The sequence below is a fragment of the Actinomadura sp. NPDC048955 genome, from assembly GCF_040649435.1.
GTDB lineage: Bacteria > Actinomycetota > Actinomycetes > Streptosporangiales > Streptosporangiaceae > Spirillospora > Spirillospora luteofluorescens.
Genome location: NZ_JBEZJI010000003.1, coordinates 166,799 through 281,031, shown reverse-complemented (window position 1 = coordinate 281,031; position 114,233 = coordinate 166,799). Strand labels below are relative to the sequence as shown.

Here is a 114,233-nt window from a genome sequence, read left to right as displayed (position 1 = left end):
GCGCCCGGCTGATGTGCCCCTGCGCCGCCCGCGCCACCACCTCGGCGGTCTCGCGCTCGACGCCGTCGCGCTGGACGAGGAAGTCGGCGATCGCCGCGATCGGAGGCGTCTGCAGGGTCACCAGCCGGCAGCGCGACCTGATCGTGACGAGCAGGTCCTCCGGCGACGGCGTGCACAGCAGCCACACCGTCCGCGGCGGCGGCTCCTCGATCGCCTTCAGCAACGCGTTCGCGGCGCCCTCGGTGGCCCGGTCGGCGTCCTCGAACAGCACGATCTGCCGGCCGCCCCCGCTCGGCGAGGACGAGGCCCGCAGCACCAGCGCACGGGCGTCCCTGATGCCGAACGACAGCCCCTGCGGGCGGACGACCTCGACATCGGCGTGCGTCCCCTGGAGCACCTGGTGGCAGGACGCGCAGTGCCCGCACCCGCGCGGCGTCTCCGTGCACTGCAGCGCCGCGGCGAACGCCCGCGCGGCGGTCACGCGCCCGGACCCGGGCGGCCCGGTGAACAGCCACGCGTGCGCGAGCCCGCTCGTCCCGCCGGCCGCCGAAGACAGCTGCGCGATGACGGGCTCCTGCCCCACCAGGTCGTCCCACACGCTCATGGAACAGAGGCTAGCGGGCTCAGTAGTCGGTGATGACCGGGAACGTGCTCGTGGCGTCCTCGGTGCCGAGCGGGACGGGGTCGGGCAGGATCTCCCGGATGCGGTACTGGATCTCCCGGCTCAGCTCGCCCTGCGGGCGGCTCGCGTCCAGGATCAGGTAGCGGTCCGGGTCGGCCTCGGCGAGGGCGTGGAAGCCCTCGCGGACCCGCTCGTGGAACTCCTGCGACTCCGACTCCATGCGGTCGGCGGGGGCCGACAGCCGCCGCAGGCCCGCCTGCGGCGGGATCTCCAGCAGGACGGTCAGGTCAGGGACGAGGCCGCCGGTCGCCCAGGCGTTGACGCGGGCGATGTCCTCCACCGGCAGCCCACGGCCGAAGCCCTGGTAGGCCAGGGACGAGTCGACGTAGCGGTCGCTGACCACGATCACGCCGCGGTCCACCGCCGGCTTGATCACGTTGGCGACGTGGTCGGCGCGGTCGGCGGCGTACAGCAGGGTCTCGGCGCGGTCGGACAGGCCGGTGGTGTCGCGGTCCAGCAGCATCGCGCGCAGCCGCATCCCGATCTTTGTGGCGCCCGGCTCGTGCGTGGTCACCACGTCGTAGCCGTGGTCGCGGAGCCAGATCGCGGCGAGCCGCGCCTGCGTCGTCTTGCCCGCGCCCTCGCCGCCCTCGAACGCGATGAACACGCCGCGGTTGCGGTGCACGGGCTGCGGCGCCGCGGGCGCCTGCTCCGGCGGCGTGTAGATCTCGCCGTGCAGCGCGGCGCGCAGGTCGGGGACGAGCGGGATGCCGCGCCGGTCGTCCAGCCGCCGGTACGCCAGCAGCCCGGCCGGCAGGGCGAGGACGGCCGCGACCAGCAGGGCGATGCCGGTTCCGTAGGCGTCGTAGACGCCACCGCCGAGGTCGAGGCGGTGGGACCCGGCCGCCGCCGCGATCAGCGGGACGGCGGCGAACGCGATCAGCACGGTGACGAGCGCGACCGACCGCAGGTACGCCGCCGGGCGGGCGTCCTCCGGGGCCTCGGGGTCGTGCACCGCCACCTTCGCGGTCGACCACGCGGCCCCGGCGAAGACGCCGAGGAACGCGGTCGCGAACACCACGACGACGAGGTTCTGGACGAGGGCGAGCACGACCAGCGCGAGCGCGGCGGCGATCACCGCGAGGCCGAGGAGACGGCGGCGGCTGAACGGGACGAGCACGCGCGGCCCGAGGAACAGCCCGAAACCGAGTCCCACCGTGAGCGCGGTCAGGACGGAGCCGTACCCGGCGTCCCCGCCGCCCAGCTCGCCGGCGTGGACGCGGGCCACCGCCACGACCGCGCCCGCCGTGGCCGACGCCGCCGCGATCGCGAGCCCGACGCCGCGCGCGGCGGCCGACCCCGGGCCCTGGAAGATCAGTTTCAGCGGCGACACGGTCGCGACCGGCTCGGTCGCCGGGATCTCGCCGGCCATCGCCACGACGGCGGCCGAGACGAGGAACAGGCCCGCCGTCACGTACAGGGCGAGGTCGGCGCGGGAACCGGCGCCGAGCGTCCCGTTCGCGACCAGCGCGAGGACGGCGAACAGCAGCGCGGCGGCGGGCGCCGGGCCGTAGAGCACGCGGGTCGCGCCCCGGCGGGCGGCGGGCCGCAGCTCCTCGTCCGGGACCAGCGCAGGCAGGGACGCGCGCGCCGCCGGAACCCACAGCAGGCTCAGGCACGAGACGAGGAACGCGGCGGCCAGCGTCCACGGCAGCGCGTGCACCAGCGGCACCGTCACCACGACCACCAGCCGCAGCACGTCCGCGATGATCAGCATCAGCCGGCGGTCGACACGGGCGGCGAGCAGCCCGGCGACCGGCGGGAGCACCACCGCCGGAAGCAGCATCAGCGCCAGCGTGCCGCCGATGGCCTGCGCCTGCGCCGCGGCGCCGTCGCCGCGCGCCAGCATCGCGGCCATGGCGGTCAGCGCGGGCACGCCGATCCACTGGGCGGCACTGGACAGCGACAGCGCGATCCGGAGCCGCCGGAACGGCCCGATCGACGAAAGCGACGAAACACCCGGCGGCGGTGGCGCTGCGGGGTGCGGCCGGGGTGCGCCCGTTCTGGTCATGTCGGTCAGGGTATCGGCGTAGATGTCCCTATGAACCGGACTTTGCGGAGGTTCGACGGCGCGGTGCCGCCTTCTTCTTCCCGCCGCCCGCGGCGACCTTCTCCCGGCGCTCCGCGAGCAGCTCCGCCGCGCGCTGAATCGTGATCGACTCGACCTCGTCGCCCTTGCGCAGGCTCGCGTTGGTCTCGCCGTCGGTGACGTACGGGCCGAACCGGCCCTCCTTCACCACGACCGGCTCCCCGCTCGCCGGGTCCTTGCCCAGCTCACGCAGCGGCGCGGCGGCCGCGGCCCGGCGGCCGCGCTGCTTGGGCTGCGCCAGCAGCTCCTTCGCCCGCTCCAGCGTGACCGTGAACAGCTCGTCCTCCGAGCCGAGCGACCGGCTGTCGGAGCCCCGCTTGATGTACGGGCCGAACCGGCCGTTCTGCGCGGTCACCGGCTCGCCGTCCAGCTCGCCCAGCGTGCGCGGCAGCGACAGCAGCTTCAACGCGTCGTCGAGCGTGATCGTGTCGAGCGACATCGACTTGAACAGCGACGACGTGCGCGGCTTGGCGGCGTCGGCCTTCTTCGTCCGCTTCTTGCCGTCGGCCGGGGGCGCCGGCTCGGGCAGGATCTCGGTGACGTAGGGACCGAACCGCCCCGACTTGGCGACGATCATGTGGCCGGTCTCGGGGTCGGTGCCGAGCTCCCGGTCGCCCGACGGCTGCGCGAACAGCTCCTCGGCCTTCTCCGCGGTCAGCTCGTCCGGCGCGATGTCCTCGGGGATGTTGACGCGCTCGCCGTCGCGGTCGAGGTACGGCCCGTACCGGCCGACCCGCACCATGATGTCGGTCCCCTTGATCGGGAACGAGCTGATCCCCTTGGCGTCGATGTCGCCGATGTCGCCGACCAGCTCCTTCAGGCCCTCCTCGCCGGTGTCGCCGAAGTAGAACCTGGTCAGCCAGCGGACGCGCTCGGCCTCGCCGCGGGCGATCTCGTCGAGACCGTCCTCCATGTGGGCGGTGAAGTCGTAGTCGACCAGGTTGCCGAAGTGCTGCTCCAGCAGGTTGACCACGGCGAACGCCAGGAACGACGGGACGAGCGCCGTGCCCTTCTTGAACACGTACTCGCGCGCCAGGATCGTCCCGATGATCGAGGCGTAGGTCGACGGCCGCCCGATCTCCCGCTCCTCCAGCTCCTTGACCAGGCTGGCCTCGGTGTAGCGGGCCGGCGGGCGGGTCGAGTGGCCCTCGGCGTCCACCGCGCTCGCGGTCAGCGGGTCGCCCTCGGCCAGGTTCGGCAGCCGCCGCTCCTGGTCGTCGCGGTCCGTGGACGGGTCGTCGGCGCTCTCCACGTAGGCCTTGAGGAAACCGTGGAACGTGATCGTCTTGCCGGTCGCGCCGAACTCCGCGCGCTCGTTCTGCGTCGAGACCCCGGTGACCCGGATCGACACCGACTGGCCTGCGGCGTCCTTCATCTGGGACGCGATCGTGCGCTTCCAGATCAGCTCGTAGAGGCGGAACTGGTCGCCGGACAGGCCCGTCTCCGCGGGCGTGCGGAACGTGTCGCCCGCCGGGCGGATCGCCTCGTGCGCCTCCTGCGCGTTCTTCACCTTGGACGTGTAGACGCGCGGCTTGTCAGGGACGTACTCGCCGCCGAACAGCGACGCCGCCTGCCGCCGCGCCGCCGTGATCGCCGTCTCCGACAGGGTGATCGAGTCGGTTCGCATGTAGGTGATGAAGCCGTTCTCGTACAGCTTCTGCGCCACCGACATCGTGTACTTCGCGGAGTAGTTCAGCTTGCGGCTGGCCTCCTGCTGGAGGGTCGTCGTCCGGAACGGGGGGTACGGGCGGCGCGTGTACGGCTTGCGCTCGACCGATTTCACCTCGTACGGGCGGCCGCGGAGCCGCTCGGCGAGGGCCGTCGCGGCGGCCTCGTCCAGGTGCAGCGCGTCCCGCGTCTTCAAGGCGCCGTCGGAGCCGAAGTCGCGGCCCTGCGCGACGCGCCTGCCGTCCACGGAGACGAGCCCGGCCTTGAACGCCGTCGGCTCCTCGTCCTTACCGGTGTCGAACTGGGCCGCGATGTCCCAGTAGTGGGCGGGGACGAACGCGATCCGCTCCCGCTCCCGCTCCACGACCAGGCGCGTCGCCACCGACTGCACACGGCCCGCCGACAGCTTCGGCATGACCTTCTTCCACAGGACGGGGCTGACCTCGTACCCGTAGAGGCGGTCCAGGATGCGGCGCGTCTCCTGCGCGTCCACCAGGCGCATGTTCAGCTGGCGCGGGTTCGCGGCGGCGCGCTGGATCGCGTCCTTGGTGATCTCGTTGAAGACCATCCGGTGCACGGGGACCTTCGGCTTCAGGACGTCCTGGAGGTGCCAGGCGATCGCCTCGCCCTCCCGGTCCTCGTCCGTCGCGAGGAAGAGCTCGTCGGCCTCGGCGAGCAGCTTCTTGAGCTTCTGGACCTGCTGGCGCTTGTCGGAGTTGACCACGTAGAGGGGTTCGAACTCGTGCTCGACGTTCACGCCGAGCTTCGCCCACGGCTCGCCCTTGTACTTGGCCGGCACCTCCGAGGCGCTTCCGGGCAGGTCCCGGATATGGCCGATACTGGACTCCACGATGTAGCCGCGGCCCAGGTAACCGGCGATCGTCTTCGCCTTCGCGGGCGACTCGACGATCACCAGGCGCGTCCCCGCCCCGTTGCCCCGGCCACTGTTCGCGGTGCCGTTCTTGGCTGGCACAGTCGCTCCAACCTCGCTGTCTCGGTTCCTCTGACTCAGGTTCTTCCTACCGGCTTCGTACAACGTCGCATGGCGGCGTGTTTGTGCCCGCGCCGTCCCGCCGCCGCCCCGCGATCATCGTGCCGCCCCCGCGGAGGGGCGGGATTCTCACCGCCGCACGCCCCCGACAGGATGACATGCCGCCGCACGCCGCGCGGACCGGGAGGCCACGGTACGGTGCCGCACGGCCGGTAGACCAAGTAATAATGGTCGCAATGGCGGAGTACACCTACCTCGTCCTGTCACTGCCGCGCGGTACCACCCGTGACGCCGCCCGGCGGATCATGACCGAGCACGCGGAGCACGGCGGCTGGGAACTCGATCGCTTGCGCCTGTACCCGGACGGCCGCCGTCGTATTCAACTGCGCCGCAAGGTCATCCGCGCCGTCCGTACGTTCTGACCGTTCCCAGCGGCCTGTCCGGAGCGTAGCACTGCGTACGGATTCCCTGACGTGACGTTACTGTGTCCGCCGCGGCCCCGGCCGGCCCGCACGCGGATACGGCTTCGCCCGCCCCGGTCCGCGCCTCCGGGACGGGCGAAGGTCCTCCGCACACCGGCCCGAGGCCGGCTCACCCGCGGTCTGGTGGATCTACGCGGTCTGGTGGATCTAGCGGCGGCCCACCCGGATCCGCCGGGCCAGCGCCAGGGTTCCGGCCGCGGCGGCCAGCAGCCCCGACACCGCCGCCAGCAGCGCCGCGCCCGCCCTGGTCCCCGGCGTGATCGTCTGCGTGGACGCGACCGGGCTGATCCGGCCGATCCCGTCCGGCACCTGCGCGATCCCGGCGGCCGCCACACCGTGCACGTCGACCGGGAGGGCCGGCTTCGCGGGCACCGAGATCGTGCCCGGCGCCTTCGCGTCCGGCCGGACGCGCCGCGCGTCGGCCTTCACCGGCGCGCTCTTCCCGGCCAGGCCCTGGGCCTGGGGAAGCACCTTCGTCCCGGGAAGGACCTGCGACGCACCCGTCACGTTCGGGAGGACGCCGACCTTCGGCAGGCCGGGCACCTGCGGCAGGCCCGTGCCGGCCGGCAGGCTCCTCGACCTCGACATCGGGCCCCGGGCCGGCTGGTCCTGGAGGACGGTTCCCACGAGGGAGGCGGCCTTGGGCAGCCCGACCGGGCTCAGCTCCGACGCGACGCCGCCCAGCGCCCGCGGGCTCACCGGCCCGGGGAGGCCGCCGTCGACCGGCGCACCGGCCGCCGCGCTCCGGCCGTTCACCGGGAGGTCCGCGCCGCCCGGGAGGGCCCGGGTGTCCAGGAGCGAGACCGCCACCGGCGCCCCGTCGCCGTCGAGCGCGGTGCGCTGGTCGCGGCCCTGCGCCGGCAGGGCGCCGACGAGGCCGGTCCCGCCGTTCAGGACGGGAACGCCGTCGAGGCCGCCGACCGCGGGCGGGTCGATCTTCGAGCCGGGGCGCGGCGCGGTGCCGGCCGTCCGGGAGTAGGGCTCGTACCCGCCGTTGCCGGGCTCGTCGCACAGCGCGGCGGCCGCCCCGACCACGGCGGCGGCGTTGCCGCACACCTCCGCGGGGACCTGGACCGGCGCGTTCGCCTGGTTCCCGGAGCCGGTGCCCTTGTCGCCGGACGTCTTGCCGCCGGAGCCGTGCGACCCCTTGACGAGCGACTGGCCGTCGCACGCCGCCGCCGCCCGGCCGACGACGGCCGCCGCGTTGCCGCAGACCTCGGCGGGAACGGAGATCGGGGCGTTGCCCTGGTTCCCGGACAGGATGCCGCGCACCCCGGAGGTCTGCTGGTCGCCACCGGAGCCGCTGCGCACGTGCGCGCCGCCCTCGCACAGCGCGCCGGCCTCCCCGACGAGCGCCGCGGCGTTGCCGCAGGCCGTCACCGGGATGCTGATCGGGGCGTTGCCCTGGTTCCCGGAGAGGATCCCGCGCACGCCGGAGGTGGTCTGCCGCCCGGTCCCGTGGCCGCCGTTGCGGACGGAGGCCCCGCCCTCGCACGCCGCCACCGCGTTGCCGACCGCGTTGCCGCAGACGTCCACGGGCACGCTGATCGGAACGTCGGCCTGGTTGCCGCTCCCGACGGCGCGGACGCCGGACGTCTGCTGCTTCGATCCGGTGTTCCCGCCGTTCTTGACCTGCGAGCCCCCGTCGCAGCCCGCGAGCGCCCCGCCGACGACCGCGACGGCGTTGCCGCACGCGTTGACCGGCGCGGAGATCGGGGCCTTCACCTGGTTGCCCGCGAGGACGCCGTCCGTGCCGTCCGTGGTCTGGCCGCCGCTGCCGCTGCCCTTGACCTTGGCGCCGCCCTCGCAGCCCGCCTGCGCCCCGCCGACGACGGCGACGGCGTTGCCGCAGGCGTTCACCGGCACCGAGATGGGGGCGTTGACCTGGTTCCCGGAGGCGACGCCGCGCTTGCCGGACGTCCGCTGGCCGCCGCCGCTGCCGCCCTGGTCGACCTTGGCGCCGCCGCGGGACACCGCCCGGCTGCCGCCGACCAGCGCGGCGCCGTTGCCGCTCACGTCGACGGGCGCGGAGATCGGCGCGTTCACCTGGTTGCCGCTCAGGACTCCGCCGCTGCCGGTCGTGACGTCGGCGAAGGCGTTGACGGGGATGGCGCTCACGCCGAGGGCGACGAAGCCCGCGGTCAGCACGGCACGGGAGGTGCCCTTTGCCCACGTTCGCATGATGCTCCTAGAGAAGAGTTGGTGGAGAAGAGAGACGTGTGTCTCGGGGGAAGGCCGCGCATGAGGGCACGGCGGAAGACCGGATCGGCGCGCCCGAGCCGCACGGGCACGCGTCCGGAGACTGTGGTCGGGAACTAGTCGGGCGCGAAGGAGGGCTCGTCCGCGGCGGTGCGGACGGCCGGCGGGACCGCGCCGAAGACGGGGCGCGGCGATGCCCGATGAGGTGCGGGGACCCACGTCCCCGCCGCGGGGAACCCGGCGGCGACGCCGGCCACGATGAAGCCGCCGGTCGCCGAATGCGTACCCGGCTTCTCGGGCGACGGCATGGGCGCCGGGTGGTGCCGGACGACGACGTGGCGCGCCGCATGGCCGGCGCTCGGTCGCGCCGGGGAAAGGCTGGAGACGGCGGGCGCGGACGGCCGGCGGTGCGGCTCAGACGCGGCGGCGGTCTCGGTCACGACCGGCCGGGGTGAACGCTTGATCACCGGTTCGCCCCGAACCTCCGGCCGGGGCGGCGGCACGTCCTGCACGACCTTCTCCGCGTGCGGTTCCGGCGCCACCACGTGCACGACCTCGACCGGGTCGGTGACGGCGGGCGCCGCAGGCACCGGCCGGTGCTCGCGCACGGTCTGGACCGCGTCGCCCAGCAGGGGCGCCTTCTCGACGACCCCCTTCACGGGCGCCGGCGGCGGCTCGTCGGCGTGCGCGGTCTGCGCCGCGCACCCGAGGAGCCAGCCGGCGATCAGCAGCCCGCCGAGGACCAGCAGTCGCCGCAGGGAACGTCCGACGGCGGCGCGGCGCAGCAGGACGGAGACCGCCCCGACCCACACCGCGCCACCTGCCACCGGACAACCTCCGCTGCGACCGATCCGTCCTCAACGAATGGTGACGATAGCACCACGGAAAGCTCTGGTGATGGCAAATTCAGGAGCGATCAAGGAATTTGTCGAGCACCCTCACGCCGAAACGCAGCCCGTCCACGGGAACGCGCTCGTCGACGCCATGGAACATTCCGGAAAAGTCCAACTCTGGGGGCAATTTCAGCGGCGCGAACCCGAAGCACCGCATGCCCAGCGTGGAGAACGCCTTGGCGTCCGTCCCGCCGCTCAGGCAGTACGGCACCGGCAGCGCGCCCTCGTCCTCCGAGGTCAGCGCCGCTTCCATCGCCGCGACGAGCGCGCCCTCGTAGTCCGTCTCGAGCGCGATGTCGTGGTGGATGAAATCCCGCTGAACGTCCGGACCGAGAAGTTCGTCCACCGTCGCGAAGAATTCCGTTTCATGCCCGGGAAGGAATCGTCCGTCCACCTGAGCCATGGCGGTCTGCGGAATCACATTCGCCTTGTAACCGGCGTCCAGCCGCGTGGGATTGAGCGTGTTCCGCAGCGTCGCGCCGATCATTCGCGCGAGCGGCCCGATCTCCTCAAGGCACTTTTCCGGACTTTCCGGATCGAATTCGACGCCGTACGCCATGCAGGCCCGCTCCAGGAACGCCCGCACCGACTTCGTCAGCCGCACCGGGAACTCGTGCGCCCCCAGCCGCGCGACCGCCGCCGCGAGCGCCGTGACCGCGTTGTCCGGATGGACCATCGACCCGTGCCCGGCCGTCCCCGCGGCGGTCAGGTTCATCCACGCGATGCCCTTCTCCGCCGTCTCGATGAGGTACATCCGCCGGTCCCCGGGCACCGTCAGGCTGAACCCGCCGACCTCCCCCACGGCCTCGGTGCACCCCTCGAACAGCTCGGGATGCTCCCGCACCAGCCAGTGCGCGCCCCACTTCCCCCCGGCCTCCTCGTCGGCCAGGAAGGCGAGCACCACGTCCCGCGGAGGCTTGCGCCCCTCCCGCAGCCGCTGGCGCGCCACCGCGAGGATCATCGCGTCCATGTCCTTCATGTCCACGGCCCCGCGCCCCCACACGCACCCGTCGGCGATCTCCCCGCCGAACGGATCGCGCGTCCAGTCCTCCTTGCGCGCGGGCACCACGTCGAGATGCCCGTGCAAGAGGAGCGCGTCCCGGGACGGATCCTCTCCCTCGATCCGCGCTACCAGGCTGGCCCGTCCCGGATGCGACTCGAAGATCCGGGTCTCCAGCCCGACCTCCTCCAGCTTCTCCGCGACGTACTCCGCCGCGGCCCGCTCCCCCGGCCCCGAATGGTCGCCCGGGTTGCTGGTGTCGATCCGGATCAGCTCCTGGCAGAGCTGAACGACCTCGTCCTCGGCGGTCGGCTGCCGCACCACAATCATCACCTCGTGTCGCTCGCGTACCGTCCCATGGTGCCCCGCCGATCGACTTCGCCGCGACTCGCCACCTTTGGTATGGTGAACTCCGCCGCCGCAGCCCCGCTGCGGCCTGCGACCGGTCCGGGTGGCGGAATAGGCAGACGCGCTAGCTTGAGGTGCTAGTGCCCTTTACGGGGCATGGGGGTTCAAGTCCCCCCTCGGACACTTCACGACAAAGTGGGACAGATGCTCATCTGTCCCACTTTGCGTTTCTGGGGTTCTTCCGGTGAAGGACGTCGGCGTCCTTCGCGGTGCCGGGCAGCAGGTGGCGCAACCGCTCCTCGATCTACCGCCGGTGGCCCACCACGACCGCACTGGTGGAGGACGTCACCCGGACTGCGACCGCGACGCCGTCTTCGACCTGCCGCGCGGCGCGACCATCGGCAGAGCGCTCACTCAGGGCACGGACGGCGGACGCGTTCTGCGATCAGGTCACCGGGGCACTGGGCCGCGGCCCGCGGCTCATCCGTGAAGTAGTGGACGGGCCGCCGGTCAGCTGATCGTCAGCCGGTACGAGCCGCGGGCGCAGCCGGTGACCCGCCAGCCGCCCTCGACCTTTCTCGCTTCGATCCTCTCGATGCCGGTGACCGCGGGAGCGGGACGGTCTTCTCCCGGCACCCAGATGTCCAGCTCACAGCCGCCACCCGTTGTCTTTCCGGTGAGCGCGAGTTCCTGCGGCCCGGCGGCCTTTCCGCCCGGCCGCCCGCCGGGAAGGGACCGCAGCGAGGTGAGGACGCCCGGGGCCGCGCGCGGGTAGGCGCGCGAGATCTCCTGTTCGGCCACCGCGTCGCGGCGCAGGAAGCGTCCCGTCGCGCAGTCGAGGTTGTTGAGCCCGTTCCCGGTCGGCTCGACGCCGTTCTGCGGATCGCCGCACGCCTGTTTCCACACCCAGAAGGCTCCGCCGATCCTGCTGTCGTCCTCTTGGCGGGCGTAGCGGCGCAGCCTGCCGGCCACCGAGCCGGCATCGCCCCAGAACCCCCACTCGCCGCTCCAGACCGGCATGTCGCCGGCGGCCCGCCGCGCGAGGGCGAAGCCGTGCTCAACGGAGGTCATGACGGGCAGCCCGAGCGAGGCGTCCATGGTGATCGACTCGGCGTACAGATGGGGCGCGAAGACGACGTCGGGATCGGACCGGAAGGAGCCCCGCGGGATCGCGTCGAACCCGGTGCCGGACCAGAAGATGCTCGGCTCGGCGAACAGCAGGTGGGGACGGGACTCGGCGGAGCGGATCGCCCGCAGGACACGGTCGTAGAAACGGCCGAGCAGCAGCGTCGACGTCAGCGGCGCCTGCTCACCGAAGCCGGGTTCGTTGAGCGGGTCGAACCCGGCCACCGCGGGGTCGTCGCCGAAGCGGGCGGCGAGCATGCCCCACGCCTTCACCAGGCGGCCCTGGACACCGTCGCGGTCATAGTAGAAGTTCGTGAACGCGCGGTTCCCCGCGGGCGAGATGTCGCGTCCGGTGAACTGGCAGCGCGGCGCGCCGTCGGTCTTGGTCGCCCACGCGGGTGCGCCGTCGTAGCCGTCCATCGGGGACGTGCCGAAGGGGCACGAGGTTCCGGCCGGGGTGGGCAGGTCACTCCAGCCGTCCTGATGCATGTCGATCACCATGTACAGTCCGTGCCGCTTCGCCCAGGCCACGGCCCGGTCGATCTGCCGCAGATAACCCTCGTCGTACCGGCCGGGGCCCGGTTCGACCCGTGACCATGACACCCCCAGCCGCACCACGTTCAGGCCGAGCGCCGCCATCTGCGCGAAATCGTCCTCGCCGAGCGGCAGTGTCGTCGGCACTCCCGGGCGCGGCGCATAGAAGTCCACCAACTGGTTGACGTTCACTCCGCGCAGCAGGACCTGCCGGCCTTCACTGTCGACGATGCGAGGCCGCTTCCCCCGGACGGCCCGCAACGGTGACAGCTCCGTCTCCGGCGCGGCGGCGGGTCTGCGGGCGACGGGCGCGGGCTCCGGCCCGGCGAGGGCCACGGCTCCGGCCATCGCCGCCACCGCGACCGCGAAGCTCAGGGCCGTCGCGGCGGAGGCGCCACCGGCCGCCCGCCTGCACGCGCGGTCGGTAGCGGGCAAGGCCAGCAGTGCGGGCAGCCAGCCGAAGGCGACGCCGAGGGACGCGCCCTCTCCGAGCCTGATCCACAGGGCCGCGGGCGTCTGCAGGGGAGCGCCCGGCCCGTCCAGGATCAGGAGTCCGGCGGTTTGGACGGCGCCGAGGACGATGCCCGCCCAGAGCGCGGCCAGCCATCCGCCGAGGAAGGCCCCCGAGGGCGTGCGGGATCGGCGTGCGAAGGTCCGCTGGGTGCGGGCGAGCGCTAGGAACAGCGTCACCAGCCCGGCGAGGAGCCCGGCCACCCCACCCTGCGGGGACGCCGACGGCAGTCCTTCCGGCAGGTCCCGCGACCAGTGCGACGCCACCCACATCCCGGTCACCGCCACCGCCGAGACGCTGATGGCCGCGACCGGCCAGTGCGCCCGGCGGGCGGGCTCGCCCTCCTCACGCTCTCCCGCACGCGCAAGGAGGGTGACCGCCGCCGGGACCAGTGCGTACAGGGCCGCTTTCGGCACGGTGAAACTCGTCGACCACAGCAGGTCGGCGACGTCCAGCTCAGGTGCCGTCGCCGCGACCGACATGGCGGCCTTCGCGACCACGGCGGTCAGCACGAACCCCGCCCAGACCGTCGCGAAGCGCGCCCGCCGTCCCAGATGCCCGAAGGCGGCCACGACCCACGCCGTGCCCGTCAGCAGCAACGGAACGTAGACCACCAGGGGGACGATCTGCCAGCGCGCCGCCGGTACCACCCGTCCGGGCATTCCCAGCAACGCGAAGTACCCGACTGGATCGATCAGAGCCCCCGCCGCGACCAGTACCAGAACGGCACCCACGGCCGTTGACACGAGACGTCGCGAACCCAATGTGGCCTCCAGGCGCCGGGAAGCGCCAAAATACATGAAGTTTCCTCATGTTTGCTGGCCTTTCCGGGAACCGACGAGTCGCCGTCCGGCCAAGGCGGCGCCGGATGGACCCGCTCGCCCCCGGCGAAGGCGACCTTCTCGCCGGGCGCCACCCGGTTGACCGCGACGTGCACGCCCGCGGCGGATCCGGGGTGCTCACCGGCCAGTCGCCGCCCGCGGACAGGCCGGCTTCGGCGCGGGCATCGCGGAAGGGGGGCCCTTGGCCACCGCCCGCAGGAACGGCGTCATTATTTTTCGCGATTTCTCAGAATTGATGTACCTGGAGGCGTGCAGGAGCACGGGACCGGGGTTCATTGCCATCCGAGCTTTGGGATCAGTTCACCGGGCCTCGTTGTCATACAGGTCGACCGCTTGCGCGACACGTATCGGGCAGGGTCGGGGGGCGGTCGCCGAACTGGGCCTCCGGTTTCAGGATCTTCATGGTCGACTCGGCCGCGAGGCTGGGGTTGGGGTGTGCTTGCATGTACGCCCGTGACGACCCCCCTGTATGTCCCGGCAGGGACGCCCCCAGAGCGGGTACCGGGCGATGACGGCCGCGTCGTGCGGGTGTTGGCGAGCACTCGGCAGCGGGTCGCGGCCCGCGTGTTCGACCTGCTGGCCGCCTTCTTCGTGGTCATGGCGGCTGTGTCGCCGGTCTACGCGGTCGCCTTGCTGTCCGATGGCTCCTCCACCTCGTTCCTCTGGGCGACCGCCCCGGTCGTGGTCCTCGGCATGGCCGGCCCGCCGCTGCTGCGCGTCGGGGGAATCGTGCGGTGGGGCTGCACCCTGGGCCAACGAGTCGCCGGGATCCGGGTGGTGCGCGAGGAGGACGGAACACGGCCCCCGAACTGGCGGCGGTCCTTCCGGCGGTATGCCCTCCCGAGGAACTCCGCGTCCCTACCGCTGATCAGCGACCCCTGGGTATACAGGAAAGACGAGCGGCTGAGACAGTGCCTGCACGACCGGCGCGCCGGGACGGTGGTCGTCCGGGCCCAGGCTCCCCCGGCGCCCGCGGAGACCGGCGGGCTGGCGGCGCTCGGGTCTCCAAGCCCTACCGGACTTCCCGACCATGTGCGCCGCTGGGAGGCGCGCGAACGCAAGCAGCGCATCGCGCTCGGCTCCACTTTAGGTGTTCTGGGGGCGACCGTCCTGTCCGCACCGTTCGCCGTCGTGCTCGTGACCGCCGGGCCATCCGCCATCGGCGGCCCGGCGTTCGAGGTCGACACCTTCTACGACGGCGCCACCCGGTTCGAGAACCGCTTCGGGGGGCGGTCCGAGACCTACGAGCGCACGGCCGCCAAGGTCCTGGACGATGAGAAGGGCTGTCTGGCGGGAGCGACCAGTGGGCAAGCCCGCGCCGTCCTGCGCCGGACCGGGTGCGAGGGACGGATCGAGATCGCGTTCAGAACCACGGACGGCGTCCTGGTCAGCAGCCACGTTCTCAAGTTCCCCGACCGGGCCTCCGCTGCCGGCGCCCGGCCTCGTCTGCGGCATACCGACCTGCGCTTCGTTCCGGACGGCGACGTCGACCCGCCGGGGGGCGCCCGCATCGGCAATGTCGGAACCCAGGACCGCTACGTGGTCGTCACGACCGCCGTCTCCCCACGCCGGCCGGAGGCGACGGCGAAGGCGAAGAACGCCTTCCTCCTGATCCACGTCCCCACCCTCAACGTCATCCTCTTCCTCTAACAGAAGGGCGCGCCGAGCGGGAGTCCGGCGGGCGATGGGACTCCGCCAAGCCCGGAGACCTCAGCCAGGCGATTCCACCGCAGAACGACACCGACCGGCGCGACGAAGCAGACGAGAGGACCGGCTCCTCCCCTGGTGAGCAGCAGGGTGTGCAGTAGGAAGCGGAGGTGGCGAAGGGGAACGGCGAGACCGCCACCGAACCCGGCGACAGCGATTCGCGCCCCGAGTCGGAGAGCGGCAAATGGGTCGACGAGATGCCGCCCGCCGAGGCACTCGAGAAGGTCCCGGATAAGTGGGGGGACGGCAGTCCGAACAAGAAGGGTGTCGGCCGCTGGACCGACCCGGAGAACCGTGGGAACGTCGTACGGTTCCCTGACATGCGTCGTGCTGTCATCGAGGTCCTACGGGCGCTTTCGGATCCGGAGTATCAGCGTCGCGTCTGGGTGGAGCGCACCTACGCTCAGCCAGGCTTCTATGATGACCTGACCCACAATGTCAACGTCCTCTACGACGACACTTTGGTCGCAGAGGACCCGCGAGCTCAGATCGGTGTGACGCTTGAGAACGAGGCAGAGGCTGCGGCGATCGAAAGTCTGACCGCTGTCCTAGATCCTCTCTTGGACTCCTTGCCCACCGAACTCGAAGACGCTCAAGTGATATCCCGACCCGAATGGAGTGCCGTTGTGAGTGCGGCACAGGTGGCTGCCGGCATTATTCACTGAGAACTGTGGCGCCTGATCGTTGAGCCCACGGGGCGCCCCGCCACCGCACGCACGGGGCCCGGTGGCGTTCCGCCTACCCGGGCCCCTCAGGCATTGCGCGGTGTGCTGCGCATAACGGTCTGGCTAATGGCGCTGGGCCCCGCCCCCGCGCGGTTATTCCGCGTGCGGGCCCAGGGGTGGCTACGCGTGCGGGCGGGTGGCCGGCCCAACGGGACGCGGTAGACGTCGTCGATCGGGGTGGCCGTTGGCATGTGCTTATGGTTGTGGTCGCCCCTCGGACACCAGCGTTTTGCACATGTGGAAGCCAGGGTCACCCTGGCTTCCACAAGTTTTTTCTCGGGGTGGTACGTCATCTTCAGCCCCGGGCGCGTAGACCATGCGGCCCGGCCGGCGGGGTCCTCATCTCGCCACGCTCACCCCAGCGCCACCGGCTCCTCCCACCACCAGGCGATCGAGGGAATCTCCGGAGGCTGGTCGGTTCCGGGCGGTGGCGTGTCCGACCAGGTGCAGATGGTCTTGACGGCTCCGGGGTGCTCCCCGTCGGGATTGCTGTAACGCGGCGTCGCCAGGCCCCATTCGATGTTGCCGCGCATGAGGTGGCCCAGGTTGGCGACATAGGGCCGGAGCCGGTCACTGGCGTGCGGCTCGACTTTGTCGCGCACGTCGACGAAACGGCGGGCGATGCGGTTGCACAGGTCCACCGCCTTGGTGATGGCCTCCTGAATCGTGCAGTGCTCGTGCGTGACGAAGACATTGACCAGGTTCAGCCCGCTCGGATTCCCGCCTCCCTGGCGTTGTGCGAACCACAGGTCCTTGCCGAGCGAGTACAGATCGTCGCTGAAGGCGGCGTAGGTCGCCGTCATCTCTTGCAGTGCGGAGACGTCGCGAGAGGACATCTCGCCTTCGGAGATGGGCGCGCCGAGCGCGATCTCGGCCCATACCAGCGTCGGATCGGCGGCGGCGAACACCGGGCGCATGGCGGTGTAGTCGTTGAGAGTGGGCACGGTGCCTGCGAGCCGGCAGTTGATCTCCCACGCGACCCCGAGCAGCCACGCGCGGTGCGCGTCCAGCTGGCGGCCGATCTGGGCGGGGGTGGCGTATCGCCGGAGGCGGCGCGCCAGGTCCTGGACGGGAGCGCGGAACGGGTCGTCGCCGGCCATCATCTCGCAGCCCGGATCCGCCAGGGTCCGTACGACGCGCGCCGCGATGTCGACGAATCCCTGTGAGGCCCCGGTCACCTGGGCCTCGTCCAGAAGATCGTCGAAGACGAACATGAGGTAACTCCAGTCGATGGCCATCTGGAGCCGTTCGGGCGCGGCGTCCGGGCAGATCCGGGCGAAGAATTCGGCGGCGTTGCTCTCCTGAACACGCCGCCACAGGCGCTCGTTCTCGTTGAATCCGTGGGCGGCCATCCAGTCGTTTCCGCGCTGTTCCAACTCGGCGAGCATCGGGTGTATCCGGGTGCGCAGCGGACAGTACAGCGAAGGTATCTCAACGGTCAGGACAGGATCGCTCATGAGGAAGACCACTCACCAGGGACGCGGATCGAGGACCATTCGCAGGTCGCGGGGGTACACGGTCGCGAGTGCGAGTGGACGCACGCGGCTCCCCGGGGCAGGAGTCAGCGACCAGTGGGCGGCGATGGTGGTGACGGTCACCGTCATCTCGGTCCAGGCGAACGCATCACCCAGGCACACGCGGCGGCCCGCCCCGAACGGCAGAAAAGATTCCCGGGGCACGGGAGCGGACGATGACAGCCAGCGCCCGGGCTCGAACCGATGAGGCTCGGGGAAGAGGCCGGGATCCAACTGCTGCGTGTGGGGGCTGAAGACGATCTCCGCTCCCCGGGGAATCCGTACGCCTCCGAGGTCGATCGGCGATCGCGCTCTGCGCATCACGATCCAGATGGGATGGTGAAGCCGGAGCGTCTCGGTGATGAGGGCCCGCACGAAGGTCATCTCACCGACGTCCTCGAACCCGATCCGCCGGTCTCCCAGAACGGTACGAATCTCCGCGTGGAGCCGTGCGTCCAGCTCCGGATGCCGTCCGAGTTCGTAGAACAGCCAGGACAGGGTCAGCGCGGTGCTCTCGGTGCCCCCCACGAGCAACGCGATGACCTCGTCGTGGATCTCTTCGTCGCTCATGCCCTCACCCGTGCGCTCGTCCTTGGCCGCGAGCAGCATGGAGAGAATGTCGCCGTGGTCGCGTCCGTCGGCCCGATACCTCGCGATCGTCTCCTGGACCGCCCGGCGCAGTCCCCGCGTCGCCTCGTTGAACCGGCGATTGGCCGGCACGGGAAGCCGTTCGACCAGGGGCGTCGGCGCGATGGTGCGCCAGCCGATGCCCGCGACGATGCGCGGGAAGTTCTGCTGGAACTCCGCGACGACCTCGCGGGCATGGTCGGTGGCGAACAACGTGGCGGCAATGATCTTCAACGTCAGGTCGAAGATCTCTCGCTGGACGTCGAGCACCTGCCGCGGCCGCCATTCCCCGGCCCGCCGCGCGGTCTCCTCGCTCATGATGCGGGTGTAACCGGCGATGCGGTCGCGGTGGAAGGCGGGCTGGAGCAGCCGCCGCTGACGCATGTGGAAGGCGCCGTTCGAGGTGAAGACGCCGTTGCCGATCAGGGGCCGGACCTTGTCGAAGAGCATCCCCTTCTCAACGTTGCCCGCCTCCGCCACGAGAAGGTGATGGACGAGCGACGACGAGGTCACCACGTACACGGGAAGGCGGCCGATGGAGACGCGGACCACGTCGCCGTACGGTCGTAGTGACTCCATGAAGGCCAGCGGGTCACGCATCAGGGACAGGCTGTGGCCGATGACCGGCAGTTTTCCGGGTGGGCTGGGGATCCGGGTCGGCGGTGGCGATGGCATGCGCACGGCGGCTCCGTACAGTTGCGCAGCGTCAATTCGAGACTGGACCGCTCCAAGGTGAACGGACGGGAAGCTCAGCGGTCAGCCCAGCTGGTCCCCGCCGATCTGGCGACACGGCACGGACAGTTGGCGACCGATCGGAGCCATCGAAGGTTATTTGCCTGACAAAGACTCGCAGCAACGCTCTTAGCACGATATTTATGGAATCCGCTCCTGTCAACCACAATCAACTCGCTGAGTGGCATGAGGACCCTTGCCCTCATCCCGGCGTCGATGCGATCCGCGGGGCGCTTGTTCGCCGGATGGCCGGGACGGCAAGCTGTGAGCCGAGGAGAGGAGGCCGGCGATGGAGCGGGCCGACACGTTGGTGCTGTTTGGGATCACCGGGAATCTGGCGTACAAGATGCTGCTGCCGGCGTTGTACCGGTTGACGGCGGACGGAGTGCTGGACCAGCCGATCGTGGGGGTCGCCAAGACCGACCTCGACCTGGCCGGGCTGCGAAGCCGGGCCCGTGAGGCATGCGAGGCCAAGCACGACAAGGTGGACGACGCGGCGTTCGAGAAGTTCGCAGGGAACCTGCGGCTCGTCGCGGGCGACTACACCGACGGCGCCACCTTCGATGCGATCCGTCGCGAGGTCGGCGAGGCGAAATTCCTGACTCACTACCTGGCGGTTCCTCCTTCGCTGTTCGCGACGGTCGCGGGGGGCCTGGCCGAGGCCGGCCTGAACAGGAACGCCCGGATGGTCGTCGAAAAGCCGTTCGGCAATGACCTGGAGTCGGCGCGGGCGTTGAACGCCGAGCTGCTGAAGTTCTTCGACGAGGACCATCTGAGGCGCGTCGACCACTTCCTCGGCAAGGAGCCGATCGAGGACCTGCTGATGTTCCGGTTCGAGAACATGCTCCTGGAGCCGATCTGGAACCGTCACTACGTCGACAACGTGCAGATCACCATGGCCGAGGACTTCGACGTCGCCGACCGCGGCTCGTTCTACGACGCCAACGGCACGATCCGCGATGTCGTTCAGAACCACCTTCTGCAGATCCTCGCGCTCCTGGCCATGGACCCGCCGCCGTCGACCGACGCACGCGCCTTCATCGACGAGAAGTGGCGGGTGCTGCGCGCCGTCGAGACCGTCGCGCCCGACGAAGTCGTCCGCGGCCAGTACGACGGCTACCTCGCCACCGAGGGCGTCCGTGAGGGTTCGACCACCGAGACCTACGCGGCGCTGCGCTTGCGCATCAACAACTGGCGCTGGGCCGACGTCCCGTTCTACATCCGTTCCGGCAAGGCACTGGGCACCACCGACCTGGAAGTGGTCGCCCAGCTCCGCACCCCGCCCACCACCTACTTCGACGGCGCCCCGGAGCCCAATCTGATCCGCTTCCGCATCCAGCCCGACGCGGGGGTCACGTTCGACCTGCTCGCGAAAGACCCCGGACGCAACAGCACCCGGCAGGTCCCGCTCAGCGTGGACTTCACCAAGGTCCTGGGCCCGATGGAGGCGGCCTACCAGCGCATCCTCACCGACGCCGTAACCGGCGACCCCCGCCGCTTCGTCCGCTTCGACCTGGCTGAGGAGTCCTGGCGCATCATCCAGCCCGTCCTCGACCTCCCCTCCCAGCCCCTCCCCTACGCCAAAGGCTCCTGGGGGCCGGACGAAGCAGCCACCTTCGTTCCCGGCGGCTGGCACGAAATCTCCACCACCTTCGACTGATACGCACGGGCCTGAAGCTCGTTCAGCCCGGATCTTTCCTTTCCCGAGTCGCCGTGACCGGGGAAGATCCCTCGTGCGAGCGAGGTGGGCACGGCGCGGACCGGCCGATACTGGGGGGATGTCAGATCGGTTGAGCGGTTTCGGCCCCCTCACGTGGCTGCGGCGGCGTGGGGGCGGCGGCCGCCTCGTGGACGTGCTGGTCGCCGCGGCGGTCGCCGTCCCGGTGTTCGTCCCCTTCGCCACGGCGCCCGACGTGACGCCGTTCGGCGTGGTGTTCAACCTCGGCACGGTCGTCCCGCTCGTGTGGCGGCGCCGGGCGCCGTTCGCGATCGCGCTGGTGGTGGCGTGCTTCGCCATGGGGGTGTCGCTGCACCACCGGCCCGGCCAGATGTTGCAGTACGGCGCGCTCGTGGCGATCTACACCCTCGCCGACCTGGGGCGGCATCGCTGGCAGCGGTGGGGGTTCATTGGCGTGGTCGTGGCGTCGATCCCGCCCGGTGCGCTGCTCGTGAAGAACAACGACGCGGGCGAGTTCATGTTCACGCTGCTGCTGCCCATGACGGCGTTCCTGCTCGGCACGCTGGCGCGGACCGCGCGGGAACGGTCGAACGCGCTGGTGGAACGGTCCGCGCAGCTGGAACGGGAACGCGAGGCGCTCGAACGCGAACGCCAGGCCGAGGCGGCGCGCGCGGCGGCGGAGGAACGGGCCCGCATCGCCCGCGACATGCACGACGTGCTCGCGCACGCCGTCAGCCTCATGGTCGTTCAGGCCGAGGCCGGTCCGGTGGTCGTCCACACCGATCCCGGCCAGGCCGAACGGGTCTTCGACGCGATCGCCGACGCCGGCCGGGACGCGATGGCCCAGCTGCGCCGCACGCTGGGCGTGCTGAAGGAGGAGCAGGACCACGGCGTGCGCGCGCCGCAGCCGACCATCGACGCGTTGCCCGGGCTGGTCGAGCACGTCAACCGCACCCAGGTCCACGTGCGGCTCACCGTCGAGGGCGAGCGCCGCGACCTGCCCGCCGACGCCGATCTGGCGGCGTACCGCATCGTGCAGGAGGCGCTCACCAACACGGTGAAGCACGCCGGCGCGCGGGCGGCCGAGGTGCTGCTCCGCTGGACCGACCACGAACTGGAGATCACGGTGACCGACGACGGGCAGGGCCACGGCGGAGCCGATCCGGGCTGGCGGCGGGGCGGCGACGGCCTCATCGGCATCGGAGAACGTGCCGCCGCCTGCGGCGGCACGGCCGAGGCCGGTCCCCTGCCCGGCGGCGGGTTCCGGGTCTCGGCGACCCTGCCCTGCGCCGCGGCGGTGGCCGCGTGATCCGGGTGGTGCTCGCCGACGACCAGGAGCTCGTCCGCACCGGCTTCGCGATGATCCTGGACGCGCAGCCCGACATCGAGGTGGTGGGCGAGGCCGAGGACGGCGCGGCCGCGGTCGCCGCCGTGGACGAGCACGACCCCGACGTCGCGCTGCTCGACATCCGCATGCCCGGCATGGACGGCATCGAGGCCGCGAAGGCCGTGTGCGCCGGGACCCGGACGCGCGTGATCATGCTGACCACGTTCGACCAGGACGACTACGTCTACGACGCGCTCTACGCCGGGGCGAGCGGGTTCCTGCTCAAGGACGTGCGCCGCGACGACCTCGTGCACGCGGTCCGGGTGGTGGCGGCGGGGGAGTCGCTGCTCGCGCCCACCGTCACCCGCCGGCTGATCTCCGACATCACGCGCAACCGCCCGCGGGCCGGCGCGGCCGTCTCCGACCGCCTGTCGGTCCTGACCGAGCGGGAGCGCGAGACCCTGCGCCTGCTGGGCCGCGGCCTGTCGAACGCGGAGATCGCCGCGGCCATGGTCGTCAGCGAGCACACCGTGAAGACCCACGTGAGCAACGTGCTGGCCAAGCTCGGCATCCGCGACCGCACCCAAGCCGTGATCGCCGCGTACGAGACCCGGCTGATCGAGCCTTCCTGAAGGGGCGGCTCCCTCGCGCGAGGGAGCCGCGCCCCGGTTCTCCCCCGCGCCACCGATGCCCGAAGACCCCCCGCGACGGCGATCCCCCGGACCACCGCTCTCCCTGAAGATCGAAAACGCAGGGACGCAAGCCTCGACCTCCGGGAGAACCCCTCATGACCAGGATCGCCTTCCATCTCGCCCCCGCCCTCATGCTCGCCTACGGCGTCGTCCGGCTGATCGACGGCCGTGACGGGCAGCACGGGCCCGGCCCCGCCTGGACGGTGGGCCACCTGCTCTTCCTGGGCTCGCTGCTCCTGTACGGCCTGGTGATCGCGGGCCTGTGGCGGCGCCTGCCGGGCGCGGAGCGCGGCAGGGCACGGCGGATCACCGCGGGCGCCCTCGCCGCCGCGGCCGCCGTCGGGCTGGTCACCTTCGTCCGCGTCGCGATCATCGACATCGTCGTCGGCCTGCGGGCGGCGGACGCCGCCGAGAAGAGCGCGCTCGCCGACCGGTACGCGGACGTCCCGGCCGTACTCCCCCAGGCGCTCTACGAGATCGGGCCGGTGCTCTTCATGCTGGGCCTGACCGCGCTGCTCGTCCAGTACGCGGTCGTCGGCCCCCGGCGCGCCGTGGCCGCCGGCAGCGCCGTCCTGCTCGTCCTCGCCTTCGTGGGCATCATGGCCAATCTGGACCTCCTGCCGGCGGGTGCGGCGCTGATCTGGCTCGCCCTCTTCCCGCACAGCCGCGAGCAGAGCGAGCCCGCCCCCGCGCACCGCGGGGCCGAGGCCCCCGCGACGGCCTAGCCCGACCCGATCATCATCACCACCGGACTCAGGGAACCAAAAATGATCAAGCAGAGGCGTGCGCTGCGCGGCGCACTCACCCTGGCCGTGGCGGCCGGTGTCGCAGTGAGCGCACTGACCGGCACCGGCACCTCGCGGGCCGCCAGCCCCTCCGCCGGAGCCGCCGACCAGGCTGAGCTGCGCAGGCTCCTGAACAGGCTGACCACGGTCGATGGCGGGCCCGGAGCGCTCCTCCACCTGCGGGATCGGAGCGGCAGCACGGTGCTGACCAGCGGCGTCGCGGACGTGACCAGCCAGGCACCGGTCCCCCGCGACAGCAGCTTCCGGATCGGCAGCATGACCAAGCCGTTCGTGGCCACGGTCGTGCTCCAGCTGGTGGGAGAGCACCGCGTCTCGCTCGACGCGCCGGTGGAGCGCTATCTGCCCGGTGTCGTCCCCGGGAACGGCGGGCACAGGCGGAAGATCACCGTCCGCCAATTGCTGCAACACACCAGCGGCCTACCGGACTACCTCGACTATCTGAACCCGCAGGACATCCTCAAGGACCCGCTCGCCCACCACGACACCCGCGACCTGGTGAACATCGCGCTCGCCCATCCGCCCGTCTTCGCGCCCGGCACCGGCTGGGGCTACTCCAACACCAACTACCTGCTGGCCGGCATGCTCATCGAGAAGGTGACCGGCCACACCTGGGGCGAGGAGGTCCGGCGGCGCATCATCACCCCGCTGGACCTGCGCGAGACGTCCGCACCGCAGGATTCCTCGGCGATCCCCGGGCCGCACCCGCGCGGGTACGTGCGCCCGGGCCCGGACGCGCCGCTCGTCGATCTCACCGCGTTCAATCCCTCGGTCGCCGGCTCGGCCGGCGGGATGATCTCCAGTGGCGCCGATGTCGACCGGTTCCTGGGCGCGCTCGTCGACGGGAGGCTGCTGCGCCCGGCCCAGCTGCGGGAGATGATGAGGACGCGGCCGACCGGCGCCGCGGACGGCCGGGCGTACGGCCTGGGCCTGGAGAGCAGGCGGCTGCCCTGCGGCGGCCTGTACTGGGGGCACGGCGGCGACATCTTCGGCTACGAGACCGCCAGCGGCGCCACGGTCGACGGCGGCCAGGCGACCGTCATGGTGAACCTCGACCCGGGTGGGTCGGACGCGCAGAGCGACGACATGAAGGCCGCCGTCCAGACGGCGCTCTGCCAAAGCCGGCCCACGGCGCCCTAGCCGCGCACAGGGGAAGGCCGGACGGGGCGGGTCCCCGTCCGGCCTTCGGGTCGGCTCAGCTTGCGCGGTGGGTCTGGTCGGGGACGTTGAAGCCGTTCACGCGGACGTCGGGCTTGGCGGACGTGGCGGAGTAGCGGGCGGTGATGGTCTGCTGCTCGCCGGGCCAGAGGGTGACGTCGTTGTCGCTCCAGCGGATCGGCAGCACCTGCTTGCCGCCGGCGAACAGGTCGGCCCGGGTGAACAGGGCCGGGGTGCCGCCGTGGCCGACGTTGCGGACGATCACGCTCGTCACCATCTCGCGGCCCTCACGATGCGTGGTGGCCTTGACCTTGATGTCGGCGGGCTTGAGGGCGCGCAGCCCGGTCAGGTCGGCGTAACCGTCCTTCTTGAAGACCGCGAACCCGTTGGACGGGGTGTACTGGCCGGGCGCGTGCGTCTTCGGCCAGTCGACCTGGTCGGCCTTCGTCGACAGCCAGTACACGTTGCGGCTGACGACGTCGCTGCCGCGGGTGAGGGTGAGCTTCTCGAAGTAGGTCTTCGAGATTCCGGACGGGACCTTCGGGCGCAGGACGGTGCGGACGTCCTGGCTGCCCAGCGCCCCGACGGGCGCGGTGGCGGTGGCGCGGACCCTGCCGTCGAGGTCGATGATCTGCGCGGTGGCCTTCAGGCCGTCCTGGCGTGCGCCGGTCAGGTTGGCGACCTTCACAGAGCCGTCGTCGTAGGAGTACATGACGTGCACCGGCTCGTTGGCCTTCTTCGCGCCGAAGTAGACGCCCGGCTGGTCGAAGTCGGTGCCGTACATGCTCCACTGGAGCGACGGCCACGCCTTGTTCAGCATCCAGTAGATGATCCCGGTGCTGGGGTTCGCCTTGTCGGTGGAGTTGCCGATGTACGACTCGAACTGCGCGCGGGTGACCTCGTACTCACCGAGCTGGACGGTCTTCTGGTACGAGGCGGCGTCCTTCCAGGGGCCGTACCGGTGCCACAGCGGGGTGTTGTAGACGCCCATCCGGGACAGGCGCGTGTAGTCGGCGTAGAAGAACGTGTGGTACATGTCCTGGCCGGCGGTCTGGCCCTGGGCGGTCGCCGGGTCCCAGATCTTCTTCTGCTCGTCCGGGGGAAGGAAGCGGTTCAGGGAGTCCTGCGTCGGGATGGTGTTGCCGGTGCTGACCTCGGTGTCGAACCCCCAGGCGCTGCCGGTCATGCTGAGCGTCGGGTCGTTGGTGTTGACGGTCTCCCGCCTGTTGTTCCAGAGGGCGTTGGGCGGGAAGTAGTTGTAGCCGCCCTCCTTGGTGCCGGCCGGCCCGAGCTTGGGCGACGACTTGTACTCCGCCGCGGCCACCTGCGGGAGCCGGAAGTCGGCCTGCGCGAACGCCTTCAGGTAGAGGGCCTCCTTCTCCGGGTCGGGCGCGTCGTCGCTGCCTTGGAAGAACGTGAAGACGCTCGGATGGTCGCGGAGCCGCGCCGCCATCGTGCCCGCCTGGTTGGACGCGTTGGCCTTGACCCCGTCTGACCAGGTCGACGACTTGCCCTCCCACAGGGCGCAGCACTGCCAGCCCGGCATGGCGAGGACGCCCGCCCTGTCGAGCTGGGCGAACATGTCGTCGGGCGGGAAGTTGCCCTCGAACCGGACCGCGTTCAGGCCCATGTTCCGGATGTAGGAGATCTGGTCGGAGACGTTGGACGGGGAGTAGCGCAGGAAGAGGTCCGGCGACCATCCGGCGCCGCGGATGACCAGCGGCTTGCCGTTGACGATGAACTGCCGGTAGCCGTCCTTGCCGTGGGTCTTGCCTGGGACGGGCTTGGTGAGCCGCGACGTCACCGTCCGGATGCCGAAGTCCTCGGTTGCGGCGCTGGATACCTTTCCGTCCACGGACGCGTCCAGCGCGAGGTGGTACATCGGCTGGTCGCCCATCTGGTACGGCCACCACACGGCCGGACGCTCCAGGTGCAGGCCGGGGCACTCCGCCTTGGTGATGGTTATGGTGCGAGTCGCACGCGCGGGTACCGTGACCGTGGCCTTGCAGGCGACGCGGGTGGAACCGCGCGTCACCGTCCCCGACACGACCACCCGCTGGGCAGAGCCCGTGTTGTTGCGGACGTCGGCCTTGACGGTCAGGTCGGCGGTGGACAGGTCGGGTGCGTCGTCCTGAAGGACGTGCGCGTTCCGGACCGAGACCGGCCCCTCCTGGACGATCTGCGGCGCGTACTGGAGCCCGGTGTTCTGGTCGGGCGCCATCGGGTTCCAGTCGACCTGGTTCTGGGTCAGGTACCGCATGGGCGTGTCGAACTTGGTGATGTCGGCGTCGTTGCGGGAGACGTCGAGCGCGATGGCGTTCGCCCCGTCCCGGACGTAGCCCGTGATGTCGTATTCCAGCCGCGTGTACGAGCCCTGGAGCTGCGCGGATCCGGCGAGCCTCTTCCCGTTGATCCAGAGGTCGGCCTTTCCGGAGACGCCGTTCATCACCAGCGACGTCCGGCCGCCTTTCCGGGGATGGACGGTGATCTGCTCGCGGTACCACCAGTTCACGTCGAACTGCTTGGCCGGCACCTTCGCCATGTTGTCGTTGTGGAAGATGTTCGGATACCGGCCGTTCTCCAGCAGGCCCGCCATCAGCGTCTCGGGGCGCGACAGCGGCAGCCAGCCCTTCGCCGGGTAGTCCGGCTTGGAGATCTCGGCGCCGGTGTCGCGGACGTCGGCGGAGGATCGGATCGCCCAGCCGGAGGTCAGTTCCGTGGTCCCGGAGGTCCGGATCCTCTGCACGGCGGGCCGGTGCCGGGCGAAGGCGTGCGCCGGCACCGGCGCCAGCGTCCCGCCGAGGGCGAGAACGGCGCACAGCGCGGTGGTTCTGGTCCTGGACCCGCTCATGTGTCCATCACTCCTTCGTGCGGCCGGAGCCGGGCGCTTCCCGTCGGCCGATGCCTTCAATGCTCGGTCCGGAGGCACCGCGCGGGCCGTAGGGCCAGGACGCCAATGGGGGTAGTGCTAAGCCCACTTCACGACGGGAACGGCGGCGTCCAATGGATGCGCCCTGTGCTCTATTGGCGCTGTTCCTCGTTTAAATGCGGAGGCTGGATCTGTGTGATCGTCGCTGTTCCGCGCACGGGCCGCCCCTCGTGCATGGTGATGACGCCGCCGGGTTCGAGGTGGCGCCAGTGGAGCGGAGTGAGTGGGAGCAGCCTGATATGACCGGATCCGCCCGGCGGGATCTCCGGCGCGGACTCGACCCGGATGGCGGCGACGCTCAGGTCGTCGTGGCCTTCGGCGGTCGTCCGGCCGATGGACCACAACGGCCGGAGCTCCCCGTCGTTCGGGACGGGGAGGCGGCGTCCCCCTTCCTCCGGGGGAACCAGCCGCAGGTCAGCTCTGATCAGGCCGTGCAGTGTCTCGGATCGCCGCCAGTGGAACCAGGCGACGTCGCTTTCGAGCCACAGCTGCTGAGCCGCGGCGATGAGCAGGTCCCAGTACCGGACCGTCTGCCACTGGACGCCGTCGAAGTCGTCGAGCACGGCCAGGGCGACCTCCCACTCGTCCTGGGCGAGGTAGTCCCTGACGTCGTCAGCGGTGAGGCCCGCGTCGCTCCTGGTGTGCGCCGGAATGAGATCGGCCGCGCGGCGCAGCAGGTCAGGCACGTCCATGAGCCGATTCTGGCGTCTCGTCCGCGACATCGGGATCCGCGAGTGCGAATCAAATGGATCTCCAGACGGTTCCTCGTATGGATCTATCATCGAGGCCTCCTTCACCGGCGCGCGGAGTGGGGAGTCCTGCGGAGTCCTCTGGCCCGGGTGGTACGCGCTGGTGGCGTGACGCGGTCATCTACCAGATCTACGTGCGCAGTTTCGCCGACGCCGACGGTGACGGCATCGGCGACCTGGGCGGCATCCGCGACCGGCTCCCCTACCTGGCCGCGCTCGGCGTGGACGCATTGTGGATCACGCCGTTCTACGCCTCGCCGATGGTCGACGGCGGCTACGACGTCACGGACTACCGCTCGGTGGATCCGACGTTCGGCACGCTCGCCGACGCCGCCGGCCTGATCGACGACGCGCACGGACTGGGGCTGCGCGTCATCGTCGATATCGTGCCCAACCACACCTCCGACCAGCACGTCTGGTTCCAGGAGGCGCTGGCCGCCGGGATCTCCGGTCCGGCGCGGGAGCGCTACGTCTTCCGGCCGGGACGAGGGGCCGGCGGCGAACTGCCGCCCAACGACTGGGAGTCGGTCTTCGGCGGTCCCGCCTGGACCCGGCTGCCCGACGGGCAGTGGTACCTGCACCTGTTCGCACCGCAGCAGCCCGACCTGAACTGGGAGCACCCGGACGTGCGGGCCGAGTTCGACGACGTCCTGCGGTTCTGGCTGGACTTGGGGGGCGACGGATTCCGCATCGACGTGGCGCACGGCATGGTCAAGGCGGCCGGGCTGCCCGACGTCGGTGACGCGCCCCAGTCGCGCCTGCTCGGACGCGGCAAGGTGCCGTACTTCGACCAGGACGGGGTGCACGACATCCATCGGAGCTGGCGGCGGCTGCTCGACTCCTACCCCGGAGAGCGGATCGGGGTCGCGGAGGCGTGGGCGCCCTCGCTCGAACGGCTGGCCGGTTACGTACGGCCGGACGAGCTCCACCAGGTGTTCAACTTCGACTACATGCGAACCGGCTGGGAGGCCGGCGCGCTGCGCTCGGTGATCGAGAAGTCCCTGGCCTCGACGGGCTCCGTCGGCGCACCCACCACCTGGGTGCTGTCCAACCACGACGTCCAGCGGCATGTCACCCGCTATGGCGACGGCGAGCTCGGACGGCGGCGGGCCCGAGCGGCGGCGCTGCTCACCCTGGCGCTGCCCGGCTCCGCGTACGTGTACCAGGGTGAGGAGCTCGGCCTGCCCGAGGTGCTCGACATCCCGGTCGAGCTGGTGACCGACCCGCAGTTCGAGAGCATCAAGGGCAGCCGTGAGGGGTGCCGGGTTCCGTTGCCGTGGTCCGGCGACGAGCCCCCGTTCGGGTTCGGATCGGGCGGCGGCTGGCTGCCGTCGCCGCCCGAATGGAAATCGCTCACGGTGGAGGCGCAGCAGGACGACGACGCCTCCATGCTGAACCTCTACCGCGAGGCCCTCCGGATCCGGCGCGACCATCCGGCCTTGGGCGACGGTGAGCTGCGCTGGCTGGACGGGCCGCCGAACTGTCTGGTGTTCGAGCGCAGCGGCCATTCCGACGGCCCTGGAATGCTGTGCGCGGTGAACACCGGCGACCGGAACGTCCAGATCACGGCCCGCGGCTCGCTCCGGCTGAGCAGCGGGCCGATCCGTACGGAAGGGCAGGACGCGATCCTCCCACCCGACACGGCCGCCTGGTGGACCGTTATGCCCGAAGAAGTGCCGGTGTCGGCGAATTGAGCACATGTGGAAGTCGGACCCGATCCGGCTTCCACTTGTCGCTTCCACGGGGCCCGCTGCCCGGGGACCGGACCACGGACCGCGGCGTTCGTCCGTCGCCACCGGGATACGGGCCGGTGCTCCGGCCTTCAGGCCGGGCTGGGAGGGCCGCCAAGGCCCGAGCAGTGCCTTAAGTCGGACGGTTCTGCTGCTCGATGTACTGCTTCACGACGGTCAGCGGTGCCCCGTCGGCGGAACCCGCGAAGTACGAACCCGACCACAGCTTGTTGGCCCGGTAGTAGTGCCGCACGAGGTCGGGGAACTCCTGCCGCAGCCGCCGTGAGGAGACGCCCTTGAGGCTGTTGACCAGGCGGGCCACGGCCATCTTGGGCGGGTAGTTGACGAGTAGGTGGACGTGGTTGTTCTCGCCGTTGAACTCGACCAGTTCGGCCTCGAAGTCACGGCACACGTCCCGCATGATCGCTTCCATGCGGGACAGGTGCCGGTCGGCGAACACCTTATGCCGGACCTTCGTCACGAAGACCAAGTGGACATGCATGGCGAAAACGCAGTGTCTGCCAGTGCGGATGTCTTCAAGCTCTGCCATAAACCAACACGGTAGAGTGCTTCTTGTGCGGCTCCGGTTCAACTTCCGCGTGTATCCGACGCCCGGCCAGCAGATCGAGTTGGCGAGGGCGTTCGGGTGCGCACGGGTGGTGTTCAACGACGGGCTGCGCCTGCGGCAGGAAGCCCGCGAGCAGGGCTTGCCGTACGTGTCGGACGCCGAGTTGTCCAAGCGGATCATCACGCTGGCCAAGGCGACCCCGGAACGGGCGTGGCTGGGCGAGGTGTCGTCCGTCGTGCTGCAACAAGCCCTCGCCGACCTCAACACCGCGTACCGGAACTTCTTTGCCTCGGTCTCCGGCAAGCGCAGGGGCCGCAAGGTGGCTCCGCCCCGGTACCGCTCGCGCAAGGACAACCGGCAGGCGATCAGGTTCACGAAGAACTCGCGCTTCAAGGTCCTGGGCAACGGCCGCCTGCGGTTGCCGAAGATCGGTGATCTCGCTGTCCGCTGGTCGCGCGCCCTGCCCTCGACCCCGTCGAGCGTGGCGATCATCAAGGATGCGGCCGGGCGGTATTTCGCCTCGTTCGTGGTGCAGGTGACGGACGAGCCGTTGCCGCCGGCCAAGTCCGAGGTGGGCATCGATCTGGGTCTGACGCACTTCGCGGTGCTGTCGGACGGCACGAAGGTGCCCGCGCCGAAGTTCCTACGGCGCGCCGCCCGCAAGCTCAAGCGGCTGCAACAAGCTCTCGCGCGCAAGCAGCGCGGGAGTCAGAACCGCACGAAGGCCGTCGTCAAGGTCGCCCGCGCCCATGCGCGGGTGGCCGACACCCGGCGGGACTGGCAGCACAAGCTCTCGACGCAGATCATCCGCGAGAACCAAGCGGTGTACGTCGAGGACCTGTGCGTGACCGGTCTCGGCCGGACCCGGCTGGCCAAGTCCGTGCACGATGCGGGCTGGGCCGGCTTCACCGGCATGCTGGAGTACAAAGCCGCCCGGTACGGGCGTGCCTTCGGCCGGGTGGACCGGTTCTTCCCCTCCACCCGCATGTGCTCCGACTGCGGCCGGATCAACGAGAAGATGGCGCTCAACGTCCGAACGTGGGACTGCCCGTGCGGCAGTCACCACGACCGGGACGTCAACGCCGCCAGGAATGTCAGGGCCGCTGGACAGGCGGACCTCAACGCCCGTGGAGCGCACGTAAGACCGGGACTCGTCCCTACAGCGCGCAACGAAGCGGGAACCCACCCCGACGCCGCGCGTTCCGCGCGCAGCGTGGAGGGAATCTCCGTCCTTCAGGGCGGAGAGGATGTCAATTGCGGCGCGCTACGTCGTAGAGGGCGCAGCCGATCAGTTCGAGGGACACTTGCAGCCGCTCCAGGCTGACGTTCTGCGCGATCGTGTCCTCAGGCGAGTGGTAGAACGGCTCCAGCTGGCTGGGCGCCTCACCGCCGCGCCAGCTGAAGTTGCCCGCCGGGATACCGCGCTCGAAGAAGGCCTCGTGGTCACTGGAGCCTCGGGCGGTGGGGCCCTTGGTCTGGTCGGTGTAGCCGAGCCGGTGCGCGGCGGCGTTCACGGCGGCCGTGGTGGTGTTGTCCGCGCCGTCCACGGACAGCAGCCAGTACGTGCCCGCGGGCGGATGGCTGGTGGCGACCATGTCGTTCTGGAAGCAGCCGGTGATCCGCCCGACGCCCGCCTCGTCGAGCTGCTTCACGTAGTGCCGGGCACCGACCAGGCCGTACTCCTCCGAGCCCCACAGGCAGACGCGGACCGCCTGCTGGGTCGGCAGCCGCTTCAGCACGCGCGCCAGTTCCAGGCACAGCACGGTTCCGCTGCCGTCGTCGTTGGCGCCCGGCGAGCCGGGGACGCTGTCGTAGTGCGCGCTGACGATGACGGCCTTGCCGGTGGGGTTCGGCAGCGTCGCCTTACGCTCGGCCAGGACGTTGTACGAGGTCAGCCCCGAGTGGTGGGTGACCGCGAACGACAGTCGCCGGGCGCCCGCGCGGATCCGCTCGCCGTGGTACTCGGCCAGGCCCAGCACCGGGATCGCGACCGTCTCTTTCAGCGTCGGGACGAAGGAGCCGGGCTTGCGCTCGGGATAGGTCTCCGAGCGCGCGTTGACGACGAGCGCCGCCGCGGCCCCGGCGTTCGCGGCGGCTTTGGCCTGTTCGGTCTCCATGCCGGTGATCCGGTCGAACAGCACCAGCCTGCCGCGCACGTCACCGGTGACCTCGGTGACCCGGCCCATGTCCACCACCGTGCCGTCCACCGAGGCGACGGCGCCCTGCGGGGAGGCGCTGCACTGCCAGACCCGCTCGCCCCGGGAGCGGATCTCCGCCAGGTACTTGTCGGCGACCGGGAAGGGCTGCAGTTCGACCGTGTAGCCGAGTTCGCGCAGGCATCCGGCGATGTAGCGGGCGGCGCGGTGCTCCGACGGGGTGCCGGCGATGCGCCAGCCGATCTCGTCGCTGAGCACCTTCAGGTGCCGCAGCGCGCGGCGGGCGTCGACCCGGGCGACCACCGCCTTGTCGCCGGCGGTGAGGGAGGGGGCCAGGAGGGCGCCGGGGCGCCGCCGGGTCGCGGCGGCGGCGGTGCCGGGGAGCAGGCCGACGGTCGCGAACCCGGTGAGGGCCGCGACCCCGGCGAGCAGATCACGGCGCTTGACCTCGGGCATGGGGTCTCCTCGGGAAGATCGACGACGGACGGACAACGAACTTCCCCCGGTTGGAGCGAACATACAAAACCGCCACAAAACAGACAAGACTCTTACGGTCCGCAAACCAGATCGTGATCAGGTGCGCGTGTAAGTCCAGGTCAATGGACCACCCGTTCCGGCCGTTCGATCCGGCCTGACGGTATGCCAATCGAGAAACCGGCCACGTCGAATGGCATCGCATTCCAGGCGCCGCCTGATTCCTTTCATACGGCTCGATGTGAGCCGTGTTCGGACGTCCGGCGGGGACGGCGTGCGGCGATCACATGGCGATCATGAAGGGTCACATTGAGTGATCGATGAGGTCTCCTCGAACGGGGCCCGCGAATTTGGGTCCTGACCGAAAAGGCGGCAGAGGCTAGTGTGAGAGGGAGCTTCCGGTCCTGACCGAAAGGTATCCCTGTGATCCAGCGTCGCCAGTTCCTCCAGACGGCCGCCGCGGCCGCCGTCGCGAGCGGTACCCCCCTCCTGTCCCCCGGGCTCGCGAGAGCCTCCGGCCGCGCCCCGCACGAGGTGGAGGGAACCGTCACCGATCTCGGCCCGGCCAGCGTCAGCACCCCGCTCGGCAACGGCGAGTTCGTGAACGGGGTGCTCTACGCCGGCACCCGCGGCCTGTCCCCCAACGTCGTCGGGGCCTACGACCTGGCCAAGGACACCGTGACCGCCCACGTCGACATCCCGACCGGCATCGGCGTCTGGGCGATGTGCAAGGTCGGCACCGACGTCTACGTGGGCACGCACAGCCAGTCCGACCTCTACCGCCTCGACACCCTGACCGGCTCGGCGGCCAAGGTGGGCGCCTACCCCTACCACTTCATCTGGAACCTCGCCGCGTCCCCCGACGGCAAGGTCTTCCTGGCCATCTCCGAGCCGGGCCGCGTGGTGGAGTACGACCCGGCGAGCGGTGCGAGCCGCGACCTCGGCGTCACGGTCGAGGGCGAGGCGTACGTGCGCAGCATCGCCGCCGACGAGACGACGATCTATGCCGGCGTCGGCGCGAACGCCCACCTCGTGACGATCGACCGCGCCACCGGCGCCAAGCGCGACATCCTCCCGGCCGCGCTCGCGGAACGCGACTTCGTGGCCAGCCTCGACATCTCCGGCACGCACCTCGCGGGCGGCATCTCGTCCAACGGCGAGGTCCTGGTGATGTCCAAGAGCGACCCCGCCGACCACCGCGTCATCACCACGTCCGAGAAGTACATCCCTTCCGTGCTCCTCCACGACGGCTTCGTCTACTTCACCGGACGCCCCTCGGGCACGCTCTACCGCTGCTCGCTCGACGGCGGCGAGGTGGAGACGCTCGGCATCGGGGCGCCGGAGGCCGCCACGCACCGGCTGCTCGCGCACGAGGGGAAGGTGTACGGGGTCCAGGACGGTGCCGTCCTGGTGTTCGACCCGGCCACCAAGGCGCTGGCCTACGTCAGTCTCGTCCAGCGCGGGTTCAAGGCCGCGCCCGAGCAGCCGATGTCGGTGCATTCCGACGGTCGCCGCGTCTACGTGGGCGGCAAGGGCGGGGCCGACATCCACGACATCGTCGCCAAGTCCCGCACGCGGCTGGGCATCCCCGGCGAGCCCAAGACCGCGCTGACCGTGCGCGATCGCACCTACCTCGGCGTCTACACGCAGGGGCTGCTCTACTCGCACCGGCCGGGCGACGCCGAGGCGAAACTGCTCGCCAAGACGGGCAACCAGCAGGACCGGCCGCGCGACCTGGCCTACGACCCGTCGACGGACCTGATCGCCATGACGACCCAGCCGGAGCCGGGGCAGGTCAACGGGGCGCTGTCGCTCTACTCGCCGCGCACCGGAAAGTTCGAGACGCACCGGCCCCTGGTCGAGCGGCAGAGCCTCTACGCGGTGACGTGCCGGCGCGGCGTCGCCTACATCGGCACCAACATCCAGGAGGGGCTCGGCCTGCCGCCCGTGACGACGACCGCCCGGCTCGCCGCGTACGACCTGCGTCGCCGCAAGCTGCTCTGGCAGGTGGAGCCGGTGCCCGGAGCGAAGGTCGTGCCCGGTATCGCGCACACCGAGCGGGCCGTCTACGGCGTCACCGACAGCGGGGTGCTCTTCGAGTTCGACCTGCGCCGCCGGAAGGTGACCCGGACGGTGAAGGTCGGCACGCGCGGTTCCGACCTGCACATCGTGGGCCGCAGCGCGTACACGACGGACGGCCAGGCCGTCTACAAGATCGACCTGGCCGCCCTCACCGTCGAGACGATCGCCGGCGGACTGGCGGGCGAGTGGTTCGGCGGCGAGCCCAAGCTCGCCCTCGACCCCTCGCGCCGCGCGCTCTACGGGGTGAAGGGCCGCAACCTGGTCCGCATCGCGATCACTGGGTGACCTTGGCGGGGACGGTCAGTGCGGGGCACCGGGGGTCGAGCCTGATCCGGGCCAGGTCGCGGCCGATCAGGGCCCAGGCGTTCCACGAGCCGGGCTCGAAGGCCAGCTGCGGGTCGGTGTACCACTCGTCGCCGAGGCCGGTCGCGACGAGCTTGGCCTCGGTGCCCAGCACATGGACGTTCCCCCCGCCGAAGTAGGTGGAGGCGAACACCCGTCCGCGATGCACCTCGATCTCGCCGTACCCGGGCAGCGGGCCCTGGTGTGTGATCGTCCGGGTGGCGAGGTCCATGGCGAACCAGCTCGCGGTGCGCTTGTAGACCCCGTACAGCACGCCGTCGTGCACCTTGATGTCCTGGAACGTCCGGTAGCCCGGCACGGGGTCGGTCTGCCAGAGGACCTTGCGGGTGCCGAGGTCGAACGCGGCGACCGACGCGGACGTCCTGACCGGCGGCGTGCCTCCCCCGCCGAGCACGTCGCCGCCCAGGTAGACGATGCCCGCGGCGGAGTCGAGCGACAGGCTCATCAGGCTCTGGTCGGGGATGACGTCCACGTACACCTGCTTGTCGCCGGTGTCGGGGTCGACCACCGACAGCGCGCCCTTGAGGTTGGCGCCGAGCGGCGCCGTCGCGACGAGCAGCTTGTCGGTGCGGGGGTCGTACTCCAGGTCCCACGGGCGCTGCTGCCCCTGCCCGAGGTAGCCGAGGCTCCGGATCCCGCCGGTGCGGGGGTCGAGCTCGATGATCTGACCGCTCGGGTAGATCGCGGCGTACACCTTGCCGCCGCGCCGGACCATCGCCTTCGGCTCGCCCGGCACCCACAGCCGCCGCTTCCCGCCCGTACGCAGGTCCCGGACGGTCACCGAGTAGTGCCCGCCGACGTAGAGCTCACGGCGGCCGGGGTCGAGCAGGATCGACTGGGGCCGTTCCGAGCCGGTCGTCAGGCCGGCATCGATGAGGTCGGTGTAGGTGACGGCCTTCGTGGTGAGGTCCATCGACCACATGCCGCCGCTGCCGGAGAAGCCGGTGAGCCGGTCGCCGTCCGGTACCAGCCTGCGCGTCTCCTCTCCGAGCCGCGGCGTGCCGAGCTCGGTGGGCGCGGTGTCGCCGGTGCGGTACCGGTAGATGGTGCCGTTGGGCCGGGACGCCAGGTAGGCCGTGCCGTCGGCGCCGAAGGCGATGGTGTCGAGGGAGTTGCCACCGAGGTCGATCGAGCGCAGATCGGTGCCGTCCTTGCGGACGTCGAGGAGCGTCGTGCCGCTCGCGGCGAGCACGCGGTCGCCGCGCTCGGCCACCGCGCCGATCCCGGTGGCGCCCTGCGCCAGCTCGCGCACGGCGCCGTCCGACCGCCGGATCGCGACGAGCTTGCCCTTGTCGAGCAGCCCCGCGTAGACGTTGTCGGCGTCCGCCGCGACCGCGCGGACGTAGCGTTCGCCCGCGGCGAGCACGCCGAAGTCGCGCACGGCACCGGTCGCGGGCACGTACTCCCGGACCCTGCCGTCGGGGTAGGTGCCCGCGTAGATCGTGCCGTCGGGGGCGGTGGTCAGGCTCCAGATGAAACCGCCGTTGCGGCCGAACGAGCTGAGGTGCTTCACCTCGCCCGTCGCCGGGTCGAAGCTGTAGAGGTCGGGCACCGGGTAGGTTCCGATGTAGATCTTGCCGCCGGACACGGTGGTGGCCCAGGCTCCCTCGGCCTCCCCCGCGGTGGGCGCGTCGGGCAGCCTGACCTCGCGGACCACCTTCTTCGTGGCGAGGTCGATCTCGGCGAGCAGCGGCGGCTTCAGGCCCCGGGTGACGACGTAGGCCTTGCCGTCGAGCACCGTGGCCCCGACGATCGCGCCGGTCAGGGACGCGGGGCCGAACGTCGTGTAGCCCGGCGCCGAGCAGGACGCCGGTGAGGCGGTCGCCGCGAGGGCCGGGGTGACCGGTGAGAGCGCGGTTGCGGCCAGGAGGGCAGAGACGATCACGGCCCGGGCCTGGCGGCGGGAACGGCTGGAGTGCATGCCGTACCTCCTCGATAGACTTGTGGCCTGGACCGTAATCAGATGTCGCGGCGCTCGTCAATGCGTTCTCGCCCTTGCTGTCGAGTGGACCGCCCGCTTAGGGTCTTGACCGATATCGGAGAGAGAGTGGTTCGATGACGGCATTCTCGACGGAACGTCTGCTCGGGGAGCTCGAGGTCACCCTCGATCTCGACGTCCTCATCGGCGCCCGCCCGGATCGGGACGGCCCGTCCGGGACCCCCGAGGCGGTCCTCGGCGTGCTCGCCGCGCATCGCGTCGCGGGCGCCGCGGTGGCGAGCCTGCGCGCCGCGCTGTTCGACATGGCCTCGGGCAATGACGAGGTCCTCGCCCTGGCCGCCGAGCGTCCCGAGGTGGTTCCGGTCGGCACCGTCGACCTGCGCGACCCGATCGGCGCCGCGGCGGAGGTCGACCGGCTGGCCGCCGCGTCGGTGCGGGCGGTACGGCTGTTCCCCGACGAGCAGAACGTGGAGGCCGGCTTCCCGTCCGTCCGGCACGTCGCCAAGCGCGCCGCCGGGCACGGCCTGGTCGTGCTCACGGGCGGTGACGTGCGGCGGTTCTGGCGCCCGTTCGGCGGCCTCGGAGCCACCGTCGTCTTCCTCGACACGCACTTCTACCACCTGGGCGACTTCCTGGTCGCGGCGGCCGACGAGCCGGGGTTCCACACCTCCACCCGCCTCCTCAACTCCCCCGACGCGCTGGAGACCGTGGCCGCCCGCCTGGGCGCGGACCGGCTGGTGTTCGGCTCGCGCACGCCGCACGCCGAGACGACCGTGCCGCTGCTGCGCCTGGCCACGAGCGGGCTCGCCCCCGCCGACGTCGCCGCCGTCGCGGGCGGCACCGCCCGCCGCCTCCTGCGACTCGACCCCGGAGCCGCCTCGTGATCATCGACGTGCACGCCCACTGGGGCCCCTGGTTCTTCACCATGGACGTGACGGCCCTGAGCCTGCGGGCCATGGACCGCTACGGCATCGACGTCGCGATCGTGTCGGCGACCGAGGCCGTCGTCTACGACCCGCCGCGCGGCAACCGCGCGCTGGCGGAGGTGCTCGCGACGACCGACCGGCTCTACGGGTACGTGACGGTCAACCCGCGGCGACTCGCCGAGGCCGAGAGGGACCTCGACGCCTACCTGCCCACCGGGCGGTTCGTCGGCGCGAAGATCCACACCGACTACACCGGGTCGCCGGTGACCTCGCCGCAGATGCGCGACGCCCTCGCCCTGCTCGGCTCGCTCGGCTGCCCGGCGCTGGTGCACACGTGGGGGACGTCGGTGCTCGACCTCGCCGCGCTCTGCGAGGAGACCCCGGGCCTGAAGGTGATCGCGGGCCATATGGGCGCGGACGGGTACCGGCACGCGATCGAGGCGGCGAACGGCTGCGACCGGGTCTATCTCGAACCGTGCTGGTCGCAGGCCCCGGCGGGGCGGTTCGCGGAGGTGGCCGCGGCCGTCGATCCCCGGCAGCTGCTCTTCGGCACCGACTCGACGCTCATCGATCCGGCCTCGGCGTTCGGCGCGGTCGCGGCCGCCGGCCTTTCCGAGGAGGTGGCCGAACAGGTCGCGTGGCGCAACGCCGCCGATCTGTTCGGCCTGCCTTCACCCCTCTCACGGACCACGGGAACCGACTCGCAGGCCATGTAGAGGTCGCGTTTCCACGCCTTGGCCGGACCCTGCGGGGGCGCCACAGGCTGCCGGGTGAGCCCATGGCCGGCTCGATCGGCCCTGACCGAAACCTGCGAGGCGCCGCCGGAACGCGCTTTTCGCCCTCGGTTCATGGACCCGAGGACGCGTCCGGCGCCTGGCGTCCAGCACCGGCGGTACCGGTGGCGACATCGTTCGCCGCCGCGTGCCGTCCCGTAAGCGATCATGGACGCGATCGAGATCGACGAGCTCGGTCCCCGGTCACGCGGCACACCGGCGCTCGCCGATGGATCAACCCCCGCGGCGGAGCCGCGGAGCGCGGGGTGGACCACCGGGTTCGTGGCGGCGCGGAGATGCCCGGGATCGTTCCCAGGCATTGACACCCGAAATCCAGCACGGCTACTTTCGGCCTAGACCGTTATTGCCCGCGCTCCGCCCCCTGCCCCCCGCGTCACCTCGAACTAAGGGGTCCGTCCCGATGAAGATCCGTGGCAGCCGCCTTGCGGCGTCGATCACCCTACTCACGCTGACCACCGGGTTCACCGCCGCCTGCGGCGACTCCGGCGGCTCCGACAAGTCGCTGACCCTCTGGATGTATCCGGTCATCACCGACGTCCAGGCGAACAACGCGTACTGGAAGAAGATCGAGACGGACTTCGAGGCCGCCAACTCCGGCACCGACCTCAAGATCGAACTCCAGCCGTGGGACGGGCGCGACACCAAGGTCGCGACCGCGCTGTCCGGAGGCAAGGGCCCCGACGTCGTGCTGCTCGGCCCCGACCAGGTCCCCCAGTACGTCGCCAACGGCACGCTCAGGCCGGTCGACGGCGCGGTGTCCTCGGCCAAGAGCGCCTTCCTCCCCAACGCGCTCAGCGCGCTCAGCGTGGACGGCAAGCTCTACGCCGTCCCCATCTACCACACCGTGACCAGCATGATCTTCAACAAGAAGCTGCTGGCGAAGGCGGGCATCGACACGCCGCCGCAGACCTGGGACGAGATCAGGGCGGCCGCGCCCAAGCTCAAGGCCAAGGGCTACGCCACGCTCGACTACTCGGCGTCCCCCGAGGCCTCGCTCAACATGAACTTCTACCCGCTGCTGTGGCAGGCGGGCGGCAGCGTCTTCTCCCCGGACGGCAAGAAGGCGGCCTTCAACAGCCCCGAGGGGCTGGAGGCGCTCACGTTCCTCACCGACCTCTACAAGGACGGCGCGGTGCCGAAGAGCGCGCTCACCAACAAGAACGTGGTCGCCGACCAGGCGCTCGGCAAGCAGCAGGTCGCCGCCGGGCTGATGAACGTCCCGGCCGACGCCGAGATCGCCGCGAAGACCTGGGGCCAGGAGAACGTCGTCGTCGGCATGCCGCTGATGGGCAAGAAGCGCGTCGGCTTCGGCATTCCCGGCGGACTGGCCGTCAACGCCAGGTCCAAGCACACCGGGGCGGCCGAGAAGTTCCTCAAGTTCATGATCGACCCCAAGCAGATCACCAGCCTCGGCACCGCGTCGGGCTTCGTGTCCCCGCGCACCGACGTGAAGGTTCCGGCGCCCAACCCGCGCGCCGCCAAGTTCGCCGAGGCCCTGCAGTACACCTACCCGGGGGACGCCAACCCGTCGGCCCGGCAGGTCATGGCGCTGCTGCGCACCGAGATCCAGGCCGCGCTCACCGGCAAGAAGACGCCGGAGCAGGCCCTGGAGGACGCCGCGAAGCAGGCGGACGACCTGCTGGCGCGGCAGCGGTAGCCGACCGAGGATGAGCGCGAACGAACGGGCGGGCGGCCGTGGCGGCCCCGGCCACGGACTGGAGGAGGCACCTGTGCCCATGTCCAGCGCGGCTCCCGTCGCCTCCCCTCCCGGCGGCACCGCCGGGAAGGGGCCGGCGGCGGCGAGCGGCACGTCACCGCCCGGCCGCCGGAGGCGGGCCCGGCGGCGCCGGCAGGCCCGGGTCGGACTGCTCTTCGCGGCCCCGATGCTCCTGCTGTTCGTGGTGTTCCGGTTCGGGCCGGTGCTCGGGGCGGTCCTGCTGTCGCTGACCGACTACCGGCTGAGCGGCGAGTGGACGTTCATCGGATTCGAGAACTACACCCGGCTCGGCGGCGACGACCTGTTCTGGGACAGCCTCAGGGTCACGCTGCTGTACGTGGTGATCTTCGTGCCGCTGACCGTGCTCATGTCGCTCGCCACCGCGGCGATGCTGCACCAGGTGGTCTGGCGGCGCGGGCTGTTCCGGGGGATCTTCTTCCTGCCGTACGTGACGAGCATCGTCCTGGCCGCCGTGATCTGGAAGTGGATCTACGACGCCGAGGACGGGCTCGTCAACGGGCTGCTCGGGCTCGCCTCGCTCGGCCCGGTCGACTTCCTCGGCCGCGGCGAGCTGGTGCTCCCCTCGATCGCGCTCACTTCGGCGTGGAAGGGCTTCGGCTACTCGATGCTGATCCTGCTCGCCGGGCTGCAGGCGATCCCGCGGTCCTACACCGAGGCGGCCATGATCGACGGCGCCGGGCCGTGGCAGCGGTTCCGGCACGTCACGCTGCCGCTGCTGCGGCCGGTGCTGTTCTTCGTGATGGTGATCGAGACCATCACCGCGTTCCAGGTCTTCGACGCGATGTACGTCATGACCGGCGGCGGGCCGGTGCGGTCCAGCTTCTCGCTCGTCTACATGCTCTACGACTCGGGCTTCAAGTTCTTCGACTTCGGCTACGCGAGTGCGATCGGTCTGGTGATCTTCGTCTTCGTGCTGGGCGTCTCGCTCGTCCAGCGCCGGTTCCTCGGAAGGGAGGACTGAACGCCATGGCCGCATCCCGCGCCGCTTCGCGCACCGGGCGGCTCACGCTGCCGGTGCTGCTGGTGCTCACCGCGATCGTCACCATCACCCCGTTCGCCGCCATGGTGCTCGTCGCGTTCGCCCCCCAGAGCGGGCAGACCTTCCCGGACGCGCTGCTCCCCGACAAGATCACGTTCGCGAACTTCGAGCACGTGCTGTCCAGTTCCGACGTCCCGCGCTGGACGCTCAACTCGCTGATCTTCTCGTTCGTGTCGGTCGTGCTGATCCTGCTGTTCGCGTCCATGGCGGGCTACGCGTTCGCCAAGAAGCGCTTCCCGGGCCGCGACGCGCTCTTCTGGGCGCTGCTCGCCACGCTGATGGTGCCCTTCCAGGCGACGCTCATCCCGTCCTACATCCTGGTCTCGCGGCTGGGCGGCGTGGACACCTACTGGGGCATGATCGTGCCGACGCTCGCCAACGTGCAGGCGATCTTCCTCATGCGGCAGTTCATCGTGCAGCTGCCGGACGAGCTCTTCGAGGCCGCCGAGATGGACGGCGCCTCGGAGTGGCGGATCTTCACCACGATCGTGCTGCCGCTGGTGCGGCCCGCACTCGCCACCCTGGGCGTCTTCGTCTTCCTCTGGCACTGGAACGACTTCCTGTGGCCGCTGGTCATCGGGCAGTCCGGCGAGATGCAGACCCTCACCGTCGGGCTGGCGACGCTGCAGAGCGAGAACGTGCCGATCAACCAGATCATGGCGGGCGCGACCATCACGGTGGTGCCGAGCCTCCTGGTCTTCGGCCTGCTCCAGCGCTACCTCACCGACAGCATCGCGATGACGGGGCTCAAGGGCTGACCGGTCCATGATCATCGACATCGACCGCGTGCTCGGTCCGATCCCCGGTGACGACGTGGCGAGCGCGGACGAGGAGGGCCTGGTCGCCGAACTCGACCGGCACCGCATCGACCTCGCCTGCGTCGTGCACTCGCGCGCGCTCTTCTACGACCCGACCGAGCCTCCGCCGCGGACGGTGTCCGATCGCCTGGTGCCGGTGCCCGTTCTGGTGCCGGGACCGCTCGGCACCGGGGGCACCGCGGCGCGGCTGGTGCGGCTCTGCCCGGCCGAGCACCGTTTCGCGCTCACCGGTCCGCACTGCCTGGCGCTGGCCGGCGACCTGGCCGATCAGGGCACGGCGGTGCTGCTGGGGTGGGAGTCGGCGACGTTCGAGGGGATTCACCGGCTCGCGACGCGGCACCCCGGGCTGCGCCTCATCCTCACCGGCACCGGTTACCGGAGCCTGCGCGAACTGGCCGACCTGATGGACGCCCACACCCGGATCGGCGTCGACACCGCGACGCTGAACGGGCACCTGCACGTCGAGTGGCTGGTCCGCCGCTACGGTGCGCACCGCGTGTGGTTCGGCACGGGCGCGCCGATCAGCGACGACGCCGGGCCGCGCTTCCAGCTGGACCACCTCGACCTCCCCGCCGCCGACGTCGCGCTGATCGCCGGCGGCAACGCGCGCGACCTGCTCGAACTCGATCACGAGGGCCGATGAACGATCAGGACGCCTGGCACGGCAAGGTCATCGACGCCCACGGCCACCTCGGCGGCTGGTTCAACTTCGCCATCCCCGACACCTCGGCCGAGAGCCTGGTCGCGGTGATGGACCGCTGCGGCGTGGCCACGATGTGCGTCTCGCACCTGCTCGGCGTCGGCCCGGACGCCCGCGCGGGCAACGCCCTCCTGCTCGCGGAACTGGCCCGGTGGCCCGGCCGGTACCTCGGGTACGCCGTGTACGACCCGCACGATCCGCAGGCTCCCGGACGGCTGCGCGACCTCCTCGGCGAGCCCGGCGTGATCGGGGTGAAGCTGCATCCCGAGACGCACCGGCACCCGCTCGACGGCCCCGGCTACGAGCCCGCGTTCGCCGTCGCCGCCGCGTCCGGCGCGATCGTGCTCTCCCACGGCGAGTACGGCTCGCCCTGGTCCGGCCCGGCGCGCTTCGCGACCGTCGCCGGACGCCATCCGACCGTCCCGCTGCTGATGGGCCACGCCGGGCTGTGGCCCTCCGGCTTCGCCGCCGCGGCGGACGTCGCGAAGCGGTGCCCGAACGTGGTGCTGGAGATCTGCGGCTCGCGGATGACCGCCCGGCACCTGGCCCGCCTGGTGGCGGCCGCCGGCGCGGACCGCATGGTGTTCGGCTCGGACGCGCTCTTCCTCGACCTGCGCGTCGGGCTCGGCCGCGTCGTGCCGGCACGGCTCGACCCGGCCGACCGCGACCTGCTCCTCTTCGGCACGATGACCCGGCTTCTGGAAGGAGCACGATGAGGCTGGCCCTCGACGGCGGCACCCCCGTCCACACCTCCGGCTGGCCCGCCTGGCCGCCGCCCGCCACCCCCGAGCAGCGCGAGTCGCTGCTGGAGGTGCTGGACGGCGGCGCGTGGGGAGCGACGGGCGGGACCAAGGTCGCCGGGTTCGCGACGGCGTTCGCCGCCTCCGTCGGCGCGGAGCACGGTGTCTGCGTGGTGAACGGCACGGTCGGGCTCTTCCTGGCACTGCGCGCCCTCGGCGTCGGTCCCGGCGACGAGGTGATCGTGCCCGCCTACACGTTCGTGGCCAGCGCGACCTCGGTGGTGCTCGCGGGCGCCCGGCCCGTGCTCGCCGACGTCACCCCGGACACGCTGCACCTGGATCCCGCGGCGGTGGAACGCGCGATCACGCCGCGCACCAGAGCGATCATGCCCGTGCACCTGGCGGGCGCCCCCACGGACACCGAGAGCCTCCGGGCGTTCGGGATCCCGCTCGTGGAGGACGCCGCGCAGGCGCACGGCGCCGCCCGGCACGGGCGTCCGGCGGGGTCGCTCGGCGCCGTGGCCTGCTTCAGCTTCCAGTCGAGCAAGGCGATGACCGCCGGAGAGGGCGGCATCGTCGTGACCGGCGACCGGGCGGTGTACGAGCGCCTCTGGTCGCTGCACAACGTCGGGCGGCGGCTCGGCGGCGGCTGGTACGAGCACCCCGAGATCGGCTGGAACCTGCGCATGACGGAGTTCCAGGCGGCCGTGCTGGCTCCCCAGCTCGCCCTGCTCGACGGCCAGGTGGCCGCCCGCGAGCGCGCCGCCGCGTACCTGGCCGGGGAACTGGCCGCGGTCGGCGGGCTGAGCCTGCTGCCCGGGCCGGAGGGGACGACGCGGCACAGCAGGCACCTCGGCATCGTGCGCTACGCGCCGGCGGAGTTCGGCGGACGGTCCAAGGCCGACTTCATCGCGGCGATGGCGGCCGAGGGGGTCCCGCTGGACGCCGGGTACCGCTCCCTGTCCAGGGAGACCGCCCTCCGACCGCACGTGGGCGAGGCGTGCTGCCCGGTGGCCGAGACCGCCGAGGACTCGGTCGTCTGGCTCCGGCAGAACCTCCTGATGGCCGACGACGACGCGCTGGCCGACATCGCGGCCGCCGCGGCCAAGGTCAGGCGCGAGTTCCGGGCTCAGCCGGAATTGACGTGACCGAAAGCCTCGATGGCGCGGAGGGCGTCCGCCTGCGACATGCCGGGCGGCTGGACGCGCAGCACGACCCCGTCGGCGCCCATCGCCGCGTAGTGCTCCAGCCGTTCCGCGCACTGGCCGGGCGAGCCGATCACGCTCCGGGCGGCGATCTCGTCCCAGCCCTGCGCGTAGCGCGCCGCGTCCGAGGACGTGCGCTTCCAGCCCGTGTACGCGTCGTACAGATCGCGCAGCGGTGCCTCCAGCGCCTCGCGCGCACCCTGCGACGTCGGCGCGCAGTAGCCCTCCCGGCAGACGATGACCTCGGCGCCCAGCGTGCCGGGGCCCCGCTCGTACGCGCGGTACTCCCCGATCTTCCCGGGGAGGTCGGCGTCGAGCTCGTTGAACGACGTCGTCCAGCCGTCGCACATGCGAGCGGTCCGCTCCAGCACGGCCGAGACCCGGCCGCCGTTCCAGATCCTCGGGCGCGGCGCCCGGACGGGACGCGGGGCCAGGAACGCCTCTTCGACCTGCGTGAACCTCCCCTCGAACGTCACCTCGTCCTCCGTCCACAGCCGGGTGAGGAGCGCCAGGCCCTCCTCGAACCGGGCGACCCGCTCCCGCCGGTCGACCCCGAAGAGGGCGAACTCCTCGGGCCGGTAGCCGAGCACGAACCCGGCCGTCAGCCGGCCGCCCGACAGCACGTCGATGTGCGCGAGGGCCTGGGCCAGCGCGACCGGGTGGTAGAACGGCGCGACGATCCCGGCGGTGGCCAGCCCGATGCGTTCGGTGTGCGCCGCGATCCAGGTCAGCGAGGTGAGGATCTCGTGGTAGCCGGGCCGGTGCAGGTGGCGTTCGCCCAGCACGACCCAGTCGAAGCCGGCCTGCTCGGCGAGCCGCGCCTGTTCGACGGCGTCGTCCAGGGACGGGCGGTCCGCCGCGTCACCGTACAGGTTCAGATACAGGCCGAGGCGCATGGGGCCGCCCTCCAGTCGTCGGTGGCATTGACATCAACCGAGCACGCTACTTACGGTCTAGACCGTAAATCATTTGCCCTCTCATTGCGACCCCAGCAGAGGAGTCAGCCTTGAGCGTCGCCCTCCCCCGCCCCGGCGAGCGCCCGCCCGCGACCGCGGGCCCGATCGCCGCGATCCGCACGCGGGTCGTCCGGGCCCCCTACCGCCGCCCGTTCCAGATCAGCAGCGGGATCAGCACGGAGCTGATCAGCCTGGTGGCGGAGGTGGAGACGGCGGACGGGGCGATCGGCGTGGGCGAGACCTCGCCGATGACCGCCTATACCGGCGAGACGCTGGCGGGCGTCGCCGCGGCCGTCGAGGAGCACCTCACCCCCGCCCTGATCGGCCTCGACCCGCTCGACCGGGCCGGCGCGCACGTCGCGATGGACGTCGCGCTGCGCGGCCAGCACGTCGCCAAGGCCGCCCTCGACATCGCGCTGCACGACCTGGCCGGGCGGCTCGCCGGCTGGCCGGTCACCGCGCTGCTCGGCGGCCGGGTGCGCAGCCGGGTCCCGATCGCCTGGGTGGTCGGGCTCGGCACGCCGGACGAGATGGCGGCGGAGGCCGCGGACTACGCCGGTCGCGGGTTCCGGCACATCAAGATCAAGGGCGGCCACGACCCCCGGCGCGACCTCGACCTCGTGCGCGCCGTCCGGTCCGTGCTGCCCGCCGGCACCGAACTCTGCCTGGACGCCAACGAGGGCTACGACCTCTCCGCGCTGCCGGCGCTGGCCAGGATGGCCGACGCCGGGCTCTCCCTGCTGGAGCAGCCGCTGCCGCACTGGGACCTGGCGGGCCTGGCCCGGCTCCGCGAGCGCCTGGACGTCCCGGTGATGGTGGACGAGAGCATGCAGTCGCCGCAGGACGCGCTGGAGATCGTCCGGCGCGGCGCGGCCGACGTGCTCAACATCAAGATCCTCAAGGTGGGCGGGCTGCACCCCGCCCTGCGGATCGCGGCCATCGCGGAAGCGGCCGGGCTGGCGGTGAAGATCGGCTCCATGCCGGAGCTGGGCGTGGCGACGCTGGCCGCGCTCCACCTGGCCGCCGCGCTGCCGGGCGCCACCGTCCCCCCGGACCTGGTGGGGCCGCTGCTGGTCCGGGAGGAACCGCTGGCGCCCTCGGTGTTCACCGCCGTCGACGGATGGGTGGACGTCCCGACCGCTCCCGGCCTCGGCCACGACCTGTGATCCGGAACGGAGACACGACGATGCACGATCTGGTCGACCGATTGCGCGGCACGCTCCTGCCCGCCGTGGTGACCCCGATGGACCGGCACGGCGTCGTGGACCACGACGCCCTCGCGGCGTACGCCGCGCGGATCGCCGCCGAGGACATCGGCGGCGTGGCCGTGTGGGCCCACACCGGTCGCGGGCTCCACCTGGCCGACGACGACCGCGCGAGGGTGCTGACGACCTGGCGGCAGGCCACCGCGGCGCCCATCGTGGCAGGCGTCGGGGTGCCGCGGTCGGTCTCCGCCCCGACCCTGGCCGCCGCCGCGGACGCGACGGTGGCTATGGCGGTGCGGGCGGCGGAGCTGGGTGCGGACGCCGTCATGGTCTACCCGCTGGCCGCGCTCCGCGAGGAGCCCGACGGGCACGGTCAGGCCGTACGGCTGCACCAGCGGGTGGCCGCCGAGAGCGGGCTGCCGCTCGTCGGGTTCTACCTGCACGCGGAGGCGGGCGGCTACCCGTACCCGCCCGAGCTGATCCGCGACCTGCTGGCGCTCCCCGCGATGCTCGGCATCAAGACCGCGACGCTCGACAGCGCCATCGGCTGCCAGGACGCGATCTGGGCGGGCCGCGGCACCGGCAGGCTCTCCATCACCGGCGAGGACCGCATGTTCGGCCCCTCGTTCATGTGGGGCGCCGACACCGCGCTCGTCGGCATCGCCGCGGCGCAGGCCGCGCTGAGCGCACGCGTGCTGCGGGCCTGGACGGGACGCGACCACGCGGCGTTCGTCGAGGCCTCCGACCGGCTCGACCGGTTCGCGGCGGCGACGTTCTACGCGCCGATCGAGGGCTACGTGCAGCGCATGCTGTGGGCCGCGGTCTGGGAGGGGCTCGTCCCCGAGGACTCGGCGCACGACCCGTACGGGCCCGCCCTGCCGCCCGCGGAACGCGACCGGGTGATCGCCTGCCTGGAGGACCTGCGCGCCACCGCGGCGCAGTGATCAGCCGGCTCCGGTGCGGGAACGGGAGGTGGAACGCGTCGATCGCGCCCGCGGGGCCCGGTGGGCCCGGCTCTCAGGCCAGCCGGGCGTGGACGCCGCGCACCGCGCTCGCGATGGCCTTCACGTGGTCGGGCGTGTAGCCCTCGTTCCAGTGCAGGACGACCAGTGTCCGGTCGATCAGCCGCTCCGCGTTCGGGCAGAGCCCGGTCGGATACGAGCGGCCCTCCAGCGGGAAGCGCGAGGAACCGTAGACGGGCTCGCCGGCGAGCGCGGGGTTGGCGTACAGGGGGCGTTCCAGATACCCGGCGACCGCTGGGACGCCCTCCGCGGCGAGCGCCTCCGCCCAGACGCGGTTGCCCGGGTCGTCGGGCACCGTGAACGGGAACAGCCACCAGGCGTGCCCGGCGGGATCGGGGAGGCCGATTCCGGCCAGGTCCCCGAGCGAGGAGAGGAGTTCCCCGGCGCGTTCGGCGCGGCGGGCGACGACTCCGGCGGCCTTGGCGAGCTGGGCGCGGGCCACCGCGGCCACGAGTTCGGTCATGCGGTAGTTGAGGCCGAACGACAGGTGCAGCCGCCCGATCGTCCGGTCCCAGCCCTTGTCCATGAACAGCCGCATCCGGCGGGCCAGCTCGTCGTCATCGGTGATGCACAGACCGCCGTCACCTGCGGTGATGTGCTTGTACTGCTGGAGGCTGAAGCACGCGATGTCGCCGACCGTGCCGAGCGGATCACCCCCGGGGGTGGTGCCGAGCCAGGCCTGGGCGCAGTCCTCGACGAGGATCAGGCCGTGCCGGTCGGCGACCGCGCGGAGCCCGGCGAGGTCGGCGGGCGCGCCGAAGAGGTGCACCGCGATGACCGCCCGGGTGCGCGGGGTGACCGCCGCCTCGACCGCGGCGGGGTCCAGGTTGCCGGTGGCCGGATCGACGTCGGCGAAGACGGGAACCCCGTTCTGCGCGAGGATCGGCGCGACGGTTCCGAAGTCGGAGATGGGAGTGGTGATGACCTCGTCCCCGGGGTCGAGGCGTACCGCCGCGACGGCGAGGTGCAGCGCCGCCGTGCCCGAGCTCGACGCGACCGCCGCGCGGCGGCCGTACAGCGCGGCCATCTCTGCCTCGAGGGCGCGCGTCTCGGTGCCGAACGTGCTGCACAGCACGGCGCTGTCGAGGACGCGCAGCACCGCGCGCCGCTCCTCGTCTCCGATCGTCCGGCCGTCCGGAGCCAGCACATCGGGGAACCGTCCGCCGTCCGTGCCCATGCCTCTCCTCGCCGTCGCGCCGCACCCTTTTACGGTCTGGGCCGAAAGTTATGTCACCTGAAGAAGCCCGTCAAGAGGGCGAGCAGGGGAGTTAACAAACCCCAGGAGTGGTGCACTAACCTAGCCGGTTGAGGGCTGGACCTAAATCGAAGGAGCAGAGAGTGCCCATCACCATCGGGGTCGTGGGTCCCGAAGACCTGGTCCACCGCGTCATCGCGGTGGGCACCGAGATGGGCGGTGCCATCATGACCGGCCTCGCCTACCGGCACGAGGAAGAGGCCGCGGAGGTCGTCGCCTCGGCCCCGGAGGACGTCGACGCGTTCCTGTTCACCGGCGTGGTCCCGTACACCACGGCCGCGGCCGTGGTGACGCGGCCCTCGATGTACGTCCCCTACGACGGCGCGACACTGCTGCGGGCACTGGTGGAGCTCCTGCGCCTGGGCCACGACGTGACGCGGATCTCGGTCGACACGCTCCGGCGCGCCGAGGTGCTGGAGACCCTCACCGAGGCCAAGCTGCCGACCGACCAGGTCCAGGTGCTGCCCTACAGGGCCGGCCTCACCTCCGAGGACATCGTCGAGTTCCACCGCACCGCGCGCGACCGGCACGACACCCGGGTGGCCATCACCTGCCTGGGCTCCGCGTACCACGTGCTGGAGCCCCTGATGCACACCGTGCGGCTGGCGCCGTCGCGCTTCTCGATCCGGTCCACCATCCAGGCCCTCATCCTGACCGCGGTCGGGCAGCAGGTCGGCGACGCCCAGGTCGCGCTGGGCCTGATCGAGCTCCCCGGCCCGGACGACACCCTGGCGGCGGACGTGGTGACGCTGGGCGGCAGCCTGGCGCCGCTGCCCGGCGGGCGCCACCTGATGGTGACCACGCGCGGCCTCCTGGAGCAGGCCACCGAGCAGTTCACCAGGCTGCCGCTGCTCGACCGGCTCGCCGCCCGGCACCCGACCGTGCACGTCGGCTTCGGCATCGGCCGTACGGCGGCGGAGGCGGAGTCCCTGGCCAAGCGCGCCCTCGGCCGCGCGGAGGCGATCGGCGCCTCGGTGGGCGTGGTCGCGATGGCCGACGACGTCGACATCGTGATCGAGCCCGCCGACGGCGACGAGCCACCGGCCGAACGCGGCGCCGAGAGCCTGCCGCTGCTGGCCCGCCGCGTCGGCCTCAACGCGCAGACGCTGACCCGGCTGCGCGAACTGGTCACCGACCGCCCCGACGGCCTGACCGCGCACGACGTCGCCGAGCATCTGGTCGTGCAGCAGCGCACCGCGCGGCGCGTGCTCAAGCGCCTGGAACGGGCCGGGATCGCCACCCCGATCGGCAGCCAGCAGCAAGGCCGCACCGGCCGGCCGCCGACCGTCTACCGCGTGAACCTCTGACAGTGGCCCGCGTCCGGTCGTCCGGACCGGTGGACGGCGCCGCCGGGCGGCCCGGCGACCGCTCGCGCTCGGGTCAGTGGCGGGAGGCCAGGCCCGTGTTGACCGAGTTGGCGTAGTCCGGGGCCTTGGCGCCGCGGCGGGGGCGGAAGTCGAACGCCGAACCGTCGGTGAAGTCGATCCGGAGGAACCATTCCGGCTGCGGGGTGCGGCCGAGCGGCACCGCCCGCAATCCGCGGACCGCCGCGAACGGGATTTCCCAGCAGGTCGTCAGGGGCGCGGCGGAGTCGTCGTCGCCGCGGGCGCCGCGGACGCGGCCGCGCAGGCCGCCCGGCCTCGCGGGACGGGCGAACCGCGACTCCACGGCCACCGCGAGCCGCCGGTCCGTGAGCAGCAGCCACGCCTCGTCGGCGTACCCGGACATGTGGCTCGCGACCGCGGCCGCCGCCGCGTCCGGTCCGGGCGCGTGCGCCCACCCCCAGAGCACCGGGTCGTCGGCCCACTCGTCGTACCAGAACCGGCCCGCCCGGACCGGATCGGTCGGCAGGGGCCAGGACGGGTCCGGGACCGACGAACCGTCCGGGACGGCGGGCGGGCACGGCGCGGCGCTCGCCCCCCGCACGGTCGTGCCGATGTGCCCGGCCGCGTGGTCGCCCATGACCAGCCTCTCGCCGGGCGCGCACCAGTGCGCGCGGGCGATCTCGTACAGTTTCTGCTCGTTGCGCGGCATTGGGTCACCCGTCAGGAACGTTGCGTGGCAAGGCGGACGAGCCGTCCCGCCGCCTCGTCGTCAGGGGCGGTGACGTCGAAACCGGAACCGTCGTGGAGCCCGATCCGCAGGACCGGGACCTTGCGGGGACGGAACCCGGAGGGCAGCTTGCGCCGGTCCAGGCCGACGTGCGCGATCTGCGCGGCCGGAATCTCGGCGAGGCCCGCGACGCGGGACAGCGGCACCGGTTCGCCCGGTGGATAGGGATGGTCGCGAGCGAGCGCGCGTCCGAACTCCGCCGCCCCGGCGGCGATCCTGCGGGCCCGTGACAACACGCCCGCCTGCGGTTCGGGCTGCGCTGATTCGGCGGCCTCGCCTTGCACCATCGCGACGATGCCGATCCGGTACGGGGTCAGGACCCAGTAGCGGGTCTCCCGGGACTCGGGAAGCGTCACCCGCGCGGCCATGCCGCCGCCCGGCCCGTAGACCACCATCGCCGGTGGGCTGAGGCTGTCTTCGCGGAACGCCGAGTCCATGCCGGCTCCGACGGCGTTCAGCACGGCCCGTCCGGCGCCGCCCGGGATGCCCCGCCAGTCGTGGCCGTCCACATCGAAGCGCAGGGTGGAGCCGTGACAGTACAGGCACAGCAGGACGGGCTCCTCCGGCCGGCACCAGTACCGCCGTAGTGCCAGGGTTCCGCTGAGCTCGCGGCCGCTCATACTGGCGCTTTCCGGACCGACATGGCGAGATCATAGTGGAGCTCCAGCGCGGGCGGCCGCGGCTCATTTGAAGAGGTAGGCCAGCATCGCCGCGGTCATGAAGGCGACCAGGATGTAGAACATCACGTAGGCCATCAGCGCGACCGCCGCCAGGACGAGGACCGCGAACGCGACGATGGAGATGACGGCGACCGCGGCACTGCCCGCGATGAAGGCCGACACGTTGGCGGCGGTGCCGTGCGCCAGCGTCAGCGCGGACGTGCCCGGCAGGCCCCGGGGAGCGGGCAGCGACACGGACACGAGGGCGAGGGCGCCGAACGAGGCCAGGCCCGCCGGTGTCGCGAAGAACTCCAGGACCGTCCACAGCACGGACACCGGCCACTGCAGCGTCCAGGTGTGCACCGCGTCGTTGAGCCAGTGCGTCCTGACCGCGAAGGGTCCGGCCGCCACGGCGGGCGCGTGCTTGTAGATCTCTCCCCAGATCACCAGGACGGCGAGCACGGCGCCGAACGTCCCGGCCCTGGCCGGACGGCCGTGCGGCAGGACGTCCGCCCTCATCAGCCGGACCATGAGCAAGGGATAGCCGATCGTCACGGCGATACCGAGCAGCAGCACGAGCAGGTAGAGCGGGTACAGGAACGTGACGAGGATGGCGTTGCGCTCCAGCCCGATGCGGGGGATCGCGTACCCGAAGGCCAGGTCGGCGAACAGCGGAACCCAGGCGACCAGGCCGGCGACGGCCGCCGCCGCGCTCACCCTCTTGGGCAGTGCCATCGCGCCCCACACGAGCAGCGCGCCGCCGCCGAGGAAGCACAGCACCAGGACGGCGGCGAGCCAGGTGGGCGAGGTGTGGGCGTCGTCGTCGCTCGCGCACCGGTCGCCGCCGGAGTCGAAGCAGGCGAGGAACGTCCCACGGTTGCCGGTGGCGTCGCCGCGGACCCAGCGCCGGTCGACCGACTCGTACCGGACGCCGAGCTCGAACTCCTTGGTGAACCTCCTGCGCGTCCCGTCCCCCGCCAGCACGGCCCGGTACGTCTCGTCGCCGTCGACGCGGCCGAGGCGGAAGGCGAACGAGCCGCCCTTTCGCGTCGTGGTCGACGCGGCGGGCTCCCATTCGCCGCCGAACATGCCGCCCTCCCGTTGCAGCACGACGCCCAGGCCCGCGGCGGCGCCCGGGAACCTGCCGCTGATCGTGACGGGCTCGCGGTTGGTCGGGTGCGAGGGGGTGGCGTGCAGGGACGGGGCGTCGGCGCGCGCGCCCGGCGCGAAGAGGCACAGGAACGCGACCACGAGCGCCGCCACGGAGAGGAGACCGCGGAAGCGGGCGGTGCCGGGCAGCGAACGGAGAGGGGACGGCATTCGGCTCCTTGTGAGGTCACGGTCCGCTTGGACGAGGTGGCGGTGGGGAACGTGCGGGAGCCGGACGACGAAGCGGTCAGGGAGGTGGGTCGCGCGGATCCCGGTCGGTGAGCCCGGCGGGTTCCAGCCCGAGCGCCCGCTCCAGATCGGCGGGCGAGTGCTCGCGCAGGTAGGCGGCGAACTTGTGCTTGACCTGGTCCATGTATCCGGACGCGGTCTTCTCGGTGATGAACAGGCGTCGCGCGATGCCGCGGAACGATTCGCCGCGGGCCCGTGCCGCCAGCACCTCCCGTTCCCGGGGCGACAGGCCGGGCAGCCGGCCGCGCCGTCCGGCCAGCTCCGCCAGCCCGGTCAGGGCCTGGGTGATGACGATCCGGCCGGCCGCGACGTCGGCGGCGGCGCCGGCGAGCACCGGCAGCGGCTCGGCCTTGTGCACGACGCCGCGCGCCCCCGCGTTCAGGCAGGCGACCAGGACGGCGCGGCGCCGCTCGTTGGTGTAGACGAGGACGCGCCACCCGTCCGCGGCGAGCGCCGCCACCGCGTCGGTCCCCTGAAGGACGGGATCGGTCCCGGTACCGGTCAGCGTGAGGTCGAGCAGGACGACCTCCGCGCGTGGGCGGACGGCCAGGAACCCGTCCACGTCCCGGTACGCGGCCACGACGTCCAGGCCCGGCACCAGGACCCGGAGGCCGTCCCGGATGAGGGTGTCGTCGTCGATCGCCGCGACCCGCACCCGCGGCTCGCCCGTCATGACGCGACCTGCGGCTCGACGGCCAGGGCGGGTTCGCCGGGCAGGGCGCCGCGCAGCGTGACCCGGGTGCCGTCGCCGGGGACGGAGTGCACGTGCACGGCGATCGCGTGCGCGGCCAGAGCCTGCTCGACCTGGACGCGCAGCCCGAAGCCGCGCGGCGTGACGGCCGGGTCGAACCCGCGGCCGTCGTCGGTGACGGTCACCTCCCATTCGCCTTCGGCGGGGTCGGCGTCGGCGTGCACGACGACGCTCGCGGCGTCCGCATGCACCCGCACGTTCGCCAGCAGCGTGCCCACGGCCGCGCGGACGGCCCCGGCGGCGGCTTCCGGCAGGCGGACACCGCCGGCCAGGTCCACGCTGACTTCGACGGGCAGGTCCCGGTAGTCGCCGACGGCGGCCCGCACCGCCGAGACCAGCGATGGGCCGTCCGCACCCTCCGCGGGCGGTGGCTCACCCGCCGCGTCGTCCAGGAAGGCGCGGACCCGGTTGGCCAGCGCCATCGCCCGCGCGCGCAGCGGTTCGTCCAGCTCTTCGGGGACGCCTCCCCCGGCGAACAGCCGCAGCACGCTGATGTTGTCGTGCAGCAGGAGCCGCTGCCGTTCCCGCTCCCTCAGCCGCGCCGCCTCTGCCGCCGCCCGCGCCGCCTCCTCCCGCGCGCGCTCGGCGTCGCCCGCCAGCCGCCGCAAATAACCGACCAACAGCCGGGCCAGCACCGCGAACCCGACATAGGCGAACGCGTTGCCCAGCACGGTCGCCGCCGAGCCGTCCGCCGCCCCCGGCAGGGTCGCGGCCAGGTAGCACCCGGCGAGGACGGCGACCGCGGCCGCGACGTGCCGCCGCCGCGTGAAGACGACCGCCGCTCCCACGGCGGAGCTCAGCGTGCAGGCGAACCCCCACGCCGTCCAGCTCCCCGTCCGGTCGGACGGGGCGGTGAACAGCGGCTGGGCCAGCAGCACCGCCCCCGCGGTCGCCGTGTCGGCCCAGCCCCAGCGGCGGTCGCGGTAGGCGCGGGCGCCCGCCACGACCGCGCCGACCGCCGCCGACTCGGCCAGGTAGCCGCCGAGGACCACCAGCAGCAGGACCGGCGAGGTCGCCTGCCGCAGGGCGACCGGCGACGCGACGGCGAACTGCGCCAGGTTCACCACGCGCACACCCGCGAACACCGCCACCGCGCACAGCTCCACCCCCGCCGGAGTCGTCGGCAGCGCGGGCCCGCGCAGCCCGCCGATCAGCTTCATGCCCGCATGATCCTCGACCCCGCCCCGGCCGCATACCCGGCATTTCCCGGGATGTTCTGCCGTGATCGTGTGTGCGATCGTCGGGGGGACGGCCGCCGTGCACGCGGCGCTCCCAGGCCCGCGACGTGGAGGGACGGCGACGTGTCCGACTTCGATGATCTGGTGTCGGCGGAGCGGCGCAGGCTCGACGAGCAGGCGGCGGCGCGCGCCGCGGGCGAGAACGCCCGGCGGCACGGCGAACCGCCCGAGTGGCAGCGGGTCGTCGCCCGCGTCCAGGACCTCCTGTCGGCCGCGGCGCGCCACCTCCGGGACGCCGGCGTCCCGCCCGTCCCCGTGCTGGAGGCGCGCAAGCCCAACGAGCGGTTGCAGCTCTGGGGGTTCGAGCTCGCCGGCCGCGTCGTGGTCGTCGGTCACCGCTGGCTGCTCGGGCCCCTCGCCCTGGACGCCGAGGGCCGCGCGTACTCGATGAGCCGCGCGGTCCCGCTGGTGCCCGACTTTCCCCTCTCACAGCTCCCCGGACTCAACAAGAAGATGCGCAAGGCGCGGCTCCGGACGGGCCTCGCGCCCGACCAGCAGGTGACGTGGGCGAGCATGGCCCCGTACGTCCTCGACCCGGCGGTGGGCGTCGAAACCGGTCGCGTCGCCTGCTTCGGCAAGGGCGAGGACGGCACTCCGCTACTGCTCTCGACCGACCCCGGCAGCGGCCGGCCGCTGGAGCCCGTCCTCGCGGAGGCCGTCGCCCGTCACATCGCCCAGCACACCCGCCGCTGACGCGGCGCGGGGCCGTCAGCCGTTCGGGTCGATGGCCATGACCACGGCCTTGGGCTCGGTGAAGAACTCGCGGCTGTAGGTGCCGCCTTCGCGGCCGAGGCCCGAGTCACCGACCCCGCCGAACGGGGCGCGCAGGTCGCGGACGAAGAAGCAGTTCGTCCACACCGTTCCGGCCTTCAGGGCCGCCGACACCCGGTGCGCCCGGGAGAGGTTCTCCGTGAACACCATCGCGTTCAGGCCGTACGGGGTGTCGTTGGCCGCGGCGACGGCCTCGTTCTCGGTGTCGAAGGGCGTGACCACGGCGACCGGACCGAAGATCTCCTCCCGGCGCACGCGCGCGGTCGGCGGCGCGTCCAGCACCACGGTCGGCCGGACGAACAGGCCCTCGGCGCCCGCACCACCGGTGACGATCTTGCCGCCGTCGCCGGGCACCCCGTCGAGGTAGGCCATCACCTTCGCGTAGTGCTCCTCGGAGGCGAGGGGGCCGAGCTGGGTCGCGGGGTCCTTGGGGTCGCCGGGCACGAGGGCCTCGGCCGCGGCGACGAAGCGGTCCAGGAACTCCTGGTAGACCTCGCGCTGGACGAACAGGCGGCTGCCGGCCAGGCAGACCTGCCCGGCGTTGCTGAAGATGGCCTTGATGGACCAGGAGGCGGCGAGGTCCAGGTCGGCGTCGGCGAACACCAGGTTGGCGCCCTTGCCGCCGAGCTCGAAGCTGACCGGGGTGAGGTTCGCCGCCGCGGCCCCGGCGATGGCGCGGCCGGTGGCGGACTCGCCCGTGAACGTGATGCGGTCGACGCGCGGGTCCCTGGTCAGCGCCTCGCCGACGGAGCCGGGCCCGTAGCCGTGGACGACGTTCAGCACGCCCGGCGGCATCCCGGCCTCCAGTGCCAGCCTCGCCAGCAGGGCCGCGGAGGCGGGGGTCTGCTCGGCGGGCTTGAGCACCACCGTGTTGCCCCACGCCAGCGCCGGTGCGATCTTCCAGGTCTCCAGCATGAGGGGGAAGTTCCACGGCGCGATGGCGGCGACGACGCCGGCCGGTTCGAAGCGGGTGTAGGCGTGGTGGCCGCTGTCCATCGGCAGGGCCTCGGCGGCCGACAGCCGCGCGTGGTCGGCGAAGAACCGGAAGTTGTAGGCCGACCGCGGCACGTCCTTGCCGCGGGTGTCGGAGATCGGCTTGCCCATGTCGGTGGTGTCGGCCATGGCCAGGTCGTCGAGGTTGGCCTCGATCAGGTCGGCCAGCCTGTGCAGGATCGCGCCCCGTTCGGCGTAGCCCATGCGCGGCCAGGGGCCCTCGTCGAACGCGCGGCGCGCGGCCGTGACGGCGAGCCCCGCCTCGTCCGGGCCGCCGAGCGCCACCTCCGCCCAGGCCTGCCGGGTGTAGGGGTCGACCGTGGAGAACCGGGCGCCTCCGGGGGACTCGGTCTCCCGGCCGTCGATGATGTGGGGGATCAGTTTCATGGCTGTTCCTCGTCGCGTTCTTGGATGGTCACGTCTCCCGCGGCCCAGTGGGTGGCGGGCACCTCGCGGAGGATGACGCGGATGTTGCCCCGGGGCGCCCCGGTGGCCGCCTCGGCCGCCTCCGTCAGACGGCTGATCAGTGCGCGCAGCTGCTCCGGCGGCCGTCCGGCGACCAGGGTCACCTCGATCAGGGGCATCAGCGGGCCCCCGGGGTCCGGGCGGCCGGGGCCAGCGCGGCGGCCGCGTCGTCCACCGAGACGACCTCGGCGAAGACGGTGCCCATCAGCCGCAGGCTGTTCAGGTGCAGGTCCTCGAAGTATCCGGCGACCGCCTCCCTCGCCACGACCGCGCGCAGGTCGCGGAAGAAGGCGGCGCGGACGGTCGACTCGACGCAGAAGTCGGTGCGCACACCGGCGACCACGAGCGTGCCGACGCCGAGGTCGCGCAGCAGCCCGTCCAGCTCCGTGCGGTGGAAGGCGTCGAACCGCGGCTTGGTGATCTCGTGGTCGCCCGGGGCGCGGTCGAGGCCGGCGAGCAGCTCGCCGCCCCACGTCCCGCGCCTCAGCCCGCTCGCGCGCAAGAACGGGCTCCGCTCGGCCAGCAGCCCGACGTCGGCGTCCTTCTCCCACTCCATCCGCACCCAGATGACGGGCCGGCCCGCGGAGCGGGCCGCGGCGGTGAGGGTGTTGACGTGCCCGACGAGGTCGTCCAGCCCCGCGACGCGCAGCCCCGCCTGCGCGAACACGCCGTCGGGGTGGCAGTAGTCGTTCTGCATGTCGATGACGAGCAGGGCCGCCCGCGGAGCGCTCATGTGCCACCCCGGCGGGTGGCGGTCAGGGCGGCGTGCGCCGCGACGGCGGCGTCCAGGCGCTCGGGGTCGTCGCCCGCGATGGCCTCCACCAGTTCCTTGTGGACGGCCGGCCCGTCCACGTACCTCGTGGACGGCTCGTTGGACGTGACGCCGCGCAACCGGTTCTCCACGAACTCCAGCAGGGAGACATAGGTGTGCTGGAGGACCTTGTTCGGGGTTATCTCGGCGATCCGGCGGTGCAGGGCCCAGTTGGCGGCGAGGTAGCCGACGCCGTCCTCGGAGTCGCTCTCCACGGCCGCGGCCATCGCCTCCGCCAGCCGGCGCAGTTCGGCGACGTCGCCTTCGGTGCGGTGCCGCATGGCCTCCCGCGCGAGCAGCGGTTCCAGCGCCTCGCGCATGACGAGGCAGTCGGAGACCGAGACCGAGTCGCCGCTGAGTTCGAGCATCTTGCGGCCGAGGCGCACCAGCGGGGGCGGGGTCGCGACGAAGATCCCGCCCTTGGGGCCGGGACGGACGGAGATCGTGCCGCGCGCGGTCAGCAGCCGGACGGCCTCGTTGAGCGTCCCGGCCGCCACGTCGAACTCGCGGCGCAGGCTGTCCCGGGTGCCGAGGCGGTGGCCGCCGGCCAGGGTGTCCTCGGCGATGCGCGCCTCGATCCTCCTGGCCACGGTCTCCGCCAGGGAAAGCCGGGGCAGCTCGGTCGCCGCCTTGTCGGTGCTCATGTGGGGTGTCCTTCGACTGGGATGGGGGGAGCGGAGGGTTCTTCGACCCGGTCGTCCGGGTCCCGCCGGGCGACGCGCAGTCCGATGAGACGCGCGGCGTTGCCCCCCAGGATGGCGGTTTCCTGCCCGGCGTCGACTCCCAGCGCGCGCACCGTCCGCAAGGGGTCATGGTCGACCAGGTCGAACGGGGTGTCGGTGCCCAGCAGGACGTGGTCGGCCGTCATGTCCTCGACCAGCCGGCCGAGGGCCCCGGTGTCGAACACCGCGGTGTCGTACAGGAGCCGGCGCAGGTAGTCGCTCGGCGTGCGGCTCGTCACCCGCGCGACCGGCTTGCGCCGCCAGCCGAGGTCGAGGCGGCCGCTGACGGCGGGCACGCACCCGCCGCCGTGCGCGAGGCAGAGGACCAGGTCGTGCCGGTCCAGCACACCGCCGAAGACGAGCCGGGACGTCGCCAGCGCGGTCTCCATGGGGTAGCCGAGCAGCTGGACCAGGTGGTAGTCCGCCAGCCGGTCGCGGGAGGAGACGCGGCTCGGGTGCAGCAGCGTGAAGCAGCGCCGTGCGGCGAGGGCCCGCCACAGTTCCTCGTTGACCGGGTCGTCGAGTTCCCGCCCGCCGCCGAAGGTGCCCATGGTGGCGCCCGCCATGCCGAGCTCGTCCAGGCAGCGGGCCAGCTCGTCCGCCGCGCCCGGGTGCCCCACCGGCACGGTCGCCAGGGCCGACAGCCGGCCGCCCGAGCCGGCGGCGAACTCGGCGAGCGCGTCGTTGGCCAGGCGGGTGACCTCCAGCGTGAGCCGGTCGTCGTCGGACTCGGAGGCGAACAGGAACGGGGGCGCGGCGACGACCTGGTGGTCCACCCCCATCGCGGTGAGGGAGGCCAGGCGGCGTTCCATGTCGTGCTGTTCGGGAGCGAGCGGGATCGGCGATCCGGGCGCGAGCCCGCAGATCGCCGGGTCGAGGTTCAGCACGCGCTCCGCGGCGCGGGACAGGTCGGCCAGCCCGTGGCGTTCCAGATGCCGCAGGAGCGGCATCGGCATCGCGTGCGTATGAACGTCGATGACCGGCGTCGGCGGATGGGGCCCGCGCCCGGCCTCGTCTGCGTGGGGCACGGCCCTACTCACCACGCTCGGCCATGTAGGAGTCGTACCGGTCTCCCAGCAGGGACTTGAGCAGCGCGGTCGCGGCGCCGGAGGTGCCGGCCGTCTCGCCCGTGCCGTAGATCAGCCGTGCGAGCTGGGAGAGCAGGTAGGGGTGCAGGCCGAGTTCGAACAGCTTCCGGAAGTCCCGGTCCAGGATCGCCGTGCGCTCCTCGGCGGTGAGCGGATAGGCGTCCAGCACCTCCTTCTCGGACGACTCGAACCGGGCCCGCAGTTCGCGGTCCCATTTCAGGTCCTGCACCAGATCGTTGGTCCGCAGCAGCGGGTCGAAGTATTCGAGTGCCATTTCCGGGTCGTCCATTCGTGTAGGCGGAGGGGTCATGAAAGGTCCCAGCGGACCGCGCCGAAGCCGCAGCGCCACTGGTCGACGGCCGCGTACCCCAGGGCCTCGCACGGGCGCGGGCCGATGGCGCCCATGACGACCATCCAGGACAGCAGTTCCGCGGTGCCGCCGGAGCCGGCCTCTTCCATCCGCTCGAACGTCGCGTCGGTGAGGACCTTCTCGTGGTCGCCCTCCACCAGCAGGTCCATCCACCAGCGGTCGAACTTCTCGTCGATCTCCATGTAGCGGGGCCCGCCCGGCTCGTGGGAGAGGCCGCCCGAGCCGAGCAGCCCGACCCGCAGCCCCGCGGGGAGCCGGGTGCGGATGGCCTCGCCGAGCGTCTCGCCGAGCGCGTAGCAGACGCGCTCGCCCGGGACGGGCGGCACCGTGCAGTTCTGCAGCACGGGGACGACCGCCACACCGGTCGAGACGATGTCCGCCATGGTGACGGGGACCGAGAGGTTGTCGTCGTAGCGGAGGTTCTCGCGGACCGCGCGGACGCGCGGCGCCCGGTCCTTGACGCTCTCGTACAGGACTTCGGCCACGTCGGGGCGTCCGGGAAGCTCGTAGTCCGGGACGCGCAGCCAGGGCTTGAACCACTCGTCGGGCCCGGTGTGCCGTTCGGCCATGCCGAAGGTGAAGTCGGCGTAGTCGCTGACCAGCCCGTTCGCGATGTGGTCGTTGGCGATGACCAGGAGCACGTCGGTGCGGGACTCCACGAGGGCGGCGTGGATCTCGGCGTAGGCCGCCAGCACCGTCCTCTGATCGGCCTCGGGGGCCTTGTCGAACCAGCCGGTGAGGCCGGGAGCGTGGCTTGCGGCCATGGCGACGCTGATCTCAGCCATGGTTCCTCCGTCCTGTCTGAGGGTGGGCCGGGGCGGTCCGCCCCAGGCGCGACGCGATCGCGTGGGCGGCCTGCTCGGCGGCGGTGGTCTGGATGCGGTGCCCTTCGGCGGCGTCGGCCGCGGCCGGGTCGCCGAAGTAGCCGTCCGGGGTGACGCGGCGTGCGTGCTCGTAGCCCCGGCGCCATACGGCCAGCTCGCTGAGGCCGAGGCCGCTCGGCTCCAGCCGCGCGCGGACGTCCTCGCGCACCAGGCGCGGGTGTGTGTGCATCATGAGGGACGTCTCCCAGGACCCGGCGTGGACGTCGACCGGACCGTCCGGCGGCCCCTCGTCCGGTCCGTAGAGGGTCAGGTACGGGTCGTCGGCGGCGAGGCCGATGCGCCGGGCCAGCGCGGGTTCGGTCACGAAGCTCGCGTCCGCGTCCGTGCGCTCGCAGGCCGCTTTGACCCCGTCGTGGACGGTGCGGTTATGCAGCGCGTCGCCGTGCCCGGAGAAGCAGAACACGTGCCCGAACCCGTCGCGCGCCATCCCGGCGAGCAGGTCGACCATGACCTCCCGCATCAGCTCGGGCCGCACCCCGTAGGACGCGGGGAACGCCCCCGAGACCACGTTGACGCCCCAGTAGTAGGGCGGCACGATCAGCGCCTCGACGCCGCGTTCGGCCAGCAGCGCCCGGACGGCGTGCAGCCGGGCCATGGGCAGGTAGACGTCCGTCCCGGTCGGCAGGTGCGGGCCGTGCTGCTCGATGACGCCGAACGCCCAGAGCAGCACCGCGCCCGACCGGGCGGCCGCCTCGACCTCGTGCCAGGTCAGTTCCGCCAGCGTGCCGGCGAGGACGTCGCGGGTGCCGTCATCCATCGCGGCCCTCCCCGGGACGGGCGCGGTCGCCCTGGTGGTAGGTCTTGGCCCGCTGCACCTGCGAGTAGACGTGCGCGCGCAGCTCCGCGAAGCGCGGGTCGGAGCGGGTCGCCAGCTGCTCGCGCTCGGCGGGCAGGTCGATCGGGATGTCGTCCATGATCACTGTGGGGGCGGCGGAGAGCACCAGGACGCGCTGGCCCAGGTACACCGCCTCCTCGATGTCGTGGGTGACGAACAGCACCGTCATGCCGAGCCGCCGCCACAGCTCGCGGGTGAGGTCCTCCAGCTCCGCGCGGGTCTGCGCGTCCACCGCGGCGAACGGCTCGTCCATGATCAGCACCGCCGGCTCGTAGGCGACGGCGCGGGCGATCGCCACCCGCTGCTGCATGCCGCCGGAGAGCTGCCAGGGGTAGGCGCCCGCCGCGTCCGCCAGGCCGACCGACTCCAGCGCCTCGGCCACCAGCTCGCCGCGCCGCCCCTTGGGAACCTTCTTCTGCTTCAGCGGCAGCTCGATGTTCCGCGCGACCGACAGCCACGGGAACAGGCTCCGCCCGTACTCCTGGAACACCACCGCCATGTTCTCCGGCGGCCGCAGCACGGGGCGGCTCTCCAGCACCACCTCTCCGCCGCTCGGAGTCAGGAGGCCGGCGACGCACTTCAGAAGGGTGGTCTTGCCGGCCCCCGACGGCCCCACGATGCAGGCCAGTTCTCCGGCGGGGATCCCGAAGGTGAGGTCGCGCACCGCCTCCACGGTGCGGCCGGCCGTCTGGTAGGTCTTCCTCAGCCCCCGCACGTCGAGCAGGACCGAGCCGCTCCCGGTGCCCACCGCGGCGGGGGACGCGATATCCGTGCCGGTCATGACTTTCCTTTCTGGGCTTGGCGCCATCCCCGGTACCAGCGCAGCGCGCGCGCCTCGAACCGCCCGAACAGCAGCGACAGCAGGAACCCCAGCAGGCCGAGCAGGAGGATCCCGCTCCACATCTCCGGGATCTCGAACCCGCGCTGGAACTGGACGATCGTGTAGCCGAGGCCGCTGGAACTGGCGAACATCTCGCTGATCACCATGAGGATGATCGAGATCGACAGCGCCTGCCGCATGCCGGTGACGATCTGCGGGGAGGCGGCCGGCAGCACCAGGCGGCGCAGCCGGGCGGCCCCGGTCAGGCCGTAGGAGCGGGCGGTGTCGGCCAGCACCTCGTCGATGGCGCGGACGCCCTCGGCCGTGTTGAGCAGCACCGGCCACATCGACCCGATGACGATGACGGTGATCTTCATGGTGTCGCCGATGCCGACGAACAGCATCAGCACCGGGATCAGGACGGGCGGCGGGACCGCGCGGAAGAACTCCAGCACGGGCTCGGCCAGCAGCCTGACCCGGCGGCTGGACCCCAGCAGGACGCCGAGGGTCACGCCGAGCGCCACCGCGCCGAGGTACCCGGCCGCCAGGCGGGCGACGCTGGGGAGGACGTCGTCGACGAGGCGACCGGAGAACCACGTCTCGCCGAACGCGCTCAGGATGGTCCGCAGCGGGGGGAAGTAGAAGTCGGTGCTCGAAGCGGTCAGCACCCACCAGAGGGTCAGCAGCACCGCGGGCAGCCCGAGCAGGTAGCCGAGCCGTCCGGCGCCGCGGAGCACGGTCCTCATGCCGGCACCTCCGTCCGCATCGACGCGTGCCAGGCCAGGACGCGCCGCTCCAGCGCCCGGGTCAGCAGGTTCACGCCGACGCCGAGCGCGCCGGTGACGAAGATCAGCGCGTACATCTCGGCGACGGCGTTGCTCGCCTGGGCGAGCCCGATCGCGCTGCCGAGCCCGGGGGACCCGATGATGAGCTCGCCCGCGACGGCCAGGACCAGCGCCACCGAGGCCGCGAGCCGCACGCCCGTCAGCAGGTACGGAAGCGCGGTCGGCCAGATCAGGTACCGCAGCCGGCCCCACCGGGAGAACCGGTAGGCGGCCGCGGTCTCCCGGGCGACGGGGTCGACGTCCTGCACCCCGTGGATCGCCTGCACCAGCACGGGCCAGCTCGCGGCGTACACCACCAGCAGGAGCGTCGAGCCGAGCCGCGTGCCGTAGAGCAGCACGGCCAGCGGGACGAGGGCGACCGAGGGGATCGGGCGCAGGAACTCGATGGTCGAGGCGGTCGCCTCGCGCAGGACCGGGACGCTGCCGATGAGCAGGCCCAGGCCCAGGCCCGCCGCGACCGCGATGGCCAGCCCATACCCCCAGCCCCGGAGCGTGTCGAGCAGCGCGCCCCAGAACTCGGAGCTGCCGGCCTCACCGCCCAGTGCCCGGACGATCGCGCTGAACGGGGGCAGCTCGTCCGGTGAGATCACGCCCGTCCGCGGCAGCACCTCCAGGAGGGCGGCGAAGGCGGCGACTCCGAGCAGGCCGAGGAGCGGGTCGGGCACGGCGACTCCGCGCCGCCGACTCTTGATCACCATGATGTCCTCGTCAGGTCACTCGTCATGTCACGCGGCATGTCACTGGGCGAACAGCTCGTCCAGCGGACGGGTGCTGCCGATCAGGCCGGTCTCGACGGTGAGCTGGGCGAGCGGCGCGATCTCGGACTTGCCGGCCTCCGGGTTCCAGCCGGGCAGGGTCACCTTGTCGCTGAGCCCCGGCTCCAGCTTCAGATAGCCGTTCAGCGCGGCCCGCGCCTCGTCCGGGTGCTGCTCGGCGTACTGGAGCGACTCCTTCAGCGCGGCGGAGAACCGCTTCACGACGTCGGGGTTCTTGGCCGCGTACTGCTTGGAGGTGAACCAGCCGGCGAACGGCAGGTTCGCGCCCATCGCGGCGTAGCTGACCGGCAGCGGCCTGGCGCCCTGGCCCTTGGTGACCGTGATGAACGGTTCGCTGAGCATCGCGGCGTCCACCTGGCCGGACTTCAGCGCGGCGGGCATGTTGGGGATGGGCACCTCCACCAGGGTCACGTCGCTGGTCGCCAGCCCGTTCTTCTTGAGGACCGACGCGACGGCGACCTCGTTGATGCCCTTGAGGGTGTTGATCGCGATCTTCTTGCCCTTGAGGTCGCCCACCTTGGCGATCCCCGGGTTCGCGGTCATCAGCTGACCGGATCCGTCCTTCACCGGGTCGTCGGAGGCGCGGGCGCCGACGGAGACCATGGTCACCGGCACGCCCTTCTCGCGGGCGACGAGCAGGCTGACGAGGTTGGAGTAGCCGAACTGGAAGTCGCCGCTGACCACGGCGGGGACGATGGCGGCGCCGCCCTGGGCGTCCTGCGTGGTGACCTTCAGCTTGTGGCGGGCGAACACGCCCTTGCTGATGCCGAGCTTCACCGGGGCGATGTCGATGATCGGGATGACGCCGAGTTTCACCTCCGCCTCGCCGGAGGCGGAGACCTCGCCGTCGGCGCCGGAACCGCAGCCGGTGAGGGCCGTCAGCCCCAGCACGGCGGTGGCCGCGCCTGCGATGAGCGGTGTGAGGCGCCTGCGGCGGCCGCGTTGGAAGAAGGACATGTCGGTACTCCTGGGCGAAGGCGCGGTGGGCGCGGTGGGGCGTTAGTGGGTTCCAGTGAGTGACAGGGCTCCGAGTGAGTCGAACGCCACGGAGACGGTGCCGCCGGGATGCAGGGGGACGGCGTCGGTGAGTCCGCCGGTGAGGACGATCCAGCCGGGTTCGATGGCCAGCCCTCGCTCGGCCAGCCCGTTGGCGGCGAGCGCGAGAGCGTTGGCCGGGTGCCCGAGGACGGCCGCGCCGGTCGCGGTGTCGACGGTGTCGCCGTCGACGCCCAGCCGGCAGGACTCCTCCGCCAGGTCCAGTCCCCGGGGCTGGACGGCGTGGCCGGAGATGACGAACCGGCAGGCGGAGGCGTTGTCGGCCACCACGTCCGGCAGGGCGAAGTCGAAGTCGCGGTAGCGGCTGTCGATGACCTCGAACCCGGCGTGCACGCTCTGGACCGCGCCCATCGCCTGCTCCGCCGTGACGCCCGGGCCGCTCAGCCGCGCGCCCATGACGAAGGCGATCTCGGGCTCGACGCGCGGGTGGATGAAGTCCCCCACGGCCAGCGGCTCGCCGGGCGTCAGGGCCATCGCGCCGGTGAGCCAGCCGGTCAGCGGGACGTCGACGCCCATCCGCCGCTGCTTCGCGACCGAGGTCAGTCCGAGCTTCACCCCGACGACGGTCTGCCCGGCGCTCGCCTTGCGGGCGAGCAGGGCGTCCTGGATCCGGTAGGCGGTGCCGAGGTCGAGGTCCGGCCACCCTTCGGTGATCCTCGCTCCGTCCTCGCGGCCGTGCTCGCGGCGCAGCAGTTCGCCGACGGTGGTGTCGATCGTCCACTCGGACATGGCGTGGTCCTTCTCTCGTGCAGAGCCAGGGCGGGCGTCCCCGGGCGGGCGGCTCAGCCCGTCCCGGACACCACCGGTGCGATGACCTGCGATGTCGACGCGTCTCCGTGACGCATCAACCTAAAACACCTAATGGATATATTCAATAGGTCCATACGATCTGTTCAAGATCTGGTGAGGCGAGGGCGCAGCACGAGGGGCGGGCGCAGGGGCGCACGCAGGAGGGCGCACGCAGGAGGGCGCACGAGGGCGCGCGAAAAAACGGCGCCCGCCCCGCGGCTCGTTGCCGCAGGACGGGCGCCGTGGCGACCGTGCCGGTCAGATGGCTCCGGCGGGAGGCCTCGTGGTCGAGTTGGTCCAGCGCTTGTTGGTGTCGTTGACGTCCCGCTCGACGGAGGTGAGCTCCACCTTGAACGGGATGCCGGGCCGGCCGCCGACCTTGACCAGGAACCGCCCCCGTCCCGGGGGCTCGCTGTCCCGCCCGAGCTCGGGGTTCCACGACGGCGGCGTGGACCAGTCGACGATCATGCGTTCCTCGATCGAGGACATCCGGACCACCTCGTTCACCATCGGCATCTCCGCCTGCGGCAGCCCGCCGCAGATCACCATGCCCGCGCGCTCGGCGAAGCCCTTGGCCTTGAGCCGGTCCGCCCGGTCGCTCAGCGACAGCAGGTCGGCCATGGTGTGCGTGATCATCACCTGACCCGTGCCGCGCTGCCGGTTGAGGCGGGTGAGGGCGTCGACCCGGTCCACCAGGCCCCGCCCGGACCGCAGCACCCGCCACAGCTCGTCGAGCACGACGAAGAAGTGCCGCTGCGGTTCGAGCCCCTCGTCGGCCAGCGCGTGCGCGGCCTCGATCGAGCCGAACCCGTCCGACCAGCACGCCAGCAGGACGGCCGCCTGCAGCTCGGCGTCGGCGTCGTCGATCCCGCTGATGTCGATGCAGACGCCGCCCGGATTGTCCAGCTCGATGGCGGTGGTGGTCTGGTGCGCGAACGTCTCGCCCATCGGACCGTCCAGGACGCCGAGCAGGGAGGCGTGCAGCGGGTCGACGGCCGCGCGGTACCGCGCCTCGTCCCCGCGCGCCAGGGTCACCGCGCGCAGCCGCTCCGGCCCGTCGTCGATCACCTTGATGAGGTCGGGCAGCACGGGCACGCCGCGGTGGCGCTCGTCCAGGACTCGGAGGGCCGCATTAAGGACGGTGCGCTCGGTGTCGGCGATCGGAGCCCCGCGCAGCAGCGTGACCAGCGCGCTGACCATGTTCAGCCGGCGGCCGTGCGCGTCGGCCATCAGCTTGTTGCGCGCCGCCTCGGGGAGCCTGGCCGCCGCGCCCGCCGTCGCGCCGGGGTCGAGCACGTTCAGCGAGCCCAGCCCGCGGCCGAGCTTGATGATCTGCCCGCCCATCGCCCGGATCAGATCGACGTAGTCGGGCTTGAGGTCGCCGAGGACCATGGGAAACACCCCCTGCCCGACCAGCCCGACCACCATGCGGCGGATCAGCGTCGACTTGCCCAGCCCCGGCTTGCCCAACAGCAGGGCCGACGGGTTGTGGATCAGGTTCGCCCGCTGGAACCACGAGATCGGATCGCAGCACAGCGCGGCGCCGGTGGTGAGCTCCCGGCCGAGCGGCACCCCCACCATCGGCGTCCCCGACCCGGCCCCGAACGGCCAGAGCCCGCACACCTGGACCGTGGTGCCGCGCCACTCAGAAGGCATCTCCACGTAGGAGGCCCGGCCGCCGCCCCGGCGGGTGAACCCCCGGAACCCCGGCTTGAGCTCGGGCTTCTCCTTCTTGCCCTTCTTCGCCTTCCCGCCGTCCTGTTCGGCGGGAGGCGCTTTGGTCACGCCGCCGGGGGCCGGTTTCGCGGAACGCCTCACAGGGACTCCCTCACCAGTGCCGGCACCTGAAGGTGGTCGGGAAGGACGATGCCCAGCGGGAGGGCGGCCGCGAACGCCGACGCCTGCGACCCGTACATCTGCCGCAACCGCAGCCGCGCGGGGCCCGTGAGGGTGTCGACGGCGGCCGCCGCGACCGGAAGCTCCTCGGCCGAGCGGACGGTGGCGGTGACAAGGACGGTGAACCGGATGACCCCCGCTCCCCGGGCCTCCTCCAGGGCCGACTGGTCGCTCTTGATGACGTCGATCTCGTTCCGGGCGGCGCTGGAGGCGCCGTCGAGACGGAACCGCGAGTCGCGGCGGTCCCGCTCCACGATCCGGGCCGCGGAGGCCGGATCGTGCGGCCGGTAGAGGAAAGTGACGCGCTTGCGGGCGATGTCGTGGTGCGGGGCCACCAGCCCGGTCATCACGTTGGACAGCACCTCGCCTCGCGGCGCCTCCGACATGCCCCAGGTGATGGAGCAGCCGCTGTCGTGGACGTAGTGGTCCCACGACTCCTGCGCCGCGACCGGCCCGGCGTCCTCCCAGCGCGTCTCCTGGTCCTCGGCGGACTCCAGGACCGTCTGCGCGTCCGGGTCGTAGGCGATCCGGACGGCGCGGGCGAGTTCCTTCGCGGTCAGCGCACGGGCGGACCCGGCGCCGGTCATCGACAGCCCGGAGACCAGCCCGGGGATGCGCATGCCGATCTCCCGCACCATGGCGTCCTGGTCGCGGCGCTTGCCCCCGAGGTGCGGCAGGGCCGCGTAGGTGACCGCGATACGGGTGGAGACCCGCGCGCTGCCGACCGGGTAGTTCCAGACGATCTCGTCCAGGGCCTTCCGGGCCAGCTCGGGCGCGTTCGGGTCGGTGTTGGCGTAGATCTCCTCCCGGAGGCGGGTCCCGGTGTCGGGGGCCGTCTCGATGGTCACGCTCGCGGCGACGAGGCCCGGCTCGTAGCTCAGCGAGGCCATCCACTGCCCCCAGTGGGAGACCCACGTGTCGATCTGGCTCTGGTCGACCAGCGCCGCCCCTTCGGCGTTGCACTCGAACACCACGGTGTAGTGCTTCGTCGAGGGGATCACGACCAGGGCGAACGGGCGCCCGTAGGAGTCGCGGCCCTCCACCAGCCGGGACTGCGCGAGCAGCCCCGGAAGCCGGCACGAGCCGTGCGGGACGACGCTGAGCGGTCCCGAACGGTAGAGGTGCCACCCCTGGGAGCGCCCCGACCACCAGGTCACCCGCGCCGTGAGCGACTGGAGGGCGGTTCGCCCGTGCGCGTCCTGGATGACCAGCGGCAGCATGACCAGCCCCAGCAGCACGACGCCGATCAGGCTCACCATCAGCGACACCGTCGCGATCAGGGTGATGGTGATCAGCCCGATCATGAGGATCAGCGTGCCGGCCAGCCCCAGCCGCCCGATCCCCGGGGAGACCGGCTTCCGCCAGTTCCCGTAGGTGGGTTCACGATAGTCGGACGCCACGTCGGTTCACCTCATTCCTTCGGCTACGGACTGCCACTTGGACCCCTCCCGCCCCCGGTGCTGCCGCTCGGGCCGCTGTTCCCGGAAGGCGGTGTACGCCCGGGGTTCCCGCCCGAGGGCCCGCCCGAGGAGGAGCCGGGGTCGGGGGGCCGGTAGCTGGGAACCTCACTGCCATTGCCCCCGATGGAGGAGAAGTCAGGATCGGGGACGTCGTACGCGGGAACGTCGTACGCGGGGACGTCATACGGGGGAACGCTGGAGGAGGGGTCGGCCCCCGAGGGGCCCTGCGGATCCCCGCCCGAACCGTAGTCCGGACCACCGCCCGGACCGTTGCCCGAACCGCCGCCCGTGTTACCGCCGGGTGCGCCGCTGGGCGAGCCGCCCGGCCCGCCGCCGGGTCCGCCGGGTCCGCCGCCTTGGCCGCCGCCCGGCCCACCCGCGGGTCCGCCGCCGGGGCCGCCGCCCGGACCGTTGTTCGGAGGCGGAGTCGGTGCACCGCCACCTGAACCGCCGCCCGGATTACCGCCGCCGCCCCAGCCGCCGCCACCACCGCCGCCGCCCGTCCGGTTGCTGCTCACCGGAGTCGCCGCGCTGCCGCTGCTACCGCCGCTCAGCAGGCCCGTGACGAAGCCCGCCGCCCGTCCGCGCATGGTCATCGCGGTACCGCCGTAGGTGAAGTGGCCGACCTGGCGGATGCCGAAGAAGCTGAGCCCCTCCGTGGCCGCGGGCATCACCGCGCGCATGGTCGCCGGCAGGGCGAACACCGACCCGGCGGCGAGGGCCAGGCCGAAGAGGCGGTCGGCCTCGAACTTGGACGCCATCAGCGCCAGGGCCCCGGCGTCGATCGTCGCGATGACCGGCTTGACCACGACGAAGGAGACCAGCAGGCCGACGCACTGCCGGTAGGCGGCGTTCCCGTAGGTGCTGAACCTCGCCGCGGCGAGGGCCGGCAGGATCCCGACCAGGATGATCAGCGCGCCGCTCCGGAAGAGCATCAGCACGAACTGGATCGCCGACGATAGCGCCGCGGCGAGGGCGAAGAAGGCCAGGATGAACGACGTGTCGCCCTGGTCGCCGCCGAGCAGGTCGAGGCCGTTCTTCCAGTTGTCGATCCAGGCGTCGTCCTTCGGCCCCATGCCCTCGATGATCCAGTGCGAGTACCTGTCCCCGGCGATGTTCAGCAGGTTGACCAGCGTGGCCAGCGTCAGGATGATGACGGCCAGTTCGAAGAACTGGGTCATCGCCTGCCGGAACGGTTCGCCCTTGCGCTGGATCGCGATCCTGAAGGCCGCGACGAGGAACCCGGCGAACGCCATCGCGGCGACCAGCCAGTTGGTGTACTCGCGGAGCATGAAGAGCACTCCGCCCTTCTCACCCGTCAGCTGCACGCTGTAGGCGCTGTCGCTCATCCACCAGGTGAGGAACGTCTGGAAGGTGGACAGCGCCCAGTCCAGCAGTTTGTTGACGAGCCACGCCCATGCATCGTTGAGCAGATCATCCATCAGGAACCACCTGGACGGCACGGAGCGGGAACCACGAAGTCGATCGACACACGCACGATGGGCTTTCTTCTCAGAAGGGATCGACCAGAAGACTGATGAAGGCGATGGCCAGCCCCGAGCCCGCCATGACGCATGCGATCATCACCCATCCCAGGCCGACGGCATGCGCTCCGAACTCGCCCCTCTTGTGCTTGAGCGCCATATTTCCGCCGATGAGTATGAAGCCCAGCACGCAGGCCGTCAGAGCGGTCCAGAGCAGCCAGCGGAGCAAGGGCTCCACCGGTTCGGTGATCGCGCCCACTCCCTTGGCGTGGCCGCGCGGCAGCGCCGCGTCGGGCCTGGCGTTGATGTCCGGCTTTCTTCCGACGGGGGGCTTGAGTACCTTCGTCTGCTTATCAGAATGGTCTTTGATGCACTGCTTCGGGAACATCCCGCTGGTGTGCTGCCACTGATTGCAGTACTCCTCCACTCCCCCCACGCAATCGATCTTCTCCTGGTCGGTCTTCAGGTCCCAGCAGGAGTCGTTCTTCTTGTCTTCCTTCGGCCACTGGGCCGTATTACTGGTGTTGCAGTACCCGTCCGGATCCGAGTCGCTCCTGCGAAGGCAGACCTTCAACTGGTACTTCGGCTCCGTGGTGCGCTTGTAGTTGGGGATCTGCGCCTCGTCGCACTTGCCTTTTTCGCCCGCGCGCACGCTGACCACTTCTTCCCCGTCGACGAGGGCATAGCCGCGCGCCAGGTGGCCGTCGCTGTTGTGGTCGCACACCCTGATCCGGCCGGTTTCGGGGTCGAACTGGAGCTTGCCGCCGGGGTCGGTGTCGATGGTCTCGATGTCGTCGGTCTTGTCCCAGTCGACCGGCGCTCCCAGCGCCGCCAGCCCGACGGTCGCCACCCGGCCCGGAACCCGGCCGGCCGGGAAGGCGTCGACGGCGAGCCGAACCTGTCCGGCGGCGAGCGGATCCACCGGCTGAGAGCGTTCCAACGCCTGCGTCCCGGGCTGCCCGCTCAGGACGACCTCGGGCACGGGAGCGGGCAGGAGGCCGATCACGAGCAGGGCGGCGCCCAGCGCGAGGAGCGCGGCGGACAGGACGGACCCGCGCCGGCGCACGGGCCCCCCGCTCCTGCGGCCCCTCCCGCCCGCGGCACCGGGGTGTCGGGGCGCCGGCATCAAGAAGCGAGGTTTCTGACGATCAATCCCGCGCTCACGATGAGCAGGCAGCCGAAACCCACGATGAACATGCTTCCGATGTGGCTGCCCCCTTCACCCTTCTTGTGCTGGATCCCCATCCGGGCGCCGATGATGACGAAACCCGCCACGCAGGCCAGCAGTCCGCCCCAGGCGGCCCAGCCGAGCAGCTTCTCGAGCTTCTTCGCGAACGGCGGCGCCTCGCCCTGCCCGGGGTTCGGGATGTCCCTGGCAAGGGCGACCGCATGGTCGAGCAGGTGGGCCGTCCACGTGATCGTCGCGTCGAGCATGCGCGTCCTCCGAGATGAGTGGGTCGAGGTACTGACCAGCCGTGCGCAGGCGGTGGGCGACTAGGCCGGGTCACCGGCAGGTCGCGGCACATCCACCGCCCCAATGATCGATAAGCCCCCCCGGAAGGGGTCTGGCGCCGGTCGGGACCGGACCGGCGGGGCACCTTCCGAGCACGGTTCTGTGCTTGTACTGAACGGTCCGGGGGCCGAAGTGATCGTCAAGCGCCGCGCGGCGGCGACTCTGACACGATCACGCGGGTACCAGACCGCTCATGTCGCGGACCAGACGTGCGTAGCCGGCGGGGAGCCTCACCTGGTCCGGCGGGTCGCCGAGCCGGAAGGCCTCCACCCACGGCAGGTCCCAGAGTTGGGGCACACCGCCGGCGATCAGTCGGAGAAGATCCGCCAGCGGTTTCGGACGCTTCCCCGGAGCGTCGGCCACCACTGCCAGACCCACCAGTTCCACGCCCGGGAGGACGCCCGCGGCCCACTGCGCCACGGCCGTCTGAGCGGCGCACAGCCCGGCCGCGTGGCTCCTGGCGACCAGCAGTACCTGAGACCGGCCCGCGGGTGCGGGCGTCGGCCAGTAACGTCCTGCGCTCACGCTGCCCGCGATGAGCGCGGCCAGCGTCGAGGCGCCGGCTCCCCCGTGGCACGAGGAGAGCCAGAGACCCGGGGCCCGGCCGTTGTAGCGGACCAGCCCGAGCGCACTCCTCGGCACGGGTCCTTGTTCTGCGGGTATGACCGCCTGTGCGGCGAATCCCTCGCCTGAGGGCCGCCCATGCTGCACCGGGTACGCGGATGCGCCCGGCATGCCCGGCGAAGCCTCCGGGCCGTTCCCCCCGCGCTGCAGGGCGTCGCTCTCAGTTGCCTGCATCACGGGTGCCCACCTCCGGAAAAGTCGCGAGCGGCTCTGCGCCCGCCGGCACCGGCTCTGCGCCAGTGAAGATCAACCGTACTACCGTGACCGTCCGTGGGCTGTCATATCCGTCAACTCGCCACGTTCCCGTCTCTCCGCTACTCGCTCCCCCGAACCGGGGCACGCGGGACGCAACAAGCACCTTGCGTCACCGCACGTTGACCGCACTGTCTTGGTCGGTGGGTCCCAGGCGGCTGGGGCATGCCCGAAGAGCACGCCGACGGTGGCGGCTCGGCGCTCCGTCCCCCCGGTGGGGGAGAGCGGCGACGGCACCGCCGATCTTGGAAGGTCACGTCATCAACTGTTCCGGGAATGACCCTCGATGGTGACTTTCAGCCTGGGAAAGTTCATCCTCAGGACAGGCTGCCTCGGGTCGGTCGCCATTCTTGCGCTCATGGTCGCGGTGATGTTCGTAGCGATTCAGAACGTCCTTTCGGGCGGCATCACCAACGTGTGCAGTCCGTTGAATCCCGGCGGCCCCGTCCCTCTGAGTCCGGCGCCCAAGCCGAGCCCCGGAACCGGGGGCCCGACCGTGGCTCCGGTGTCCTATCACCGCAGTCCGGGTAAAGGACCGCTCGATTCCGGAGCCGTGCAGAACGTGGCCGCGGCCGCCCCGGCCGCCGCGAACAGCATCCCCGCCAACTACGTCAAGCTCTACCAGGCCGCGGGGCCCAAGTACGGCATCCCCTGGTACGTGCTCGCCGGGATCGGAAAGGTCGAGACCGACCACGGCCGGTCCACCCTGCCGGGCGTTTCCTCGGGGGAGAACTTCGCCGGTGCGGGCGGCCCGATGCAGTTCCTGCAAGCCACCTTCAACGCTTATGCGATCGACGGCCCCACCATCGACGAGAAGGGCGAACTCGGCAGGCCCGACGGCAAGAAGAGCCGCTACGACCCATCGGACGCGATCTTCAGCGCAGCGAACTACCTGCACGCCAGCGGCGCGCCCGCCGACACCCGAAAAGCGATCTTCGCCTACAACCATTCCTGGGACTATGTGGACCTGGTGCTGTCGTGGGCCGAGCGCTACGCGGGCGGGAAATTCTCCCTCGGCGGGGCCAACAATGCCGGAACCTCCTGCACCTCGTTCGGCGAGGCCGGCAACTGGAAGCCCGGATCGGCCTGCCCCGGCGGCGGGGCCATGGTCGCGGGCAACATCACCAGGCGGATGGCCTGCGTCCGCGACCAGATCAAGACCCAGTTCGGCGTTCCCCGCGGGATCGGCTGCTACCGCAAGGAGGGCGGCATCCCCGGCGGCGGCGAACACCCCCTCGGCCGCGCCTGCGACTTCATGATCAGCTCGGGGGCGCCGGACTCCGGCGAGGTCAAGCTCGGCTACGACATCGCCAACTGGGCCAAGGCCAACGCCGAACGCCTCGGCATCGACTACATCATCTACCGCCAGCACATCTGGAACCCGACCCGGGCCGCCGAGGGATGGCGGCAGATGGAGGACCGCGGCGGCCTGACGGCCAACCACTTCGACCACGTCCACATCTCCGTGCTGGGTGACCAGCGTGCCGCCTGACCGGCGGGCGGCCTGACCGCGCCGCACCACGAACCCGCCCACCACCTTCCAGGAGGAGCCCATGGCCGCCCCCGGCCGCCCGCCGCGCCTCGTGTTCCTCGTCGCGCTCACGTGCGCCGTCGCCTCCTGCGGGTCTCCCCGGACCACACCGGACACCAAGGCCGCGCCCTCCGCCGCGATCTCCTCACCGGCACCCGCGTCCGCGTCCCCGTCGCCGCCCGGCGGCCTGCCCGACCTCACCCGGCTCGACCAGCACGACGCCACCGCGGTCTCCAAGGCGGCGCTCACCCTGATGTGGATCGTCGACTCCACCACCGATCACAGCCAGCGCGACGCCTACCAGCGGGCGGCCCCCCTTCTGGACGAGGCCTACAAGGCGTCGGTCGCCGCTCAGCCCGGCGGCCTCGTTCCCGGGCAGTGGACCGAGCACCGCGCCTACGCCAAGGTCCGCCTCACCCCGCAACGCCCCCAGGGCGACGTCCCCACCGACACGCCCACGCTGGCTCACCGGGGCTGGGCGATCACCGTCATCCCCACCGGCCGGGACAAGTGGAAGGGCGCCCCGGTCCACGCGACCGCGTTCGTCACTCTCAAGCGCAAGGACCCGGGCGCCCCGTGGCGCGTGTCGGCGGTCGGAACCGCGTGAAGCGGCCACCTGATCGCCTCGGAAGCGGCATGACCAGCGTGAACGCAGGGCTCGTCCCGCACATCGGGACATCACGATCGAGGAGGAGGCTCCATGGCCGGTAACGACGACGACGACGTTTACGTGGTCTTCATAGGTATTGGCCTGGTGACCGCCCTGCTGGGCGGGGCGAGCAGTTTCCTGACATGGCTGGCGGGCCAGTTGTCCGGCGTCCTCTCGGGCGGCGGATGGCCGGACTCCAGCCCGACGGACTGCCTGCACATCACCTGGAACCTCCTGCGCCATCCCACCGATCCGCGCGGTGCGTGGCCGCCCGTGGCCGCGGCGGCCCTGGGGTCGGCCCCCATCTTCTTCGCCCTGCTCGCGGTGCTGCTCACGTCGACGGCCGTGGGCGCCTACATCCTGATCCGGCTCCTGATGAACTGGCGCCGCCACCGGACGTTCCGCCGGCTGCGGCTGGGATTCGCCTCCGGCTGGGAGGTCCGCCAGCTGCTGAGCGCCCGGACCGTCCAGAGCAAGGCCGCGCAGGTCCGGCCGTCCACGCAGAACGTCCCCGCGCGCTCGGTGAGGCCCGAGGATGTCGGGTTCTACATCGGGAGGGACATCAGGTCCCGGCGCAAGCTGTACGCCTCGCTGGAGGACACCGCGGTCATCCTCGCGGCGCCGCGGCAGGGCAAGGACGTCCACTTCGTCACGCCGTTCACCATCGACGCGCCCGGCCCCTGCATCGTCACGTCCAGCCGGCGGGAGACGTTCATCAACACCGCCATGGTGCGGGCGCAGTTCGGCGAGGTCTACGTCTTCGACCCGTACAACTGGACCGGCTGGCCCAACCGGATGCGCTGGTCGCCGCTGCAGGGCTGCGAGGACCCGAACGCGGCCGCGGTCCGGTCGGGGACGCTCGTGCAGTCGAGCGGTTTCGATCTCGGGCACGAGGGTGGCCATCTGCTCAGCGGCATCGTCACCATCATCCGCTGCCTGCTGCACGCCGGCGCGATCGGCAGGCTCAACTTCCGCGAGGTGATGCGCTGGGTCTACGAGGCCAACGGAGAGGAGGCACTGGAGATCCTGCGCCAGGGCGAGCGCGAGGGACGGGTCGGTGCCGGATACTCGGGGACGCTCGAGTTCAACATGCGGAACCAGGACCTGTGGGCCGGAGTCATCCAGGTCATGTCGTGCTTCTCGCAACCCGAGGTGCTGGCGGACTGCACGCCGGATCCCGGCGAGGAGTTCGACTTCAAGAAGTTCCTCCAGGGCCGGAACACCCTGTACTTCGTCGCCAAGAAGCAGAGCGACTGGGGTGGCATCGCCCCCATCGTCACGACCATCATCGAGCAGTACTTCCGCAGCGCGCGCGGTACGGCGATGAAGAACCCGAGCGGCCGCCTCGACCCGCCGCTGACGTTCGAACTGAACCAGGTGGCCGATATCTGCCCCCTCGGCGGCCTGTCCACCTACATGGGCGAGTCCGGCGGCTACTCCATCAGCGTGCACGTCTACCTGACGTCGCTGGCGGAGGCTCGCAAGGTGTGGGGCTCGGACGGTGCCGCGTCCATCTGGGACAACGCCACGGTCAAGATCATCTCGGGTGGCTCCGGCACGGCCAAGGACCTCTCCGACCTCTCCGACCTCGTGGGCAAGCACGACGGGAAGCAGATCCTCAGCCCCGAGGAGCTGCGGACCATGCCGTTCGGCCGCGCCGCCGTCGTCGCCGGCACCGCCCGTCCCGTCGAGATGTGGCTCACCCCCTGGTGGAAGCGCAAGGACCGCGAGGTCATCGCGCGGGGCAAGGCGGCGGCCGAGGCGCTGATCCAGAAGATGCACGCGGGCGCGCCCGCCGCGCCCGCCGCGCCCGCCGCGCCCGCCGCGCCCGCCGCGACCCACGACCCGGGCGTGGCGGGCGACGACGACAGCGACGCATCGGCCGTCGTCTGGTGAGAGGGCGGAGCGGTCGGCGGACCGGGGGCCCGCCGGGTTGCGCGATGACGGCGCGCACGGACGTCTAGAAGAAATGGGGCACTAAGATCGACGGGTCAGCGAGGAGGGTCTCTGTGCCGACGTCCGACCATCCCGGCCGGTGCCCGCGATGATGGTCACCACGCCGAACGTCATCGTGGCGGGGCACCCGGACCTCGCGCGCAGGCTGCGCGGCACCGGGCGCTTCCCCGCCGTGTTCGACGCCGCCTCCGCCAGCGGGCTCCGGGACCTGTCCAAGAGCGGCGAGGTCCGCGCCCCGGCGGCGTTCCTGTTCGCTCCCGACTTCGACGAGGACCTTCCCGGCGCCGGCGTCCCCTTCCTGGCCGACAGGCTGGCGGCGAGCGGCCACACCGTGGTCGTCCACGGCTTCTTCACCGAGCGCGGCGACGTCTTCGCCCCGGAAGTGATCGCGACGGCCAAGCCGCTGACGCTGAAGGAGCTGCTGGAGCTGCTCGGCGCCGCCCGGCCCGAGTCGCCGCCGGCCTCCGCCGGGACGACGTTCACCTGGCCGTCCGACGGTCCCCCGCCCGAGCTGCGGGTCAGCGCCGCCGAAGCTCCCGCCGGCATCGGTGCCGGTGCCGCCGGTGCCCGCGCCAATGACTCGTCGAGCCTGATCCCCGGGTACGGCGGGCTGTCGATGCTCCATCGCGGCACCGGCTCGGTGACCTATCGCGCGGTGCGGGAGGACTCCGGCGCCGTGGCCGCCGTCAGGGTGCGCCTCGACGGTTCCGAGACCCCGCTGGACGAACTGGCGGCCCTCGAACGCGCCTCCCGCAGCGATCACCTGGTGAGCGTGCTGGAGAGCGGCCGCGCCACGACAGGGCAGCTGTACACGGCGGCCGTGTACTGCCCCGGCGGCGCGCCCGCGCCGGAGCCCATGCCGGTCGGCGACGCGGTCCGATACGCGATCTCGACGGGATGGGCTCTGCAGGCGCTGCACGACGAAGGGCTGGTCCACGGCGACGTCCGTCCGGGCCGGATCCTGCGCGGTGAGGCGGGACCGCTGCTCACCGGCGCGGCCACCGCACGGGGACTGGCCGCGCACGCCGCGCCTGGCGTCCTGGAGCCGGTCGCCAGGGAACGCGTCAACCCCGCGTTCGCTCCTCCGGAGGCGCTGCGGCAGGAGCCGCAGACCGCGCAGTCCGACGTGTACGGGCTCGGGGCCACCCTGTGGGGCCTGCTCGCAGGGCGCGCCCCCTTCGCCGCCGACGGGCAGCGCGCCCCGGACGGAGCGGTTCCCCGGGTGCCGCGCGACGACGTGCCGGAGTGGCTCGCGAACGCTCTCGGAACGGCGCTGGCGAACGAGCCGGCCGACCGGTACCCCACGAGCCGGGCGTTCGCCGAGGCGCTGGAGGAGGGCCTCCGCGCCGCCCCTCCGCAGGACGGCCGAGTGGCGGGCGCACCGTCGGCGCCGTGGGACACGTCGGCGCCGGAACCCGATCCGGCACCGGTCGCCGCCTCGGAACAGCCGGCGACCATCGTGGACCAGGAGGTGCACTTCGCGGAACCTCCGGCACCGGCCGCGACCCACCAGGCGCCCTACGCGAACCAGCAGGCCCCCTACGCGCAGCCCCAGGCGCCCTTCGGGGCGCCCCAAGCGCCTTACGCGGAGCCCCAGGCCCCCTTCGGGGCGCCCCAGATCCCCTTCGGGGAGCCCCAGGCGCCGTTCACGAACCAGCAGGCGCCCTTCGGGGAAGGGCATGCGCAGCCCTCGTACCAGCACGTGCCCTTCGAGGAGCCGCAGGCACCGCTCACGGATTTCGCGGACCAGCCCCTGCACTTCGCGGAACCGCAGGGACCGTTCACCCAGCAGGAGGCGGCGCCCGCGAGGTCCAACCGGCCCCGGATCGTGCTGCTGGCCCTGGTGGGGCTCGTACTCGCCGCGATCGTGTTCAGCGCGGTCTCCCTCTTGACGGGCTCAGGGTCGGCCGAGCGGCGCGGTGCGGACTCTCCTCCGGCGTCGAACCCGGCCTCGTCGGCTCCCGCTTCGCCCGCTCCCGCCTCGTCCGCTCCCGGCTCGGGCTCGCCGGCGCCCACGTCCAGCCCGACGGCGGTGCGGCCGGAGACCAGGTACAGCCCGAGCCAGGTGCGGATCGTCGACAGCCGGGTCTCGATCGAGATCAGCTGGAAGGACGCCACCGGGGGCAAGGCCGCGTACTACGTGGTCGGCGGCCCCGTGGGGCGCACACCGTCCACCATGGCGAACGTGCCGGCGGGGACGGCGAAGGCCACGATCCTCGCCCTGAACCCGGGCGTGGACTACTGCCTGACCGTCGTCGCCGTGCTCGACGTCGACCGGGTCGCCTACGCCAAGCCCATCTGCACTCACCGAGGCAAGCGGGCGGGCTGAGCCGCCCACAGCGGCGCGCGCGGGTCCCACCACCACAGCAGGCGGCGCGGGAGCGGCCGGGAGCGGCGCAGCGCGACGGTCGCGAAACGGACCTCCGCGACCGTGAACGCGGCGTCCTCCGGGGTGACCGAGCCTCCGTAGCGGGCGGCGTTCATCAGCCCGCCCACCCTGCGCAGCCGTTCGGGATCAACGCGCGGCAGTTCCCTCGCGAGCCGCTCCGCCATCTCGACGGGGGTGGCGGACGCGGGAACGGGCAGGCCCGCGACGCGCGTCGCCACCAGCAGCTCGATCCAGGCCCTCCGGATCCGGTCGGGGGCGGTGCCCCTGCGCAGCCGGCGGAACCGGATCGCGCCCAGCATCGGGGTCCCGAGCAGGAAGGCCAGCAGGACCAGCGCCGGGAGGACGAGCAGGATCTCCTCGTGGGAGCCCGAACCGGGGCGGCCACCGCCGCCCGTGCTGCCCCGGCCGCCGAGGTCTTGGGCGTCGGGACCGTCAGACTGCGAACCGTCTTCTTCGGTCTGCGCCCCCGAGGGCGTCGGCGCGGACACCGGCGTGCGCTCCCGCGGGTTCGGGTCGTAGGGCACCCAGCCCAGGTCACGGAAGTAGATCTCGCCCCAGGCGACCGCGTCGCCGGTACGGACCACGCGGTCGCGGTCGCCGATCCCCGGCCCGAACCCGACCGCCACCCGGCTCGGCAGCCCGGCCGCCCTCGCCAGCACCGCGAACGCGCTGGCGAACTGCTCCGACGTCGCGCCTCCGCCCTTGCGCCCCGGGGCGACGAGCAGTTTCGCGAGTTCGGCGTAGCCGTGACCGCCCGGGGCGCCCGGCTTGAAGGTGTAGGACTTGCGCAGGTACTCGGCGAGGCGGGACGCGCGCTGGTGCGCGGTGCCGTCCCCGGCGGCCCTCGCGGCGATCTCCGCGAGCTTCGGCGGCGCACCGGGCGGCAACCGGAGGTAGCGCTGGTCCTCCTCGCCGGAGGCCGTCACGGCTTTGGCGGTCCGTGCTCCGCTCCACTCCGGGACGTCCCCCGTCGCCGAGTACGTCCGCCCGGCCACCGGGCCGTCCGAGGACAGGAGCGTGCCGGAGTCCTCGTCCTGCTCGACCGCGAGGCCGTCCACGCGGACGGGGGCCCCGGGAACCGGCACCCAGCCGCCCGGCAGCTTGCCGACCGAGACGCGCACCGTCGTCCGCACCGGGCTCGGAGGCGTCTCGGCGGGGGGCAGCAGGTTCGCCCCGCCGGGAAGGTAGGTGCTGTCGGGCAGCCAGGTGGGCCCGGTGAACTCGGAGAGCACGGCCCACCGCAGCTCCGTCTTCGGACCCGACACGTTCATCAGCGGAAGGCCGGGATCGGCGGACCATGCCGACAGGTAGGACAGGGGGTTGCGTTCCTGGGTCGGTGCCGCGGGGGCCTCGGCGGCCCTGCGGGGATCGGCCGCCTTCACCGGCCAGTCCGTCAGCACGCCGGACGCGCCGACCACGGCGACGGCGCCGGGCAGGGCCACGGCGCAGGCCACCGCCGCGACCGCCGCACCGGTGCGCGGGCGCGGGCGGCTCCGGGCGGGCGCGGCTCCCGTGCCCGCCAGGTCCGGTACGCGCACGGTGAACCCGGCGCTCGCGGTGTCCGGGCGGGGACGCGGTGCGGCGACCAGCAGCGCGGCGGCGCCGGCGGCGACCAGGGCGGCCGACCAGTAGCCGGGCCCGGCCGCCTGCGGGTTCAGCGCCGCGGCCCCGCAGAGGAGCAGTACGCCCGGCAGCAGCGCGGGCAGGACGCGGCCGTCACGGCACAGCACCGTCGCGATCGCCGCGGCGAGCCAGACCGCCGCCACCGGGAACGCCAGCAGGTCCACGGTCACCGGAGCCTGCGGCGCGGTCGTCAGGATGCGGGCGCCGGAGTGCAGCACCGCGTCCACGGCGGCCGGCACCGGCCCCTTGACGGGCCCGGGAGCCCAGGCGGCGAGCGCGACCAGCCACAGCGCGGCCACGGGCAGGCCCGCCGGGATCGCGGCGGGCCCGCCCCCGCGCAGCATCCGGTACGCCGCCGACGTCACCCCGGCGGCGAGGGCCGCGGTGACCGCCAGCACGACGAACACGGGAAGGGGCCGGTCGTATCCTGCCGACAGCAGCGGCGCCGGTGCGGCCGCTGCCAGCGCCACGGCGGCGGACGACAGCGCGGTCCGGATCCGGGTCACCGCGCCCACCACCTGCTCTCGCTCCACCGCTCGGCGAACCCGGCCGCGTCGGCCGCGCGCAGGAGCCGCACCCCGGCGGGCGGCGCGAGGCCCCCGCCGCCGTCGTCGCCGGGGCCGATCAGGCCGACGAGCGAGACGGTGTGCCGCGCCGCGAGCGGTCGCATTGCCGCGGCGACGTCCTCGTCCGCCGCCGTCGTGGACAGCAGCACGATCGCGCGTCCCGTCGGGGCGGAGCGCAGCCCGGCGCAGGCGGCCGGGAAGTCCGCGCCGGGGCGGGCCGCCGCCTCGGCGAGCACGTCCAGGTGCGCGGTGACGCCCGCCGCCGCGGCCGAACGCGCGCCGCCGGCCGTTCGCAACTCGACCGGGACGTCCGGGCCGGACCGCACGATCGACGCGGCGGCCTCCACGAGGACGTCCAGCTCGTCCGGGCCGTACCGGTCGTCGACCAGCACGGTCATGCCCGTGCCGGCGGAGTCGGCGTGCTCGCGGACCATCAGGCGCCCGCGGCGCGCCGACGTCCGCCAGTGGATCTGGCGCACGTCGTCGCCGGGCGCGTGCTCGCGCAGGCCCGCGAAGGCCCCCTCGGAGGCCCGGACCGACGCCGAGGAGGTGTCCCGGCCGCCGCCGCCCGCCGCGGGCACGGGGACGAGGTGGTGGTGGCGCGGATGCACCAGCACCCGGACGGGCACGTCGTCGGCCGCCCGGACGGCGCGGGCGAGCCCCAGCGGGTCGGTGCGGACCAGATGGAGCGGCCCCGCCTCCACCACACCGCGCCGCTGCGGGGTCAGCTCGTAGCGGATCACGGGGCGGGCGGGGCCCAGAGGCAGGACGACCGGCTCTCCGGTCCCGGTGACGTGCTCGGCGACGGCGGCGCTCCGGGCGCCACCGTCCGCGGCGACCTCCAGGACGACGGTCACGGACTCTCCGGCGCGGACCCGCGACGCGGTGAGCCGGCGGCCGACCCGGGCGGCCGGGAGCCGGCCGGCGAGGCCCATGGCCAGCGCGACGGCCGGGAAGGCGAGCGCCCCCAGCACGCCCGGCGCGAGGTAGCCGAGACCGAGGCCCCCGCCGCACAGGACGGCTCCGGAAACGAGCAGCGCCCAGCCGCGGACGGTGGGGCGGGGGGTGCCGCCGGCCACGGTCTAGCCGTTCCCCTGCGGTGCCGGGACGGGGACTTCGGCCAGGACGCCGTCCAGCAGCTCGGCGGTCTCCGCCGAGCCCGCGGCGCCCGAGAGCGGCACCAGCCGGTGGGCCCACACCGGCCGCGCCAGGGCCTTGACGTCGTCCGGGGTGACGTACCCGCGCCCGTCGGCGAGCGCGTAGATCCGCGCCGTCCGGCACAGCGCGATGGAGCCCCGGAGGGAGACGCCGGCCCGCAGCCGCGGATCCCGCCGCGTGCGCTGCGCCAGCCGCAGGACGTACTGGTTCACGGACTCGGCGACCGCGACCCGCTCGGCGGCCGCGCCGAGCCGCGCCATCTCCTCGCCGATCAGCACCGGGGCCAGGTCCTCGGGTTCGGTCAGGGACGAGCCGCGCAGCAGCGACAGCTCCGCCTCCTCGCCCGGGTAGCCCAGCGACAGCCGCATCAGGAAGCGGTCGAGCTGCGCCTCGGGCAGCGGGAACGTTCCCTCCAGGTCGATGGGGTTCTGCGTGGCCACCACCAGGAACGGGCGCGGCACCGGGTGCGCCTTCCCGTCCACGGTGATCCGCCCTTCCTGCATCACTTCCAGCAGCGCCGACTGCGTCTTCGGCGAGGTCCGGTTGATCTCGTCCACGATGACGACGTTGGCGAACACCGGGCCCGGGTGGAACTCGAACTCGCGGCTGCGCTCATTGAAGATCGTCACACCGGTGACGTCGGAGGGCAGCAGGTCGGGAGTGCACTGCACGCGGCCGATCTTCCCGCCGGTCACCGCCGCCAGAGCGCGTGCCAGGGTCGTCTTGCCCATGCCGGGCAGGTCCTCCAGCAGGACGTGCCCGCCCGCGGCGAACGCGGTGAGGATCAGCCGCACCGTGGCGGGATCGCAGCGTGCCGCCGCCTGGATGCCGGCGGCCATCCGCTCGAAGGCGGCGGCGGCCAGCAGCGCCTCCTCGTCGGGCAGCGCCGGCATCGCGGTCGTGGTGCTCACTCGTAACCCTTCTTAGCCGCAGTTGCCCCAGCCGGACGAGGCGCTGGCGCCGGAGGCGCCGCCCGAGTACCGGACGCAGTCGCCCGGCGCCAGGACGAAGACCGGTCCGGCGTAGTACTTGAACGTGCCGTTGTCGGAGGCGACCTTGCCGCCCTTCTGGCTCTGGAGGCGGATCCAGGCGTTGGTCCCCTTGCCGATGTCCGTGGTCTTCATCGTGACCGCGCAGTTCTTCTTGGTGGACGCGCTGTAGAGCTGGTAGATCCGTCCGCCCGGGAACGACGACGACCGCTGGACCTGGTAGTTGCCGCCCGCGGTCGCGTTGCAGACCTGCGCCGGCGTGTACGGGTTGCGGGTCTGGGTTGGCTTGGGCTTCGGCTTGGTCGGGGTGGGCTTGGGCTTGGTGGGGGTCGGGGTCGGCTTGGGCGTGGTCGGCTTGGGCGTGGTCGGCCTGGGCGTGGTCGGCCTGGGTGTGGTCGGCCTGCTCGTGGGCGACGTGGTCCGGGTCGGGGTCGTGGTCCTGGGAGGCGACTGCGTCGTGGGCGCCGTCGTGGGCGTCCGTGAGGGCGTCCGGGGCGACGGGGTGCGCGGGCCGGGCGTCGCCGGGGGCCGGGGCGCTTCCGTGCGGCCGGGCGGGGGCGCTTCGGGCGTGGTGGGCACGGGCGCCTCGGGACGCTCGGGAGGAATGATCGGGTCGAACGGGTCCGGGAAGACCGGATCGGCCGGCGGCGCCGGGATCAGGGGCGGGCTGCTCGCCTCGCCGCCGGGCTTGCCCGGGCGTTCTCCGCCCCGCCCCGGCCCGCCCGGGAACTTGCCGACCTTGCGGGCCACACCGTCGCCGCCGACGACCAGGGCGTCCGTGCTGCCCGGCGAGTTGACGAACAGGTTGCCCTCGCGGACCTGGAGCTCCATGTCGCCGCGCCCGGCCGGCATGGACAGCATGCCGGTCTGCCGCCCCGCCGGCTCGAAGACCCGGACCTGGCCGGTCTCCCGCACGGGCAGGTACACCTTGCCGGCGAACGGCACGGCGGGCTCCTGGACGGGGTCGGTCAGCGGGAACGACCGGACCGGGCCGCCCTTGCGCACGTCGCCGAGCGTGACCACCGAGCCGGCGCCGGGCACGGTGACCGCGGCGAGCGCGCCGTGGGTGCGCTCCGGCACCATCGCGCCGGCGAGCGGCACCGGCGCGGTGACCCGGCGGGTGCCGTCGCCCGTCGCGACCACCAGGTCCCGCCCGCCTCGGTCGACCACGAGGGCGCCCTGGTCCAGCACGGTCATCGTCAGATCGTGGTCGGGCGGCGCGGCCTCGGCCGTGCGGACGACGGAGGCTCCCTGGGGGGAGACCTTCAGGGCGATGACGGTGCCCTGCCGGGGCACGGCCACCCACAGCAGGCCGGCGTCGTCGAACTCGCCGCCGACCAGCGGGCCGGGAAGCTGCAGGACCGGGCCCACGGGACGCAGCGTGGCCGGGTCCAGCGCGCGCACGGCCCCGGTGGTGCGCTCGACCAGCGCGGCTCCGTCGGAGCCCATCGCCAGGTGCGGATCGCCGCGGGTGCCGATGTCCAGGCGTCCCGAGAAGCCCAGGCCGTTGAGGTCGAGCGACGACACGCGGCCGGTGTCCAGGTCGTGGATGAGCAGGAACCTGTCGTTCTGGGTGACCTGCACCCGGTGGCCGCGGGAGTCGGTCACCGCGCGGCGCTGGTCCACCTTGCCGCTGTCGGGGTTGACCCGGTCGACCTCTCCCGCCGACCGGCTCCACAGCCAGGCGCTGCCGTCGGCGGCCGCGACGGCGAGGCCGACCCGGCCCCCGCCCATCAGCGTGGCCAGCAGCAGGACGGTGGCCAGGACGGCCGCGGCCCACCAGCCGCTTCGCGCGCGAATCATCTCGGCGCCCTTCTTCCCCGGCTTCACGACCGCTCCTTCGTCCCGTGGGCTTCGCGGTGCGGGCCAGGCCCGCGCATGTCGACGGCCATCGGCGCAGGCCTTCTCCACGGCACAGAGGTTCTCGCCGGACCGGCCGGGGGGCGGCCGGGTGTCGACGGCGTCGCCGACGCCATGGAACTGGGCACTGCATCGCCTCCGCCGCATCGGAGATCGGATCGCGGATCCATCCGCGGTGCGTCCGCGCTGGCCTGCGCCGCGTCCGACCGCGCTAAAGATCACCGTCCGGAGTCCGGGCGATCTTACAACCGCCGGAACCGTCGCACCATGGCAAGGTCCGCCGAGGAACCCCCGCGCAGCGCCCCGGAGGCCGGAGCCGGGACGCGCGCCGGAACGTCGCGCGGAGGAGAGGGAGGCGTTTCCGCTGCTGGAAGCCCATGCGCGGGCCGGTTACACTGCCAACTGACTACAGAGAGTAGTCAGTTGGATACAAAAAGAACACGGGAGGCAGATCGCAGATGCCGTCGATCCGAATGACCCCAGCCGTCCTGGTCCTGGCCGCGGGGGCCGCGCTCGTCCAGGCCCCGTCCGCCGCCTCGGCGAGCACGCCGAGCGCCCCGGCCGCCCCGGTGGCCCTTCGCTCCTGGACCGACTGCCCGCAAGGCCGGATGTGCATCTGGCGCCTCCCCAACGCCCGCGGCTCGCGCGGCTCCTACGCCAAGGTCGCGCGCGACCTCAGCGAACTCGGCGGCGGCCTCAACGACCACGCCATGTCCTTCTGGAACCGCACCGGCAAGACCTGGTGCATGTACTCCGAGGCCCGTTTCAAGGGCGACACCCGCAAGTACCCCCGCGAGCCGCTCGTGGGCGCCAAGGGCAACACGGGCCAGTTCGGCTACACGGTCAGCTCGCTGCGCCCCGCCTTCCTCGGCCGCTGCTGACCCCGCCGGTCCCGGCGGGTCAGGTGGGCGGGGCGACGCGCTTGGCGTACGAGGTGATCGGGGCGGTCTCCACCCGCTCGACGCCGTCCAGCGATCCGAGCCGGTCGCTGAGGTAGGTGTAGAGGGCGTCCTCGTCCCGGCAGACGGCGATCACCAGGAGATTGTGCGGCCCGGTGACGGCCCCGACGAAGGCCGCCTGGGGGTCGGCGGCCAGGGCCCGGGCGGTGGAGACGAGCCGGGACGGAGCGACGGCCAGCCAGATCAGGCACTGGGCCGGGAAGCCCAGCAGTACGGGATCGACCTCGACGTCGAAGCGGAGCGCGCCGGAGCGGCGCAGTTCCCCCAGGCGCCGCCGGACCGCCGACTCCGACCAGCCGACGCGGCCGGCCAGCCTCGGATAGGCGGCCCGGCCGTCGGCGGCAAGGACGGGGAGCAGCCGGCGGTCGAGATCGTTCAGGGCGATCGGGGTCGCGGCGCCGCCGGGCGCCGGCCGGAGCGCGGCGACCTGCTCGCCGGTGAGCGCCGACGTCCGGCCGGGCCAGCGGTGCTCCATCAGGTGGCGCAGCAGCCGGTGCGCCTCCACGCCGAGGATGCGCGGGTGGCGGGCCAGCCCCGCCAGCGGGGCGGCGCGCCCGGCGGGAGCGCGGACGATGAAGACGATCTCGGTGCCGCTCGACAGCACGGTCACCCAGGCGGTGTCGGGGCGCCGCGCCAGCTCCCGGGCCAGATCGGCGGCGGCGGGGGGCGGCACGCGGAGCCGGACGAGCCACTCGGCGTGGCCGGAGCCGCGGCTGTCGAGGACGGCCGTGACCCGGGCGGCGCCGGTGGCGCGCAAACGCGCGAAGCGGCGGGCGGCCGTGCGGTCGGAGACGCCGAGGACCTCGGCGATCCTGCTGAACGGGGCGCGCCCGTCGAGATGGAGCGCATGCAGCAGCCGCAGGTCGAGCTCCCCGAGCGTGGCCGAATCCACCAGAAGATCGTACGTCGGTGTCGGATCGCGGCGTCCGGAGCGCTCTTCGGTGACGCGGCGCCGACGGGTGCCGCAGCATCGGCGCCATGACCCACGGCATCCATGGTCTCCACCACACCGGCATCGTCGTCCGCGATCTCGACAGGCTGGAGCGCACCTACATCTCGCTCGGCTTCACGCTGAGCCCCCGTTCCCGCCACCTGCTGAACGAGCGGCCCGGGGAGCCGCCCGTCCCCGGCTGCACGGCCAACCGGTGCGCCCTGTTCGGCGGGGCCTACATCGAACTGCTGGGCATCGTGGACGAGTCCGCGCCCGACCCCTGGCACACCAAGGCGATGGTCGACCGGCACGAGGGGTTCCGGCTGCTGAACTTCGACACCGATGACGCCGAGACCGCGGACCGGCGGCTGACCCGTGCCGGCCTGCGCACCTCCGGCGTCCTGGACCTGGAACGCGACGTCGACACCGAGGACGGGACGCGCACCATGCGCGCCCGCGCCGTGCACCTCGACCCGCGCTCGACGCCCGAGGGATACGTCGGAATCGCCCAGCACCTCACCCGCGAGTACGTGCACCAGCCGCGCTACCTGCGCCACCCGAACGGCGCACGGGCCCTGGAGGCGGTGCTGATCGTGGTCGGCGACGCCGACTTCGACGCGGTCGTGTCCCGGTACGCCGGCATTGTGCAGGCCTCGCCGGATCGGCGGGGCCACCTCACGGTGGTGGAGCTGAAGGAGGGCCGCCTCGAGTTCGTCCGCGCCTCGGACGCGGAGCGGGCACTGCCAGGCGAGCCCGTACCGGCCGCGTCCTACCCGGCCGCCATGACCATCGCGGTCGACGACGTCGCCGCCGCGCGCACGCTCGTCGAGAACGGCGGAACCCCCACCCGCACGGTCGACGGCGGATTCTTCGTCTCCGCCCGCGACGCCGGGGGCGCCGGCCTGCCCCTCACCGCCCGGTGATCCGGCTCGTGGCCTCCGGGTGTTCATGACGCCATCACGCCACGTCAACCACGGGTGCCGGGCCCCGGTCTAGCGTCGCGGGAGTTGATCGAAACGACGGAGGTCTCGATGTCCGTGCGCCTTGTCCTGACGGGTCTGGCTCTCGCGTCCACGGTCGCCGCGCCGGTGTCCGCCCGCGCGGCGACCGCCGGCGGTCCCGGCGTCCCGCCCCAGAAGACCCACTTCGACCTCCAGGCCCACCGCGGCGGCATCGGCATGACGACCGAGGAGTCGCTGGAAGGCTTCGGCAAGGCGATGCGCCTGGGCGTCAGCACCCTGGAGCTGGACACGCACGTCACCAAGGACGCGAAGGTCGTCGTCAACCACGACCGGCAGATCAGCGCCCAGAAATGCCGCGACACCGCGCCGGCCACGCCCGGCGACCCGATGTACCCCTACGTCGGCAAGTACATCAAGGACCTGACCCTGGCCCAGATCAAGACCATGGACTGCGGGTACCGGCAACTGCCCGGCTTCCCCGAGCAGGAGGTCGTCCGCGGTTTCCGGATGGTCGAGCTCAGGGACGTGCTGGACCTGGTCAAGCGCTACCGCGCCAAGCAGGTCAAGCTCAACATCGAGACCAAGGTCGAGGCGGGCGCGCCGGAGCAGACCGCGCCGCGCGAGGTGTTCGTCCGCCGGGTCTTCGAGGAGATCCGCGCGTCGGGGATCGAACGGCAGGTCACCGTCCAGTCCTTCGACTGGGGCGCGCTGGAGCGGATGCACCGGCTCGCGCCGGGGTGGCCGCTGGTCGCGCTGACGAACTACGACTTCCTCCAGGTCGACCGGCCCGGCGCCTCCCCCTGGCTGGGCGGCCTCGACGTCGACGACTACGGAGGCGACTTCGTGAGGGCGGCCGCCGCCGTCCCGGGCGTCACCGCCCTGTCGCCCAACTACGGCTTTCCGCAGAGCGGCAAGGTCGGCGACCCCGGTTTCCACTTCTACCCGGACCGGTCGATGGTGTCGCGGGCGCACGCCCGGGGCCTGAAGGTCGTCCCCTGGACGTGCGACGACCCCGCCACCGTCGAGGCCCTCATGGACATGGGCGTCGACGGCGTCATCACCAACCACCCCGACCGCGTCCGCCAGATCATGGCCGACCGCGGCATGCGGCTGCCCAAGGCGTATCAGCCGCGCTGACCGGTGCCCGCATCGCTCCAGACCGCCTTGGCGCCGCTGTGCCCGATCCGGACCACCTGGACGCCGGTGACGGCAGACGCGCCCACCGTGAGGACCATGGCCACCGGCATCACCACTCTGGTCCAACTCGGCGGCCCATCCGTCTTCCGCCGGACGTAGAAGTCGACGGCGACGATGATTGCGAGGACCACCCAGAGCGCGGCCATCAGGGGAAGCAGGGTGTCTCCCAGTTCCGCGTGCTCCTCCACCAGGGAAGACCGGCTGACTTGTTCTTCCAGATGTTCGCCGCTTTCGGTGGCCAGAGGAATCGTTATGAGGGCGATGGTGGCCACGCCGAGAACCCATGGGGCCAGCAGCCGCCGCGCCCTGGGCCAAACGGCCACCACCAGGGCGGCCAACACGGTCAGCGGCACCAGAAAGACCACAAGATGGACGATGAGCGGGTGGACGGGCAGGCCCCAGAGGGTGTCCGGCATGGTCGGCCTTTCTGAAGACTGTCGATCGGGCGACCGTATCCGAGGGCCTTCGATCTCAACTACCTTCCCCAAGGCTTTCAGAAGGTTTTCATAGGGACCGTTCCCGCCCCTTTCCCGAAGCCCGGGATATCGCTTGGGACGAACCGGCATTCACCCTTGAAAGCAAAGGTGGGCCGCCGGATCGCGAGCGACTTCGCCGGGCGTACGGCTCGCGCGGCGCACGACGCCCGCCGGTGGCGCTGACCGGGGCCCGTGTCGCCGCACGACGTCCCGGCGGGCGCGGGAACCGGGATGCGGAAGGGTGCCCGAGGGGTACTGAAACCTGACCTTGGGGGCCAGGCGAGGTACTCACAAAGCGGGCGAGAAGGATCCAATCGGCCATCGAATTGCTTCGTTGTTCCGATATCGACGGGTCGGTACGGCCGGCTTTCTCGCCATTGACCAGCCCGGCACCCCTTGTTATGGTCACTCTGCGTATAGAGACGCACACGCAGAGTTTCATCCGATGTCCGTCCGCGGGCCGTCGAATCGCCTCGAAGAATGGCGCGCCGGCGGCCGAGAACGCAAGGAGGGTGAGCCGTGAGGTCTGGCCCGAAGCCGCCCAGCGACCTGACGAAGCACAAGGGCATCGAGACCGTCCGCCAGATCCAGTTCCTGATGGTCCTGTGCTCGGTGCTGCCGCCGGACGGGAAGGCGCGCGAGATGCTCAGGCTCGCGCTCGACGTCCGGAACGAGGAGTTCCCGGACGGGGTCGAGCCGATTCGCGACCTCCACCCGCAGGCCACCAAGACCTGGCTCGAGTTCTTCTGGACTCGGGTCGGCATTTCCCCCGAGGAAAGGGAGTTGATCGACTGGCAGAACGACAAGCCGAGCATGGACATCGCCGTCGAGGAGCTTCAGGAGGCCGAGCGCCGGCTCGGCATCGGACTGGCGCCTCGAACGGTCGAGTGAACAGCAACGAACCAGGAGGAAGAAATGTCACCCAGCACCATTCTGCGGCACGCCGCCGCTGACGCCGACATCCGCACGGAGCTGCTCGCCGGAGCGGGACGGTTCGGCGTCGCCGCCGCCGCCGTCCCCGCCGCCGTCGCGCAGCCGGACACCGCCTCGCTGGGCTACTGGACCGAGGGCGTCGCCGCCGTCGACGCCTACGCGTGCGCGTCCACGTGCAGCTCGGGGCCGTTCACCTTCGCGTGCGACGGAAGCACCAAGTAACGCCTCCGCGTTAGCGGCCGGCCCTCGCGCCGGGCGCGCGGAGACCGATGGGCCGAAGCCATCGGCCCATCACCCCCGTCCTTCCCCTAGGCGAGACCGTCCCACAGGCGAGGAGCCCGCCCGAGTGAAGCCGACCTTCCCCGTGGACCTCGCGGCCCGGGCCGCGAACCTGTCCGAGCGGATCCAGATCGTGTCCGCCCTCGGTCCGCCGTCCGGCGCGGACCCGCTGGAGGCCTTCGACGCCTGGAGGATCGACCGGCTGGCCGGCAGGCTGGCCGCCAAGTTCGGCGCGGAGACCAGCCCGCGGCCGGAGCGCCACACGGAAGAGTCGCTGCGCGAGATCCTGCGGGCCTATCGCGCGCACGAGCTCGGCCTCACCGACCCCGAAGGCCGGCTGGGCCGGATGCTGACCGACCTCCACCGGGGCTGGCTGCCGGTCTACCGGGCGACGCTGGACGGGTTCGACCCCGGCGACGAGGCGTTCGCCGCGGCGGACTGGCGCGCGGACGACGTCTACCACGGCCGGCTCGCCACCGCCTGCGAGCCCTTTCTGGTGGAGCTCGGCCGCCGGCTGACCGGGGAGATCGGCGCCGGCGCGGCCGCGGTGCGCGTCGACCCCCGGCTGGTGGCCGACTTCCAGGCCTACCTGCTCGACCGGTTCGAGCTGGCGCTGGCCTGGGCGGTGGAGACCGACGCGAAGGTGCACTGCCGGCTGCACGGCATCGACCCGGCGAGCGCCACCCGCGACGACTACCTCGCCTACCTCGACAAGACGTTCGCCGACGCCGCCGCCTACCACCGCTTCTACCTGGAGTTCCCCCTGCTGGGCCGCTGGCTCGCCCAGACGACCGGGCAGCTCGCCGAGCACGGCGCCCAGATGATCGGCAGGATCCGCGACGGCGCCGCCGAACTGTCCGGGGCGCTCTTCGGGCGGCCCATCGTGGCCGTGCGCACCGCGCGGCTCGGCCGCTCCGACCACCACGCCGGGGGCCGCAGCGTCGCGATCGTCGAGGTCGAGCTCGCGGACGGCGCGCACGAGTCCGTGGTCTACAAGCCCCGCGGCCTGGAGGGCGAGGCCGGGTTCCAGGGGCTGCTGGCGCGGCTGCGCGACGACGGCGTCCTCGGCTTCGCCGGACGGGCCGTGCTGCCGAAGGACGGCTACGGCTTCGAGGCGCTGATCCCGCCGGGACGCAACCGGGTCGCCACCCGCGAGGACGCCGAGCGCGTCTACGCCGAACTCGGCGGCTACCTGGCGATCTTCTACGTGCTGGGCGGCGGCGACCTGCACTTCGAGAACGTCCTCGTCGCCGACGGCCACGCCTACATCTGCGACTGCGAGACCGTGCTCGGGGCCCTGCCCAAGGGGTGGCCGCGCCCGTCCGGGACGCTGATGGACTCGGTCTTCAGGACCGGCCTGATCGAGTGGCCGAGGAGCGGCGCGGCGCCCGAGGGCGAGATGCGGATCAGCGGGTACACCGGCGGCGGCGGTTACGAGATGCCGATGCCGGTGCCGCAGGTCGACCGCCTGCAGTCCTTCGCGTCGTCCGTCAGCTACCGCGAAGGGGTGCGCGTCGACCCGGGAGCCTCCAACCGGATCTTCATCGGCGAGGAGCTGACGCACGCGGAGGAGTTCGTCGACGCGATCGGGTCCGGTTTCGACCGGGTCTACGAGTGGTTCCGGAAGCGGCCCGACGAGGCGATCGCCTGCGTCCGCGACCTGTTCGCCGGCGCGGGCGTGCGCTTCGTCAACTGGAGCACCCAGGTCTACTCGCAGCTCCTCGCGGCCGCCCTGCACCCCCGGTGCCTGCTGGAGCCGCTGGAGGCCGACCTGCTGATCGAGACGGTCCGCACCTTCCCCCGCAAGTGGGACCAGGACGCGGCCCTGCCCGACTGGGAGGTCGCGTCGATGTGGCGCCGGGACGTCCCGCTGTTCAGCGTCGAGGCGGGCGGCACCGGGCTCGTCCACGACCACGCGTCCGCGGTCGGGGCGGATCTGGAGACGAGCCCGCTCGACCACGCCGCGTCCCGGATCAGGGGCCTGTCCGCGCGCAACCGCGCCCAGCAGCGCCAGTACATCGCCGCCGGGCTGTCCGGCGGCGACGTCACGAGCGCCGACTTCGCCGAGACGTGCGTCGAGCGGGCGGCCGCCCTCGGGGAGCAGCTCTGCGCGATGCTCCGCGAACCGGACGCGCCCGCCCCCTGGACGTCCTTCGTGATCACCCCCGACGGGCGGGACGAGGTCGACATCGAGGGCGACCTCTACAACGGTTCGGGCGGCATCGCCCTGTTCCTGGCCTACCTCGACGCCCTCGACCCGCGTCCCGAGTTCCGCGCGGCGGCGCGGCGGGCGCTCGACCACGCCGTCGCCACCTGGGAGCGGCAGCGCATCGGGGCCTTCACCGGGCTCGGCGGCATGGTCTACGTCCTCACGCACCTGTACCGCCTGTGGGGCGAGCGCGCCCTGCTCGACCACGCCCTGGAACTGAGCGACGAGCTGGCCGGACGCGTCGACGGGGACCGCCACCTGGACGTCTTCCACGGCGCGGCCGGCCTCATCCCGGTGCTGATCGGCCTGGCCGGCGTCGCGGACGGGCGGGGCCTGGAGCAGGCGCACCGCTGCGCCGCGCATCTGCTGCGCCGCGCGGAGGCCGACGGCGACGCCCTGTCCTGGCCCGGCTCCGACCTCGGCGCCGCCGGGGCGAACCTGACCGGGCTGTCCCACGGCGCCGGCGGCGTCGGATGGGCGCTGATCACGCTGGGCCGTCTCACCGACCGGGCCGACTACGTCTCGGCGGGGCGGCGGGCCTTCGCCTACGAGTCCCTCCACTTCGACCAGAGCGCGCAGGACTGGTACGACCTGCGCGAGTTCCCCGGCGGGATGCTCTGGGAGGGACGCCACTACGCCAATGCCTGGTGCAACGGCGCGGCGGGCATCGGGCTGAGCCGCATCCAGAGCTGGGCGGCGCTCGGCAAGGACGACGACGCGGTGCTGACCGAGGCGAGGAGCGCGCTCACGGCGACGATGCGCAACTTCCCGCGCCTGATGAACGACTCCCTGTGCCACGGCCGGTCCGGCAACGCCGAGCTGTTCCTGCGGTTCGCGCTTCTGGCGGACGAGCCCGCGTTCCGTCTGGAGGCCAACGTCCAGGTGCAGGCGCAGTGGCGCAACCTGGAGGACGCCCCGCCCGCGTCCGCCACGGGGTTCTTCCCTGGGCTGATGCTCGGCATGTCCGGGTTCGGCATGCACTTCCTGCGGCTGGCCCATCCGGAGCGGGTCCCCTCGGCGCTCCTCCTGGACCCTCCGCCCGCGTCGATCTGAGGAGTGATCTCACCCATGTCCGTCGAATCCTGCACGGCCTTCCTGCGGTTCGCCCTCCGCGACACAGGGATCAGGCAGCAGATGAAGGCCATGACCGCGGTCGCGGAAATGGTCCGCCTCGGCCAGACGCACGGCTACCTGTTCGACGCCCGCGACCTCGCGGCGGCGTCGTCGTCGCCGGACTTCTCCGAGGCCGCGCCCAAGACGGCGTCTGGAGCGACGGCGTCCGGCCCGGAGTCCGCGGCGCCCGCCGCGGCCGAACCGACCGCGTTCTACCACTACGAGTACGCCATGGAAGACCTGCCCGGGTTCGACGCCGTCCTCGCCGAACTGCCGGCGCTGAAGATCAAACCGTCCACGGTCGACCTCGCCGAGTTCGACGAGGAGTTCCGCGCGGACGACCTGCGCTCCACGTCGCTTGCCCCGGACGGCGCCGAGTACCAGCGGTGGCGCGCGGCGCTGGACACCTCGCGCCGGCGCGACTTCCACCTCGTCAACCTGGACTCCCACACCGGGCACGAAGACTACGAGGCCTACTACGCGGCCAAGATCAGGCTGGTCGGCGCGCTGGAGAAGGTCTTCGGCGGCGACGTCCGGCTGTCCGGCAACCTGTGGTACCCGCCGTCCAGCTACCGGCTGTGGCACACCAACGAGGACCAGCCGGGCTGGCGCATGTACCTGATCGACTTCGACGGGGAGTTCCCCGACGCCGAGCACACCTCGTTCTTCCGGTACCAGCACCCGGAGACCGGCGAACTGGTCACCCTGCGGGAACGTCCCCGGCTGGCGCGGTTCTTCAAGGTGGAGCAGGACCCGGACCGGCTGTTCTGGCACTGCATCGTCAACCCGACGCCGCGGCACCGGTGGAGCTTCGGCTGCCACGTCCCCGACACCTGGCTCGACGCCATCGCGGGCCGCTCGTGACGGCCCGTCCCGCCACCGCCGCGCCCGGCGCCGCCGCGCCCGCCGCGGCGACGCCCGCGATCAGGGCGGTCGGGCTGCGCAAGCGGTACCCCGGCGTCGAGGCGGTGGCCGGGCTCGACCTGACGATCCCGCCCGGTGAGAGCTTCGGGTTCCTCGGGCCGAACGGGGCGGGCAAGACGACCACGATCGCGATGCTGTGCACGCTGGCGCTGCCCACGTCCGGCCGGATCGAGATCGCCGGCCACGACACGCGCACCGACGCCGCCGCGGCGCGCCGCCGCATCGGGCTGATCTTCCAGGAGTCCACCCTGGACGTCCAGCTGACCGCGGCCGAGAACCTGAGGTTCCACGCCGACCTGTACAACGTCCCGCCCGGCCAGGTGGAGGCGCGCATCGGGGAGACGCTCGCGCTGGTGGGGCTGACCGCCTGCCGCGACCACGTCGTGCACACCTTCTCCGGCGGCATGCGCCGCCGCCTGGAGATCGCCCGCGCGCTGCTGCACCGCCCGCAGATCCTCTTCCTGGACGAGCCGACGATCGGGCTGGACCCGAATGCCCGCGCCCAGGTCTGGCGCCACCTGCGGCACGTGTGCGAGACCGAGTCCGTCACCCTCTTCCTCACCACCCACCACCTCGAAGAGGCCGAGCAGTGCGACCGCATCGCGATCATCGACGCGGGCCGGATCGTCGCGCAGGGCAGCCCCGCCGAGCTGAAGTCGGTGCTCGGCGCCGACCGGGTGGAGCTGCGCACCGGCGACGACGCGGCCGCGGCGCCGCTGATCGCCGAGCGCTTCGGCCTGGACGTGACCCGCGACGGCCGCGGGCTGCGCTTCCAGGTCCCCGACGGGGCGCGGGTGCTGCCGCTCCTGCTCACCGAGCTCGGCGTCCCCGTGTACGAGGCACGGGTCACCCCGCCCAGCCTGGACGACGTCTTCCTGCACCACACCGGGCACCGGATCCGCGACGAGGCCGCACCGGAACCGTCCGCCGCCCCGGTGCGGGTGCCGTCGGCGTCCGAGCCGGGCCGGGGCGGTTTCCGGGCGGAGCTGCGCGCCATGGGGATGGTGTGGCGGCGCGAGATGCTGCACTTCCGGCGCGACCGCGTCGGGGCCGCCATCTCCCTGGTGCAGCCGCTGATCTTCCTGTTCGTCCTCGGCATCGGCCTGTCGAACCTGATGCCCGGCCCGAACGGCGACGCCTACCAGCTCTTCCTCTTCTCGGGCGCGCTGGTGACGGCCGCGCAGGGGCCCGCGCTCGCCACCGGCACCTCGATCATGTGGGACCGGCAGGGCGGCTTCCTGCGCGAGATGCTCGCCGGCCCCGTCAGCCGCGCGTCCCTGCTGATCGGCAAGTGCCTGGGCGGCACCACTGTGGCCAGCTGCCAGGCCGCGGTCCTCCTCGCCACCGCCGCCCCGGTCGGCGTCCCGCTCGACGGCGTCCTGATCGCCCTCCTGCTGGGCGAACTGGTGCTGGTCTCGCTGGGCATGACCGTCCTGAGCGTCCTGCTGTCGACCGTCCTGCGCCGGCCGCAGACCTTCGGCACCGTGCTGACCGTGATCATGGCGCCGATGGTGTTCCTGTCCGGGGCGTTCTTCCCGCTGAGCGCGATGCCCGCCTGGATGAAGGGCCTGGCGCTGGCGAACCCGCTCACCTACGCCGTCGACGTGATGCGCCGCACCATCGCGGCCTACCTGCCCGACGCCCCGCACCACCTGTTCCGACCGCTGGCCCTGGGCTCCTGGAACCCGCCGCTCCCCCTCGAATGCGCCCTGATGGCCGCCCTGACGATCGCGGCCCTGCTCTGCGCCGCCCGCCGCTTCACCCGCCTCCCCTGACGCCCTCTTCGAAGTTCCACCGGGGCCGGTCGCGAGCGCCCCGGTGGAATGACGAGCCCGTGCCGATCTAAGGGAGGTCGTACCTGCCTCGCCTGATCCGCTCGATCAGAAGCCGCCACTCTGCGGGGGCGACCGCGATGAACGGACCGGACGGGTCTTTGCTGTCCCGGATCCCGATCACGTGGCCGGTCGAATCCAGCCGCGCGGTCTCCACGCAGTCGGTGCCGCCCAGCGAGCGGCTGCTCTTGCGCCAGGCCGGCGTTCGAGCGATGTGTCCGACGGTGGTCAGTGGCTCACGCTGTTCCGGCAATAGCATGAAGGCGAGTACCTGCCTTTCTGAACCCGGTGGGTTTCTCGATGAAAGGGGCCGTCGCCTCGCTGCCACGAGACGACGGTCCGGGCGGGGCCTTCTCGCTTCACTTGTGGAAGCGGGAAGGCCGCCGTCTATCTCGGGACCGCCGAACGGTCGGTCATCTCTCGTTCGCGGAAGGGGCGCCGCTCGACCGGACCGCCAGCCGCGCGTGGGCTTTCAGCCATTGGTCGATCTCGTCGTCGCTGCCTCCGGCCCCGGCGATGTAGGCGCAGACCAGGTCGCGACGCGGAAGCTTGCCGCTTTTGGCGATCGTGCAGAAGCTCGCGTACGCGTAAGGGCGCCGCACCGCCGGGTGTTTCGCGCAGACTTTTGCCATCTCGCGGTACGGCCGCTCGCCCTTGAGGACGCGGAACTTCTGCATCAGCGCCACGAACGCGCGGGGATCTCCGGCCGTCCACGGGTCGACCGACACATCCGTGTGATCGTCCTTGTCGTCCGCCGAGGGGGCGGGCGTCTGCGTCACCGGGGCCATGGAGGCGGCGTCCCCTCCGGCGTCCCGGCTCTCGGCGTCTGCGGTCGCGCCTCCGGCAGCGGCGATGCACCCGGGCACGTCCGCGCCGCATCGAACCGGCGTTTCGTGACCCGCGGGCGTCGTGGCGGGGGCCGGGTCGCCCGGCGCCTCGTTTTCCGGGTCGTCCGGGGTTTCCGGAGCGGCCGGGGTGTCATGCCGAGGGGCCTCGTCCGGACGGGTCCACGGTGGTGGGCCGGCCGGCTCGGGGCGGGACGAATCGGCGCGGGATGAAGGGGCCTGCCGGGGAAGCCGGACGGGCGCCCAGTCGTCCAGCGGGTCGGTCCAGGTGGCGGCCCTGGCGGGCGGGACCGTGTGCGGGTCGACGGCCTGGACCTGGTTGAAGAGGTTCTGCGCGACCTCGATATGGGCTGGGAAAGCGCCGCAGGCCACCAGGACGGCTTCCAGCGCCGGCCACTTGATGCCGGAGAGGTCACCGGCGACGATCTGGCGGAGCTTGGCGGGGGTGACGCCTCGCTCCGCCGCTCTGCCGGCGACGGCCTGCCTGCCGCCACGCCCCTCGAAGAGCGGGGCGTGATAGAGGCAGCAGATCAGGGTGTGCAGCCGAGTGCCGGCATCCGAGCCGGGATGGGTCTCCTCCAGGAACACCTCGATATCGCGAGGGGTCCTGTCCGGCGCCCGAAGCAAGGGGCTCATGAGTCGGTCGGGTGTGGAACCGGGGCGACCGTCACCGACCTCCCGCCGGCCTTGTTCCTGCAGGGTTTCGCGGGGCCGGTGCCGAACTCACGAGCATTGGCGGGATGAGTTCCATTACACATCCTTGTCTCCCGTCGGTGCCGGGCGTGATTTCCGGGCGGCGGGCCGGTGGGCACCGACCGTCCGGTCATTCACCGGCGGTGATCCTTCTAGGTATCGGGAGCATAGACCTAGCGGCCGACATCCGGCACATCTCACCTGCGCCCCAACTCGGACGAAAAGGTGCATGTCGGAATGCCTACACCAAACTAAACAAGTGGCGCCGGCGATCCACGGAAAACGAACACCGCCACACATGTTCAATCTTGTTCGACAGTGTCCCGCGACGCAAACCCGGCGCCGAATAACGACTAGTTCTCGTTGCCTAGTTGTGAATCTCAAATTGCGAATGCAGATGCACGTGCAGACTGGATGATCTTTTGTTGGACCGGCCGGGCGCCCAGATGAGGGAACGAAAAATGGGCCATCCCCGGCCGGCCGAGCCTGCACGTGCCTTCTGGCGGTCGTCTCGTGGGCGAGACGACCGCTCAGGAGCCCTTGCCCTTGAACCGGCGCGAGGCCCAGGCCCTGCGGTGAAGGACGAGCCGGCCGCTACTCCGGCGGGCGCGGCGTCCCGTGCGCCGAACGGTCCTGGCGCAGGCGGGCGTTGAGGCGCTGGGCCTCGGCGAGCTGGTCTTCCAGGATGATGATGCGGCAGGCCGCCTCCAGCGCGGTGCCCTCGTCGACCAGATCGCGGGCGCGCTGCGCCAGGCGCAGCTGGTAGCGGGAGTAGCGGCGATGTCCGCCGGACGAGCGTTGCGGGACGATCAGTCGGGCGGTGTCAAGGCTGCGCAGGAACGCCGGGGTCACGCCCAGCATCTCGGCGGCGCGGCCCATGCTGTAGGCCGGATAGTCCTCGTCGTCGAACTTGTCTTCCAGAGCGGCCGCGTCGTCTTCCGCGCCCGTCTCTGGTCGCTGCGGGTCGGGCTGGTCGCCGGTCTCAGCCGCGTGGGGTGCTCTCACAGAACCTTCCGTAATGCCGTGGGATCGGCAGGCACCGACGGCAAGGGGCCCCGACGCCAGACTGCGGCGCCGGGGCCCAGAGGTACAACACCATCTACCGGCCCTGATGAGCCGGTCTTCCGCGTAGGCCGCCCTTGCGGGGGCGGGGACGCGGGGATCGCGAATGCGTGACCGTAGACCACCGTCCAATCCGGGGAACTGCGGTACCCGCGCGGCGTGACTGGAGCCTGCTGCGGGCGATCCCGATGGCGCCGATCTCTCCTTTCCTCGACATCACTACCTGTACTGCGTGTACTGCGTGTTCTGGTACTGCGTTGTGTTCGGGTACTGCGTTCCTGCTGTTCTCCACTGCTTCCGGCGGCTCGTCCGCCACCGGGCCGACCGGCTGCCGAGGCCCCTTCCACTGCGCTGGCCCCGGCACGCCCGGCCGACGTCATCCATACGTTCCGGCAGTTCGTCATCTGCCGCTTCTCATGGACCCGTCTCTCTTCGATGGAAGGAACACTACCCGACCCCGGGTCGAAAATCTACTCTGATCACTACAGAGTTTCGTAGATCACAACCCCGGCTTCTCTCCAGCGGCCGGGAAGGCCTAGAGGTCCTCGCTCGTCCAGTGCCACGCGCCGTTCTCGTGCCGGGCGCGGATCAGCCGCGTCCCCCCGGCGTCCGCGAGCTCGGCGATCAGCCGGATCAACCGCCGGTGGAAGTCGGCGGGCGGGCGGGCGCCGCCCGGCGAGCCCTCCAGGAGCGTCACGCTGACCTTCGCCTCGTCGCGGAGCTGCACGGTCAGCCGGCCCGTCCTGTCCATGCGGAGGATCACGATCGCGTCGGCACGGATCAGGTCGTCACCGTCGGCGGCGGAGATCCACACTTCGCTCATGTGCGTCCCCTGCCCGGATCGAGGGCCCCGTACGCTTCGCGCTCGCCCGGGCGCCCGGGCGCGGCCCACCGGCATCGCCGCTGATCAGCGAGCCGCCGTCCGCCCGCGGGGGGACCTCGCCGCTGAGCCCGGCGGGTGCGGGGCGGGAGGGCGTAGACTCTCGGTGAGCTAGGGGTTCTCGATGCGGGCGGCCAAGCCGGCGTCCCCCTGGTTCCGACGATCGGTCTCCCTGAGGCCAGACAGGCCGGCGCGCATGACGCCGCTCCACCGTCCCTCTCGAACACGGACGCCCGTTCCCGGCGACGGACCCGACGGCCGCCGAGGCCGCGGCGCGGCGCCCGCGGGTCACTGAGCGGTCCCGGCCACACGCACACTCCTGATCGGAGCCCCAGATGGATACCGCAGGCACCGCCTCCCCCGAGGCCGGGCTGCGCCGCGAAGCCTTCGCGGAACACACCGTCATCACCATCACCGGCGATCTCGACATCGCCTCCGTGCCGTCCCTGCGGGAGCCGCTGGAGACCGCACTGCGGGACGCGGGCCCCCTCGTGGTCGTCGACCTGTCCGGGGTGACGTTCTGCGACGCGGCCGGGCTGGCCCTGCTCACCGGCGCCCGCCGCCTCACCGAGCCGGAGGGCGTCTCCCTCGTCCTCGCCGCTCCGCGCCCGCACATGGCCAGGCTCCTGCGGGTCAGCGGCCTGTCCCGGGTCTTCGCCGTCCGCACCACCATCGATGCCGCCCGCGTCCGATCGGCCGCGGCCTGAGCGCGCGGCCCGTCCCCGGCGGAGAGGCAGGACGGGATGACGGCATGACGGGCGACCCGGGATCGATCGGGTGGGGAGCCGCCGGAGCCGCGCCGAGCGAGGCGGACCGGCGGCGCTTCGCGGCCACGTTCGACCTGATGAGCGCGGTGGTCCTGGACGGGACCGGGGTACCGGGCATGCTGGCCCTCGTGGCGGCGCGCGCCCGGGAACTGGCGCGCGTCCCGCTGGCGTTCGTCGCCCTGCCCGGCGAGGACGGCAACACGCTGCGGGTCGAGGTCGCGGACGGCCCCGGCGGCGACCGGATCCGCGGGCTGACGGTGCGGCGGGGCAGGTCGATGCTCGGCCGGGCGTACACGTCCCGCCGGGCCGTATCAGCGCGGATCGCCGCCGATCAGACGCTCACCGGCCTTCCGGCCGGTCCCATCCTGATCCTGCCGCTGGAGACGGGGGAGGCCACCCGGGGAGTGCTCGCCGTCCTCGGACGGGTCGGCGCGGAGCCGTTCAGCCCGGCGACCGCGCGCCAGATGCTGCTGTTCTCCGACATGGCCGCCCGCGTGATCGAGGTGGCCGGGGCGCACCTCCCGAGCGCCCCGCCGGGAGTCGCCGAGCCCACCCTCCGACCGCAGTCGTCGGGCTGAGTCCGACGCGGCGGCGGCGCCGTTGCCGCCCGGGAGAACGGCCTGCGCGGGCCTGTCGGGCCCGGCCGGCGGCGCTCGCCCGTCCCGTCTGCGCGGGCCGTGCCGTGCCGGGTCCCCGGCGGTTTCTCAGAGCCTGAAAAGCTTCGTGAACGGTGACAGGATCTTCACTTTACGTGTCCCGAAGTCGACCAGGACGGCGTTGCCCGGCTCGACCTCCAGGACGCGCCCGAGCCCGTACTTGTCGTGCGTGACCTGGTCGTCGAGCGTGAACTCCTTGGCCGGCGGAGCGGCGGGCGGGGGTTTGAAGGGGCTGGTGGGCAGGTGTCGCCGTCGGGCGGGGCCGGTGGGTTTCATTACCTCATTATGCGCGTACCGGGCGGTTCGGCGAAGCATTCTCGCCCGACCTGCTGGTAAATTATCGCGGCGACCGCCCACCCGATCGGGCCGGTGGATCCTGTGATACCGTTGACGGCAGTTGCGGTTCCCATAGACATGTGCGTGCGCCTGTTGGATCTGACCTCAGGCGCACTTTTGTTTTTTCTGGATCTTCCGGATGGGCCATCGCGGCGTCCGTCCGCGCACGGTGTGCGGACGGGACCCACCCCTGAAGGAGACGATCATGGCCACCGGCACCGTCAAGTGGTTCAACGCGGAAAAGGGCTTCGGCTTCATCGAGCAGGACGGCGGCGGCGCCGACGTCTTCGCCCACTACTCCAACATCGCGGCCCAGGGCTTCCGTGAGCTCCAGGAGGGCCAGAAGGTGTCGTTCGACGTCACCCAGGGCCAGAAGGGCCTGCAGGCGGAGAACATCGTCCCCGCCTGATCATCGCGGCGCCGGCGGTGCGCGGTCCTGGGGACCGCGCACCGCTCTGCCGTTTCGGCGCCTGATCCGCGCCCTCAGCTCTACCGGTCCGCGGCGGAACCCCCCGCTGGACCGCTCCCGGTTCGTTCTTGAGAATTCTCCACTCGGCCTGCCGCCGAGCCCGCGGTCCCGCTTGACGGAGCACTTCCCTGACACGCACCGCTCCCAAGGAAGGCTTCATCATGCCCCGCGCCCCTCGTTCGAGCGCCCGAGGCTCCCGGTCTCGCCCCGCCCGCCGTCCGGCGGACGGACGCCGAGGCTCGGCAGGCCCCGCCGCTCCCGCCGTCGAGGCCACGCCTCCGGCCGCCCCCGTGGCGTCATTCGCCGAACTGCCGCTGCCGGCCCCGCTCCAGGAGGCGCTGGTCCGCCAGGGCGTGACCGCGCCGTTCCCCATCCAGGCCGCCGCCCTCCCGAACGCCCTCGCGGGCCGGGACGTCCTCGGCCGCGGACGCACCGGGTCGGGCAAGACGCTCACGTTCGGCCTGGCGCTGCTCGCCCGTACCGCGGGCCACCGCGCCCGGCCCCGCCGTCCTCTCGTTCTGGTCCTGGTGCCCACCCGGGAGCTCGCCCAGCAGGTCACCGGCGCGCTCGAACCGTACGCGGACGCCGTTGGCCTGCGGATGACCACCGTCGTCGGCGGCCTGGGGATCGCCCGTCAGGCGAACGCGCTGGCCCAGGGCGCCGACGTCCTCATCGCCACGCCCGGGCGGCTCGCCGACCTGATCGAGCGCGGCGACTGCCGGCTCGACGACGTGCGGACCACGGTGCTGGACGAGGCCGACCAGATGACCGACCTGGGCTTCCTGCCGCAGGTCACCCGGCTCATGGAGCAGACGCCGCCGGACGGGCAGCGGATGCTGTTCTCGGCGACGCTCGACGGGGGCGTCGACCGGCTCGTCCGCCGGTTCCTCAGCGACCCGGTCACCCACTCGGTCGACCCGCCGGCCGGGGCGGTCACCGCCATGGAGCACCACCTGCTGCACGTCAGCGACGAGGACAAGCACGAGACGACCGTGCACATCGCGGCCCGCGAGAGCCGCGTGATCATGTTCGTCGGCAAGAAGCACCAGGCCGACCGCCTCGTCCGCAAGCTGACCGCCCGCGGGATCAGCGCCGCGGCGATGCACGGCGGCAAGACGCAGTCGCAGCGCAACCGCGCGCTGAACGGCTTCCACAGCAAGGACGTCACGGTGCTGGTCGCCACGAACGTCGCCGCCCGCGGCATCCACATCGACGACCTCGATCTCGTCGTCAACGTCGATCCGCCCGCCGACCACAAGGACTACCTCCACCGCGGCGGGCGCACCGCCCGCGCCGGCAACGCCGGGACCGTGGTCACCCTCGTCCTGCCGGAGCAGCGCCGCGAGGTGGACGACATGATGTCCAAGGCGGGCATCACCCCCCGTACCGTCCGGGTGCGGCCCGGCGACGCCGACCTGGCCCGCATCACCGGCGCCCGCCCGCCGGCCCGCGCGGCCGCCGCCCCGAACCCGGCCCCGGCCCGCAAGCCGCGTCCCGCCGCGTCCCGCCCCCAGCGTGGGACCTCCCACACCGCCGCCCCCTCGCGCAGGCCGCGGCGGCGGACGTCCTCCTCCAACACCTGACCTCGGGCTTCGCCGGCTCAAGCCGGGGCGTCCTCGACGCCCAGGTAACCGCCCGTGTAGTCGATCATCTTCCGGACGTGCGCGGCGACGCGGTGAGGACATCCCTCGCCGCCGTCCACGCCCGCCGCGACAGCACGCGCGAGGGACGGCACGTCGCGGAGGCCGATCCCCGGGTGCGCCTCCGGGTGCGGGCACGGCCGGTCGAGGACCGAGAGATCGAACGTCAGCAGGGCCTCGCGGTAGAGGGTGACCACGCCGGGGGCGGTGGAACCCCAGGCGCAGTGCTGTGCCAGGTGGCTCACGGCCAGTGCCAGCGACGTCCGCTCTTCGGGACGCGCGTCGCCGAGCAGCCGGCGTGCCGTCCACAGCGCCGCCGATTGGGCCGTGGGGTCGAGCCTGCTGCCCCTCTGCCGCTCGATGTCGGTCATCAACGCGTCGATGTCGGTATGGCCGTCCGCCGTCAGGAAGCGCTCGTCCAGGTGCGCGGTGTCCGGGGCGTCGAAGCGCTCCGCCCGCGCGTCCTTGAGGACCTGTTCCGCCTCGGCCGCCAGCCCCGCGACGAAACCGGGACAGGCGTACGCCTCGATGTCCTCGTCGTCCGGGTGGCGGGCGAGCCACCCCTCCGGATCCCCGATGCGAGCTACGACGTCGCCCGCTTCTTCGGGGTCCTCGTCGACCTGCGGGTCCTCGTGCGCACCGGGCGCCGTGCAGCCCGCGGCCTCCAGCACCGTCGCGGCATGTCCGGCCGCTTCGATCAGGTCGTCGATGAGCGCGGGGTCGGTGACCCGCCACCTGGCGTACCAGCGGCTCGCCCAGAGCGCGGCCGTCATCGCCCGCCCGCGCCGCGACCCCGGGTCGGACTTCACCTCGGAGGCGATCCAACCGAGCAACGCGAAAGGATCGCCGTAGGGATAGCCATGGACCATGTTGGCGAGCTCGCGGGCCAGATCCGCGTAGTCGACGGCTCCGTCTTCAGAGATCATCGCCCAAGCAAACCAGCCCCGGGTGAGCGCGAACGACCCGGCGTCAGGACTTGCGCCAGACGGTGCCCACCTGAGTACCGGCCCAGATGATGCCGGTGTGCGGGACATGGGTCATCGAGTACGCGGTCACCCCGAGAGGCGGCGTCGCCTGTATCCAGGACGTGCCGTCGAAGTGCAGCAGGTGCGCGGGATCGTACGGACTGGACACCCAGACACCGCCCCGTCCATCGGCTGCGATCGAGCCGAGGAACCCCATCACGGACTTCGGCCGCACCTCCCCGACCGGGTCGGACGGGCTCGGAAGACGATGCACGGTGAACGCGGAGCCGTCCCAGTGGTGCAGCGTCGGCGGTGGGAACAGCGGGCTCTGTTCGAGGGCGTAGAACCAGACGTCGTCCGGAGCGACGTACTCGATCTGCAGGATCCAGTGGGCCCACTCCGATCCCCACGGGGTGCGCTTCCAGTCCGCCCCGTCGAAGTGCCACAGCGGTGTCGGGCCGATCTGCGACTCGCCGTATCCCCCGGCCCAGACGTCCGAGGCGCTACCGGCGGCGATGGCGTTGAGCCCTGAGGGCTGCGGAAGGGTGAGCGCGTTCTTCCACTGGCCGTGCCGCCGCACCGACACGGTCGTGGCGTCCCCATTGATCCCGGTCGCCCACAGTCCGCCGGCCCGGTCGACGTCGATGGCCTGAAGTTGCTCGCCGGCGGGGCCCGCCACCGCCGTCCAGCGGCGCCCGTTCCAGTGCAGCAGGTCGGTGCGCTCCTGGGCGTTCCGACCTGCGGCCAGGGCCCACGCGTTGGCGGCGTGGTGCGCACGGACATCGTTGACGACGACCAATCCCTCAGGCATCGCGGCACGCGTCCAGCCGCGCGGAGTCCGCTGCAGCATGACGGCGCGGGAGTCCGGCTGGAACGCGTTCTCCGTGCCCCCGGCGAAGACGTGCCACGGGTCCGGCGCGGCGATACCGAGCAGATGGCTCCGCCCCGCCAACGGCGGCACAGGCACGTCGACCCACTCCCCCGCCGACGGTGCGCCGGCACGCGCAACCCCACCCAGCGGCCCGGCAACGGCGGCCCCGACCAGCGCAGCACCCCCCAGTCCAAAGGCGCGACGCGACAGCAGAGGATTCATCGAGCTTCGATCCACAGCACCTCCCGGAACGACGACCATTCAATGCCAGTATCTGCTGGCAAGATCAGAGTTTCCACCCCTGACCTCAAACGGCCACCGCAGCCCACAGCCGCCAGCCGGACCACCGCACCCACGAGCCCGCGTGTCCACTGCTCCACCTGCAGGAGCCGAGTCCTCGCCCAGCCAGGCCCGCCGCCCGCCCCCCTCGGCCCGAACACGGAACCCTGATTGCGCGGGCATCGGCCCCCGTCTGGCGGGGCCAGAGCTATCCGACCCGTAACGCAGAGGTGACCAGAACGCCAACATCTCCGCCCTTTTTGTCAGAGAGACAAAAAGCTATCCTCGCTGCGTGACCGAGGACCGTTGGACCCCGCCCGCCGTCATGCTCGCCGTCGATCTAGTGATCTTGACGTTGCGCGAGTCGAGCCTGAAGGTGCTGCTCATCGAGCGCGGTGTCGAGCCTTACGAGGGCGCGTGGGCGCTTCCCGGCGGGTTCCTGCGGGACGCCGAGGAGGACCTCACCGCGGCGGCCCGCCGCGAGCTGGAGGAGGAGGCGGCGATGGACGCCGCGACGCTGCACCTCGAGCACCTGGGGGTCTACGGCGCTCCGGGGCGCGACCCGCGCGGCCGCGTGGTGTCCGTCGCCTATCTGGCGATCGCGCCGGGGCTCCCGGAACCGACCGCGGGCACGGACGCGGCCGGCGCCCGGTGGCAGCCGGCCGATCAGGTCCTCTCCGGGGAACTGGAGCTCGCCTTCGACCACCGGCGGATCGTCGAGGACGGTGTCGAGAACGCCCGCGCCAAGCTCGAGCACTCCGCCCTCGCGACGGCGTTCTGCGCTCCGGTCTTCACCATCACCGATCTCCAGCGGGTCTATGAGGCGGTGTGGGGGATCTCCCTCGATCCGCGCAATTTCTACCGGAAGGTTCAGAAGACCAGCGGGTTCATCGTCGCGGCAGGGCCGGAGCGAAAGGTGACGTCCGGGAGACCGGCCCGGCTGTTCAAGGCGGGTCCGCGCAAAGTCCTGTACCCGCCGATGATCCGGCCCAGCGAACCATCGAAAACGAAAGGACCGGAGGAATGAACGACAACCCGATCGTCGTCCTTACCGCGCTCGACGTCGAGTACGAGGCCGTCCGCGGGAAGCTGGACGCTCCACGAGTCCACCGCCATCCGCAGGGCACACGGTTCGAGCTGGGGCGGCTCGCGGGCGGCAAGTGCCAGATCGCGTTAGGGCTCGTCGGCAAGGGCAACCAGTCCGCGGCGGTGCTGACCGAACGCGCCATCACCGAGTTCTCCCCCGCCGCGCTGATCTTCGTCGGCGTGGCGGGTGCCCTGCACACCCATATCCCCCTGGGGGATCTGGTGGTCGCCACCCACGTGTACGCGTTCCACGGTGGGACGAGCGAGGACGACGGCTTCAAGAGCCGGCCCCGCGTGTGGGAGGCGTCGCACGGCGCCGACCAGCTCGCACGGCATGTCGCTCGCGACCGTGCATGGGCGGACGATGGCCGCACCGGCAAGGTGCACTTCGGGCCGATCGCGGCAGGCGAGGTCGTCCTCGACTCCAAGGTCTCGGCGTACGCCCGCTGGATCAGGCAGCACTTCAACGACGCGCTCGCGATCGAGATGGAAGGGGCCGGCGTCGCTCAGGCCGCGCACCTGAACAGATCGCTGCCGGTGGTCGTGGTCCGGGGGATCAGCGATCGCGCCGACGGCACCAAGGAGGCCACCGACCGCGAACAGTGGCAGGCCCGGGCGGTGGCCAACGCGGCGGCGTACACCGTGGCCCTGGCCGAGAACCTGGCCGGCGAGGAACGGGACCGCGCTCGGTCCGAGGCGAACGACCCGAAGGGGAGCACCGACATGCCCGGAACGACCCGCAACGTGGCCAAGGACAACGCACGGGTGGGCGTGCAGGCAGGTCAGGTGTACGGCGGTATCCACGTTTCCAGCGAGCGAACCGCACCGGCCGACCCGGCCGAAGCGATCGCCGGCCTGGCCGCCCGGCTCCAGCAGGCCCGGACGTCCGGCCAGCTGGACGAGGACACCTACCAGGCGGCCCAAGCGGAGCTCGCCGCCGCCGGCGAGACATTGCTGACGACCGCGCCGCAGGACATGGGCGCCGTGACGCTGGCGCTGAAGAAGGTGCGCGGACTCGTCGCGGACGTCGCGATCCTGGCCGCCGAGGTCGGGACGATCATCGCCCTGGTCCAGGGCCTGTCATGACCGGACCGCACGCCACCGCGACGAACTACGCGGCGGACAACGCCCAGATCGGCGTCCAGGCTGCGGTCGTGCACGGCGACGTCCATCACTACGCGCTTTCTGCGAACGCCTCGCCCGCGGAGCGGTTCGAGATCGGTGTCCGCCTGCTCGACGGCGGCATGTCAGACAGGGCGCGGCAGCTCATGCGCGAAGCCGTCGTAGACGGCCACAGAGGCAACGAAGCCTGCTTCTACCTACGGCTTGCCTTGGTCAGTGGCCGGACCCGGCACGAGATGCCTCCCGAGGACGCCGAAATGTTGTGGCGGGCTCCGCGTCTGTGCCACGTCTCCGGTGGAGACGCATGGGCCGACGGGGTGAAGACCATCGGCCACCTGCTGGAGGCCGCACGGCTGCCGGACGCGGACATGCGTCTCCTCCTCAAGGATCTCGACGGGCTTGCCGAGCCTCAGCGCCCGATGATCCTGCGACACATGGAGCTGTTCCTGGAAGGGCCACTCCAGGACGAGATGTGGAAACGTTCTCTGGAAAGCGCCGAACAGAACCAGAAGGCGAAGGACCGGACCGGCCGTGTCTGGAAATTCTTTCAGCCGCGGCCCTTGGATCCACGGGTACCTGATCCACGGCCTCCCAACACTCCCCGGAGCCTCTGGGTCCAGGCGGTGGCGGCAACGGCAGTCCTGGCCGTGGCGGCGTTTCACATCGGCTACCTCTTGGCCCGGGACCTCCAGGTAGTCGCGATGCTCGTGTATCTGCTGAGCGTCGGAGGCGGCTACTTCGCCGCACTCGGTGGCCTAGAGTGGCGCTTCCGCGTCGAGCGGCTCCGAGCGAAGGACGCCGAGTTCGCGCCGCCTCGCGCTCGCATGGGCAGTCCACCTTCCGGCGGCTTCGCCAGCAGGGTCGACCAGCATTTCGACCGCTACTTCGCCAAGTACGTTCCGCGCGACACGAGCCGCTCAGCCTGGCTGGACGGTACGGCCGGCATTCGCCGGAGCATTCGGGACGAGATGGTCGACGTCTACCGGGAGCAGCGGGCAGGGGCCGAACGCATCGCCTGGCTTATCCGGTACCGGGTCAGCGATGTCAGGAAGCGGTGGGAGAACGACACGCTGTGGGACTACCGCCGGGAACTCGCGGTCCCCCTGTCCACGAAGGCCGTGACACTTCTCGGAAGTGCCACGTGCGTGATCGGAGCCTGCCATGCGATGGTGACGGCGACACAGGCCGCTCCCCTCGGGGCGACGCGTTCAACGGCCATCGCGCTCGCGGCGGGTTTCGTGGCCGTCCGCGCCTGGCTGCGCATCGTCCTCGAACGCAGACGGCACGCCGCCGACGAGGCGGAGGTCGCGCAGTTGCGTGCGGCATGCGGTGCGGCTTTCCTGCGCTGGAAGGAGAAGCTGGCCGACAAGCCCTCGGATCGGGAGATGGCCGCGTGGTTGGACTGCGACCGAAAAGTGCTGCTGGATAAGGCGCTACGCCACTACGAACTCTCCATGAGCGACCTGATCGCCCATGCCTTCATCGAAGCGCCCGGCACCCCGACCCGACGCGCGAGACTGAAGCACGGTCCGTGGCGCTACACGCGCTATCGCCTGACGCTTTTCCTCCTCACAGCTGACGGGATACGCCAGTTCAGGGCCGATCTCGACTTCGAGGAGGGCGCTTTCCGCGGCCATGAACGCACCAACTACCGCTACGAGTCGGTCGCAGCGGTGCTGGTGCGCCAAGCAGAGCGCGATGAACGCAAGTTCGAGCTCGCGCTCGTCAACGGAGAGCGGATCCGGGTCGACGTACTGACCTCCGGAACGGAAGAGCTGCTGGTGGACGAGACCCTGGGAGAGGTCTCGGAGGTGACCTTTGACTCCGCGGGTCTCGGTCACACCCTTCATGTCTTGGAGGGCGTCGCCGCCGAAGGCAAGCGGTGGATCACCCAGGAGCGCCGGCGAAAGGCCGACCGCGTGCGTCCGGGCGCATGAAAACCGGTCGGGATGGACGCTGCATCCCGGAATTGTCGGTCCAGGTCAGGGGAACACCGTGCAACGGCCGTCGCGTGCTGCTCGTGCTGGTGGGGCACGAGCAGCGGGGCGGTGGGGTTAGGCGACGGCGGTTGCTTCTAGTTCGACCAGCAGGGTGGGGATGGCCAGGCGGGTGACGCCCAGCATTGTGGTGCTCGTGGCCACTTTGGCGGCGGCCAGACGGGAGGCCAGGAGGCCGTAGTGCTGGAAGAGCAGGTCGACGTCGGTGGTGTAGACGTTGAGGCGGACGAGGTTCGTCAGGGACATGCCTGCCTCGGCGAGTACGGCCTCCAGGTTGTCGATGCTCAGCGCCAGCTGCGCCGCCATGTCGCCGGCGTGCTGCGGCTGGCCGTCCGCGCTCATCGCGGTCTGGCCTGAGCAGTACAGGGTCCGGGTGTGTCCGGAGACGACCTCGCCCTGGTCGTAGCCCAGGTCCGCCGACCACGTCCACGGGTTGATCGTCGTTCGCTCCATTGCCGCCTCAGCTCCGTTCGATTCGTCGACAGTGCGCACGTCGCCGGCTCGCAGCCGCTCTTCGACGTGGTGGTGAGAGCCTCCCAACGAATCACGACAACCTGTGTCGTGTATTTCGGTAGGTTCCTCGTGTGCGTGCTGACCGGTTGGTCTCGCTGGTGCTGTTGCTGCGCCAGCACGGTCGGCTGTCCGCGACCGCGCTGGCCCGCGAGCTGGAGGTGTCCACCCGGACCGTGCTGCGCGACGTCGAGGCGCTGTCGGCGGCGGGCGTCCCGGTCTACGCCGAGCGCGGCCGGCACGGCGGTTTCGCGTTGCTGCCCGGTTTCCGGACCGAGCTCACCGGGCTGAACCACGACGAGGCGCTCGCGCTGCTGGTCGCCGGGTCGCGGCGCGGCGCGCAGGCGTTCGGTCTCGGCTCGGCGCTCGCTTCGGCCATGCTCAAGGTGGTCGACGCGCTGCCCGCGAGCTACCGGGACACCGCGGCCGACGCGGCCCGGCGGCTGCTCATCGATCCCGAGGCCGACCTTCTCGCGCGCCGGCAGGTCGTGGAGGAGGTCCCCGACGCGGTCGTGGCCGAGGTCCGGCGCGCGGTGTTCGCCGGGCACAAGCTGCGCATCCACTACGCGGCCGTGGACCAGACCCCGAAGTGGCGGACGGTGGACCCGGTCGGCCTCGTCACCGCTCGCGGCCAGGGCTACCTGCTGGCCACGAGATCAGGCGCGGATCGCACGTACCGGCTGTCACGGATCCTGGCCGCGGAGGAGCTCGACGAACCCGCACAGCGGACGGAGCAGGTCGATCTGGACCGGGCCTGGCAGGAGCGCAGCACGCGGTTTCGGACCGGCGGCGACCAGGTCGCCGTCCTCCTGCGGGTGGCTCCGGCGCGCCGGGAGGATCTGGTGGGCACCGCGCTGGCCGTCCTCTCCGAGGAGGACGACACGGACGGCCTGCTGCGGATGGAGGTGACCTTCCAGGATTCGAGGCACGCCGTGTGGGCGTTGTGGCAGCTCGCCACGAACGCAGAAGTTCTGGCTCCGCAGTGGCTGCGCAGCTCGCTGCGCGACCGCGCCGCCGCGATCGCCGCCCGCTATGGCGGCTCGTGATGACGAACGCGGCCGCCGGAACCGGTATGTTCTCGCGAACGATCTCGCCTCTCGCCCCCCAGCCGATCGGACGTCGCCCCGATGGACAGTGCCTTCTCGCCCGTGCCGGAGCTGAACCTGCTCAGCGAACTGCAGGAGCGGCTCGG

General features: G+C 72.0%; 98 protein-coding genes and 1 tRNA gene (2 of these 99 running past the window's edge). 45 read left to right on the top strand and 54 right to left on the bottom strand.

The window, feature by feature from the left end:
• The 3 genes in view from AB0C84_RS05085 to topA are tightly spaced (at most 28 nt apart) and all read right to left on the bottom strand, a layout consistent with a single transcriptional unit that may run on beyond the window.
• A protein-coding gene (locus AB0C84_RS05085) for a DNA polymerase III subunit delta' (RefSeq protein WP_339155609.1) crosses the window boundary here: on the bottom strand, positions 1–604 show its 5' portion. The gene continues 536 nt to the left of window position 1, outside the view; only the first 604 of its 1,140 coding nucleotides appear in the window; the start codon lies at positions 602–604; its stop codon lies beyond the left edge, outside the window.
• A gap of 19 nt (positions 605–623) precedes the next feature.
• The gene (gene tmk, locus AB0C84_RS05080) at positions 624–2,693 is read right to left on the bottom strand and encodes a dTMP kinase (RefSeq protein WP_361061251.1); all 2,070 of its coding nucleotides are present in this window, start codon (positions 2,691–2,693) and stop codon (positions 624–626) included.
• A 28-nt stretch (positions 2,694–2,721) separates the two neighbouring features.
• Positions 2,722–5,412 (bottom strand): type I DNA topoisomerase, encoded by a 2,691-nt coding sequence (gene topA, locus AB0C84_RS05075; RefSeq protein WP_258945104.1) that lies wholly within the window; start codon positions 5,410–5,412, stop codon positions 2,722–2,724.
• A 254-nt stretch (positions 5,413–5,666) separates the two neighbouring features.
• Here topA and AB0C84_RS05070 point away from each other — a divergent pair, with 254 nt between their 5' ends.
• Positions 5,667–5,852: a DUF5703 family protein gene (locus AB0C84_RS05070; RefSeq protein ID WP_179845705.1), complete on the top strand. Its 186-nt coding sequence runs from the start codon at positions 5,667–5,669 to the stop codon at positions 5,850–5,852.
• Positions 5,853–6,059: 207 nt separating this feature from the next.
• Here AB0C84_RS05070 and AB0C84_RS05065 read toward each other — a convergent pair whose 3' ends face one another.
• The 3 genes from AB0C84_RS05065 to AB0C84_RS05055 form a co-directional block, all read right to left on the bottom strand.
• On the bottom strand, positions 6,060–8,093 hold the full coding sequence (locus AB0C84_RS05065) for a chaplin family protein (protein WP_361061248.1): 2,034 nt from the start codon (positions 8,091–8,093) through the stop codon (positions 6,060–6,062).
• A gap of 134 nt (positions 8,094–8,227) precedes the next feature.
• Positions 8,228–8,938 (bottom strand): hypothetical protein, encoded by a 711-nt coding sequence (locus AB0C84_RS05060; protein WP_361061246.1) that lies wholly within the window; start codon positions 8,936–8,938, stop codon positions 8,228–8,230.
• A gap of 79 nt (positions 8,939–9,017) precedes the next feature.
• The gene (locus AB0C84_RS05055; RefSeq protein ID WP_361061368.1) at positions 9,018–10,334 is read right to left on the bottom strand and encodes a M20/M25/M40 family metallo-hydrolase; all 1,317 of its coding nucleotides are present in this window, start codon (positions 10,332–10,334) and stop codon (positions 9,018–9,020) included.
• A gap of 115 nt (positions 10,335–10,449) precedes the next feature.
• On the opposite strand from AB0C84_RS05055, the gene AB0C84_RS05050 reads away from it, so the two are divergent.
• Positions 10,450–10,535 (top strand) — tRNA-Leu (locus AB0C84_RS05050).
• Between the two features lie 327 nt (positions 10,536–10,862).
• Here AB0C84_RS05050 and AB0C84_RS05045 read toward each other — a convergent pair.
• Entirely contained in the window at positions 10,863–13,256 is a 2,394-nt protein-coding gene (locus tag AB0C84_RS05045) for a cellulase family glycosylhydrolase (protein ID WP_361061244.1), read from the bottom strand.
• Between the two features lie 561 nt (positions 13,257–13,817).
• On the opposite strand from AB0C84_RS05045, the gene AB0C84_RS05040 reads away from it, so the two are divergent.
• Positions 13,818–15,014, top strand: a complete 1,197-nt coding sequence (locus AB0C84_RS05040; RefSeq protein ID WP_361061242.1) for an RDD family protein — start codon at positions 13,818–13,820, stop codon at positions 15,012–15,014.
• Positions 15,015–15,181: 167 nt separating this feature from the next.
• On the top strand, positions 15,182–15,736 hold the full coding sequence (locus tag AB0C84_RS05035; RefSeq protein WP_361061240.1) for a hypothetical protein: 555 nt from the start codon (positions 15,182–15,184) through the stop codon (positions 15,734–15,736).
• Positions 15,737–16,149: 413 nt separating this feature from the next.
• On the opposite strand, the gene AB0C84_RS05030 is transcribed toward AB0C84_RS05035, so the two are convergent.
• Together AB0C84_RS05030 and AB0C84_RS05025 are read right to left on the bottom strand one after the other, a co-directional pair.
• The gene (locus AB0C84_RS05030) at positions 16,150–17,184 is read right to left on the bottom strand and encodes a hypothetical protein (RefSeq protein ID WP_361061238.1); all 1,035 of its coding nucleotides are present in this window, start codon (positions 17,182–17,184) and stop codon (positions 16,150–16,152) included.
• 81 nt (positions 17,185–17,265) lie between these two features.
• Positions 17,266–18,612, bottom strand: coding sequence for a cytochrome P450 (locus AB0C84_RS05025; protein WP_361061236.1), 1,347 nt, complete (start codon positions 18,610–18,612; stop codon positions 17,266–17,268).
• Between the two features lie 346 nt (positions 18,613–18,958).
• Here AB0C84_RS05025 and zwf point away from each other — a divergent pair, with 346 nt between their 5' ends.
• The 5 genes from zwf (at position 18,959) to AB0C84_RS05000 (ending at position 24,309) form a co-directional block, all read left to right on the top strand.
• The gene (gene zwf, locus AB0C84_RS05020; RefSeq protein ID WP_361061234.1) at positions 18,959–20,329 is read left to right on the top strand and encodes a glucose-6-phosphate dehydrogenase; all 1,371 of its coding nucleotides are present in this window, start codon (positions 18,959–18,961) and stop codon (positions 20,327–20,329) included.
• Between the two features lie 118 nt (positions 20,330–20,447).
• On the top strand, positions 20,448–21,656 hold the full coding sequence (locus AB0C84_RS05015) for a histidine kinase (RefSeq protein WP_218905574.1): 1,209 nt from the start codon (positions 20,448–20,450) through the stop codon (positions 21,654–21,656).
• Complete coding sequence (locus AB0C84_RS05010; protein WP_361061232.1) at positions 21,653–22,306, top strand: response regulator transcription factor; 654 nt, start codon at positions 21,653–21,655, stop codon at positions 22,304–22,306. The genes AB0C84_RS05015 and AB0C84_RS05010 overlap by 4 nt, the downstream gene beginning before the upstream one ends.
• 155 nt (positions 22,307–22,461) lie before the next feature.
• Entirely contained in the window at positions 22,462–23,091 is a 630-nt protein-coding gene (locus AB0C84_RS05005) for a hypothetical protein (RefSeq protein ID WP_361061230.1), read from the top strand.
• A 42-nt stretch (positions 23,092–23,133) separates the two neighbouring features.
• On the top strand, positions 23,134–24,309 hold the full coding sequence (locus tag AB0C84_RS05000; protein ID WP_361061228.1) for a serine hydrolase domain-containing protein: 1,176 nt from the start codon (positions 23,134–23,136) through the stop codon (positions 24,307–24,309).
• A 55-nt stretch (positions 24,310–24,364) separates the two neighbouring features.
• On the opposite strand, the gene AB0C84_RS04995 is transcribed toward AB0C84_RS05000, so the two are convergent.
• Both AB0C84_RS04995 and AB0C84_RS04990 read right to left on the bottom strand, forming a co-directional pair.
• Positions 24,365–27,178 (bottom strand): sugar-binding domain-containing protein, encoded by a 2,814-nt coding sequence (locus AB0C84_RS04995; RefSeq protein WP_361061226.1) that lies wholly within the window; start codon positions 27,176–27,178, stop codon positions 24,365–24,367.
• A gap of 170 nt (positions 27,179–27,348) precedes the next feature.
• Positions 27,349–27,948, bottom strand: coding sequence for a hypothetical protein (locus tag AB0C84_RS04990; RefSeq protein WP_361061224.1), 600 nt, complete (start codon positions 27,946–27,948; stop codon positions 27,349–27,351).
• A 191-nt stretch (positions 27,949–28,139) separates the two neighbouring features.
• On the opposite strand from AB0C84_RS04990, the gene AB0C84_RS04985 reads away from it, so the two are divergent.
• Positions 28,140–29,699: a glycoside hydrolase family 13 protein gene (locus AB0C84_RS04985; protein WP_361061222.1), complete on the top strand. Its 1,560-nt coding sequence runs from the start codon at positions 28,140–28,142 to the stop codon at positions 29,697–29,699.
• Between the two features lie 169 nt (positions 29,700–29,868).
• Here AB0C84_RS04985 and tnpA read toward each other — a convergent pair whose 3' ends face one another.
• Positions 29,869–30,285, bottom strand: a complete 417-nt coding sequence (tnpA, locus tag AB0C84_RS04980; RefSeq protein WP_361061220.1) for an IS200/IS605 family transposase — start codon at positions 30,283–30,285, stop codon at positions 29,869–29,871.
• A 25-nt stretch (positions 30,286–30,310) separates the two neighbouring features.
• Here tnpA and AB0C84_RS04975 point away from each other — a divergent pair, with 25 nt between their 5' ends.
• Positions 30,311–31,627, top strand: a complete 1,317-nt coding sequence (locus AB0C84_RS04975) for a transposase (RefSeq protein ID WP_361061218.1) — start codon at positions 30,311–30,313, stop codon at positions 31,625–31,627.
• Here AB0C84_RS04975 and AB0C84_RS04970 read toward each other — a convergent pair.
• A complete protein-coding gene (locus tag AB0C84_RS04970; protein ID WP_361061216.1) occupies positions 31,554–32,915 on the bottom strand; it encodes a M20/M25/M40 family metallo-hydrolase in 1,362 nt (453 codons plus the stop codon). The genes AB0C84_RS04975 and AB0C84_RS04970 overlap by 74 nt on opposite strands.
• A gap of 441 nt (positions 32,916–33,356) precedes the next feature.
• On the opposite strand from AB0C84_RS04970, the gene AB0C84_RS04965 reads away from it, so the two are divergent.
• The gene (locus AB0C84_RS04965; protein WP_361061214.1) at positions 33,357–35,300 is read left to right on the top strand and encodes a hypothetical protein; all 1,944 of its coding nucleotides are present in this window, start codon (positions 33,357–33,359) and stop codon (positions 35,298–35,300) included.
• Here AB0C84_RS04965 and AB0C84_RS04960 read toward each other — a convergent pair.
• Positions 35,290–37,299: a hypothetical protein gene (locus AB0C84_RS04960; RefSeq protein WP_361061212.1), complete on the bottom strand. Its 2,010-nt coding sequence runs from the start codon at positions 37,297–37,299 to the stop codon at positions 35,290–35,292. The two genes, AB0C84_RS04965 and AB0C84_RS04960, sit on opposite strands and share 11 nt — an antisense overlap.
• Before the next feature lie 134 nt (positions 37,300–37,433).
• On the opposite strand from AB0C84_RS04960, the gene AB0C84_RS04955 reads away from it, so the two are divergent.
• The 8 genes from AB0C84_RS04955 to AB0C84_RS04920 all read left to right on the top strand — a co-directional run bounded on the left by AB0C84_RS04955 (position 37,434) and on the right by AB0C84_RS04920 (position 45,220).
• On the top strand, positions 37,434–38,201 hold the full coding sequence (locus tag AB0C84_RS04955; protein WP_258944536.1) for an amidohydrolase family protein: 768 nt from the start codon (positions 37,434–37,436) through the stop codon (positions 38,199–38,201).
• Entirely contained in the window at positions 38,198–38,959 is a 762-nt protein-coding gene (locus AB0C84_RS04950; RefSeq protein ID WP_361061210.1) for an amidohydrolase family protein, read from the top strand. The genes AB0C84_RS04955 and AB0C84_RS04950 overlap by 4 nt, the downstream gene beginning before the upstream one ends.
• Before the next feature lie 478 nt (positions 38,960–39,437).
• Complete coding sequence (locus AB0C84_RS04945; protein ID WP_361061208.1) at positions 39,438–40,694, top strand: sugar ABC transporter substrate-binding protein; 1,257 nt, start codon at positions 39,438–39,440, stop codon at positions 40,692–40,694.
• Positions 40,695–40,704: 10 nt separating this feature from the next.
• Positions 40,705–41,736 (top strand): sugar ABC transporter permease, encoded by a 1,032-nt coding sequence (locus AB0C84_RS04940; RefSeq protein WP_361061206.1) that lies wholly within the window; start codon positions 40,705–40,707, stop codon positions 41,734–41,736.
• Positions 41,737–41,741: 5 nt separating this feature from the next.
• Positions 41,742–42,572, top strand: a complete 831-nt coding sequence (locus AB0C84_RS04935; RefSeq protein WP_361061204.1) for a carbohydrate ABC transporter permease — start codon at positions 41,742–41,744, stop codon at positions 42,570–42,572.
• Between the two features lie 7 nt (positions 42,573–42,579).
• Positions 42,580–43,275, top strand: a complete 696-nt coding sequence (locus AB0C84_RS04930; RefSeq protein ID WP_361061202.1) for an amidohydrolase family protein — start codon at positions 42,580–42,582, stop codon at positions 43,273–43,275.
• Positions 43,272–44,048: an amidohydrolase family protein gene (locus tag AB0C84_RS04925; protein WP_361061200.1), complete on the top strand. Its 777-nt coding sequence runs from the start codon at positions 43,272–43,274 to the stop codon at positions 44,046–44,048. Before AB0C84_RS04930 ends, AB0C84_RS04925 begins: the two co-directional genes overlap by 4 nt.
• Positions 44,045–45,220, top strand: coding sequence for a DegT/DnrJ/EryC1/StrS family aminotransferase (locus AB0C84_RS04920; RefSeq protein WP_361061198.1), 1,176 nt, complete (start codon positions 44,045–44,047; stop codon positions 45,218–45,220). Before AB0C84_RS04925 ends, AB0C84_RS04920 begins: the two co-directional genes overlap by 4 nt.
• Here the strand turns inward: AB0C84_RS04920 and AB0C84_RS04915 are convergent.
• Positions 45,202–46,173: an LLM class flavin-dependent oxidoreductase gene (locus AB0C84_RS04915; protein WP_258944528.1), complete on the bottom strand. Its 972-nt coding sequence runs from the start codon at positions 46,171–46,173 to the stop codon at positions 45,202–45,204. The genes AB0C84_RS04920 and AB0C84_RS04915 overlap by 19 nt on opposite strands.
• 110 nt (positions 46,174–46,283) lie before the next feature.
• Here AB0C84_RS04915 and AB0C84_RS04910 point away from each other — a divergent pair, with 110 nt between their 5' ends.
• Together AB0C84_RS04910 and AB0C84_RS04905 are read left to right on the top strand one after the other, a co-directional pair.
• Positions 46,284–47,399: an enolase C-terminal domain-like protein gene (locus tag AB0C84_RS04910; RefSeq protein ID WP_258944527.1), complete on the top strand. Its 1,116-nt coding sequence runs from the start codon at positions 46,284–46,286 to the stop codon at positions 47,397–47,399.
• Between the two features lie 20 nt (positions 47,400–47,419).
• A complete protein-coding gene (locus tag AB0C84_RS04905) occupies positions 47,420–48,382 on the top strand; it encodes a dihydrodipicolinate synthase family protein (protein WP_361061195.1) in 963 nt (320 codons plus the stop codon).
• A 73-nt stretch (positions 48,383–48,455) separates the two neighbouring features.
• Here the strand turns inward: AB0C84_RS04905 and AB0C84_RS04900 are convergent, their stop codons facing one another.
• Positions 48,456–49,637 (bottom strand): DegT/DnrJ/EryC1/StrS family aminotransferase, encoded by a 1,182-nt coding sequence (locus tag AB0C84_RS04900; protein ID WP_361061193.1) that lies wholly within the window; start codon positions 49,635–49,637, stop codon positions 48,456–48,458.
• Between the two features lie 161 nt (positions 49,638–49,798).
• Between AB0C84_RS04900 and AB0C84_RS04895 the strand changes: the two genes are divergently transcribed.
• Complete coding sequence (locus AB0C84_RS04895) at positions 49,799–51,022, top strand: hypothetical protein (protein WP_361061191.1); 1,224 nt, start codon at positions 49,799–49,801, stop codon at positions 51,020–51,022.
• A gap of 73 nt (positions 51,023–51,095) precedes the next feature.
• On the opposite strand, the gene AB0C84_RS04890 is transcribed toward AB0C84_RS04895, so the two are convergent.
• From AB0C84_RS04890 to AB0C84_RS04870, 5 genes are all read right to left on the bottom strand, one after another.
• Positions 51,096–51,749, bottom strand: a complete 654-nt coding sequence (locus tag AB0C84_RS04890) for a hypothetical protein (protein WP_361061190.1) — start codon at positions 51,747–51,749, stop codon at positions 51,096–51,098.
• 11 nt (positions 51,750–51,760) lie between these two features.
• Complete coding sequence (locus AB0C84_RS04885; RefSeq protein WP_361061188.1) at positions 51,761–52,447, bottom strand: hypothetical protein; 687 nt, start codon at positions 52,445–52,447, stop codon at positions 51,761–51,763.
• Positions 52,448–52,510: 63 nt separating this feature from the next.
• Positions 52,511–53,806, bottom strand: coding sequence for a hypothetical protein (locus AB0C84_RS04880; protein WP_361061186.1), 1,296 nt, complete (start codon positions 53,804–53,806; stop codon positions 52,511–52,513).
• A gap of 76 nt (positions 53,807–53,882) precedes the next feature.
• Complete coding sequence (locus tag AB0C84_RS04875) at positions 53,883–54,557, bottom strand: LuxR C-terminal-related transcriptional regulator (protein WP_361061184.1); 675 nt, start codon at positions 54,555–54,557, stop codon at positions 53,883–53,885.
• The gene (locus AB0C84_RS04870) at positions 54,554–55,795 is read right to left on the bottom strand and encodes an ATP-binding protein (protein ID WP_361061182.1); all 1,242 of its coding nucleotides are present in this window, start codon (positions 55,793–55,795) and stop codon (positions 54,554–54,556) included. Before AB0C84_RS04870 ends, AB0C84_RS04875 begins: the two co-directional genes overlap by 4 nt.
• Positions 55,796–55,936: 141 nt before the next feature.
• On the opposite strand from AB0C84_RS04870, the gene AB0C84_RS04865 reads away from it, so the two are divergent.
• A complete protein-coding gene (locus AB0C84_RS04865) occupies positions 55,937–56,566 on the top strand; it encodes a hypothetical protein (RefSeq protein ID WP_361061180.1) in 630 nt (209 codons plus the stop codon).
• Between the two features lie 15 nt (positions 56,567–56,581).
• Here the strand turns inward: AB0C84_RS04865 and AB0C84_RS04860 are convergent, their stop codons facing one another.
• The 19 genes from AB0C84_RS04860 to AB0C84_RS04770 form a co-directional block, all read right to left on the bottom strand.
• Positions 56,582–58,024 (bottom strand): aldehyde dehydrogenase, encoded by a 1,443-nt coding sequence (locus AB0C84_RS04860; protein ID WP_179845665.1) that lies wholly within the window; start codon positions 58,022–58,024, stop codon positions 56,582–56,584.
• Positions 58,021–58,221, bottom strand: a complete 201-nt coding sequence (locus tag AB0C84_RS04855; RefSeq protein ID WP_179845664.1) for a 2-hydroxymuconate tautomerase — start codon at positions 58,219–58,221, stop codon at positions 58,021–58,023. Before AB0C84_RS04855 ends, AB0C84_RS04860 begins: the two co-directional genes overlap by 4 nt.
• On the bottom strand, positions 58,221–58,835 hold the full coding sequence (locus AB0C84_RS04850) for an isochorismatase family cysteine hydrolase (RefSeq protein ID WP_361061177.1): 615 nt from the start codon (positions 58,833–58,835) through the stop codon (positions 58,221–58,223). The genes AB0C84_RS04855 and AB0C84_RS04850 overlap by 1 nt, the downstream gene beginning before the upstream one ends.
• A complete protein-coding gene (locus AB0C84_RS04845) occupies positions 58,832–59,557 on the bottom strand; it encodes an FCD domain-containing protein (protein WP_179845662.1) in 726 nt (241 codons plus the stop codon). The genes AB0C84_RS04850 and AB0C84_RS04845 overlap by 4 nt, the downstream gene beginning before the upstream one ends.
• Complete coding sequence (locus AB0C84_RS04840) at positions 59,554–60,663, bottom strand: amidohydrolase family protein (RefSeq protein ID WP_258944515.1); 1,110 nt, start codon at positions 60,661–60,663, stop codon at positions 59,554–59,556. Before AB0C84_RS04840 ends, AB0C84_RS04845 begins: the two co-directional genes overlap by 4 nt.
• 4 nt (positions 60,664–60,667) lie before the next feature.
• Entirely contained in the window at positions 60,668–60,997 is a 330-nt protein-coding gene (locus tag AB0C84_RS04835; RefSeq protein WP_361061175.1) for an extradiol ring-cleavage dioxygenase, read from the bottom strand.
• A gap of 32 nt (positions 60,998–61,029) precedes the next feature.
• Positions 61,030–61,878, bottom strand: a complete 849-nt coding sequence (locus AB0C84_RS04830) for a hypothetical protein (protein WP_361061173.1) — start codon at positions 61,876–61,878, stop codon at positions 61,030–61,032.
• A complete protein-coding gene (locus AB0C84_RS04825) occupies positions 61,871–62,734 on the bottom strand; it encodes a creatininase family protein (protein ID WP_361061171.1) in 864 nt (287 codons plus the stop codon). Before AB0C84_RS04825 ends, AB0C84_RS04830 begins: the two co-directional genes overlap by 8 nt.
• The gene (locus AB0C84_RS04820) at positions 62,727–63,536 is read right to left on the bottom strand and encodes an ABC transporter ATP-binding protein (protein WP_361061366.1); all 810 of its coding nucleotides are present in this window, start codon (positions 63,534–63,536) and stop codon (positions 62,727–62,729) included. Before AB0C84_RS04820 ends, AB0C84_RS04825 begins: the two co-directional genes overlap by 8 nt.
• Before the next feature lie 53 nt (positions 63,537–63,589).
• Complete coding sequence (locus AB0C84_RS04815) at positions 63,590–64,378, bottom strand: ABC transporter permease (RefSeq protein WP_258944511.1); 789 nt, start codon at positions 64,376–64,378, stop codon at positions 63,590–63,592.
• The gene (locus tag AB0C84_RS04810; RefSeq protein ID WP_361061169.1) at positions 64,375–65,175 is read right to left on the bottom strand and encodes an ABC transporter permease; all 801 of its coding nucleotides are present in this window, start codon (positions 65,173–65,175) and stop codon (positions 64,375–64,377) included. Before AB0C84_RS04810 ends, AB0C84_RS04815 begins: the two co-directional genes overlap by 4 nt.
• A 39-nt stretch (positions 65,176–65,214) precedes the next feature.
• Positions 65,215–66,210, bottom strand: coding sequence for an ABC transporter substrate-binding protein (locus tag AB0C84_RS04805; RefSeq protein WP_361061166.1), 996 nt, complete (start codon positions 66,208–66,210; stop codon positions 65,215–65,217).
• Between the two features lie 42 nt (positions 66,211–66,252).
• Complete coding sequence (locus AB0C84_RS04800) at positions 66,253–67,038, bottom strand: fumarylacetoacetate hydrolase family protein (protein WP_361061164.1); 786 nt, start codon at positions 67,036–67,038, stop codon at positions 66,253–66,255.
• A gap of 318 nt (positions 67,039–67,356) precedes the next feature.
• A complete protein-coding gene (locus AB0C84_RS04795; RefSeq protein WP_361061162.1) occupies positions 67,357–68,916 on the bottom strand; it encodes an ATP/GTP-binding protein in 1,560 nt (519 codons plus the stop codon).
• A complete protein-coding gene (locus AB0C84_RS04790; protein WP_361061160.1) occupies positions 68,913–70,394 on the bottom strand; it encodes an SCO6880 family protein in 1,482 nt (493 codons plus the stop codon). Before AB0C84_RS04790 ends, AB0C84_RS04795 begins: the two co-directional genes overlap by 4 nt.
• 23 nt (positions 70,395–70,417) lie before the next feature.
• Positions 70,418–71,896: a G-protein coupled receptor gene (locus AB0C84_RS04785; protein ID WP_361061158.1), complete on the bottom strand. Its 1,479-nt coding sequence runs from the start codon at positions 71,894–71,896 to the stop codon at positions 70,418–70,420.
• Between the two features lie 70 nt (positions 71,897–71,966).
• Positions 71,967–73,004 carry a hypothetical protein gene (locus AB0C84_RS04780; protein ID WP_361061156.1) on the bottom strand — a complete coding sequence of 346 codons (1,038 nt, stop codon included), beginning with the start codon at positions 73,002–73,004 and terminating at the stop codon, positions 71,967–71,969.
• A gap of 59 nt (positions 73,005–73,063) precedes the next feature.
• Entirely contained in the window at positions 73,064–73,372 is a 309-nt protein-coding gene (locus tag AB0C84_RS04775; RefSeq protein ID WP_179845651.1) for a hypothetical protein, read from the bottom strand.
• A gap of 250 nt (positions 73,373–73,622) precedes the next feature.
• A complete protein-coding gene (locus tag AB0C84_RS04770) occupies positions 73,623–74,093 on the bottom strand; it encodes a DUF6668 family protein (RefSeq protein WP_361061154.1) in 471 nt (156 codons plus the stop codon).
• Between the two features lie 787 nt (positions 74,094–74,880).
• Here AB0C84_RS04770 and AB0C84_RS04765 point away from each other — a divergent pair.
• The 4 genes from AB0C84_RS04765 to AB0C84_RS04750 all read left to right on the top strand — a co-directional run bounded on the left by AB0C84_RS04765 (position 74,881) and on the right by AB0C84_RS04750 (position 80,792).
• A complete protein-coding gene (locus AB0C84_RS04765) occupies positions 74,881–75,819 on the top strand; it encodes a lytic transglycosylase domain-containing protein (protein WP_361061152.1) in 939 nt (312 codons plus the stop codon).
• A 61-nt stretch (positions 75,820–75,880) separates the two neighbouring features.
• Complete coding sequence (locus AB0C84_RS04760; protein ID WP_361061150.1) at positions 75,881–76,465, top strand: hypothetical protein; 585 nt, start codon at positions 75,881–75,883, stop codon at positions 76,463–76,465.
• Between the two features lie 93 nt (positions 76,466–76,558).
• Positions 76,559–78,403 carry a TraM recognition domain-containing protein gene (locus AB0C84_RS04755; RefSeq protein ID WP_361061148.1) on the top strand — a complete coding sequence of 615 codons (1,845 nt, stop codon included), beginning with the start codon at positions 76,559–76,561 and terminating at the stop codon, positions 78,401–78,403.
• Between the two features lie 148 nt (positions 78,404–78,551).
• Positions 78,552–80,792: a protein kinase gene (locus AB0C84_RS04750; protein ID WP_361061364.1), complete on the top strand. Its 2,241-nt coding sequence runs from the start codon at positions 78,552–78,554 to the stop codon at positions 80,790–80,792.
• Here the strand turns inward: AB0C84_RS04750 and AB0C84_RS04745 are convergent.
• Genes AB0C84_RS04745 through AB0C84_RS04730 form a run of 4 tightly spaced genes read right to left on the bottom strand, consistent with a single transcriptional unit; the run spans position 80,768 to position 87,018 of the window.
• Positions 80,768–83,008 carry a transglutaminaseTgpA domain-containing protein gene (locus AB0C84_RS04745; RefSeq protein WP_361061146.1) on the bottom strand — a complete coding sequence of 747 codons (2,241 nt, stop codon included), beginning with the start codon at positions 83,006–83,008 and terminating at the stop codon, positions 80,768–80,770. The genes AB0C84_RS04750 and AB0C84_RS04745 overlap by 25 nt on opposite strands.
• Positions 82,978–84,120, bottom strand: a complete 1,143-nt coding sequence (locus AB0C84_RS04740; RefSeq protein WP_361061143.1) for a DUF58 domain-containing protein — start codon at positions 84,118–84,120, stop codon at positions 82,978–82,980. The genes AB0C84_RS04745 and AB0C84_RS04740 overlap by 31 nt, the downstream gene beginning before the upstream one ends.
• Before the next feature lie 3 nt (positions 84,121–84,123).
• On the bottom strand, positions 84,124–85,110 hold the full coding sequence (locus AB0C84_RS04735; RefSeq protein ID WP_312879373.1) for a MoxR family ATPase: 987 nt from the start codon (positions 85,108–85,110) through the stop codon (positions 84,124–84,126).
• A gap of 12 nt (positions 85,111–85,122) precedes the next feature.
• Positions 85,123–87,018, bottom strand: a complete 1,896-nt coding sequence (locus AB0C84_RS04730; RefSeq protein WP_361061141.1) for a hypothetical protein — start codon at positions 87,016–87,018, stop codon at positions 85,123–85,125.
• A gap of 503 nt (positions 87,019–87,521) precedes the next feature.
• Between AB0C84_RS04730 and AB0C84_RS04725 the strand changes: the two genes are divergently transcribed.
• Positions 87,522–87,929, top strand: coding sequence for a peptidase inhibitor family I36 protein (locus tag AB0C84_RS04725; RefSeq protein WP_361061139.1), 408 nt, complete (start codon positions 87,522–87,524; stop codon positions 87,927–87,929).
• Positions 87,930–87,948: 19 nt separating this feature from the next.
• On the opposite strand, the gene AB0C84_RS04720 is transcribed toward AB0C84_RS04725, so the two are convergent.
• Entirely contained in the window at positions 87,949–88,899 is a 951-nt protein-coding gene (locus AB0C84_RS04720) for an AsnC family transcriptional regulator (RefSeq protein ID WP_361061137.1), read from the bottom strand.
• Positions 88,900–88,985: 86 nt separating this feature from the next.
• Between AB0C84_RS04720 and AB0C84_RS04715 the strand changes: the two genes are divergently transcribed.
• Both AB0C84_RS04715 and AB0C84_RS04710 read left to right on the top strand, forming a co-directional pair.
• Positions 88,986–89,861 (top strand): VOC family protein, encoded by an 876-nt coding sequence (locus tag AB0C84_RS04715; RefSeq protein WP_361061135.1) that lies wholly within the window; start codon positions 88,986–88,988, stop codon positions 89,859–89,861.
• Positions 89,862–89,969: 108 nt separating this feature from the next.
• The gene (locus AB0C84_RS04710; protein WP_361061133.1) at positions 89,970–91,037 is read left to right on the top strand and encodes a glycerophosphodiester phosphodiesterase family protein; all 1,068 of its coding nucleotides are present in this window, start codon (positions 89,970–89,972) and stop codon (positions 91,035–91,037) included.
• On the opposite strand, the gene AB0C84_RS04705 is transcribed toward AB0C84_RS04710, so the two are convergent.
• Positions 91,025–91,513, bottom strand: a complete 489-nt coding sequence (locus AB0C84_RS04705) for a DUF2231 domain-containing protein (protein WP_361061131.1) — start codon at positions 91,511–91,513, stop codon at positions 91,025–91,027. The genes AB0C84_RS04710 and AB0C84_RS04705 overlap by 13 nt on opposite strands.
• Before the next feature lie 579 nt (positions 91,514–92,092).
• On the opposite strand from AB0C84_RS04705, the gene AB0C84_RS04700 reads away from it, so the two are divergent.
• The 5 genes from AB0C84_RS04700 (at position 92,093) to AB0C84_RS04680 (ending at position 98,806) form a co-directional block, all read left to right on the top strand.
• On the top strand, positions 92,093–92,464 hold the full coding sequence (locus AB0C84_RS04700) for a DurN family substrate-assisted peptide maturase (protein ID WP_258944491.1): 372 nt from the start codon (positions 92,093–92,095) through the stop codon (positions 92,462–92,464).
• A gap of 24 nt (positions 92,465–92,488) precedes the next feature.
• Positions 92,489–92,728 (top strand): cinnamycin family lantibiotic, encoded by a 240-nt coding sequence (locus AB0C84_RS04695; protein WP_179845637.1) that lies wholly within the window; start codon positions 92,489–92,491, stop codon positions 92,726–92,728.
• A 124-nt stretch (positions 92,729–92,852) separates the two neighbouring features.
• Positions 92,853–96,047, top strand: a complete 3,195-nt coding sequence (locus tag AB0C84_RS04690) for a type 2 lanthipeptide synthetase LanM family protein (RefSeq protein ID WP_361061129.1) — start codon at positions 92,853–92,855, stop codon at positions 96,045–96,047.
• Between the two features lie 15 nt (positions 96,048–96,062).
• On the top strand, positions 96,063–96,971 hold the full coding sequence (locus AB0C84_RS04685; protein ID WP_258944489.1) for a Nif11-like leader peptide family natural product precursor: 909 nt from the start codon (positions 96,063–96,065) through the stop codon (positions 96,969–96,971).
• The gene (locus tag AB0C84_RS04680) at positions 96,968–98,806 is read left to right on the top strand and encodes an ATP-binding cassette domain-containing protein (protein WP_361061126.1); all 1,839 of its coding nucleotides are present in this window, start codon (positions 96,968–96,970) and stop codon (positions 98,804–98,806) included. Before AB0C84_RS04685 ends, AB0C84_RS04680 begins: the two co-directional genes overlap by 4 nt.
• Before the next feature lie 67 nt (positions 98,807–98,873).
• Here the strand turns inward: AB0C84_RS04680 and AB0C84_RS04675 are convergent, their stop codons facing one another.
• The 4 genes from AB0C84_RS04675 to AB0C84_RS04660 all read right to left on the bottom strand — a co-directional run bounded on the left by AB0C84_RS04675 (position 98,874) and on the right by AB0C84_RS04660 (position 102,286).
• Complete coding sequence (locus AB0C84_RS04675; protein ID WP_361061124.1) at positions 98,874–99,122, bottom strand: DUF397 domain-containing protein; 249 nt, start codon at positions 99,120–99,122, stop codon at positions 98,874–98,876.
• 154 nt (positions 99,123–99,276) lie between these two features.
• On the bottom strand, positions 99,277–100,344 hold the full coding sequence (locus AB0C84_RS04670; protein WP_361061122.1) for a hypothetical protein: 1,068 nt from the start codon (positions 100,342–100,344) through the stop codon (positions 99,277–99,279).
• Between the two features lie 651 nt (positions 100,345–100,995).
• Entirely contained in the window at positions 100,996–101,280 is a 285-nt protein-coding gene (locus AB0C84_RS04665) for a MerR family transcriptional regulator (protein WP_361061362.1), read from the bottom strand.
• A 718-nt stretch (positions 101,281–101,998) separates the two neighbouring features.
• Entirely contained in the window at positions 101,999–102,286 is a 288-nt protein-coding gene (locus tag AB0C84_RS04660; RefSeq protein ID WP_361061120.1) for a hypothetical protein, read from the bottom strand.
• Between the two features lie 392 nt (positions 102,287–102,678).
• On the opposite strand from AB0C84_RS04660, the gene AB0C84_RS04655 reads away from it, so the two are divergent.
• Both AB0C84_RS04655 and AB0C84_RS04650 read left to right on the top strand, forming a co-directional pair.
• Complete coding sequence (locus tag AB0C84_RS04655) at positions 102,679–103,050, top strand: STAS domain-containing protein (protein WP_361061118.1); 372 nt, start codon at positions 102,679–102,681, stop codon at positions 103,048–103,050.
• A 44-nt stretch (positions 103,051–103,094) separates the two neighbouring features.
• Positions 103,095–103,688 (top strand): GAF domain-containing protein, encoded by a 594-nt coding sequence (locus AB0C84_RS04650; RefSeq protein WP_258944487.1) that lies wholly within the window; start codon positions 103,095–103,097, stop codon positions 103,686–103,688.
• Between the two features lie 126 nt (positions 103,689–103,814).
• Here the strand turns inward: AB0C84_RS04650 and AB0C84_RS04645 are convergent, their stop codons facing one another.
• A complete protein-coding gene (locus tag AB0C84_RS04645; RefSeq protein ID WP_179837973.1) occupies positions 103,815–104,042 on the bottom strand; it encodes a hypothetical protein in 228 nt (75 codons plus the stop codon).
• 265 nt (positions 104,043–104,307) lie between these two features.
• On the opposite strand from AB0C84_RS04645, the gene AB0C84_RS04640 reads away from it, so the two are divergent.
• On the top strand, positions 104,308–104,511 hold the full coding sequence (locus AB0C84_RS04640) for a cold-shock protein (protein ID WP_067460243.1): 204 nt from the start codon (positions 104,308–104,310) through the stop codon (positions 104,509–104,511).
• 221 nt (positions 104,512–104,732) lie between these two features.
• Positions 104,733–106,154 (top strand): DEAD/DEAH box helicase, encoded by a 1,422-nt coding sequence (locus AB0C84_RS04635; RefSeq protein ID WP_361061115.1) that lies wholly within the window; start codon positions 104,733–104,735, stop codon positions 106,152–106,154.
• A gap of 17 nt (positions 106,155–106,171) precedes the next feature.
• Here the strand turns inward: AB0C84_RS04635 and AB0C84_RS04630 are convergent, their stop codons facing one another.
• On the bottom strand, positions 106,172–107,137 hold the full coding sequence (locus AB0C84_RS04630) for a hypothetical protein (RefSeq protein ID WP_361061113.1): 966 nt from the start codon (positions 107,135–107,137) through the stop codon (positions 106,172–106,174).
• A 43-nt stretch (positions 107,138–107,180) separates the two neighbouring features.
• The gene (locus tag AB0C84_RS04625; RefSeq protein ID WP_361061111.1) at positions 107,181–108,143 is read right to left on the bottom strand and encodes a hypothetical protein; all 963 of its coding nucleotides are present in this window, start codon (positions 108,141–108,143) and stop codon (positions 107,181–107,183) included.
• Positions 108,144–108,618: 475 nt separating this feature from the next.
• Here AB0C84_RS04625 and AB0C84_RS04620 point away from each other — a divergent pair, with 475 nt between their 5' ends.
• From AB0C84_RS04620 to AB0C84_RS04610, 3 genes are read left to right on the top strand one after another with little or no spacing between them, the layout of a single operon-like run.
• Positions 108,619–109,353 carry an NUDIX domain-containing protein gene (locus tag AB0C84_RS04620; RefSeq protein WP_361061109.1) on the top strand — a complete coding sequence of 245 codons (735 nt, stop codon included), beginning with the start codon at positions 108,619–108,621 and terminating at the stop codon, positions 109,351–109,353.
• Positions 109,350–110,498 (top strand): 5'-methylthioadenosine/S-adenosylhomocysteine nucleosidase, encoded by a 1,149-nt coding sequence (locus AB0C84_RS04615; protein WP_361061107.1) that lies wholly within the window; start codon positions 109,350–109,352, stop codon positions 110,496–110,498. The genes AB0C84_RS04620 and AB0C84_RS04615 overlap by 4 nt, the downstream gene beginning before the upstream one ends.
• Positions 110,495–112,471 (top strand): hypothetical protein, encoded by a 1,977-nt coding sequence (locus AB0C84_RS04610; protein WP_361061105.1) that lies wholly within the window; start codon positions 110,495–110,497, stop codon positions 112,469–112,471. Before AB0C84_RS04615 ends, AB0C84_RS04610 begins: the two co-directional genes overlap by 4 nt.
• A gap of 117 nt (positions 112,472–112,588) precedes the next feature.
• Here AB0C84_RS04610 and AB0C84_RS04605 read toward each other — a convergent pair whose 3' ends face one another.
• Positions 112,589–112,984: a RidA family protein gene (locus tag AB0C84_RS04605; protein WP_361061103.1), complete on the bottom strand. Its 396-nt coding sequence runs from the start codon at positions 112,982–112,984 to the stop codon at positions 112,589–112,591.
• A 131-nt stretch (positions 112,985–113,115) separates the two neighbouring features.
• Between AB0C84_RS04605 and AB0C84_RS04600 the strand changes: the two genes are divergently transcribed.
• Complete coding sequence (locus AB0C84_RS04600) at positions 113,116–114,087, top strand: WYL domain-containing protein (protein WP_361061101.1); 972 nt, start codon at positions 113,116–113,118, stop codon at positions 114,085–114,087.
• Positions 114,088–114,168: 81 nt separating this feature from the next.
• Positions 114,169–114,233, top strand: partial view of a hypothetical protein gene (locus AB0C84_RS04595; protein ID WP_361061099.1) — the start only. It continues 475 nt past the right edge of the window; 65 of the gene's 540 nt are visible here — the first part of the coding sequence; the start codon lies at positions 114,169–114,171; its stop codon lies beyond the right edge, outside the window.

Excerpts from the sequence above, each read along its gene's own strand:
- tmk (WP_361061251.1), bottom strand. The coding sequence starts at position 2,693 with ATGACCAGAACGGGCGCACCCCGGCCGCACCCCGCAGCGCCACCGCCG.
- AB0C84_RS05070 (WP_179845705.1), top strand. The coding sequence starts at position 5,667 with ATGGCGGAGTACACCTACCTCGTCCTGTCACTGCCGCGCGGTACCACC.
- AB0C84_RS05065 (WP_361061248.1), bottom strand. The coding sequence starts at position 8,093 with ATGCGAACGTGGGCAAAGGGCACCTCCCGTGCCGTGCTGACCGCGGGC.
- AB0C84_RS05055 (WP_361061368.1), bottom strand. The coding sequence starts at position 10,334 with ATGATTGTGGTGCGGCAGCCGACCGCCGAGGACGAGGTCGTTCAGCTC.
- AB0C84_RS05030 (WP_361061238.1), bottom strand. The coding sequence starts at position 17,184 with ATGCTCGCCGAGTTGGAACAGCGCGGAAACGACTGGATGGCCGCCCAC.
- AB0C84_RS05025 (WP_361061236.1), bottom strand. The coding sequence starts at position 18,612 with ATGCCATCGCCACCGCCGACCCGGATCCCCAGCCCACCCGGAAAACTG.
- zwf (WP_361061234.1), top strand. The coding sequence starts at position 18,959 with ATGGAGCGGGCCGACACGTTGGTGCTGTTTGGGATCACCGGGAATCTG.
- AB0C84_RS05015 (WP_218905574.1), top strand. The coding sequence starts at position 20,448 with ATGTCAGATCGGTTGAGCGGTTTCGGCCCCCTCACGTGGCTGCGGCGG.
- AB0C84_RS05005 (WP_361061230.1), top strand. The coding sequence starts at position 22,462 with ATGACCAGGATCGCCTTCCATCTCGCCCCCGCCCTCATGCTCGCCTAC.
- AB0C84_RS05000 (WP_361061228.1), top strand. The coding sequence starts at position 23,134 with ATGATCAAGCAGAGGCGTGCGCTGCGCGGCGCACTCACCCTGGCCGTG.
- AB0C84_RS04995 (WP_361061226.1), bottom strand. The coding sequence starts at position 27,178 with ATGAGCGGGTCCAGGACCAGAACCACCGCGCTGTGCGCCGTTCTCGCC.
- AB0C84_RS04990 (WP_361061224.1), bottom strand. The coding sequence starts at position 27,948 with ATGGACGTGCCTGACCTGCTGCGCCGCGCGGCCGATCTCATTCCGGCG.
- tnpA (WP_361061220.1), bottom strand. The coding sequence starts at position 30,285 with ATGGCAGAGCTTGAAGACATCCGCACTGGCAGACACTGCGTTTTCGCC.
- AB0C84_RS04970 (WP_361061216.1), bottom strand. The coding sequence starts at position 32,915 with ATGCCCGAGGTCAAGCGCCGTGATCTGCTCGCCGGGGTCGCGGCCCTC.
- AB0C84_RS04960 (WP_361061212.1), bottom strand. The coding sequence starts at position 37,299 with ATGCACTCCAGCCGTTCCCGCCGCCAGGCCCGGGCCGTGATCGTCTCT.
- AB0C84_RS04955 (WP_258944536.1), top strand. The coding sequence starts at position 37,434 with ATGACGGCATTCTCGACGGAACGTCTGCTCGGGGAGCTCGAGGTCACC.
- AB0C84_RS04945 (WP_361061208.1), top strand. The coding sequence starts at position 39,438 with ATGAAGATCCGTGGCAGCCGCCTTGCGGCGTCGATCACCCTACTCACG.
- AB0C84_RS04940 (WP_361061206.1), top strand. The coding sequence starts at position 40,705 with ATGAGCGCGAACGAACGGGCGGGCGGCCGTGGCGGCCCCGGCCACGGA.
- AB0C84_RS04935 (WP_361061204.1), top strand. The coding sequence starts at position 41,742 with ATGGCCGCATCCCGCGCCGCTTCGCGCACCGGGCGGCTCACGCTGCCG.
- AB0C84_RS04930 (WP_361061202.1), top strand. The coding sequence starts at position 42,580 with ATGATCATCGACATCGACCGCGTGCTCGGTCCGATCCCCGGTGACGAC.
- AB0C84_RS04925 (WP_361061200.1), top strand. The coding sequence starts at position 43,272 with ATGAACGATCAGGACGCCTGGCACGGCAAGGTCATCGACGCCCACGGC.
- AB0C84_RS04920 (WP_361061198.1), top strand. The coding sequence starts at position 44,045 with ATGAGGCTGGCCCTCGACGGCGGCACCCCCGTCCACACCTCCGGCTGG.
- AB0C84_RS04915 (WP_258944528.1), bottom strand. The coding sequence starts at position 46,173 with ATGCGCCTCGGCCTGTATCTGAACCTGTACGGTGACGCGGCGGACCGC.
- AB0C84_RS04905 (WP_361061195.1), top strand. The coding sequence starts at position 47,420 with ATGCACGATCTGGTCGACCGATTGCGCGGCACGCTCCTGCCCGCCGTG.
- AB0C84_RS04900 (WP_361061193.1), bottom strand. The coding sequence starts at position 49,637 with ATGGGCACGGACGGCGGACGGTTCCCCGATGTGCTGGCTCCGGACGGC.
- AB0C84_RS04890 (WP_361061190.1), bottom strand. The coding sequence starts at position 51,749 with ATGCCGCGCAACGAGCAGAAACTGTACGAGATCGCCCGCGCGCACTGG.
- AB0C84_RS04885 (WP_361061188.1), bottom strand. The coding sequence starts at position 52,447 with ATGAGCGGCCGCGAGCTCAGCGGAACCCTGGCACTACGGCGGTACTGG.
- AB0C84_RS04880 (WP_361061186.1), bottom strand. The coding sequence starts at position 53,806 with ATGCCGTCCCCTCTCCGTTCGCTGCCCGGCACCGCCCGCTTCCGCGGT.
- AB0C84_RS04875 (WP_361061184.1), bottom strand. The coding sequence starts at position 54,557 with ATGACGGGCGAGCCGCGGGTGCGGGTCGCGGCGATCGACGACGACACC.
- AB0C84_RS04870 (WP_361061182.1), bottom strand. The coding sequence starts at position 55,795 with ATGAAGCTGATCGGCGGGCTGCGCGGGCCCGCGCTGCCGACGACTCCG.
- AB0C84_RS04860 (WP_179845665.1), bottom strand. The coding sequence starts at position 58,024 with ATGAAACTGATCCCCCACATCATCGACGGCCGGGAGACCGAGTCCCCC.
- AB0C84_RS04855 (WP_179845664.1), bottom strand. The coding sequence starts at position 58,221 with ATGCCCCTGATCGAGGTGACCCTGGTCGCCGGACGGCCGCCGGAGCAG.
- AB0C84_RS04850 (WP_361061177.1), bottom strand. The coding sequence starts at position 58,835 with ATGAGCGCTCCGCGGGCGGCCCTGCTCGTCATCGACATGCAGAACGAC.
- AB0C84_RS04845 (WP_179845662.1), bottom strand. The coding sequence starts at position 59,557 with ATGAGCACCGACAAGGCGGCGACCGAGCTGCCCCGGCTTTCCCTGGCG.
- AB0C84_RS04835 (WP_361061175.1), bottom strand. The coding sequence starts at position 60,997 with ATGGCACTCGAATACTTCGACCCGCTGCTGCGGACCAACGATCTGGTG.
- AB0C84_RS04830 (WP_361061173.1), bottom strand. The coding sequence starts at position 61,878 with ATGGCTGAGATCAGCGTCGCCATGGCCGCAAGCCACGCTCCCGGCCTC.
- AB0C84_RS04825 (WP_361061171.1), bottom strand. The coding sequence starts at position 62,734 with ATGGATGACGGCACCCGCGACGTCCTCGCCGGCACGCTGGCGGAACTG.
- AB0C84_RS04815 (WP_258944511.1), bottom strand. The coding sequence starts at position 64,378 with ATGAGGACCGTGCTCCGCGGCGCCGGACGGCTCGGCTACCTGCTCGGG.
- AB0C84_RS04810 (WP_361061169.1), bottom strand. The coding sequence starts at position 65,175 with ATGGTGATCAAGAGTCGGCGGCGCGGAGTCGCCGTGCCCGACCCGCTC.
- AB0C84_RS04805 (WP_361061166.1), bottom strand. The coding sequence starts at position 66,210 with ATGTCCTTCTTCCAACGCGGCCGCCGCAGGCGCCTCACACCGCTCATC.
- AB0C84_RS04800 (WP_361061164.1), bottom strand. The coding sequence starts at position 67,038 with ATGTCCGAGTGGACGATCGACACCACCGTCGGCGAACTGCTGCGCCGC.
- AB0C84_RS04785 (WP_361061158.1), bottom strand. The coding sequence starts at position 71,896 with ATGGATGATCTGCTCAACGATGCATGGGCGTGGCTCGTCAACAAACTG.
- AB0C84_RS04775 (WP_179845651.1), bottom strand. The coding sequence starts at position 73,372 with ATGCTCGACGCGACGATCACGTGGACGGCCCACCTGCTCGACCATGCG.
- AB0C84_RS04760 (WP_361061150.1), top strand. The coding sequence starts at position 75,881 with ATGGCCGCCCCCGGCCGCCCGCCGCGCCTCGTGTTCCTCGTCGCGCTC.
- AB0C84_RS04755 (WP_361061148.1), top strand. The coding sequence starts at position 76,559 with ATGGCCGGTAACGACGACGACGACGTTTACGTGGTCTTCATAGGTATT.
- AB0C84_RS04750 (WP_361061364.1), top strand. The coding sequence starts at position 78,552 with ATGATGGTCACCACGCCGAACGTCATCGTGGCGGGGCACCCGGACCTC.
- AB0C84_RS04725 (WP_361061139.1), top strand. The coding sequence starts at position 87,522 with ATGACCCCAGCCGTCCTGGTCCTGGCCGCGGGGGCCGCGCTCGTCCAG.
- AB0C84_RS04715 (WP_361061135.1), top strand. The coding sequence starts at position 88,986 with ATGACCCACGGCATCCATGGTCTCCACCACACCGGCATCGTCGTCCGC.
- AB0C84_RS04710 (WP_361061133.1), top strand. The coding sequence starts at position 89,970 with ATGTCCGTGCGCCTTGTCCTGACGGGTCTGGCTCTCGCGTCCACGGTC.
- AB0C84_RS04705 (WP_361061131.1), bottom strand. The coding sequence starts at position 91,513 with ATGCCGGACACCCTCTGGGGCCTGCCCGTCCACCCGCTCATCGTCCAT.
- AB0C84_RS04695 (WP_179845637.1), top strand. The coding sequence starts at position 92,489 with ATGTCACCCAGCACCATTCTGCGGCACGCCGCCGCTGACGCCGACATC.
- AB0C84_RS04685 (WP_258944489.1), top strand. The coding sequence starts at position 96,063 with ATGTCCGTCGAATCCTGCACGGCCTTCCTGCGGTTCGCCCTCCGCGAC.
- AB0C84_RS04675 (WP_361061124.1), bottom strand. The coding sequence starts at position 99,122 with ATGCTATTGCCGGAACAGCGTGAGCCACTGACCACCGTCGGACACATC.
- AB0C84_RS04670 (WP_361061122.1), bottom strand. The coding sequence starts at position 100,344 with ATGAGCCCCTTGCTTCGGGCGCCGGACAGGACCCCTCGCGATATCGAG.
- AB0C84_RS04665 (WP_361061362.1), bottom strand. The coding sequence starts at position 101,280 with ATGGGCCGCGCCGCCGAGATGCTGGGCGTGACCCCGGCGTTCCTGCGC.
- AB0C84_RS04660 (WP_361061120.1), bottom strand. The coding sequence starts at position 102,286 with ATGAGCGAAGTGTGGATCTCCGCCGCCGACGGTGACGACCTGATCCGT.
- AB0C84_RS04655 (WP_361061118.1), top strand. The coding sequence starts at position 102,679 with ATGGATACCGCAGGCACCGCCTCCCCCGAGGCCGGGCTGCGCCGCGAA.
- AB0C84_RS04650 (WP_258944487.1), top strand. The coding sequence starts at position 103,095 with ATGACGGGCGACCCGGGATCGATCGGGTGGGGAGCCGCCGGAGCCGCG.
- AB0C84_RS04645 (WP_179837973.1), bottom strand. The coding sequence starts at position 104,042 with ATGAAACCCACCGGCCCCGCCCGACGGCGACACCTGCCCACCAGCCCC.
- AB0C84_RS04640 (WP_067460243.1), top strand. The coding sequence starts at position 104,308 with ATGGCCACCGGCACCGTCAAGTGGTTCAACGCGGAAAAGGGCTTCGGC.
- AB0C84_RS04635 (WP_361061115.1), top strand. The coding sequence starts at position 104,733 with ATGCCCCGCGCCCCTCGTTCGAGCGCCCGAGGCTCCCGGTCTCGCCCC.
- AB0C84_RS04630 (WP_361061113.1), bottom strand. The coding sequence starts at position 107,137 with ATGATCTCTGAAGACGGAGCCGTCGACTACGCGGATCTGGCCCGCGAG.
- AB0C84_RS04615 (WP_361061107.1), top strand. The coding sequence starts at position 109,350 with ATGAACGACAACCCGATCGTCGTCCTTACCGCGCTCGACGTCGAGTAC.
- AB0C84_RS04610 (WP_361061105.1), top strand. The coding sequence starts at position 110,495 with ATGACCGGACCGCACGCCACCGCGACGAACTACGCGGCGGACAACGCC.
- AB0C84_RS04605 (WP_361061103.1), bottom strand. The coding sequence starts at position 112,984 with ATGGAGCGAACGACGATCAACCCGTGGACGTGGTCGGCGGACCTGGGC.